Annotated in this window: 92 protein-coding genes and 1 tRNA gene (1 of these 93 only partly in view); 51 read left to right on the forward strand and 42 right to left on the reverse strand. The window is 60.3% G+C overall.

What is annotated here, in order from left to right:
* The 3 genes from ACSBQS_RS18000 to ACSBQS_RS18010 all read right to left on the reverse strand — a co-directional run.
* Positions 1-542 carry the 5' portion of an alpha/beta hydrolase gene (locus ACSBQS_RS18000; protein ID WP_047026458.1) on the reverse strand. Its footprint begins 373 nt before the window's first position, so 542 of the gene's 915 nt are visible here — the first part of the coding sequence; its start codon is at positions 540-542; its stop codon lies off the left edge, out of view.
* 615 nt (positions 543-1157) lie between these two features.
* The gene (locus tag ACSBQS_RS18005) at positions 1158-2042 is read right to left on the reverse strand and encodes an ATP-grasp fold amidoligase family protein (RefSeq protein ID WP_033651313.1); all 885 of its coding nucleotides are present in this window, start codon (positions 2040-2042) and stop codon (positions 1158-1160) included.
* 50 nt (positions 2043-2092) lie between these two features.
* On the reverse strand, positions 2093-3388 hold the full coding sequence (locus ACSBQS_RS18010; RefSeq protein WP_089195187.1) for a lysine N(6)-hydroxylase/L-ornithine N(5)-oxygenase family protein: 1296 nt from the start codon (positions 3386-3388) through the stop codon (positions 2093-2095).
* 499 nt (positions 3389-3887) lie between these two features.
* On the opposite strand from ACSBQS_RS18010, the gene ACSBQS_RS18015 reads away from it, so the two are divergent.
* A complete protein-coding gene (locus tag ACSBQS_RS18015) occupies positions 3888-4226 on the forward strand; it encodes a hypothetical protein (protein ID WP_164106428.1) in 339 nt (112 codons plus the stop codon).
* Between the two features lie 186 nt (positions 4227-4412).
* Here the strand turns inward: ACSBQS_RS18015 and ACSBQS_RS18020 are convergent, their stop codons facing one another.
* From ACSBQS_RS18020 to ACSBQS_RS18040, 5 genes are all read right to left on the reverse strand, one after another.
* On the reverse strand, positions 4413-5615 hold the full coding sequence (locus tag ACSBQS_RS18020; protein WP_052764909.1) for a lactonase family protein: 1203 nt from the start codon (positions 5613-5615) through the stop codon (positions 4413-4415).
* 232 nt (positions 5616-5847) lie between these two features.
* Positions 5848-7266, reverse strand: coding sequence for a cytochrome c (locus tag ACSBQS_RS18025; RefSeq protein WP_342164217.1), 1419 nt, complete (start codon positions 7264-7266; stop codon positions 5848-5850).
* On the reverse strand, positions 7263-8918 hold the full coding sequence (locus ACSBQS_RS18030) for a GMC family oxidoreductase (protein ID WP_033651316.1): 1656 nt from the start codon (positions 8916-8918) through the stop codon (positions 7263-7265). The genes ACSBQS_RS18025 and ACSBQS_RS18030 overlap by 4 nt, the downstream gene beginning before the upstream one ends.
* Before the next feature lie 3 nt (positions 8919-8921).
* Positions 8922-9494, reverse strand: a complete 573-nt coding sequence (locus ACSBQS_RS18035) for a sorbitol dehydrogenase family protein (protein ID WP_197749906.1) — start codon at positions 9492-9494, stop codon at positions 8922-8924.
* 960 nt (positions 9495-10454) lie between these two features.
* A tRNA-Phe gene (locus ACSBQS_RS18040) sits at positions 10455-10530 on the reverse strand.
* A gap of 705 nt (positions 10531-11235) precedes the next feature.
* On the opposite strand from ACSBQS_RS18040, the gene speF reads away from it, so the two are divergent.
* On the forward strand, positions 11236-13401 hold the full coding sequence (speF, locus tag ACSBQS_RS18045) for an ornithine decarboxylase SpeF (RefSeq protein WP_434991266.1): 2166 nt from the start codon (positions 11236-11238) through the stop codon (positions 13399-13401).
* A gap of 48 nt (positions 13402-13449) precedes the next feature.
* On the opposite strand, the gene mltC is transcribed toward speF, so the two are convergent.
* From mltC to mutY, 3 genes are all read right to left on the reverse strand, one after another.
* Positions 13450-14526, reverse strand: coding sequence for a membrane-bound lytic murein transglycosylase MltC (mltC, locus tag ACSBQS_RS18050; RefSeq protein WP_047026455.1), 1077 nt, complete (start codon positions 14524-14526; stop codon positions 13450-13452).
* A 63-nt stretch (positions 14527-14589) separates the two neighbouring features.
* A complete protein-coding gene (locus ACSBQS_RS18055) occupies positions 14590-14862 on the reverse strand; it encodes an oxidative damage protection protein (RefSeq protein ID WP_004937404.1) in 273 nt (90 codons plus the stop codon).
* Positions 14859-15959 (reverse strand): A/G-specific adenine glycosylase, encoded by a 1101-nt coding sequence (gene mutY, locus ACSBQS_RS18060; RefSeq protein WP_042785375.1) that lies wholly within the window; start codon positions 15957-15959, stop codon positions 14859-14861. The genes ACSBQS_RS18055 and mutY overlap by 4 nt, the downstream gene beginning before the upstream one ends.
* Before the next feature lie 175 nt (positions 15960-16134).
* Between mutY and trmB the strand changes: the two genes are divergently transcribed.
* The 5 genes from trmB to ACSBQS_RS18085 all read left to right on the forward strand — a co-directional run bounded on the left by trmB (position 16135) and on the right by ACSBQS_RS18085 (position 19607).
* Positions 16135-16854, forward strand: coding sequence for a tRNA (guanosine(46)-N7)-methyltransferase TrmB (gene trmB, locus ACSBQS_RS18065; protein ID WP_004937410.1), 720 nt, complete (start codon positions 16135-16137; stop codon positions 16852-16854).
* Positions 16854-17180, forward strand: a complete 327-nt coding sequence (locus ACSBQS_RS18070) for a YggL family protein (RefSeq protein ID WP_004937412.1) — start codon at positions 16854-16856, stop codon at positions 17178-17180. Before trmB ends, ACSBQS_RS18070 begins: the two co-directional genes overlap by 1 nt.
* 215 nt (positions 17181-17395) lie before the next feature.
* Complete coding sequence (gene glsB / locus ACSBQS_RS18075; RefSeq protein ID WP_047575480.1) at positions 17396-18319, forward strand: glutaminase B; 924 nt, start codon at positions 17396-17398, stop codon at positions 18317-18319.
* Positions 18320-18349: 30 nt separating this feature from the next.
* On the forward strand, positions 18350-19072 hold the full coding sequence (locus tag ACSBQS_RS18080; RefSeq protein WP_033644667.1) for a DUF2884 domain-containing protein: 723 nt from the start codon (positions 18350-18352) through the stop codon (positions 19070-19072).
* 100 nt (positions 19073-19172) lie between these two features.
* Entirely contained in the window at positions 19173-19607 is a 435-nt protein-coding gene (locus tag ACSBQS_RS18085; protein WP_016930094.1) for a DUF29 domain-containing protein, read from the forward strand.
* A 37-nt stretch (positions 19608-19644) separates the two neighbouring features.
* On the opposite strand, the gene hemW is transcribed toward ACSBQS_RS18085, so the two are convergent.
* The 6 genes from hemW to ACSBQS_RS18115 form a co-directional block, all read right to left on the reverse strand.
* Positions 19645-20787: a radical SAM family heme chaperone HemW gene (hemW, locus tag ACSBQS_RS18090; RefSeq protein WP_197749904.1), complete on the reverse strand. Its 1143-nt coding sequence runs from the start codon at positions 20785-20787 to the stop codon at positions 19645-19647.
* The gene (locus ACSBQS_RS18095; RefSeq protein WP_434991261.1) at positions 20780-21373 is read right to left on the reverse strand and encodes an XTP/dITP diphosphatase; all 594 of its coding nucleotides are present in this window, start codon (positions 21371-21373) and stop codon (positions 20780-20782) included. The genes hemW and ACSBQS_RS18095 overlap by 8 nt, the downstream gene beginning before the upstream one ends.
* A gap of 140 nt (positions 21374-21513) precedes the next feature.
* Positions 21514-21807 (reverse strand): DUF167 family protein YggU, encoded by a 294-nt coding sequence (gene yggU, locus ACSBQS_RS18100; protein ID WP_197666965.1) that lies wholly within the window; start codon positions 21805-21807, stop codon positions 21514-21516.
* Complete coding sequence (locus ACSBQS_RS18105) at positions 21804-22358, reverse strand: YggT family protein (protein ID WP_042785370.1); 555 nt, start codon at positions 22356-22358, stop codon at positions 21804-21806. Before ACSBQS_RS18105 ends, yggU begins: the two co-directional genes overlap by 4 nt.
* Positions 22359-22389: 31 nt before the next feature.
* Positions 22390-23211 carry a pyrroline-5-carboxylate reductase gene (gene proC / locus ACSBQS_RS18110; RefSeq protein ID WP_033651322.1) on the reverse strand — a complete coding sequence of 274 codons (822 nt, stop codon included), beginning with the start codon at positions 23209-23211 and terminating at the stop codon, positions 22390-22392.
* Positions 23212-23230: 19 nt separating this feature from the next.
* Entirely contained in the window at positions 23231-23938 is a 708-nt protein-coding gene (locus ACSBQS_RS18115) for a YggS family pyridoxal phosphate-dependent enzyme (RefSeq protein ID WP_042785369.1), read from the reverse strand.
* A 20-nt stretch (positions 23939-23958) separates the two neighbouring features.
* On the opposite strand from ACSBQS_RS18115, the gene ACSBQS_RS18120 reads away from it, so the two are divergent.
* Positions 23959-24981, forward strand: a complete 1023-nt coding sequence (locus ACSBQS_RS18120) for a type IV pilus twitching motility protein PilT (RefSeq protein WP_197749902.1) — start codon at positions 23959-23961, stop codon at positions 24979-24981.
* On the opposite strand, the gene ruvX is transcribed toward ACSBQS_RS18120, so the two are convergent.
* From ruvX to ACSBQS_RS18150, 6 genes are all read right to left on the reverse strand, one after another.
* Positions 24978-25400, reverse strand: a complete 423-nt coding sequence (ruvX, locus tag ACSBQS_RS18125) for a Holliday junction resolvase RuvX (RefSeq protein WP_015379046.1) — start codon at positions 25398-25400, stop codon at positions 24978-24980. The two genes, ACSBQS_RS18120 and ruvX, sit on opposite strands and share 4 nt — an antisense overlap.
* Complete coding sequence (locus ACSBQS_RS18130; RefSeq protein ID WP_004937452.1) at positions 25400-25963, reverse strand: YqgE/AlgH family protein; 564 nt, start codon at positions 25961-25963, stop codon at positions 25400-25402. Before ACSBQS_RS18130 ends, ruvX begins: the two co-directional genes overlap by 1 nt.
* A gap of 147 nt (positions 25964-26110) precedes the next feature.
* Positions 26111-27061: a glutathione synthase gene (gene gshB / locus ACSBQS_RS18135; protein ID WP_033651325.1), complete on the reverse strand. Its 951-nt coding sequence runs from the start codon at positions 27059-27061 to the stop codon at positions 26111-26113.
* 10 nt (positions 27062-27071) lie between these two features.
* Entirely contained in the window at positions 27072-27803 is a 732-nt protein-coding gene (gene rsmE, locus ACSBQS_RS18140; protein WP_025304244.1) for a 16S rRNA (uracil(1498)-N(3))-methyltransferase, read from the reverse strand.
* Positions 27804-27872: 69 nt separating this feature from the next.
* A complete protein-coding gene (gene endA, locus ACSBQS_RS18145) occupies positions 27873-28568 on the reverse strand; it encodes a deoxyribonuclease I (protein WP_033644681.1) in 696 nt (231 codons plus the stop codon).
* A 101-nt stretch (positions 28569-28669) separates the two neighbouring features.
* On the reverse strand, positions 28670-29182 hold the full coding sequence (locus tag ACSBQS_RS18150) for a SprT family zinc-dependent metalloprotease (protein ID WP_047026451.1): 513 nt from the start codon (positions 29180-29182) through the stop codon (positions 28670-28672).
* A gap of 349 nt (positions 29183-29531) precedes the next feature.
* Here ACSBQS_RS18150 and fumA point away from each other — a divergent pair, with 349 nt between their 5' ends.
* Both fumA and ACSBQS_RS18160 read left to right on the forward strand, forming a co-directional pair.
* Positions 29532-31178, forward strand: a complete 1647-nt coding sequence (gene fumA, locus ACSBQS_RS18155; protein WP_004937467.1) for a class I fumarate hydratase FumA — start codon at positions 29532-29534, stop codon at positions 31176-31178.
* A 152-nt stretch (positions 31179-31330) separates the two neighbouring features.
* The gene (locus ACSBQS_RS18160; protein WP_033644684.1) at positions 31331-32197 is read left to right on the forward strand and encodes a helix-turn-helix domain-containing protein; all 867 of its coding nucleotides are present in this window, start codon (positions 31331-31333) and stop codon (positions 32195-32197) included.
* Here the strand turns inward: ACSBQS_RS18160 and ACSBQS_RS18165 are convergent.
* Together ACSBQS_RS18165 and ACSBQS_RS18170 are read right to left on the reverse strand one after the other, a co-directional pair.
* Positions 32121-33173 (reverse strand): XdhC family protein, encoded by a 1053-nt coding sequence (locus ACSBQS_RS18165; protein WP_434991262.1) that lies wholly within the window; start codon positions 33171-33173, stop codon positions 32121-32123. The genes ACSBQS_RS18160 and ACSBQS_RS18165 overlap by 77 nt on opposite strands.
* Positions 33174-33181: 8 nt before the next feature.
* A complete protein-coding gene (locus ACSBQS_RS18170; protein ID WP_016930078.1) occupies positions 33182-33766 on the reverse strand; it encodes a nucleotidyltransferase family protein in 585 nt (194 codons plus the stop codon).
* Positions 33767-33974: 208 nt separating this feature from the next.
* Here ACSBQS_RS18170 and ACSBQS_RS18175 point away from each other — a divergent pair, with 208 nt between their 5' ends.
* The 3 genes from ACSBQS_RS18175 to ACSBQS_RS18185 are packed head-to-tail and all read left to right on the forward strand — an operon-like array spanning position 33975 to position 38547.
* Positions 33975-36764 carry a xanthine dehydrogenase family protein molybdopterin-binding subunit gene (locus tag ACSBQS_RS18175; protein WP_047573695.1) on the forward strand — a complete coding sequence of 930 codons (2790 nt, stop codon included), beginning with the start codon at positions 33975-33977 and terminating at the stop codon, positions 36762-36764.
* The gene (locus ACSBQS_RS18180) at positions 36761-37315 is read left to right on the forward strand and encodes a (2Fe-2S)-binding protein (protein WP_015379038.1); all 555 of its coding nucleotides are present in this window, start codon (positions 36761-36763) and stop codon (positions 37313-37315) included. Before ACSBQS_RS18175 ends, ACSBQS_RS18180 begins: the two co-directional genes overlap by 4 nt.
* On the forward strand, positions 37312-38547 hold the full coding sequence (locus ACSBQS_RS18185) for a c-type cytochrome (protein WP_434991263.1): 1236 nt from the start codon (positions 37312-37314) through the stop codon (positions 38545-38547). The genes ACSBQS_RS18180 and ACSBQS_RS18185 overlap by 4 nt, the downstream gene beginning before the upstream one ends.
* Positions 38548-38610: 63 nt before the next feature.
* Here ACSBQS_RS18185 and ACSBQS_RS18190 read toward each other — a convergent pair whose 3' ends face one another.
* Positions 38611-39987 carry an amino acid permease gene (locus ACSBQS_RS18190; RefSeq protein WP_042785360.1) on the reverse strand — a complete coding sequence of 459 codons (1377 nt, stop codon included), beginning with the start codon at positions 39985-39987 and terminating at the stop codon, positions 38611-38613.
* Positions 39988-40618: 631 nt separating this feature from the next.
* Here ACSBQS_RS18190 and pdhR point away from each other — a divergent pair.
* The 6 genes from pdhR to yacL all read left to right on the forward strand — a co-directional run bounded on the left by pdhR (position 40619) and on the right by yacL (position 51383).
* Positions 40619-41383 carry a pyruvate dehydrogenase complex transcriptional repressor PdhR gene (gene pdhR / locus ACSBQS_RS18195; RefSeq protein WP_004937490.1) on the forward strand — a complete coding sequence of 255 codons (765 nt, stop codon included), beginning with the start codon at positions 40619-40621 and terminating at the stop codon, positions 41381-41383.
* Positions 41384-41548: 165 nt separating this feature from the next.
* On the forward strand, positions 41549-44212 hold the full coding sequence (gene aceE, locus ACSBQS_RS18200) for a pyruvate dehydrogenase (acetyl-transferring), homodimeric type (protein WP_033632104.1): 2664 nt from the start codon (positions 41549-41551) through the stop codon (positions 44210-44212).
* A 13-nt stretch (positions 44213-44225) separates the two neighbouring features.
* Complete coding sequence (aceF, locus tag ACSBQS_RS18205; RefSeq protein ID WP_033632105.1) at positions 44226-46109, forward strand: pyruvate dehydrogenase complex dihydrolipoyllysine-residue acetyltransferase; 1884 nt, start codon at positions 44226-44228, stop codon at positions 46107-46109.
* Between the two features lie 233 nt (positions 46110-46342).
* Positions 46343-47767, forward strand: coding sequence for a dihydrolipoyl dehydrogenase (lpdA, locus tag ACSBQS_RS18210; RefSeq protein ID WP_033644926.1), 1425 nt, complete (start codon positions 46343-46345; stop codon positions 47765-47767).
* Between the two features lie 516 nt (positions 47768-48283).
* A complete protein-coding gene (acnB, locus tag ACSBQS_RS18215) occupies positions 48284-50881 on the forward strand; it encodes a bifunctional aconitate hydratase 2/2-methylisocitrate dehydratase (RefSeq protein WP_033644692.1) in 2598 nt (865 codons plus the stop codon).
* A 139-nt stretch (positions 50882-51020) separates the two neighbouring features.
* Positions 51021-51383: a protein YacL gene (yacL, locus tag ACSBQS_RS18220; RefSeq protein WP_004937507.1), complete on the forward strand. Its 363-nt coding sequence runs from the start codon at positions 51021-51023 to the stop codon at positions 51381-51383.
* 32 nt (positions 51384-51415) lie between these two features.
* Here yacL and speD read toward each other — a convergent pair whose 3' ends face one another.
* From speD to ACSBQS_RS18235, 3 genes are all read right to left on the reverse strand, one after another.
* Entirely contained in the window at positions 51416-52210 is a 795-nt protein-coding gene (speD, locus tag ACSBQS_RS18225) for an adenosylmethionine decarboxylase (RefSeq protein WP_004937510.1), read from the reverse strand.
* Positions 52211-52237: 27 nt separating this feature from the next.
* Entirely contained in the window at positions 52238-53101 is an 864-nt protein-coding gene (gene speE, locus ACSBQS_RS18230; protein ID WP_089197420.1) for a polyamine aminopropyltransferase, read from the reverse strand.
* Positions 53102-53224: 123 nt separating this feature from the next.
* Positions 53225-53572, reverse strand: a complete 348-nt coding sequence (locus ACSBQS_RS18235) for a YacC family pilotin-like protein (RefSeq protein WP_033644927.1) — start codon at positions 53570-53572, stop codon at positions 53225-53227.
* A 219-nt stretch (positions 53573-53791) separates the two neighbouring features.
* On the opposite strand from ACSBQS_RS18235, the gene cueO reads away from it, so the two are divergent.
* Together cueO and hpt are read left to right on the forward strand one after the other, a co-directional pair.
* Positions 53792-55477 carry a multicopper oxidase CueO gene (cueO, locus tag ACSBQS_RS18240; protein ID WP_197666960.1) on the forward strand — a complete coding sequence of 562 codons (1686 nt, stop codon included), beginning with the start codon at positions 53792-53794 and terminating at the stop codon, positions 55475-55477.
* 98 nt (positions 55478-55575) lie between these two features.
* On the forward strand, positions 55576-56112 hold the full coding sequence (hpt, locus tag ACSBQS_RS18245; RefSeq protein ID WP_048234659.1) for a hypoxanthine phosphoribosyltransferase: 537 nt from the start codon (positions 55576-55578) through the stop codon (positions 56110-56112).
* A gap of 37 nt (positions 56113-56149) precedes the next feature.
* Here the strand turns inward: hpt and can are convergent, their stop codons facing one another.
* Complete coding sequence (can, locus tag ACSBQS_RS18250) at positions 56150-56806, reverse strand: carbonate dehydratase (protein ID WP_015379031.1); 657 nt, start codon at positions 56804-56806, stop codon at positions 56150-56152.
* A 211-nt stretch (positions 56807-57017) separates the two neighbouring features.
* Here can and ACSBQS_RS18255 point away from each other — a divergent pair, with 211 nt between their 5' ends.
* The 3 genes from ACSBQS_RS18255 to ACSBQS_RS18265 all read left to right on the forward strand — a co-directional run bounded on the left by ACSBQS_RS18255 (position 57018) and on the right by ACSBQS_RS18265 (position 60163).
* The gene (locus ACSBQS_RS18255) at positions 57018-57941 is read left to right on the forward strand and encodes an ABC transporter ATP-binding protein (RefSeq protein WP_033644695.1); all 924 of its coding nucleotides are present in this window, start codon (positions 57018-57020) and stop codon (positions 57939-57941) included.
* Positions 57938-58708, forward strand: coding sequence for an ABC transporter permease (locus ACSBQS_RS18260; protein WP_033644696.1), 771 nt, complete (start codon positions 57938-57940; stop codon positions 58706-58708). The genes ACSBQS_RS18255 and ACSBQS_RS18260 overlap by 4 nt, the downstream gene beginning before the upstream one ends.
* A gap of 177 nt (positions 58709-58885) precedes the next feature.
* A complete protein-coding gene (locus ACSBQS_RS18265) occupies positions 58886-60163 on the forward strand; it encodes a polysaccharide deacetylase family protein (RefSeq protein WP_033644697.1) in 1278 nt (425 codons plus the stop codon).
* A gap of 36 nt (positions 60164-60199) precedes the next feature.
* Here the strand turns inward: ACSBQS_RS18265 and panD are convergent, their stop codons facing one another.
* From panD to panB, 3 genes are all read right to left on the reverse strand, one after another.
* Positions 60200-60580: an aspartate 1-decarboxylase gene (panD, locus tag ACSBQS_RS18270; RefSeq protein ID WP_004937544.1), complete on the reverse strand. Its 381-nt coding sequence runs from the start codon at positions 60578-60580 to the stop codon at positions 60200-60202.
* Positions 60581-60725: 145 nt separating this feature from the next.
* Positions 60726-61580, reverse strand: a complete 855-nt coding sequence (gene panC / locus ACSBQS_RS18275; protein ID WP_033651336.1) for a pantoate--beta-alanine ligase — start codon at positions 61578-61580, stop codon at positions 60726-60728.
* 23 nt (positions 61581-61603) lie between these two features.
* Complete coding sequence (panB, locus tag ACSBQS_RS18280; protein ID WP_042785355.1) at positions 61604-62398, reverse strand: 3-methyl-2-oxobutanoate hydroxymethyltransferase; 795 nt, start codon at positions 62396-62398, stop codon at positions 61604-61606.
* A 166-nt stretch (positions 62399-62564) separates the two neighbouring features.
* On the opposite strand from panB, the gene qseB reads away from it, so the two are divergent.
* A complete protein-coding gene (gene qseB, locus ACSBQS_RS18285; protein ID WP_033651337.1) occupies positions 62565-63227 on the forward strand; it encodes a quorum sensing response regulator transcription factor QseB in 663 nt (220 codons plus the stop codon).
* Positions 63224-64582: a quorum sensing histidine kinase QseC gene (gene qseC / locus ACSBQS_RS18290; protein WP_042785354.1), complete on the forward strand. Its 1359-nt coding sequence runs from the start codon at positions 63224-63226 to the stop codon at positions 64580-64582. The genes qseB and qseC overlap by 4 nt, the downstream gene beginning before the upstream one ends.
* Before the next feature lie 5 nt (positions 64583-64587).
* On the opposite strand, the gene folK is transcribed toward qseC, so the two are convergent.
* The 6 genes from folK to thpR form a co-directional block, all read right to left on the reverse strand.
* The gene (gene folK, locus ACSBQS_RS18295; protein ID WP_004937558.1) at positions 64588-65088 is read right to left on the reverse strand and encodes a 2-amino-4-hydroxy-6-hydroxymethyldihydropteridine diphosphokinase; all 501 of its coding nucleotides are present in this window, start codon (positions 65086-65088) and stop codon (positions 64588-64590) included.
* Positions 65088-66635 carry a polynucleotide adenylyltransferase PcnB gene (pcnB, locus tag ACSBQS_RS18300; RefSeq protein WP_071883579.1) on the reverse strand — a complete coding sequence of 516 codons (1548 nt, stop codon included), beginning with the start codon at positions 66633-66635 and terminating at the stop codon, positions 65088-65090. Before pcnB ends, folK begins: the two co-directional genes overlap by 1 nt.
* A gap of 61 nt (positions 66636-66696) precedes the next feature.
* On the reverse strand, positions 66697-67608 hold the full coding sequence (gluQRS, locus tag ACSBQS_RS18305; RefSeq protein WP_033644703.1) for a tRNA glutamyl-Q(34) synthetase GluQRS: 912 nt from the start codon (positions 67606-67608) through the stop codon (positions 66697-66699).
* 195 nt (positions 67609-67803) lie between these two features.
* Complete coding sequence (gene dksA, locus ACSBQS_RS18310) at positions 67804-68259, reverse strand: RNA polymerase-binding protein DksA (protein ID WP_004937569.1); 456 nt, start codon at positions 68257-68259, stop codon at positions 67804-67806.
* A 183-nt stretch (positions 68260-68442) separates the two neighbouring features.
* On the reverse strand, positions 68443-69150 hold the full coding sequence (sfsA, locus tag ACSBQS_RS18315) for a DNA/RNA nuclease SfsA (RefSeq protein ID WP_072627010.1): 708 nt from the start codon (positions 69148-69150) through the stop codon (positions 68443-68445).
* Positions 69147-69689: an RNA 2',3'-cyclic phosphodiesterase gene (gene thpR / locus ACSBQS_RS18320; RefSeq protein WP_042785353.1), complete on the reverse strand. Its 543-nt coding sequence runs from the start codon at positions 69687-69689 to the stop codon at positions 69147-69149. The genes sfsA and thpR overlap by 4 nt, the downstream gene beginning before the upstream one ends.
* Before the next feature lie 190 nt (positions 69690-69879).
* On the opposite strand from thpR, the gene hrpB reads away from it, so the two are divergent.
* The 7 genes from hrpB (at position 69880) to ACSBQS_RS18355 (ending at position 81575) form a co-directional block, all read left to right on the forward strand.
* Positions 69880-72318 carry an ATP-dependent helicase HrpB gene (hrpB, locus tag ACSBQS_RS18325; protein ID WP_197749897.1) on the forward strand — a complete coding sequence of 813 codons (2439 nt, stop codon included), beginning with the start codon at positions 69880-69882 and terminating at the stop codon, positions 72316-72318.
* A gap of 118 nt (positions 72319-72436) precedes the next feature.
* Positions 72437-74929 (forward strand): bifunctional glycosyl transferase/transpeptidase, encoded by a 2493-nt coding sequence (gene mrcB, locus ACSBQS_RS18330; protein ID WP_033644705.1) that lies wholly within the window; start codon positions 72437-72439, stop codon positions 74927-74929.
* 251 nt (positions 74930-75180) lie between these two features.
* On the forward strand, positions 75181-77379 hold the full coding sequence (fhuA, locus tag ACSBQS_RS18335) for a ferrichrome porin FhuA (protein ID WP_342165370.1): 2199 nt from the start codon (positions 75181-75183) through the stop codon (positions 77377-77379).
* A gap of 47 nt (positions 77380-77426) precedes the next feature.
* Positions 77427-78224, forward strand: coding sequence for a Fe3+-hydroxamate ABC transporter ATP-binding protein FhuC (fhuC, locus tag ACSBQS_RS18340; protein WP_033651341.1), 798 nt, complete (start codon positions 77427-77429; stop codon positions 78222-78224).
* A complete protein-coding gene (gene fhuD, locus ACSBQS_RS18345) occupies positions 78224-79132 on the forward strand; it encodes a Fe(3+)-hydroxamate ABC transporter substrate-binding protein FhuD (protein WP_342165373.1) in 909 nt (302 codons plus the stop codon). The genes fhuC and fhuD overlap by 1 nt, the downstream gene beginning before the upstream one ends.
* Positions 79129-81117: a Fe(3+)-hydroxamate ABC transporter permease FhuB gene (gene fhuB / locus ACSBQS_RS18350; protein WP_142002946.1), complete on the forward strand. Its 1989-nt coding sequence runs from the start codon at positions 79129-79131 to the stop codon at positions 81115-81117. Before fhuD ends, fhuB begins: the two co-directional genes overlap by 4 nt.
* Positions 81118-81422: 305 nt before the next feature.
* Positions 81423-81575 carry a Hok/Gef family protein gene (locus ACSBQS_RS18355; RefSeq protein ID WP_004937610.1) on the forward strand — a complete coding sequence of 51 codons (153 nt, stop codon included), beginning with the start codon at positions 81423-81425 and terminating at the stop codon, positions 81573-81575.
* A gap of 124 nt (positions 81576-81699) precedes the next feature.
* Here the strand turns inward: ACSBQS_RS18355 and metK are convergent, their stop codons facing one another.
* Positions 81700-82854 (reverse strand): methionine adenosyltransferase, encoded by a 1155-nt coding sequence (metK, locus tag ACSBQS_RS18360; RefSeq protein ID WP_033644710.1) that lies wholly within the window; start codon positions 82852-82854, stop codon positions 81700-81702.
* Between the two features lie 908 nt (positions 82855-83762).
* On the opposite strand from metK, the gene speA reads away from it, so the two are divergent.
* The 3 genes from speA (at position 83763) to ACSBQS_RS18375 (ending at position 87344) form a co-directional block, all read left to right on the forward strand.
* Complete coding sequence (gene speA / locus ACSBQS_RS18365; protein ID WP_028127388.1) at positions 83763-85739, forward strand: biosynthetic arginine decarboxylase; 1977 nt, start codon at positions 83763-83765, stop codon at positions 85737-85739.
* A gap of 194 nt (positions 85740-85933) precedes the next feature.
* Positions 85934-86854, forward strand: coding sequence for an agmatinase (speB, locus tag ACSBQS_RS18370; protein WP_004937606.1), 921 nt, complete (start codon positions 85934-85936; stop codon positions 86852-86854).
* A 337-nt stretch (positions 86855-87191) separates the two neighbouring features.
* Positions 87192-87344, forward strand: a complete 153-nt coding sequence (locus tag ACSBQS_RS18375; RefSeq protein WP_004937610.1) for a Hok/Gef family protein — start codon at positions 87192-87194, stop codon at positions 87342-87344.
* A gap of 110 nt (positions 87345-87454) precedes the next feature.
* Here the strand turns inward: ACSBQS_RS18375 and ACSBQS_RS18380 are convergent, their stop codons facing one another.
* Entirely contained in the window at positions 87455-88696 is a 1242-nt protein-coding gene (locus ACSBQS_RS18380; RefSeq protein WP_033652734.1) for an MFS transporter, read from the reverse strand.
* Between the two features lie 397 nt (positions 88697-89093).
* Here ACSBQS_RS18380 and ACSBQS_RS18385 point away from each other — a divergent pair, with 397 nt between their 5' ends.
* The 14 genes from ACSBQS_RS18385 (at position 89094) to ACSBQS_RS18450 (ending at position 102064) form a co-directional block, all read left to right on the forward strand.
* On the forward strand, positions 89094-89411 hold the full coding sequence (locus ACSBQS_RS18385) for a non-heme iron oxygenase ferredoxin subunit (RefSeq protein WP_004937614.1): 318 nt from the start codon (positions 89094-89096) through the stop codon (positions 89409-89411).
* A gap of 2 nt (positions 89412-89413) precedes the next feature.
* A complete protein-coding gene (locus ACSBQS_RS18390; RefSeq protein ID WP_019456046.1) occupies positions 89414-89722 on the forward strand; it encodes a recombinase-like helix-turn-helix domain-containing protein in 309 nt (102 codons plus the stop codon).
* Positions 89723-89742: 20 nt separating this feature from the next.
* Positions 89743-90786, forward strand: coding sequence for an aromatic ring-hydroxylating oxygenase subunit alpha (locus ACSBQS_RS18395; RefSeq protein WP_042785347.1), 1044 nt, complete (start codon positions 89743-89745; stop codon positions 90784-90786).
* Positions 90783-91538, forward strand: coding sequence for an SDR family oxidoreductase (locus ACSBQS_RS18400; protein WP_042785346.1), 756 nt, complete (start codon positions 90783-90785; stop codon positions 91536-91538). The genes ACSBQS_RS18395 and ACSBQS_RS18400 overlap by 4 nt, the downstream gene beginning before the upstream one ends.
* Positions 91539-91575: 37 nt before the next feature.
* Positions 91576-92370 (forward strand): IclR family transcriptional regulator, encoded by a 795-nt coding sequence (locus ACSBQS_RS18405; RefSeq protein ID WP_033639418.1) that lies wholly within the window; start codon positions 91576-91578, stop codon positions 92368-92370.
* Positions 92371-92479: 109 nt separating this feature from the next.
* Positions 92480-93421: a VOC family protein gene (locus tag ACSBQS_RS18410; RefSeq protein WP_047573726.1), complete on the forward strand. Its 942-nt coding sequence runs from the start codon at positions 92480-92482 to the stop codon at positions 93419-93421.
* Positions 93418-94629 carry an NAD(P)/FAD-dependent oxidoreductase gene (locus tag ACSBQS_RS18415; RefSeq protein WP_434991264.1) on the forward strand — a complete coding sequence of 404 codons (1212 nt, stop codon included), beginning with the start codon at positions 93418-93420 and terminating at the stop codon, positions 94627-94629. Before ACSBQS_RS18410 ends, ACSBQS_RS18415 begins: the two co-directional genes overlap by 4 nt.
* Before the next feature lie 23 nt (positions 94630-94652).
* Positions 94653-95909, forward strand: coding sequence for an MFS transporter (locus tag ACSBQS_RS18420; protein WP_129993404.1), 1257 nt, complete (start codon positions 94653-94655; stop codon positions 95907-95909).
* 32 nt (positions 95910-95941) lie between these two features.
* The gene (locus tag ACSBQS_RS18425) at positions 95942-96466 is read left to right on the forward strand and encodes a cupin domain-containing protein (protein ID WP_004937634.1); all 525 of its coding nucleotides are present in this window, start codon (positions 95942-95944) and stop codon (positions 96464-96466) included.
* Entirely contained in the window at positions 96466-97284 is an 819-nt protein-coding gene (locus ACSBQS_RS18430; protein WP_434991265.1) for an alpha/beta fold hydrolase, read from the forward strand. Before ACSBQS_RS18425 ends, ACSBQS_RS18430 begins: the two co-directional genes overlap by 1 nt.
* Positions 97281-98075 (forward strand): SDR family oxidoreductase, encoded by a 795-nt coding sequence (locus tag ACSBQS_RS18435; RefSeq protein ID WP_033644722.1) that lies wholly within the window; start codon positions 97281-97283, stop codon positions 98073-98075. Before ACSBQS_RS18430 ends, ACSBQS_RS18435 begins: the two co-directional genes overlap by 4 nt.
* A gap of 15 nt (positions 98076-98090) precedes the next feature.
* Positions 98091-98885, forward strand: coding sequence for an aspartate dehydrogenase (locus tag ACSBQS_RS18440; protein ID WP_182073809.1), 795 nt, complete (start codon positions 98091-98093; stop codon positions 98883-98885).
* A gap of 16 nt (positions 98886-98901) precedes the next feature.
* Complete coding sequence (locus tag ACSBQS_RS18445) at positions 98902-100371, forward strand: aldehyde dehydrogenase (protein WP_197666951.1); 1470 nt, start codon at positions 98902-98904, stop codon at positions 100369-100371.
* A 52-nt stretch (positions 100372-100423) separates the two neighbouring features.
* Positions 100424-102064 carry a thiamine pyrophosphate-binding protein gene (locus ACSBQS_RS18450; protein WP_025304194.1) on the forward strand — a complete coding sequence of 547 codons (1641 nt, stop codon included), beginning with the start codon at positions 100424-100426 and terminating at the stop codon, positions 102062-102064.
* Positions 102065-102105: 41 nt separating this feature from the next.
* Here ACSBQS_RS18450 and ACSBQS_RS18455 read toward each other — a convergent pair whose 3' ends face one another.
* On the reverse strand, positions 102106-102858 hold the full coding sequence (locus tag ACSBQS_RS18455) for a M48 family metallopeptidase (RefSeq protein WP_004937650.1): 753 nt from the start codon (positions 102856-102858) through the stop codon (positions 102106-102108).
* Positions 102859-103096: 238 nt separating this feature from the next.
* On the opposite strand from ACSBQS_RS18455, the gene ACSBQS_RS18460 reads away from it, so the two are divergent.
* Positions 103097-103229: hypothetical protein (locus ACSBQS_RS18460; protein WP_139159286.1), on the forward strand; the 133-nt coding region annotated here is incomplete at its 3' end.

Genomic DNA, 103229 nt, shown 5'->3' on the forward strand with positions numbered 1-103229 from the left:
GAATGGCCCCACAGCGTTTGCCGCTGCGGATCGACCGCCAGTTTGGCGGCGATCGCCGGTTTGATCCGCGTTTCCATCAATTGCAGGAAGGCCTCCGCGCCCCCGCCCCCCTGCGGCGGTTTCTTCATGCCCGTCGGCAGAGGCAGCGTATAGTCGTAGGCGCGGCCGGCGGCATCGATGCGCAGATCGTTGTCATAGCCGATCATCACCAGCACCGGTGGCCGCTTCGCCGTCGCCAATCTGGCCAGTAAGCTGGCGTTCAGCTCCATCAGCACCGCATTGCCGTCGAGGAAATAAATCGTCGGATAGCCGTCAGGCGCAGGCGCCCGACGCGGCTGGGCGATACGGACGCGGTAACGCCGTTGACCATCGGCGGAGGTGAAGCGCAGATCGCTGAAGCGGTAATCCGCAGAGTCGCTATCGGCGACGGTCACGCCGATCCTGCGTTCCAGATCGGGCCTGGCCTGCACGGCAGTCGGCAACCAAAAGCCGATGGCGAGCGCCAGAAGCGTGCAGATAAAATGCCGGTGAGACAATAACATGCGGGGCAGCGTCCTCGAAAAAGGCCGATATTAGCATCGGTACGCGCCCAGTAAAAACCTCTCCTTCGGGCGGGTATTTCAGTAGCGAAGTGCGGCCGGGATCAGGCGGTGGCTGCCTGATGCTTCGCAGGGTTAATAGCAACTCATTGTTATTATTGGCAAGTCAGGAATAAGAAGGGTTACGATTAATTAGAAATGATTATGTTTTTTGGGAGGGGATAATCTGCTGATGGGCGCAAAAACACTCAATCATCAATGGGTGTTAGCGAAAAAAAAGCCCTATAAAATAGGGCAAAGACACACAACAACACCAGGGAAACTTTCCGGTATCTTATATTATAGCTTCCTATACATATAGAACATTTTATTATAAATATGTAAACGATTCTTATTAATGTTCTAATGCCATTGTTTTTCAAGGGGTTATGTCGCCCAAAGGGGAACGTTCCCTTTGGCGGTGCAAGCCACTCCGCTGTGGATAAAGCGCAGGTGGCGGGGCGGTGCCGGCCCGCCGCCCCACAGTGAGATACCGGCGGGCGGCCTGCGAAAACGCCGGCCGGTATCTCCTGTTTGATGGATACGCAGGGGAATTGCGCCGCCTTTTGTTGATGATAATCAGTGCTGTTGCAGCGTCAGCATCTTGCCAAGCAAAACATCGGTCGGTGGCAGAATATCCGTATCCAGCCCGGCCGAGGGGGTAAAGGTCAGCTCACCGAAAATGATTTGGCCCTGAGAGATGTAGAAATCAACGCGCACGAACTCGAAGGGCGCCGACAAACGAGCGGCATACTCAAACAGCTCATCGTATCCCTCCGGTTTCACGAAGGCGTCTATCTCCTCCTGGCTCAACGCCAGGCAGTCCTCGCTATAGCAAAGGAACTTGAAATCTTTGTCGAAGAAGTAATATTTCGGCGTCCCGGTATCCCTGCCGACGCACAGCAAGGTGCAGTAAGGCACACCGCGAAAACAATAAATTTTATAGTCTTCAGGCCCGTGACCATTGGCCGATTCGATATACTTTTCTCCAATGATCTTTTTTTGTATCCCTTTGTAGTTGAGTTCTACATAGGTTTTCCAGTAATCGTCTTTCATCCAGCCATCGATCAGCTGGGAGGCGCTTTTAATGTTCAACGATTGTTTATTCTGGCAAATTAAATTATATCCTGAGCCGTGATTTCCCTTGATGACAAATTTCTCAGGCAGCGTTTCCCATGGGATCTCCTGTACCGAATCACAGGCAAAGTACAGCTCATTAAGGATCTCTTCACATCCTTTTGCCTTGATGTACTCTCTAACCGCATATTTATCTGCGCATTGAGTGACTAAGGCGTTTTTACTGTAGTCATTCAACTTAAGGTGATTGATTTTTTCATTCCAGGTCGATGGCGCCTGCAAGTTCAGCGGTTTGCCAAATGCTCTTTTGTAGATCAACCTGGCCTTGAATTCGGGGGCCAATACGGCCAACTGATTCATAATGAACTTGTTTATTTGTCTTTTCATATACGTAATTCCATCAAAGCATAGTGACAATGATTAAGACGTTCTTGTATTTAAAACGCGGGTGGCGCGCCTTCACTGCGCCATTGAATGGCTGTCGGCGTTGTTCCCAAATCAAATGGCTGGTGGTCTAACGCCCGATTAAGAATGCGGGCCGAACGCCACGCCATCAGGCTCAGCTGAGGATCGGCAATGCCGTGATTATGCATACTGGCGTTCATCGCAAATAAGCAGTTCTCCGCCGGGCCTTCCCACTCAAAGGTAAAGTCCGGGGCTATGCGGTACTCGCCGTCCGCCGTGGTCAACAGTCGGTGGGCCAGAGGCGCAAGGAACTCAGGCGTCGCCGATTGATAACCGGTAGCAAAGATCACCACGTCCGCCTTGAAGGTTTCCTCGCCGTGATCGAGATGATGACGCGTTTCGAGTTGGTAGGCGTTATCCAGCGTGTGTTTTACGGCCGTCAGCGAACGGCTGGGCAGCAGGCGCACCCATAATTTCTCGCGCAGTACGTCGAAGCGGTGGTACATGGCGCGATAGATGGCCAGCAGCGACTCGCTGGTGATGCCGTCTGAGGTCATCTTTTGTTCGGCCAGCATATGCCGCTTGGCCGCGCTGTCCAGTGAGTAGAAACTCTCGACGTAATCTGGCGTGAAATATTCATTGGCAAAGGCCGCCTCATCAAGCGCGTTGTAATTGTTGCGCCGCGATATCCAGTCGAGTTGTTCCGGCTGCCCCCATTCCCCTTTAAAAATATTCAGGAACAGATCGGCGCCGCTCTGGCCGCCGCCGACGATCGCCACGCGTTTGCCTGCCAGATTAGGGTTGCGCAGCATCATTTCGCTGGCGTGGAAACAGCGATCGTTTTGCGCCGTCACGCAATCAGGTAACTTTATTTTCTTGCCAATACCGATACTTACGTGTCTGGCGTGGAAGACCTCCCGTGAGGTGGTCACCACGAACTGGCGTTGCCGATCGTCAAACTCGACTCGCTGAACGTCTTGATTGAACGCCAACGATCCCATCCCGCTTGCGGCCCAGGTGAGGTAATCGGCGAACTCTTCACGCGATGCGGTACGCTGTTCGGTCGTCAGGAAACGGTAGAATTTTCGGTTTTTTACCAGATAGTTGAGAAAGCTGTAGGGATTGGTTGGGGCAACCGCGCTCACCAAATCCTTTAAAAAGTTGGTTTGCATGTTGCAGTCAGCCAAAATCATGCCCGGGTGCCAGGAGAAATGAGGTTTGCGCTCAAGGAATTGCCCCGTAAATCCCTCGATTTCGCTCCCTAAGGCCGCCAGGCTAAGATTCGACGGGCCAAGGCCAATACCGATGATATCGAAACGCTGATTCATTAATAAGCTCCAGTATAATGAGAATAATACCCAGAAATACGGCTGCAAAGGGGTTGGCTTATAGCAACCAGGCTGCCTTTTTCTTATAAGTAAACGACATGAATTAAAAATAATTAAAAGATATGCGGGTTAAAAATGCGTCATTTTTAAATGCCCGTTTAGAATTCGGTAGCACATCAGGTAAAGGCTACGGGTGTATTTCTTTCCATGAAAGTCCCTGCGAAAGCGTGCGTATGTGTTTAATTAATATTCTTAAGCAATAATCTTAGAAACCGCGTTCATCATTCCATGTAAACGACACTCCGCAAAGAGGATAAGCCGCATGGGATTGGCATCGACTATTGACTGTTAACGTGTATACGCCGTTCTGCGTTCGGCTTGTGTTTCTTGAATCAGGTATTCGCTGCTTAGAATAGCGTTAAAAGGGATTCTGGGAAGGTGAAATAACATGATATTAGGCGTTGAGCGCTTTTTGAAAAGATGAAATTAAAGTGAAATTATGAAATTAGGCCGTTTTGATGGTATTTTTATCATTGTATTCAATGTGTTATTATCTTTTGGATGCGAGAGCTATTGCGTCTGGGCGGCATGGGGGTATCCGCTTTCACACCGGCCAATGCGCCCAGTTTTGTTGTTTGCGGGCCTGTATGGCGGGAAATTATCCCTATATGCATTAATTTCAATGAGTGAATGTTCATGTTATATACAGAGGCGCCTGTTGACGTTGGAAAAGCGCCAATTAAAAACCGATTGGCCGACGGTTCGACGTTTAGGTTCGTTTAGGTTCAGCGACGGCGTGACGTGCAAGGATATCCGTGTGCCGCCGGAACTTGCCTGAATGTAGCCGCCATGATATCAACCCGGTTTGAATTGTTTTGGCGCTTCTCTTTTATAATTCCTTTGCCGCTGATGATGATTCTCATTACCTGAACGTTAAACGCCATGGGAATGGGGTAAAGTATGGCGCTCGTGGGCAAGAGAATCGATGTTGGCGCTGCGACAAACGGATTGCCGCAGCAATAATTTACTCGTGGATAAATTTAACGTCAGTTGGCGTACCTATCTGGACGCTTACGCCGTTGCCATATAATTCGCCGGTATCCAGATCGCGTTGTAATACGGTAACGTTATTACTAAACACATTGGCGATTAGCAGAAACTTTCCGCTTTTATCGAAGGCGAAAGCGCGCGGTTCGATTCCGCCGGAAAGCGTGCGGCCAATCAGCGTGAGTTTGCCATTCTCCGGGTTAATTTTATAACCCACGATTTCGTTGGTTTTTTGGCGATTGCTCGCATAGAGGTATTTTCCGTCAGGGGAAAACGCCAGCCCGCCGCCGCCCTTTGCATCCGCGCGGGCGCTTTCCGTCAGCGCTAATGTCTGGATGTTCTCCAACCGATCGTTATTAATCTGGTAGGCAAAAATATTCGCCGACATTTCGCTGATCACGTAGGCGAATCTGCCATTTGCGGAAAAGATCATATGTCGCGGGCCGGTGCCCGGCGGAAACGACAAATCGTAATCCGGCGCGAGCCTGAACGGCGCGGCCTTATTTGCCGCGTCGTAGAAGAAGGCATGAATGATGTCGCCGCCCAAATCGGCGGCGTACATCATGCGCCCGTCGGGGGTGAAGTTGACGGAGTGAATATGGGCGCTGGCTTGCCGTTCGGCAACGGCCTCTGAGCCCTTGGTGAAGGGAAAGCGCTGCAGCACCTCGCCGAGTTCACCGTTCTGGAGAATGGGGGCCACGATGACGCTGGCATGCCCGGGGGCGTTGGAGTAATTGGCGGCCAATAAGTAGCGCCCGTCTGGACTGATGGCGGCATGCGTCGGCTCTTGTCCCTGCGAGTCGATGCCGCTGATGCGTTGCGGGTCGCCGCCTTTGCCGAGCCTGAGCGTGCTGATTTGGCCTTGCTGAGTTTCATTGGTGGTATAGGCAAATTGGCGATTTTTGCTCAGAACTATCCAGGAAGGGCTGTCCATTTTTATGCGATTCAATGGCAGCAGGCTGCCGTCTTCGTTGAGCGCCAACCGATACATCCCCTGGCTGGGATAAACGGGCGGCTGAACCCGATCGCCGTCTCTTTCCCCTGTCCAGGTGCCAATCAAAACGATTTGCGCGGTGCTGCCCGGCTGCGGCTGCGGGGGAGCGGCCTGGGTGATCCAGGCCGGCAATAATAAAGACAGAAAGGAAAACTTGGCGATGCTGGGGAACGTTGCGTTTTTCATGGTCGGGCTCCTGGCGTGATTGACTGTGTTTTGTGACCGAGGCGAACGGTGTACAGGGTTTATCGTCGTAGCGAGGCACCGCCCAGAATGAACAGGCAGACATAACCAAAATAGTGCAAAACGCCGGCGGGGCCTATTTTTAGCACATCATTGGCGTATGGCATCAGAGCCTTGCGCGCCGGCAGACAAGCTCCCTGCGGCCGCCAGCGTAGGGAGCTTTAATTGGCGTGAATCACGCGCCGCGGCGTTTGCGCACCCGCCACGCGATGGCGGCCAGTAGCGCCAGCGCGCCGCCGCCCAACCCCGGTGCCATATAGGGCTGCATCTCGGCCAGCAAGGGCGCCGGGCCCCCTCGTCTGAGGATCGCAACGTCTTCGGCGGTGACGTGCGCCGCGGGGTTGCCGTAATGTTGCAAGACATAGTTGCCGATCGCCGCAATCTGTTGGTCGTTCAAGGGATTGACATAGGATTGCGGGCCGAAATTCGGCATCAGGATATGTTGATCCCCGACGCGGCGCTCGACGCCGAACAAAATGGCCGAGATCAGATTGGAGGGATTGCGCGAGCCCGTCGCCGTGTTGTTGAACAGCGATGGATAGGCCTGGTTTTGACTGCCGCTGCCGTCGGGTTGGTGGCAGCTGGCGCAGTTGCCGCTGAACAAGGCGGCGCCGTCAATCACCGTCTCGTTGGCGGTCGGCGGATGCGCGCCGCGCAGCTCGGGTTCAACGTTGAACGGCTTGCCAAAGCTGTCTGCCGGCCGCGTATCGCGTCGATCTCTGATCGGCGGACTGTTTTTCAGGTAAGCGGCAATCGCGGCCAGATCGTCGTCCGACAAATATTGCAGGCTGTTTTCTATCGCTTCCGCCATGCCCCCCGCCGCCTGGTTTTTTCCCGCCGCGCGCCCGGTTTTCAAATACTGGATTAGCTCAACCTGGCTCCATCCGCCAATGCCGCTGATCGGGTCGGAAGTAATATTGGGCGCATACCAACTGCCGACCATGGCGCCGGAAAGCGGTTGCCCGCTGTATTCAGCCAGTAACACGTTGCGCGGCGTATGGCAGGTATCGCAGTGTCCAGGGCCGTTGACCAGGTAGGCGCCGCGGTTCCATTGCGCATCTTCGCTGCTGTCGGCGCTGAAATGCCCCTCTTCCAGAAACAAACTGTTCCAGGCCGGCATGATAAAGCGCAGGTTAAAGGGGAAGGGCAGTTCGGTTCGCCTGTTGTGCTGAACGACGGGGGCGACGCCGTTCATAAAGTAGGCGTACAGCGCGTGAATGTCCTCGTCGTTCAATTTGACGTATGACGTATAAGGCATTGCCGGGTACAGCGGGGTGCCATCCGCGCGAATGCCTTCACGCACGGCGCGGGCGAATTGCGCTTCGCTGTAGCGGCCAATGCCGGTTTCCTGGTCGGGGGTGATGTTGGTGGTGTAAATCACGCCTACCGGCGTGGCGATGCTGTAACCGCCGGCAAATCGCTCGCCGCCTCCCGTTTGGGTGTGGCAGGCCTGGCAGTCCGCCGCCACCGCGAGCCGCTCGCCTTTTTCAATCAGCTCGGCGCTGAAATACGGTCCTTCGTCGGCGGCGAACGCCGAGCCGCCGCCCGCCGCGAGGAGCAGCGCCAGCCAGGCTATCCTTGCAGGTTTTCTCATGATTTCACCGCCAGTTTGCGGGCAATGTCGTCCGCCGCTTTAAGGCCCAGGGCCGCCATCGTCAGCGTGCTGTTCACCACGCTGGCTGAAGGGATGGCGCCACCGCCGGGCAGCCACAGGTTCGGATGATCGTGCGCACGGCAATCGCCGTTCACCACGGAATTTTTCTCATCGTTGCCCATGATGGTGCCGCCCATAATGTGATTATTGGCATTCAGGCTGGTGGTGATGGTGAATTCATCGGCATCAAACAATTGGCCAATATGCTTGAGCTGCCGGTGCGCCGCTTCAGCCCCTTTTCGCACATAGTCCCCCACGTCATAGTAAATGTCCGGGCAAGGCAAACCGTGGGCGTCTTTGCGCGTTGCGCTCAACGTCAGACGGTTATTGGGATCGGGCAGCGGTTCCAGACTGATGGACAAATCGACGCCGTGCGCCGCGCGGCGGCGGATCTCGTCATCCAGCGCTTTCCCCACCAGGCCCTGCGCCAGGGCCTGACGCGTAGCCGGCAAAACGCGGTTGATGTTATTGAGGATCATCTTGTTGGCTGAGTAATGCTTGCGGAAATCCCCATCGCGCGGGCCGACCAAACAGCTGCTCTGCGCCGGGCCGCGTCCTGGCCACAGCGGCTCTTTCGCCAGGAAGGTGCAGTGAAAGCCGGAGTGATCCATCATATTGCGGCCAACCTGATCGGAGCTGTTGGCGATCCCATTCGGGTTTTGCGCATTGGCGGCCATCAACAGCAGGCGCGGGGTTTCGATGCCATTGCATGCCAGGACGAACGCGCTGGCGCTGGCTTTGTGCGACCGCTTTTGGTTGTCCAGCCAATGCACGGCGGTAACCTGATTTTGTCCATCGGTATCGATTTTGTACGCCACCGCTTCCGCCAGCACGAGCGCTCCTTTCATTTCGGCGCGTTCGATGTGATGGATGCCGTTATACATGGCGCCAATCGGGCAGATAGGTTGGCAGTTATTGTTGCCGCAGCAGGTGGGCCGCCCCTGCCATGGTCGCGTGCTGCGCCCTTGGGGGATCGGTACGGAGCGGTAACCGTGCGGGTTGACCACTTCGGCGAAGCGCGTATCTCCGTGGGCCCAGGGCACCATATCCATGGGATAAGGCTTGCTGCGCGCTGAAGGCGATTGTTTGGCCGGATCGTTTGGGCCGGCGACGCCAATCGCCTCCTCCGCGCGGCAGTAGTAGGGCTCGAGATCGTCATAGGCGATGGGCCAGTCGCGGCCAACCCCGTACAGCGTTTTCATTTTGAAATCGTTTGGCAGATGGCGCCAGCAGGAGGCCGCCCAGTGCCAGGTTGTGCCGCCCACGGTGCGTAAATAGCCCTGCTTAAAGCTGTCCGCGCTTGGGCCACTTAACGCGACATAATCGTTTGGCGGAAAATAGAGCGGCGCGGTGGCGTAGGCTGATTGCGGGTACAAGCCTTGAAAATCGGAGCCCGCACGGTTATCAAACGGCATATTGCGCCAGTTTTCGACGGCCTGCGCGCGATCGATACGCAGGCCCGCCTCCAATACCAGCACGGAATAGCCTTGGCCGGCCAACTGGTCCGCCATCATGCCGCCGACGATCCCCGAGCCGACGATGACAATATCGGCCGAGGCATCGCCATCAGCCGTGAATACCGGTTTTTTCATGATTCAGCTCTCAGAGGGCAGTAAGGCGTTAACCTCAGGTGGGGCGACGGTCCACCAAAGCGGGCCGTTGCCGCAATAGGTGGGCACAATCAAGGCGTCTTTAACCGGGCGATACATCAGGGCATCTTTATAAGCGATGAGACTGGCGTTTGCCCCCTGGCCCACGGTACCGGTATACCAGGCGGTGACGATGGCCGAGACCAATGCCGAGAGCCCCAGTTGGCCGGCGATTTGCTGAAGTTGCCGGGCGCTTTGTCCGGCCTTCACGCGTGCGCTTAATCGCTCAACCTGTGATGAGAATTGCGGGTTTGCGAGGCTCAACGCAGTGAAAATACGAGCCGAAAGGCCAGGGTCAATATCCTGACGTTCTGTCAATTGCCGGGAGAGCGCGAAGAAACGGGCAAAAAGCAGGGGGGTTTGCGCGGCGGTATGCTGTTCCGCCAGCGTGAGGAATGGGGCGCCGGCCAATGCGGTGGCGACAAGCGTTGACGCCAGGCCGAGCAAGACATTTCTGCGGCTGACGCCCTTGCCATGTTGATCCGGCTGTTCGCCATTGTCTGATAAACCATATTCCATATGTTTTTTCTCAACGGGTGTTTAATGCCAGAGCCAAAAAAGGCCAAAATATCAGTGGGTGAGCAGGCTAAATTAAGCGTTCTATTACAGTGATATGACGATCTTCACCGATGTGATGTTTTAAGAACGCCTGTCGATAAATTAGCAGCGGCAACGGACGGTATTTATCAAAAAATCACAAGGTGAGTGCCGACCGCATTTTTGGTTTATTTTTAATAACGGCAGGGAATTATGTGGTGAGATTCTGATTAATTGATTGTTATTTAATGATTTTTTATTGGGTTGTGGCTGTGGGTTTTTATCAGGCGCAGAATGAAAACATTAATGGAGTTGTTGCGTAACCCGTGTTTGCGTATTAATTCAAATGACGGCGAAAATAAGGAAGGTTGGGTTATGGTGCAAATGGAAATAATACAGTGTCGTAAACACAGGGCAGGGGGGCGGGCATCAATTAAGGCTGCGAATATAAAGGCCGAGATTTAGCTTAAAGAGATAGGAACAGGAGCACTTCTGCTCGGTATTCAAGGTCTCAGCGCTGGCCCGCAGGGTGAGGCCCTTGGCCGAATAATCGAACGCAGTTCGATGGAGAGTCCTGTCCCTGAAAAGCAAAAACCCAGCCATAGGCTGGGTTCTCTAAATAGGGCGACCGGACTCGGACAACCGGCGCTGGCGCCGCGTTGAACAGCGCTTTAGCGCTGGCCCGTAGGGTGAGGCCTTTGGCCGAATAATCGAACGCAGTTCGATGGAGAGTCCGTACCCCAGAAAGCGAAAAACCCGCCATAGGCGGGTTCTTCTAAAGATGGTGCCCGGACTCGGACAACCGGCGCTGGCGCCGCGTTGAACAGCGCTTTAGCGCTGGCCCGTAGGGTGAGGCCCTTGGCCGAATAATCGAACGCAGTTCGATGGAGAGTCCTGTCCCTGAAAAGCAAAAACCCAGCCATAGGCTGGGTTCTCTAAATATGGTGCCCGGACTCGGAATCGAACCAAGGACACGGGGATTTTCAATCCCCTGCTCTACCGACTGAGCTATCCGGGCAACGGGGCGCATTAAACCGTATTGGCCGGATGGCGTCAATCGCTTTCTGTCACAAAGCCGATCGGTTGCTCTATTTTCAGGCAGCGAACCCGAAGCGCTAGAGCCTGTGGCGATATCGCCACCCAATAAATATGCATAAAAAACGTGTATTTATACCACCTTATCAAGGCTGTGTTTCATATTTATTTTTAAATAACAAAACGTTACCTTTGCATTAATGCAAGCTCAATCCAGGTGATTCTCGCTTGAACCTCGTAACGAATCATGCAATCATTGCGCAAATTTTAGCACTCTCCGTTCCCTGACGGTGTTCCCGCTTCTTATAAGTCAGAGGGTTATTGGCATGACTGGTTTTGTCGCTCAAGCGCTGTCGCGCACCAGACCTCTGACGCCGCCACCGTTCCGTCTCTGCTTGCTCCGAACGCCATCTGTCCGAATACGCCTGCCGATCATGCGGTAAGGCCGCGTGATGCTCGCTGTTAGGCATGCGTAAAGCCAGCGCTGCGGCCCTGATTTTACTGATGCCTGTCGGACGCTGCCAAGACCAGTTCCCCCGATAGCTGCCTGATGGTCCCCGATCATGAGGCGGTCACGCACGCCGCTTATGCTGCCGTGCCCGGGTATCGCTTTTACCGGGATAACCGCGTTATCTCATTACCGTGCCGGTGGCACACCCTCATCCTTCACCGTTTGAGAGTCAGCATGATGAAAGAATTGAAAATCGCAACCAGCGCCAGCCTGGTCGCCACCATTGAGACGCTGCGCCAGATCGTGCGCGTAGAGCAGACGGACTACACCGACGTGGCGGCGGTGGTGGTGTCGGTCGCCGACGTGGACGCCGGCATTCTGGCGCGCTTGCAGTCGACGGGGTTCGATATTCCGACCTTCGTGGCGGTGGAAGGGGACGAGCATCTTTCCCCGGATTATCTGCCGTTTGTCAGCGGGGTCTTCGCGCTGCTGGCCGGCGCCAGCAAGCCATTCTACATGGCGCAGTTGGAGGCCGCCGCCGACGCCTACGAGCAGGCGCTGCTGCCGCCGTTCTTCAAAACGCTGAAGACCTACGTCGAGATGGGGAATTCGACCTTTGCGTGTCCAGGCCATCAGGGCGGCGAGTTCTTCCGCAAGCACCCGGCCGGCCGGCAGTTTTTCGATTTCTACGGTGAAACTCTTTTCCGTTCCGATATGTGCAACGCCGACGTCAAGCTGGGCGATCTGCTGATCCACGAAGGCTCGGCCAAGGATGCGCAAAAGCATGCGGCGCGGGTGTTCAACGCTGATAAAACCTACTTCGTGCTCAACGGCACCTCGGCGGCCAACAAGGTGGTGACCAACGCGCTGCTGACCCGTGGCGATCTGGTGCTGTTCGATCGCAACAACCACAAATCCAATCACCACGGGGCGCTGATCCAGGCCGGCGCCACGCCGGTGTATCTGGAAACCGCCCGCAACCCGTTCGGCTTTATCGGCGGCATCGATGCGCGCTGCTTCGATGAGCGCTACCTGCGCGAGCAGATCCGCGAGGTGGCGCCGGAGAAGGCCACGGCGGCGCGGCCGTTCCGGCTGGCGATCATTCAGCTCGGCACTTACGACGGCACGATTTACAACGCTCGCCAGGTGATCGACACCATCGGCCACCTGTGCGACTACATCCTGTTCGACTCCGCCTGGGTGGGCTATGAAGGCTTTATTCCGATGCTGAAAGAGTGCTCGCCGCTGCTGCTGGAGCTGGACGAGCACGATCCGGGTATCTTCGTCACCCAGTCGGTGCATAAACAGCAGGCGGGGTTCTCGCAGACCTCGCAGATCCACAAGAAAGACGACCACATCAAAGGGCAAAAGCGCCACTGCAACCACAAGCACCTGAACAACGCATTCATGCTGCATGCGTCGACCAGCCCGTTCTATCCGCTGTTCGCCGCGCTGGACGTCAACGCCAAGATGCACGCCGGCCCCGCCGGGCGCCGCATGTGGATGGACTGCGTCAAGCTGGGCATCGAGACGCGCAAACAGCTGCTCACGCGCTGCTCGCAGCTGAAGCCGTTTATTCCGCTGCAGGTGGCGGGCAAGGACTGGCAGGATTACGATACCGATCTGATCGCCAACGACGCGCGCTTCTTCACCTTCGTGCCGGGGGAGACGTGGCACGGCTTCGAAGGTTACGCCCAGGATCAGTATCTGGTGGATCCGTGCAAGCTGCTGCTGACCACGCCGGGGATTGACGCCGCGACCGGCCAATACACCGAGTTCGGCGTGCCGGCCACCATTCTGGCCAACTTCCTGCGCGAGAACGGCATCGTGCCGGAGAAGTGCGATCTCAACTCGATCCTGTTCCTGCTGACCCCGGCGGAGAACCCGGCCAAGATGGAACAGCTGGTGGAGATGCTGGCGCAGTTCGAACGCTATGTCGAAGAGGATGCGCCGCTGAGCGTGGTGCTGCCGACGGTGTACCGCAAGAACGAGCAGCGTTACCGCGGCTACAGCATTCGCCGGCTGTGCCAGGAGATGCACGATCTGTACGTCAGCTTTGACGTTAAGCAGCTGCAAAAGGAGATGTTCCGTCAGGATCATTTCCCGCAGGTGGTGATGAACCCGCAGGACGCCAACGTGGAGTTTATCCGCGACAACGTCGAGCTGGTGCCGATCGGCCAGGCGGAAGGGCGCATCGCGGCGGAAGGGGCCCTGCCGTATCCGCCGGGCGTGCTGTGCGTGGTGCCGGGCGAAGTGTGGGGCGGCGCGGTGCAGCGCTACTTCCTGGCGCTCGAGGAGGGCATCAACCGCCTGCCGGGCTTCTCGCCGGAGCTGCAGGGGGTCTACATCGAGAAAAAAGATCACGGCTGGAAGCGCATCTTCGGCTATATGATCAAGCCATGAAAAAAGGGCCGGTTCGCACCGGCCCTTCTTCTATCCACGCGGGAAGCGCTACTTTCTGCGGTAGCTCTTCTGCGCGGTATTCACTTTCACCAGATAGCGGCGCGACTCGGCGGCCGGGTGCTTGGTGGTCAGCGTTTGGTACACGTCGCCCGGCTGCATGCCGTTGATTATGCCCACCGCGCGCGTTCTGTCGCTGGAGAACACCCGCAGCACGCTGCCGGCGCCGCCGTTGTAAGCGGTGATCACCGCATAGCGGCGCGAGGTCGGGTTCTGAATGCCGCCCAGGTAGTTGTTCTGCAGGATCGCCAGGTAGGCGGTGCCGGTATCGATGTTGTTCTCCGGATCGAACAGGTAGCTGCGGCTCGGGGTGCCCCATTTGCCGCGCATCTGGAACACATCCTTACCGGCGGTGTGCTGCACCACCTGCATCAGGCCCAGCGCGTCCGAACCGCTCACCGCATACGGGTTGAAGCTCGATTCGGTCTGCATGATAGCCAGGATCAGCGACTCGTCCACGCCATATTTTTCCGACGCCTTGCGCACCATCGGCAGATATTTATGCGCACGTTTGTCCAGGTGGTTCGGCACCAGTTGGATGGTGACCGAGTAGATGACGTGCAGGCCGGAGGTGCGTTTTTGCAGCTTGGTTTGCAGCAGGTAATCGGCGAAGTGCGCCGCGCGCCATTCCCAGCGGATCGGCGCCCCTTTGTTATCCAGCACCTGGCCGTACAGGAACGGCTCTTTGCTGATCTGGATATCGTTGGCGTCGGAATAGAGGTCGATCGAACCCGGATCGTCACCCATCAGCAGCGTGCTAATGATCGCCTGGCGCAGGTGCGTGGCCGGATCGGTGGTGGCGATGGTCTCGACGGTGATGGCGCCGGTGTCGAAGTTGATGTGGCTGCGGGTTTGGTATTGGTCGGTGTACTTGACGTAGTCTTTCGGCCCGGCGATCAGAACTTCGTTCAGACCCCAGATGTTCTCGATGTTGTGGGCGAATTGGCCCATCAGAATGTCGAAGCCGTTGGTGTCTTTGATCCAGGCTTCGTTGATTTCTTCACTTTTTTTGCCGGAACAGGAGATCAGCAAAGGCGCTATTACGAGCAAAGCTAAAATTTTCTTCATCTTAAAGCCGTTTGGAAGAAGTATAAGAGGATTGAAGCGGGCCAGCGCCTGGCCCCAACAGCGTTATTCGCTCGGCGGCGTATAGCCTTCGATGTGCACGTCGTGCCCTTCGAACAGGAATTTGATCATTTCCTCTTCCAGCAGTTTGCGATCATCCACGTTCATCATGTTCAGCTTCTTCTCGTTGATCAGCATGGTCTGCTTCTTCATCCACTCGCCCCAGGCTTCCTTGGAGATCTCGTTGTAGATGCGCTTGCCGACGTCGCCGGGATAAAGCTGGAAGTCCTGGCCTTCGGCGTCGCGTTGAAGGAAAGTACAAAAAATGGTGCGGCTCATGCTAATTCCTCATCGATGGCGCTATCGCCATATAAGTTTTGTTGGATCGGGGGCTGCTTCGCCAGCTGTTGCAACAGGCGGTCCACCGGCGCTGCCAGCCCGACCGACGGCGGCTGCGCTAAGTTATACCAGAGACCCGCGCCCTCATCCATGCCGCTGCCCGCCGCGTCGAGCGACAGCCACATCGGCACGATATCGAGATGGAAATGGCTGAACGTGTGGCGAAACGCGGTCAGCTGTTCCAGGCGCTTGCCTTTCAGACCGCGCTGCTGCAGCCAGAGTTCCAAATCCACGCGCGCGCTGAACTGCGGGAAGCAGAACAGGCCGCCCCACAGGCCCACCGCCGGGCGCTGCTCCAGCCACACGCGGTCGCCGTGCTGCAGCAATAAGAAGTAGGCGGTTTTTTCCGGCAGGGTCTGCTTGGGCTTCTTGCCGGGGTAGTTGGCCCAGCTGTGGTTGGCGTAAGACAGGCAGCCGACGTTGAGCGGGCAGAGCTCACACTTGGGCTTGGAGCGGGTGCAGACCATGGCGCCCAGATCCATCATCGCCTGGTTGAACTGGCCGACGCCCTGGGCCGGGGTGACTTCTTCGCTGATTTTCCACAGCCGGTTTTCGACCTCTTTTTTGCCCGGCCAGCCTTCCACCGCGTAGCAGCGAGCCAGCACGCGCTTCACGTTGCCGTCGAGGATCGGATAGTGTTGGCCCAGCGCCAACGACAGCACCGCGCCGGCGGTGGAACGGCCGATGCCCGGTAAATCGGCGATTTCTGCGAAGGTTGTCGGGAACTCGCCGCCGTGCTGTGCGACAATGGTCTGCGCCGCTTTGTGCAAGTTACGGGCGCGGGCGTAATAGCCAAGGCCGGTCCACAGATGCAGCACTTCGTCCAGCGGGGCCTCCGCCAGCGCGCGCACGTTGGGAAAACGGGCCATAAAGCGCTGAAAATAAGGAATGACGGTGGCAACCTGAGTCTGTTGCAACATCACTTCGGAGAGCCATACTTGATAGGCGGTTTTCTCCAACTGCCATGGCAGGGTTTTGCGGCCGTAGCGCTGGTACCAGTCAAGCACCACCTGTGCGAATTGTTGTGCTTGCATCATGAAGAGTCGTTATCCGGCAGAAAATGAAGCGAGATTGCAGCATAGAGTCATGATGCTGTAAACCGGAACTTTCCGACGCCGCACGGCGGGTACAGAAGATGAACACTTGCTAAACCAATGTATCTTTGCATAATGCGCGTTTCCCTAATTGGCAGCCAAACAGACAGAAAGCACTATGATTAATGACGTCATCTCCCCGGAATTTGATGAGAACGGCCGCGCGATGCGCCGTATCCGCAGTTTTGTCCGCCGCCAGGGGCGGCTGACCAAAGGCCAGCAGCACGCGCTGGAGAACTATTGGCCGGTGATGGGCGTGGAGTATCAGGCTGACGCTGTCGATCTCGCCGCGCTGTTCGGCCGCGAAGCGCCGACGGTGCTGGAGATCGGTTTTGGCATGGGCGCCTCGCTGGTGACCATGGCGGGCAACAACCCGCAGCAGAACTTTTTAGGGATCGAAGTACACTCGCCGGGCGTGGGCGCCTGCCTGGCCGACGCCCACGAGGCGAAGCTGAGCAACCTGCGCGTAATGTGCCACGATGCGGTTGAAGTGCTGGAAAACATGATCCCGGACGGCTCGCTGGACATGGTGCAGCTGTTCTTCCCCGATCCTTGGCACAAGGCGCGCCACAACAAGCGCCGCATCGTGCAAACGCCGTTTGTCGAACTGGTGCTGCGCAAGCTGAAGACCGGCGGCGTCTTCCACATGGCCACCGATTGGCAACCTTATGCGGAACATATGTTAGAGGTTATGAACGGGGTCGCAGGCTACCGTAATCTTTCCAGCGATAATGATTATGTGCCGCGTCCGGATTCGCGCCCACTGACGAAATTTGAATTACGCGGCCAGCGCCTGGGACATGGCGTTTGGGACTTGATGTTTGAGAGGAAAGAATAATGGCTAAGAACCGCAGTCGTCGTTTACGTAAAAAGTTGCACATTGAAGAATTTCAGGAGTTGGGTTTCTCCGTAGCCTGGCGCTTCGCCGAAGGCACGTCGGTGGAAGATATCGACAGCACGCTGGATACCTTCATCGATGAAGTGATCGAGCCGAACGGTCTGGCGTTTGACGGCAGCGGCTACCTGCAGTGGGAAGGTCTGATCTGCCTGCAGAAGATCGGCCACTGCACCGACGAGCATCGCGAACTGGTGAAAAACTGGCTGGAAGCGCGCAAACTGACCGACGTTAAGGTCAGCGATCTGTTCGATATCTGGTGGGATTGATCGCGCTTGCCCGATGAGCGCGGCTTCGCGCCGCTTATTTCCCCCTAAATAATTGGATTCGCATCACGGCGGCAAGAGGGTGAGTCCCCAGGAGCTTACTTCAGTAAGTGACTGGGGTGAGCGCTCGCAGCCAACACAGATGCGGATTCAAGTATGACGGGGATGGATTTAAGGTGCCTTAACGGCGCCTTTGTTTTGCCCGGAGTGTGACCGAGGTGGTAACAACATTGGATAACGCGTTGCTGGAAGAGATCCTGCAACAGGTGCGCCCGCTGATTGGCCAGGGAAAAGTGGCCGACTACATCCCGGCGTTGGCGGAAGTGCCCGCCGATCGGCTGGCGATCGCCGTGTGTACGGTGGATGGCGAACTGTTCCAGGCCGGCGACGCCGCGGAGCGCTTCTCCATCCAGTCGATCTCCAAAGTGCTGAGTCTGACGCTGGCGCTGACGCGCTATCAGGAGCATGAGATCTGGCGGCGCGTCGGCAAAGAGCCTTCCGGCCTGCCGTTCAATTCGTTGCTGCAGCTGGAGATGGAGCAGGGCAAACCGCGCAATCCGTTTATCAACCCCGGCGCGCTGGTGGTGTGCGACATGCTGCAAACCCGGCTCAGCGCCCCCAAACAGCGCATGCTGGAGGTGGTGCGTCAGTTGGCCGGTGAAGACGACCTGGCCTATGACCTGCGGGTGGCGCGCTCCGAGTTCGAACACTCCGATCGCAATGCGGCCATCGCCTATCTGATGAAATCGTTCGGCAACTTCGAAAACGACGTCATCACCGTGCTGCAAACCTATTTCCACTACTGCGCGCTGCGCATGAGCTGCGTGGAACTGGCGCGCAGCTTCGTCTATCTGGCCAATCACGGTCGCGATCTCAGCGGCGAGGCGGTGATCAGCCCGCTGCAGGCGCGGCAGATCAACGCCCTGATGATGACCAGCGGCATGTACGACGGCGCCGGCGAATTCGCCTATCGGGTGGGGATGCCGGGCAAGTCCGGCGTGGGCGGCGGCATCGTGGCCATCGTGCCGGGCGAACTGTCGATCGTCGTTTGGTCGCCGGAACTGGATGCTTCCGGCAACTCGCTGGCGGGAACTGCGGCGCTGGAACTGTTGTCTCAACGTATCGGCCGTTCGATTTTTTAATCCCAGTCTGGATGGGAGTCAGGAGAAGCTATGTTGAAGAAAACCGGGTTAGCCTTACTGCTGCTGGCGGCGACTGCCGCGCAGGCCCACGCCGAGTACCAGTGCAGCGTTAAACCCCAGGACGATGTGATCATCAGCCCGCAGAGCGTGCAGGTGAAAGGCGCCAGCGGCGATCTGCAAATATCGCCGGATGGCGACGTGATCCGCAACGGCCAGGCGCTGAGCTTGAACGACAGCCAGCGGCAGAAAGCCTTCAGTTACCAGAGCGCCTTGCGCAAACAGCTGCCGTGGATCGACGACGGCGCGCAGAAACACCTGGAGAAAGCCCGCGCAGCGCTGGATAAAGTGATCGTTAAAGAGCTGGGCAGCAACAGTAACGTGCGCAACCGGCTGACCACCCTGAATGGCCAACTGAAACAGCAGATGAACCGCATCATCGAGCACCGCAGCGACGGCCTGACCTTCCACCACAAGGCGATCGACCAGGTGGAGCAGGACGGCCGCAACATCGTGCAGCAGAGCATGGGCGGCGTGCTGCAGGACAGCCTGAACGAGATGGGCGTCAAACAGGCCGCCAACAGCGGCGGCAACCCGCTGCAGGCGATCATGGGCAATTTGGGCGGCTTGCAGAAGGCGATCCAGAACGAATGGAACAACCAGGAACAGGACTTCCAGAACTTCGGTCATGACGTGTGCAACCGCGTCACCGCACTGGAAACCCAGCGCAAGGATCTGCTTAACGCGTTGAAGTGATTTAAGAATCTTCTTGGTAGACCGTTTTTTGACCTTCTGAAGCTTATCTGACAGACTGATCAAACTACGTACAGATTTATGGATGTTTACGGAGGACGCTATGAGCCATACACGTTACGAAACCGATGTTGTTGCCTGGGCAAATGAACAGGCCGCTCTTTTGCGCTCCGGAAAATTGTCTGAGATCGATATTGAAAAGATCGCCGAGGAGATTGAGGACGTGGGGAAGAGCGAGCAAAGGGAACTTGCTAGCCGGATGACGGTGCTGATTGCACATTTGCTTAAATGGAAATATCAGCCGGCCAGGCGCGGAACCAGCTGGGAAAGAACGATTAAAGCGCAGCGCAAAGAGGTGCTTTACAGCTTGAAAGAGTCGCCCAGCCTAAAAGGTAAACTGAGCGATGCCGATTGGCTGGATGTCGTCTGGTCGAAGGCCGTTGCGCTCGCCACGGCCGAAACCGGGCTGGATGTGTATCCGGAAAACGGCATCTGGGAAACTCAGCAGATTCTGTCTCAGACGTTTTACCCGGATTAACACCAATAAAAAAGCGCTGATCATTCAGCGCTTTTTTTTACTCGTCGTCCGCCAGGAACAGTTCCAGCAGCGAGTTGAGGAACAGTTTGCCCTTCTCGGTGATCTGCCAGTGCTCCGCGGTTTCTTCCAGATAGCCTTTGGCCAGCGCTTCGTCCAGCTGCGGGCGAATGACGCTTTCCGTCAGCCCGGTGTAGTTGGCGAAGTCGGCGCGCGGCGCGGCTTCCAGCAAGCGGAAGCGGTTCATGAAGAATTCGAACGGCCGATCCGCCGCCGCCACCTCATGCTGCTTGTCCATGTAGTCGCCGCGCATAAAGCCGCGCGGGTGCTTGGTCTTGGCGGTGCGTAGGATGCGTCCGTCGCTGAAGGTCACCTTGCCGTGCGCGCCACAGCCGATCCCCAGATAGTCGCCGAAGCGCCAGTAGTTGAGATTGTGCTGGCATTGGTAGCCCGGCTTGGCGTAGGCCGAGGTTTCATACTGCTGATAGCCGGCGGCGCTCAGCAACTGGTGGCCGCGCTCGAAGATGTCCCACAGCGCATCGTCGTTCGGCAAAACCGGCGGGCGCGAGCTGAACAGGGTGTTCGGCTCGATGGTCAGCTGATACCACGACAGGTGCGGCGGATTGAGGGCGATAGCCTGGCGCAGATCGTCCAGCGCCTCTTCCAGCGACTGGTCCGGCAGGCCGTGCATCAGATCGAGGTTGAAGCTGCGCAGGCCGAGGCCGGTCGCCAGCGTCGCCGCGCGTTTGGCTTCTTCCGGGCCGTGGATGCGCCCCAGACGGTTCAGCTTCTCGGCGCTGAAGCTTTGCACCCCGATGGAGATGCGGTTGACGCCGGCGCGCTGGTAGCCGCTGAAGCGATCGGCCTCCACGGTGCCGGGATTGGCTTCCATGGTGATTTCGGCGTCGTCGGCGACGCGAATGCGCGCCCGCACGCCGTCCAGCAAGGCTTGCATCGCCTCGGCGCTCAGCAGGCTGGGGGTGCCGCCGCCGATAAAGATAGTGCTGATTTCCCGGCCGCCGGCCAGCGGCAGGTCGGCATCCAGATCCGCCAACAGATGATCGACATACTCTTGATGCGGCACGTCCCCCTTCAGCGCATGGGAGTTGAAGTCGCAGTACGGGCATTTCTGCACGCACCACGGGATATGGATGTAGAGACTCAGCGGGGGCAGCTTAAGCATTGCGCATGGCTTCCAACATCAGCTTCAGCGCCTTGCCGCGGTGCGAAATCGACCGCTTCTCGTCGCGGCTCAGCTCGGCGGCGGTGCGGCCCAGCTCCGGCACGTAGAAGACAGGGTCGTAACCGAAGCCGCCTTCACCGGCGGCCTGCTCAGTGATTTCGCCGGCCCAACTGCCGTGGAACACCAGCGGCGTCGGGTCTGCCGCATGGCGCAGATAGACCAGCACGCAATGGAATTGCGCGCCGCGCCGGCCCGGCGCCACGTCTTTCAACGCCGCCAGCAGCTTGTCGAGGTTTTGCCGATCGTCGGCATCTTCGCCGGCATAGCGTGCGGAGTAGATGCCCGGCGCGCCGCCCAGCGCGTCCACTGCCAGACCGGAGTCGTCGGCGATCGCCGGCAGGCCGGTGACCTGTGCCGCATGGCGCGCTTTCAGGATGGCGTTTTCGATAAACGTCAGGCCAGTTTCTTCGGCGGATTCCACGCCCAGATCGGTTTGCGCGACCACGTCCAGGCCGAAATCGGCCAACAGGTCGGCAAGTTCGCGCACTTTGCCCGGGTTACCGGTGGCAAGAACGACTTTTTGCATAAGTGACTACCTTGAAAATTATTCGATGATACTCTGCGTATCTGAAGCCGCAGCCGCGTTGGCTGCACGCTCTCACCCCAGTCACTGGAGTGACCCAGCTCCTGGGGACTCAAGCCCTTGCCGCCTTGCTGCGGCTCCAGCTACTTTGTGTATAGCGCCGCGACCACGGCGGGGATCTGTTGCGGATTCACGATGCGTAACTGTTTATGCCGCCCCAGTTCGCCTTTCTCGATGGTGACGTTGCTTTTCGCCACTTTGAACTGCTTGGCGATAAACTTGATCAAATGGGCGTTGGCTTGACCGTCGACCGGCGGGGCGGTGATGGCGACTTTCAGTTCGTCGCCATGCAAGCCGATAATTTGGTCGCGGCTGGCTTTCGGCTGAATATATAGCCTGAGCGCCAGCCCGTCCAGCACGGGAGTGACTGCACTCACAGCAGGAACCAGATCTCGCCGAACACATCCATGCCCAGGTAGTTGATCAGATAGAGGATCAGGATCACTACCATGGCGGAAAAATCGATGCCGCCCATCGCCGGGATGATGCGACGGATCGGCGCCATCAACGGTTCGGTCAGTTGGTACATCACGTAGTCGATCGGGCTGCGGCCCTGGCTTACCCAGCTCATCAGCGCACGAATGATCATCACCCAGAAGATCAGGTAGCCGGCGGACTTAACCAGCGAGATCAGGCCGAACAGCAGGTTATACGGACTAAGCGACAGCGCGTGGCTTTGTATCAGCAGCAGCAGCGGGTACTTGATGGTCATCAGCAGAAACGCCAGCAGCAGCGAAGCGCTGTCGATAGGCCCAAGCGATGGGATGATGCGGCGCAGCGGGCCGACCACCGGTTGGGTGATCTTCACCACAAACTGCGAGAACGGGTTGTAAAAATCGGTGCGCGTCCATTGCATCCAAATGCGCAGCAACAGCACCATCACGTACAGATCAATAACGGTCTTGACCAGGAAAGTCAGCGTTAGCATGAAGTGGTCCTTCTCCTTAACTCGGGGTTATTTAAAATAATTTTTCCATTTCTTGCGCACGGGAAACGGCGGCCTGCATCGCTTGCGCCACGGTTTCCGGCAGTTGGCGTTCGTTGAACACCCGCAGCGCTTCGGCGGTGGTGCCGCCTTTGGAGGTCACCTGCTCGCGCAGCGTGCCCAGCGGCGTATCCGGGTTGGCTTCAACCAGCGCGGCGGCGCCGGTAGCGGCCTGCTGCACCAGATCGCGCGCGGTTTGGCTGTCGAAGCCCATGCGTTCGGCTTCTTTTTGCATCGCTTCCATAAACAGGAAGAAATAAGCCGGGGCGCTGCCCGCAGCGGCGATCACGCCGTTGATGCCATTTTCGTCATCTACCCAGCAAACTTTACCGACCGAGGCCATTAAATCGCCGGTGTAGTCGCGATCCTGTTGGCTGACCTGCGCCGGCGCGTACAGCCCGCTCATGCCCTTGCCGACCAGCGACGGGGTGTTGGGCATGATGCGCACGATGTCCAGTTGGTCGCCGAGCAACTGATAGAAACGGCTGACCTGAATGCCGGCGGCGATCGACAGCACCAGTTTGCCGCCGAAATCGACCTGTTCGCGCAGCGGCTGACACACGTCGGCCATCATTTGCGGTTTGACCGCCAGTACCACGACGTCGGCTTCACGCGCGCAGGCGACGTTGTCGCCGCTGCTGACGATGCCGTAGTCCGCCGCCAGCGCGTCACGGTTTTTCGGCGAAGGGGCGCAGACGCTGATGGATTTGGCCGGATAGCCGCCCGCGACCAGGCCGGCGATGATTGCACGCGCCATGTTGCCGGCGCCGATAAAGGTAATCTTGCGATGTTGCATCAAATCCCTCGTCTGTTTGTCAGGCCTGCGAGTAGTCGCGGGCGCCAAAAATTGCGGTGCCGATGCGCACCAGGGTGCTGCCTGCGGCGATCGCCGCCGCCATATCGTCCGTCATGCCCATCGACAGCGTATCGGCCTGCGGATAACGCTGACGCAGGGCGAGAAATGCGTCGTTCATCCGGCTGAATACCGCCAACTGCCGCTGATAATCCGTTTCCGGCGCCGGGATGGCCATCAGGCCACGCAGCGCCAGATTCGGCAGCGCCGCGATCGCGTCGGCCAACGCCGGCAGTTCGTTCAACGCGATGCCGGATTTGCTCTGCTCATCGCTGATGTTGATTTGAATCAGCACGTTGAGCGGCGGCATGTCGGCCGGGCGCTGATCGCTCAGACGCTGGGCGATGCGCAGCCGATCCACGGTATGACACCAGGCGAAATGTTCCGCCACCAGCCGACTCTTATTGGATTGCAGCGGGCCGATAAAGTGCCACACCAACTCACCGCCCTGCGGCGACTCGGCGAAATGCCGGATCTTGTCTACCCCTTCCTGCACGTAGTTCTCGCCGAAGGCGCGCTGGCCGGCGGCGATGGCTTCTTCGATCGCCGCCACAGGTTTGGTTTTGCTGACTGCAAGCAGAGCAACGTCTTCCGGCGCCCGTGCGCAGTTTTGCGCGGCGGCCGCGATGCGGTTTCTGACATCCTGCAGGTTCTGTTGGATAGTGCTCATTATTGACCCGGGAGAGTGATATGGATATCGATGAATTCGTGGCCCTTAGTGTAAAGCATAATGCTTCCGATCTGCACCTTTGTGCCGGTCATCCGCCGATGTTGCGCATCGACGGTGAACTGCAGCCGCTGGCGGCGGCGCCAACGCTGACGGCGCAAGGCGCGCAGGCCCTCTGCGATGGATTGCTGAATGCGCAGCAGCGCGAGAGCCTGCGGCGGCTGGGGCAGGTCGATCTGGCGTTGCACAGGCCGAGCGGGGAGCGGTTGCGCGCCAACGTTTTTCAACAAAGCGCGGGGATTTCTCTCGCGTTGCGGCGTATCGCCGGGCAATCGCCTTCGCTTGCCGAGCTGGCTGCGCCGGCCATCGTCCCGGCGCTGCTGCGGCGCGCCGACGGATTGATCCTGGTCACCGGCGCCACCGGCAGCGGCAAGTCCACCACGCTGGCGGCGATGATCGACGAGATCAACCGGCACCAGCAGCGGCATATTTTGACGCTGGAAGAGCCGATCGAGTTCCTGCATCGCAGCCGACGATCGCTGATCCAGCAGCGGGAGATCGGCCGCGACAGCCACAGCTTCGATGCGGCGTTGCGCGCCGCGCTGCGCGAAGATCCGGATGTGATCCTGCTGGGCGAGCTGCGCGATACCGCCACCATCCGGCTGGCGCTCACTGCGGCGGAGACCGGCCACCTGGTGCTGGCGACGCTGCATACCCGCAGCGCGCCGCAGGCGGTAGAGCGGCTGGTGGACGTGTTTCCGGCGGAAGAGAAACCCTATGTGCGCGCCCAGCTGGCGGGCAGCCTGCAAGCGGTGATCGCGCAAAAGCTGATGAGGCGCCCCGGCGGCGGACGAGTGGCGATCTTTGAAGTGCTGACGGCGACGGCGGCGGTCAGCAACCTGATCCGTGAAGGGAAAACGCATCAGTTGGCGAGCGTGTTGCAAACCGGCGCGCAGTCCGGCATGCAAACCTTTGAGCAAGGTTTGCAGCAGCGGATCGACGCCGGTGTGTTGGGGGACTGCGCGGGGGAGGGAACGGGCGTTTAGCCCAGCTGCCGTTCGAACCAGCTTTCGAGGATAACCACCGCGGAGGCGGAATCCACGCTGCCTTTATCAAGCGCGCGGAAGCCGCCGCGATCGAACAGGTTGGCGCGCGCCTCCACGGTGCTCAGACGCTCGTCATGCAGATCGATCTGGATGCCGAAGCGGCCGTGCAGGCGGTTGGCGAACTTGCGCGCCTGGGCGGTAACGGGCTGTTCGGTGCCGTCCATGTTCAGCGGCAGGCCGACCACCACCAAATCCGGCTGCCACTCCTTCAGCAGTTTTTCGATTTTCAGCCAGTCCGGCGAACCGTCCTGCGCTTTGAAAGCCGGCAGGGCGCGGGCGCTGCCGGTCAACTCCTGGCCGACGGCCGCGCCGATGCTTTTGGTGCCAAAGTCGAAGGCGATAATGGTGCGGTTACTCATCAGGCGTGTCCTGCGTGGTTGGCGATGCTGCGAATGTCGATACCCAAAAGGTTCCCCGCCTCGCGCCAGCGGCTGGCGATCGGCGTGCGGAACAAAATGTCGGTGTTGGCTTCGATGGTCAGCCAGGCGTTTTCCAATACTTCCTGCTCCAACTGGCCCTTCTCCCAACCCGCATAACCCAGCGCCACCAGCACGTCGTCCGGTTGCTCCGGCGTGCCGAGCGTTTCCAGCACGTCTTTCGAGGTGGTGATCATGGTGTTGGGGGAAATTTGAATGCTGGCGCCAAAGCCGTGGCGCGGCGTATGCAGGATAAATCCGCGATCGTCCGCCAGGGGGCCGCCGGCGAACACCGGCTTGTCCAGGCTGATGGCCGGATCGCGCGCAGGCGGCATGATCTTCAGCTTGCTCAGCACCGTGGCTACCGTGAACTGCTCCACCGGTTTATTGATCACCAAACCCATGGCGCCTTCTTCATTGTGCTCGCAAATGTAAATCACCGAGCGCTTGAAGCGAGGATCCTGCAGCGTTGGCATGGCGATCAGAAAATGGTGCTGTAAATTCATGGCGTTAGTATAAGGTAATCAATGGGTGAGAAAATAAACAGCCGCCAGTATGCGGCTATACCCGCCGCCTTTCAAGCCGCTGCCGGAAAGGCGGGCTTTGGCGGGCGCGATACAGGATAGCGGGCGGCATGCCGCCCGCATGACGCATTACTTCGCCGCCAGGCGCTTTTCAATGGCGTCCATCAGCATGCCGGTAATCGAAATCGGGAATGCCGCCTCGATCTCGCGCGCGCAGGTTGGGCTGGTGACGTTGATTTCGGTCAGGCGATCGCCGATCACGTCCAGGCCGACGAAGATCAGCCCTTTCTCTTTCAGCGTCGGGGCGACGGCGCGGGCGATTTTCCAGTCGCTTTCGCTCAGCGGGCGCGCTTCGCCGCGGCCGCCGGCCGCCAGGTTGCCGCGGGTCTCACCCTGCGCCGGAATGCGCGCCAGGCAGTAAGGCACCGGCTCGCCGTCCACCACCAGGATGCGCTTGTCGCCGTCCTTGATCGCCGGCAGGAAGTTCTGCGCCATGCAGAAACGGCTGCCGTGTTCGGTCAGGGTTTCGATGATCACCGACAGGTTAGGATCGTCCTGCTTCACGCGGAAGATAGACGCGCCGCCCATGCCGTCCAGCGGTTTCAGGATGATGTCGCCGTGCTGCTGGTGGAATTTGCGGATGTGCGCGGCGCTGCGGCTGACCAGCGTATCCGGCGTCAGTTCCGAGAACCAGGCGGTGAACAGCTTCTCGTTGCAGTCGCGCAGGCTTTGCGGCTTGTTGACCACCAGCGTGCCTTTGACTTCGGCGCGTTCCAGAATGTAGGTCGCGTAGATGTATTCGGTATCGAACGGCGGATCCTTGCGCATCAGGATCACGTCCAGATCGTGCAGCGCCAGATCCTGCTCGGCGCCGAAGCTGAACCAGCTCTCCTTGTCTTCCTTCACGCTCAGCAGGCGGGTGCGGGCGCGCCCGTCACCGGCGTGCAGATAGAGATCGTTCATCTCCATGTAGTGCAATTCGTAACCGCGGCGCTGCGCTTCGAGCAGCATGGCGAAGCTGGTGTCTTTCTTGATGTTGATGGAATCGATAGGATCCATCACGATGCCGAGCTTAATCATCTTTTCTCCTTTAACCCAGGTCGCCGAAGCGGACCTGCAGAGCGGTAATGGCGGTGAGCGCTGTGGTTTCGGTACGCAGAACGCGTGGTCCCAGCAGAATATCAGTAAATCCGTGGTCGGTGGTCATGGCGATTTCGTCGGCGGACAAACCGCCTTCCGGGCCGATCAGCAGGCGAACGCGGTCTACCGGCTGCGGCAGCGTGTTGATGCTGTGGCTGGCGCGCGGGTGCAGGTTGAGTTTCAGGCTGCCGTCCTGCTCGGCGCACCAGGCCTCCAGCGACATCGCCTCGCGGATTTCGGGAATGCGGTTGCGGCCGCACTGTTCGCAGGCGGCGATGGCGATCTTCTGCCATTGTTGGATTTTCTTCGCCAGACGCTCGCCGTCCAACTTGACGCCGCAGCGCTCGGAAAACAGCGGGGTGATGACGTTGACGCCCAGCTCGATGGATTTCTGGATGGTGAACTCCATCTTCTCGCCGCGCGAGATCACCTGGCCCAGATGCAGGTTGAGCGGCGATTCGATGTCCTCCACGCGGCCGTCGCCGAGGCGCACCAGCACGCTCTTTTTGTCCACCCGGACTATCTCGGCGTCGAACACCTGGTTGCTGCCGTCGAACAGCTGCAGCGCCTGGCCGGCGCTCATGCGCAGCACGCGCCCGACGTGGTTGGCGGCGTCCTCGCTGAGGGCGATCTCCGCCCGGTCGGTCAACGGCTGCGGATGGTAAATGCGGGGTATGCGCATGGGTAGTCTGATCCTGACGAAACGGCGCCGCGGGTTGGCGGCGCCATGAAAGATAAAGGCTATAGTAGGTTAGCTTTTCCGCTGCTGACAAGCCTGTTGAATATAGGGGTTGTGGTTGCCCTGCACCTTGGCGATACGTGCTTCACGCTGACATTCCCATTGGCTCACCGGATATTGCCGGTTCCACACCTCGAACAGTTGGGTTTGCTGGCGTGACAGCCGCAGCTGGTAGCGATCGCGCATGTAGAAGTAGGTGCGGGCAATGGCGCCGCGGGCGCGGGCGGGCGGCTCCGCCTGTTTATTCTTGAAGTCCACCTTCATTGGGCACTGCCCGTATTGGCCTGCGCCGCCGTTCCATTGGCTGTACATGAAGTTGTTGCGGTCGCCGTTCACTTCGCCGATCGCCGGCTGCAGGTTGTGCAGATCGGTTTCTATCTGGCGATAGGTGGCGTCCTTATTGCAGTTTTTGCGTCCGCCGTCTTGCCAGCACTGCAGTTGGTGGCCGAACTGCCAGGCCGGCACCACGTGTTCCCACTCGATGCGCTGCGCGCGCTGGGCGTTTTTACGCACCTGATAGCCGCAGCCGGCGAGATCCGGGATGCCCTTCTTGCCTTGCCAGTCGATGCGGCAGCCGCAGTAAAAGCTGCCCGGCGCATCCCGGTTAATCTTGGCCGCCGCCGCTTTGGCCTGAGAGAAGTTATTGATGCCGTGCGCCTGTACGGCGCCTGCGGCGAAAACCGCCATAAACAAAATTCTGCGAAGCATATTCCAAAACAGCTCAAAATTGGAAAAGCAGGCAGGGTAACGGAACTTGCCGGCAGTGGCAAATGGCGATATTTGCTTGTTTTAACGTATAAATCGTTTAACTAAAGGTTCTCGCTAGCAAGAAATTTCAGTTTTTCGCCGCACCGGCGGCAGCGGTATTCGCTTTCGCCGCGCAGCACGCGGTTATGGCGGCGAATGGTGAGCGGGTGCTGCCCACAGGCGCAGCGGTAGGGGAAGGTCTTGCTTTGCACCGAGGCGGTTTCGAAACGGTGAGTGCGGCTGGCGGGCGTCAGCAGCACGCTTTCCATCATCCAGCGCCATTCGCGGCCGTGCGGCGCCACCCGGCCGAATTGGCGAAACACCAGCAGGTGCGCCAGTTCGTGCGGCACCACTTCATCGATAAACTGCTGTTGGTTTTCCAGCAGCAGCACCGGGTTCAGGCGGATTTCCCAGCTTTGCAGCCAGGCGGTGCCCGCGCTGGTGCCGCGTTGCTGATAGACGATGCTGGGTTCGGGGAACTCGACGGCAAAATGCCGGCGGGCCAACTGCAGCTTTTCTCGCAGGCAGCGCATCACCGCTTGTTGCAGCGCGATGGGGATTCTCGGTTTGTTCATTGCGGCTAGCTTAAGCAATGGCGCGGCGGCTGACAATACGCACCGGCGCAAATCGCATCCGGCGCTTTTTCGCCACATTGATAAAGCGATCGCCACCGATGGATTGTAATCAATGTGTTAACTGCGGGATAATAAAGCGTGCATGATGAGCCTGTACCCGCAGTTCTCACCGAGCAAGGTTGAAACGCCGCCTGTGGCAATCCCTTACGCAAAGAGCGGTTATTTTGCGATTTGGCGCAATAACTGACTGATTAAAAATACGTAAGGTGAAGGCAGTTTTTTGACAAGGCGCCGCCTCGCGCGCCGCAAGTGTGAATTTAACGCAGCTGATGTTGCAAGTGAGAGATCAATGTCGAATAAACCGTTCCACTATCAAGATCCGTTCCCGCTGAAGAAAGACGATACCGAATATTACCTGCTGAGCCGCGACCACGTTTCCGTGAGCGAGTTTGAAGGCCAGGAAATACTGAAAGTTGCCCCTGAAGCGTTAACCCTGCTTGCCCAGCATGCGTTCCACGACGCGTCGTTCATGCTGCGCCCGGCGCACCAACAGCAGGTGGCCGATATCCTCAAAGATCCGGACGCCAGCGAAAACGACAAGTACGTTGCGCTGCAATTTCTGCGTAACTCAGAAATCGCCGCCAAGGGTATTTTACCGACCTGCCAGGACACCGGCACGGCGATCATCGTCGGCAAAAAGGGCCAGCGCGTCTGGACCGGCGGCGGCGATGAAGAAGCGTTGTCGCGTGGGGTGTACAACACCTACATCGAAGAGAACCTGCGCTATTCGCAGAACGCCGCGCTGGATATGTACAAAGAGGTCAATACCGGCAGCAACCTGCCGGCGCAGATCGATCTCTACAGCGTTGACGGCGAAGAATACAAGTTCTTGTGCATCGCCAAGGGCGGCGGTTCCGCCAACAAAACCTATCTGTATCAGGAAACCAAGGCGCTGCTGTCGCCGGGCAAGCTGAAAAACTACCTGGTCGACAAGATGCGCACGCTGGGCACTGCGGCCTGCCCGCCGTACCACGTGGCGTTCGTCATCGGCGGCACCTCGGCGGAAGCGACGCTGAAAACCGTCAAACTGGCCTCGACCAAGTATTACGATGGCCTGCCGACCGAAGGCAACGAGCATGGTCAGGCGTTCCGCGATCTGGAACTCGAAGCGGAACTGCTGCAAGAAGCGCAGAACCTGGGGCTGGGCGCGCAGTTCGGCGGCAAATACTTCGCGCACGATATCCGCGTCGTGCGTCTGCCGCGCCACGGCGCCTCCTGCCCGGTCGGCATGGGCGTTTCCTGTTCGGCGGACCGCAACATCAAAGGCAAGATTAACCGCGACGGCATCTGGCTGGAAAAACTGGAGCACAATCCGGGTAAATTCATTCCTCAGGAGCTGCGCCAGGCCGGGGAAGGCGAGGCGATCAAGGTCGATCTCAACCGTCCGATGGCCGAGATCCTCAAACAGCTGTCGCAGTACCCGGTTTCCACCCGCCTGTCGCTGAGCGGCACCATCATCGTCGGCCGCGATATCGCGCACGCCAAGCTGAAAGAGCGTCTGGATCGCGGTGAAGGCCTGCCGCAGTACGTCAAGGACCACCCGATTTACTACGCCGGCCCGGCTAAAACGCCGGAAGGCTATGCGTCCGGTTCCTTGGGGCCGACCACCGCCGGGCGTATGGATTCCTACGTCGACCTGCTGCAATCTCACGGCGGCAGCATGATCATGCTGGCGAAAGGCAACCGCAGCCAGCAGGTGACGGATGCCTGCCACAAGCACGGCGGCTTCTACCTCGGCAGCATCGGCGGCCCGGCGGCGGTGCTGGCGCAGCAGAGCATCAAGAGCCTGGAGTGCGTGGAGTACCCTGAACTGGGCATGGAAGCGATCTGGAAAATCGAAGTGGAAGATTTCCCGGCGTTTATCCTGGTGGATGACAAAGGCAATGACTTCTTCCAGAAGATCCAGGCCGGTCAGTGCTCCAGCTGCCTGAAATAATCGCTGCTCCCCCTCCACCGCTCGCGGGCGGTGGAGGGGATTGTGTAAAGTCCTGTAGCTTGCTGGACGTCGAGTTTTAACCTGTATACCCTACGCGAATAGCACTAAAATTCGACTAATGGAATATCGGCAACATAAGGTTCGGCAAGCACATGGGCACGCAGGAAAGTCACATCAGGGAGTTACTGGTCTGGATTGAAGATAACCTGACCAATCCGCTGTCGTTGGATATCGTTTCCGCCAAGTCAGGCTATACGAAATGGTACCTGCAGCGCATGTTCAAGAAGCAGACCGGATTATCGTTAGCCTCCTACATCCGCGCTCGTCGCCTCTACCTCGCCGCCTTCGCCTTGCGCTTCACGCAGAAGAGCATTCTGGACATTTCGGTTGAATATCAATTCGATAATCAGCAGACGTTCTCGCGCTGTTTCAAGAAACACTTCGCCGAGTCGCCCAGCGTTTATCGTCATGCCCGCAAACAGGACTTCAGCAATCTGGTGCGTTCACTCGCGGCCAGCCAGCCCGGCGATATTGAGGTCGAACGCGTCAGCATCGCCAGAGGGCAATACGCTTTTCACGGCAAGCAGTACGCTTACCACCTGGACATAGAGAGGTTGGATAAGTCGCATCTGCCGCAGCGCAGCGCGCTGCGGGCACAGTTTTACACCTTGTTGGGCGAGCGCCCGACGCAAACCTATTCGTTTACCCAACTGGTGCCGGACGGCGAGCGGGTCAGGGTCGACTATACCCTAGGCGTGACGACGGACTATCCGCTGCGTGAAGGCGTGGCGCTGGAGCCGCTGCCGGAGATCCACGGCGAGTTTTGCCGTTTTCGCTATTCCGGCAAGCCGGTGGCGCTCAATGATCACATCATTAAAATTTACACGCAGGTGCTGCCCGAAATGGGGCTGGCCCGCGGTGACGGGCCGGACATGACGGTGTTCAGCTATTCGCTGAGCGGGAAAGAGGAGCTGCATTTGGAGCTGCAGCATCTGGTGCCGGTGGTGCCGCTGCACTGATCCCGTCGGCGGCCGGCCGTCGGTTTTTCTGCTGCACGATCGCCGCCATCACCGCCAGGGCGATCTCCGCCGGCGTTTTGCTGCCCAGCGGCAGGCCGATCGGCGCATGGATGCGTTCCAACTCCTGCGGCGTGAATTCGGCAATCTGCTGTAACCGCTGGCGCCGCCGCGCGCTGTTTCTCAGCGATCCCATGGCGCCGATGTAAAACGCCGGAGTGTGGATCGCTTCCATCAACGTCAGATCGTCCATACGCGGATCGTGGGTCAGCGCCACGACGGCGGTATTGGCGTGGCAACCGCCGTCCTCAATGAACTTGGCCGGAAACTGGCGCAGCAGCGTCACGCCCGGTTTTAACTCGGCGGCGAAGTTATCCAGCGCCTCCGGGCGATTCTCGCACACCAGCACCTCAAACCCCAGCGCCACGGCGAAATCGGCGCAGTACAGCGCCACGCTGGACAGCCCGGCGATCAGCAGGCGCGGCGCGGCCGCGATATGCAGGGTAATCTGTTCGAGCCGGCGTTCCACCTGGGTGGCGCTGGTGAAATGACTCTGCTCGAGGCTGTGGCAGGCGTGGGGCAGCGTCAGGCGTTTGATCAACGCGTGATGCCCTTCCAGCGCGCCGGCGATGCGCCGCAGGTAAGCGACGCTGGCTTCTCCCGCCGGCAGATACTCGATCAGCACGTCCAGCACGCCGCCGCACGGCAGCGCCACATTGGGCGTCATGCCGCCTTCGCCGTAGCGGATCACCTGGCTGGCCGCCTGATACTCCCCGGCGGCCACGCGCCGCAGAAAGTCCTCCTCCACGCACCCGCCCGACAATGAGCCGCTGTAGCGGCCGTCGCGGGTCGCGGCCATCAACGCGCCCGGCGACCGCGGCGAAGAGCCATAGGTGCTGAGCACGGTGCATAACCAGACCGGCTGTTGTTGCAGCCAGCTTATCGCCTGGCTGACCACGGTGACATCAAGATGTTGCATAGGTGAATTTACTCGCTGGCCGGGAGTTGCGATGGAAGATCAATATCCCGCACGACGCCGGGGTGTTCAAGCGGCAGCAGGTGCACCGCTGCGCCTTGCAGCAGTTCACGCGCGCCATTATCGCCGCGCAGTTGGCAAAGTGGTTTGCGCAATCGGGCGGAAAAGCCGACCGGGTGACCGGGCTGTTGCGCATAGCTGGGGCGCACGATCGGGTGCTGCCGCAAGGCATCCGCCACCTGTCGGAAAACGTCGGCGCCGACGAACGGCATATCGGCCAGGTGGATCAGCCAGCCTTGCCAGTGCGGCGTGGCCGCAACGCCCGCGGCGATTGAGTCGCCGAGGCCCGCGCTGGCGAGCAGGGTGACCGGCACCTGGTTGGCGGCGCAGGCTGCCAGCACCGGCAGATTATCCGGCCGGGCCACCACATGTACCGGCAGGCCGGAGGCCAATGCCCGGCGCAGGGTGTGTTCAAACAGCGATCTCTGCTCGCCCGCCGCATCGGCAAATCCGGCGTTCAATTTGTTGCCCTGGCCGCCGGCCTGAATAAAGCGCTCTCCGCGCCCGGCGGCGGTAATGACAATGCCCGTGGTCATGGTTGAAGTCCGCGTTTGCGCAAATTATTTATTAGCCTACAAACTACCTGTGTTTTGTAAATGTTTTTTTGTTGAAAACAACCTGTTAATCATCACATAATTTTAGTTATAAGCATATGCTTATGACGTCTACGGCAAGGTCGTCAGCGTTTGCGCAACAACACCGCGAACAAAAACCAATTACAAGAAAGACGTGAAGGACTTATTTATGAGCAATTTCAACCCGTCGCGGCGTCGCTTTATCAAAAGCGCCGTGATTGCGGGGGTATCCGTGTACCTCGCGCCCCTGTACAGCCGCGCCTACGCCGCGCTGTTCGAGCAAAAAATCCTCCAGTCGCCCAATTGGGATCCGCAGGCCAAGCGCGTGCGTTTCCGTATCGACGGCCGCGCCAAGGTCATGGGGCAGAAGGTGTTCGCGCGCGATATCCGCGCGGTGGACATGCCGCACTGGCCGCAGAAACAGGCGCACGCCTTCATTCTGCGCGTGACCAAAGCCGACCGGTTGTTCGAAGGGGTCGATCTGTCGCTGTTGGGGGACGATCTGCAACCGGATCGCCTGGTGACGGCGGAAGATCTGGCGCGCGACGGCCTGGCCTTTCCGGCGTTCTACGGTGACGACATGCTGCTGCCGAGCGGCAAAACCCCGGCCTACCTCGGCCAGGCGGTGGCGATCCTGATCTATCACGACTTCGCCCGTTTCCGCTTCGCCAAGGACAAGCTGAAATTCCGCGAAGAAACCATCAAATACGGCGCGGTGACCGGCCCGCTCGAGCGCGATCCCTGGGGCAGCTTCCGCTATGTGCGGGTGGGGGGAGAACAACCGTTCGACGACGATCGTTTCTCCAGCCTGAAGGACACGCCGATCTTCCCGGTGTCGATGAAAAAACACCTGCCGGTGTGGCCGGAAGGGCGCGAGGGCGGCAAGCTGGATCAGGAAGGCATGCGCTATGCAGGGATGATCGCCGACGAGTTGGCGAATCCGCCGGCCGACTGGCTGGTAATGTCGCGCCGCTACACCACGCAGTCGATAGACACCTCGGCGCTGGAGCCGGACAACGCCAACGGCTGGTTCGACGCGCAGACGCAAACCTTGCATCTGGTGGTGCCGACTCAGTCGCCGCAGGAAGTGGCCGACGAGATGCCGCGCATGCTGGCCAAGCGCAATCCGCCGGTGAAACAGCTGATCCTGCACCCGTGCTATACCGTGGGCTACGGCTCGAAAGACCACTACAACTTCCCGTATTACGGCGCGGTGGCGGCGATGTATGGCGACGGCCACCCGGTGCGCCTGGCCAACGATCGCTTCGAACAGTTCCAGACGGCGTTGAAGCGCCACGCGTTCGACATGAACTACCGCATCGCGGTGAATAAGCAGACCGGCGTCATGCAGTCGTTCCTCGGTGACATGACCGCGGACGGCGGCGGCCGCAGCAACTTTACCCCTTCGGTGGTGATGGTCGGCGCAACCGCCGCCCAGTCGATTTACTACTTCCCGAAAAGCGATCTGTCGTCGGTCGGGCTGGCTTCACGCGCCATCGACGCCGGTTCGGCGCGCGGTTACGGCACGCTGCAGAGCATGGCCGCCACCGAGATGATGGTGGATGAGTTGGCCGCCGAGCTGAAGATTGACCCGATCGAGTTCCGCCTGCGCAACGTGCTGAAATCCGGCATGAAAAACACCCAGGGGGCGATCCCGGCCGGTGCGATCCGCGCCGATGAAGTGCTGGAAAAGGCGGCGAAGCATGAGATATGGCTCAAGCGCGCCGAACGCAAGGCCGAGTTTGAGAGCCGCCATCCCGGCAAGCGCTATGGCGTCGGCTTCGGCTGCGTGCAGAAAGACTTCGGCACCGGGGCGGAAACCTCGTTCGCCCGGGTGGAGCTGAGCGAAGACGGCCGCATCACCCTGCATCACAGCGGCGCGGAGATGGGCACCGGCATGTCGACCTCGCAGTCGGTATTGTGCGCGCAGTGGCTGGGCAAACCGGCCGACGAAGCGCACTTCTCGGTCACCGACTGGTCGGTATTGCCGATGGTCACCAGCGGCGATCCTTACCTGATGTCGCAGGAAGAGCAGGATAAGCTGCAAACCAACCCCAACTGGACGCCGAGCTACTGTTCGCCGTCGAGCGCCAGCAACTCGGCCTATTACTTCTCGCACAGCACCCGCGAAGCGGCGCGCCTGATCTTCGATCACGGCCTGTGGCCGGCGGCGATGGCGCTGTGGCAGGCCGGTATCGGCGGCGGCCAGGCGGCGCCGCTGGTGGTGCGGCGCGAAGATGCGCGTTGGGTCGAAGGCGGCCTGACGGCGGCGGGCATGTCGGTGCTGAGCCTCGAGCTGCTGGCCAAGACGGCTTATCAGATGGGCGGCGTCACCGGCGCGGCGGTGCATGTGTTCAACCGCTGGCAGTGGGCGGAGGCCGATTTTACGTTGAACGGCAAAAGCGAACGCCTGCCGGTCGACGGCATGGCGCTGCGCAACGCCGGCGGCGAATTCAAACCGCTGGCGCGCGGGCAGGTCTATTATCCGCCGACCCAGCGCAACAATGCGGCGGTGACCTACTACAGCGCCGTCGGCACGTTGGCGGAAGTGGCGGTGGATATCGCCACCGGCCAGGTGGAGTTGTTGAATCACCACTCGATCATGGAGTGTGGCAACCTGATCGTGCCGGAACTGGTTTCCGGCCAACTGCAGGGCGGGCTGGCGATGGGCATCGGCCATGCGCTGCACGAATATTTACCGCTGTACGAAGACGGCCCGGGCAACGGCACCTGGAACTTCAACCGTTACCACCTGCCGCGCGCCAGCGACGTGGCGGTATGGAAACAGAGCGGCGACATCCTGCCGGCGCTGTCGGAAACCGATCCGCCGAAAGGCATGGCGGAGGTGGTGATGATCCCGATCGTGGCCGCGCTGGTCAACGCCATCGCCGACGCCACCGGCCACCGTTTCCGTGATTTGCCCGTTCGTGCAGAAAATATTCGTGAGGTATTACAATGAGCATTAAAACCCAGCCGATTTCCCTGACCATCAACGAAAAGCAGTACGGCCCGATCGAGGTGCCGGAAGGCTTGATGATGATCGATTTCCTGCACGAGTATCTCGATTTGACCGGTTCGCGCCTCGGCTGCGGGCAGGGCATTTGCCACGCCTGCGTGGCAATCGTCGATCACCCGAGCGGCACCAGCGAAGAGGTGCGCACCTGCATCACCGGCGCGCATTTCTTCAACGGCAAGAAAGTGCGCACTGTCGAAGGCCACGCCAGGGTGGACGAACAGGGCGAGGTGGTCGAGCTGTCGCCGATCCAGCAGGCGTTTCTGGAACACTACAGCTTCCAGTGCGGCTACTGCACGCCGGGCTTCGTCAACGCCGCCACCATTTTCGTGGAAAAGCTCAAGCGTGAGCCGATCGCCCGCGATCAGCTGGAGAATGCCATCGAGCAGGCGCTGGATAGCCACATTTGCCGCTGCACCGGCTACGTGCGCTACTACGAAGCGGTGCGCGACGTGGTGCTGAAAACGCCGGGCCTGCTGAAGGAGACGGCGCAATGAAAAAACGTCTCGCAGTGTTGATTGTGCTGGTGGCGATCGTGGTGATTGCGCTGCTGTGGTGGCGGGAAAACCGCCGTTACGACGGCCCGGTGCAGCAGGTAACCGCCAGCGCCGAACAGATCGCCCGCGGCCGTTATCTGGCGCAGGCCGCCGACTGCGCCGCCTGCCATACCGCCAGCGGTGGGGCGCCGTTGGCCGGCGGCTATCCGCTGGACACGCCGTTCGGCACGATTTACGGCAGTAACTTGACGCCGTCGGCCGACCACGGCATCGGGCGCTGGAGCAAGGACGACTTCTTCCTGGCGTTGACGCAGGGCGTGGCGCCGGGCGGGCGGCACCTGTACCCGGCGATGCCTTACATTTCGTATAAGGGCATGTCGCGTCAGGACGCCGACGACATCTACGCTTACCTGATGACGCGCCCGGCGGTGGACGTGGCCATTCCGGCCAACGACATGCCATTTCCGTTTAACCAGCGCATGGCGCTGATCGGCTGGAATCTGTTGTTCCGCAGTCAGGATCCGTTGCCGGCCAGCTCGCAGGGCAGCTCGCCGCAATGGCAGCGCGGTCGCTATCTGGCCGACGTGCTGGGCCACTGTGGCGAATGCCACACGCCGCGCGGCGCGCTGGGGCAGATGGATCTCGGCAAACCGATGCAGGGCGGCGATCTCGGCCGCTTCATGGCGCCGGACATTACGCCGCACGGTCTGGCGCAGCGCGGCTGGACGCCGCAGGACGTCAGCCGCTTCCTCAGCACCGGCCTCGCACCGCAGGGTTCCGCCTTCAGCGAGATGCACATGGTGGTGGATCTCAGCACCCGTCATTTGACGCCGGAAGATCATCAGGCGCTGGCGCTGTATCTGATGGGCGAGCAGCCGCCGGCGGCAGTGCCGGTGAAAATGGGGCAGGGCAGCGATGCCGGGCGCATGACCTATCTGGATCAGTGCGCCGGCTGCCATGCGCGCGAAGGCGAAGGCAAACCGCACGTCGCACCGGCGATGCGCGATAACGCCACGCTGCGCCAGGCGGACGGCAAGAACCTGATCGTGTCGGTGCTGGACGGCCTGCCGGCCCAGCAGTTCCCGAACGGTGAAAGCATGCAGAGCATGCCGGGCTTCGGCGAGCGTCTGAGCGATGCCGACGTGGCGGAACTGGTAAACTACCTGCGGGTGACCTGGGGCGGTTTGCCGGCGGACGTCACCGCCGAGCAGGTGAAAGCGCTGCGCAAGTAAGCGGCGTTCAGACGAAAAAAATGGCCCGCATCTGCGGGCCATTTTATTGCGCGGTCACGCGATTCAACGGCTGGTGACGCCGGCGACACGTTGGCTGCGCTGTTTGATGGCGTAACCGACGGCCAGGATCGCCACCCATACCGGGATCAGCAGCACCGAGATTTGAATGCCCGGCGTCAGGTACATGATCACCAGGATGCCGGCCATGAACAGCAGGCACAGGTAGTTGCTGAACGGGTACCAGAACGCTTTGAACTTCGGCACCACGCCTTCGCGGTTTTTGGCGGCGCGGAATTTCAGGTGCGCCAGGCTGATCATCGCCCAGTTGATCACCAGCGCCGATACCACTAACGCCATCAGCAGTTCGAAGGCGCGGCCCGGGATCAGGTAGTTAATCAGTACGCACAGCGCGGTGGCGAGGGCGGAAATGCCGATGGCCACCACCGGCACGCCGCGGCCGTCGACCTTCAGCAGGCTTTTCGGGCCGTTGCCCTGCTGCGCCAGGCCGTACAGCATGCGGCTGTTGCAGTAGACGCAGCTGTTGTAGACCGACAGCGCGGCGGTGAGCACCACGATGTTCAGCACGGTCGCCACCAGGTTGCTGTTCAGCGCGTGGAAGATCAGCACGAACGGGCTGCCGCCTTCGACCACTTTGCCCCACGGGTACAGCGACAGCAGAATGGCCAGTGAACCGATATAGAAGATCAGGATGCGGTAGATCACCTGATTGGTGGCTTTCGGAATGCTTTTTTGCGGGTTGTCGGCTTCGGCGGCGGTGATGCCGACCAGCTCGAGGCCGCCGAAGGAGAACATGATCACCGCCATCGCCATCACCAGGCCCATGACGCCGTTCGGGAAGAACCCGCCCTGCGCCCACAGGTTGGTGACGGTGGCTTCCGGGCCGCCCATGCCGCTGAACAGCAGGTAGGCGCCGAACACGATCATGCCGATAATCGCCACCACTTTGATGATGGCGAACCAGAACTCCATCTCGCCGTAAACTTTCACGTTGGCCAGGTTGATGGCGTTGATCGCCAGGAAGAATACCGCGGCGGAAACCCAGGTGGGGATCTCCGGCCACCAGTACTGCACGTAGATGCCGACCGCGGTCAGCTCCGCCATCGCCACCAGGACATACAGCACCCAGTAGTTCCAGCCGGAGGCGAAGCCGGCGAAGTTGCCCCAGTATTTGTAGGCGAAGTGGCTGAAGGAGCCGGCGACCGGCTCTTCCACCACCATTTCCCCCAGCTGGCGCATGATCAGAAACGCGATGAAGCCGCCGATGGCGTAGCCGAGGAGCACTGACGGGCCGGCCATTTTTATTGTTTGAGCGATACCGAGAAATAACCCGGTGCCGATTGCGCCACCTAAGGCGATGAGCTGAATATGGCGGTTTTTCAGGCCGCGCTTCAGCTGGTCACCATGCTGTTGACCATCCATCAATCTAACCCTCTGTCGTTGTGAATGCCCACCTGCCTGTAAAGCAGTGGTTACGATGTGTGTTTTGTTTTATTTACGGCGTTATAGCTATTAATTCCACGGCGCCGCTACCGTTTGGCAGAGAATAATGTTATGCGCGTCGGTTTGCACCTGCTTTGTCGTGTGAGTGATTAAGATTGCAGCAGTTTAGGAAACAAAATGCGGGTTGTGTGACGGCAGGGGGGATTCAGTGCATGAAATAAGCAACAAATCACATAATGCGCAAAAATAACGTAGATCTGAACGGTGGGCCGCGTTCAAATAATGAACGAACCGCCGTTGCGCTGTTCGCCAAATAGCCATTCATTAAAGCGTAATAACCATGCAATAAAACTCGGGCAAAAAGTTTGCACTCTGCCTTGCGTAAGGTTTGGTAAAAGTTAAATCCCCAACCCGCCGCGTAAATGGTAATACCATCACGGCGTTACCGGTTTGCAGCGGGGTTTTCAGCGGGGTGTTAAAATGTGCGGGTAACCTGATTTCGATCAAGGCCCGTATGGACAGGAGGTGAATACTTTGTTACTTTACCGTCACGTTTTTGAAATTGGTATTACCAATTGACTCCGCGCCATTCGCAGAGAAGAATTCACTCATGGCCTACAGCAAAATCCGCCAACCCAAGTTGTCAGATGTTATCGAGCAACAGCTCGAATACCTGATCCTCGAGGGGACACTGCGCCCAGGCGAAAAACTGCCTCCGGAGCGCGAGCTGGCGAAACAATTTGATGTCTCCCGTCCTTCTCTGAGAGAGGCCATTCAGCGCCTTGAAGCGAAAGGGCTGCTCCTGCGCCGTCAGGGCGGCGGCACCTTCGTGCAAACTAATCTGTGGCAGAGCTTCAGCGATCCGCTGGCCGAGCTGCTGGCCGACCATCCCGAATCACAGTTCGATCTGCTGGAAACCCGTCACGCGCTGGAAGGCATTGCCGCCTATTACGCGGCGCTGCGCGGCACCGATGAAGATCTGGCGCGCATCCGCGACTGCCACATCGTGATTCAACAGGCTCAAGACAGCGGCGATCTCGACGCCGAAGCCGATGCGGTCATGCAGTATCAAATCGCCGTGACTGAAGCCGCTCACAACGTTGTGTTACTTCACCTGCTACGCTGCATGGGGCCGATGCTGGAACAGAACGTGCGTCAGAACTTTGAATTGCTCTACTCGCGCCGTGAGATGTTGGCAAAAGTGAGCAGCCACCGCGCCGGAATTTTTGAGGCGATTGTGGCACGCGAGCCGGAAAAGGCCCGTGAAGCCTCGCATCGCCACTTGGCGTTTATCGAGGAAATCTTGCTGGATCTCAGCCGGGAGCATACTCGGCGCGAGAGATCGCTGCGGCGTCTCCAGCAACGCAAGGATTAAGAGCTGTCCTCTTCAGGGTACACCAGCCTGCGGGGGTTAAGTTCGAGGTACTTAGTTAAGTACTTAAGCGGCAACTAAACTGATGGGCCTGTCTTCGTGTGTTTTTTCACAGAGCACAGGAAGACAGGCTCCAAACAAACCATTAGACAGATAAGGAATACCACCATGTCAGAACGTTTAAACAATGACGTGGATCCGATCGAAACCCGCGACTGGCTGCAGGCGATCGAATCGGTCATCCGTGAAGAGGGTGTTGAGCGAGCTCAGTTTCTGATTGATCAGGTATTGGGAGAAGCCCGCAAAGGCGGCGTTAACGTTGCGGCCGGCGCTGCAGCGCACAACTACGTCAACACCATCGCGGTAGAAGACGAACCGGCTTACCCAGGCAACCTGGATCTGGAACGCCGCATTCGCTCTGCGATCCGTTGGAACGCGATCATGACCGTTCTGCGCGCATCCAAGAAAGACCTGGAGCTGGGCGGCCACATGGCTTCCTTCCAGTCTTCCGCGACCTTCTATGAAGTCTGCTTTAACCACTTCTTCCGCGCACGCAACGAGAAAGACGGCGGCGACCTGGTCTACTTCCAGGGCCACATCTCTCCGGGCGTTTACGCGCGCGCCTTCCTTGAAGGCCGCCTGACCGAAGAACAGATGAACAACTTCCGTCAGGAAGTGCACGGCAACGGCCTGTCCTCTTACCCGCATCCTAAGTTGATGCCGGAATTCTGGCAGTTCCCGACCGTATCCATGGGCCTGGGCCCAATCAGCGCCATCTATCAGGCGAAGTTCCTGAAATACCTGGAACACCGCGGCCTGAAAGACACCTCTGAGCAGACCGTTTACGCCTTCCTGGGCGACGGTGAGATGGATGAGCCGGAATCCAAAGGCGCCATCACCATCGCCACCCGCGAGAAGCTGGACAACCTGGTGTTCGTCATCAACTGCAACCTGCAGCGCCTGGACGGCCCGGTCACCGGTAACGGCAAGATCATCAACGAACTGGAAGGCATCTTCTCCGGCGCAGGCTGGCAGGTGCTGAAAGTGATCTGGGGCGGCCGTTGGGATGAGCTGCTGCGCAAAGACACCAGCGGTAAACTGGTTCAGCTGATGAACGAGACCCTGGACGGCGACTACCAGACCTTCAAATCCAAAGACGGCGCTTACGTGCGCGAGCACTTCTTCGGCCGTTACCCGGAAACCGCGGCGCTGGTCAAAGACATGACCGACGACGAAATCTGGGCGCTGAACCGTGGTGGTCACGATCCGAAGAAAATCTTCGCTGCACTGAAAAAAGCGCAGGACACCAAAGGCAAACCGACCGTTATCCTGGCCCACACCATCAAAGGTTACGGCATGGGTGAAACCGCGGAAGGTAAAAACATCGCTCACCAGGTGAAAAAAATGAACATGGAAGGGGTTCACCACTTCCGCGATCGTTTCAACGTGCCGGTTGCCGATGCTGACATCGAAAAACTGCCGTACATCACCTTCGAGAAAGATTCCGAAGAGTACAAATACCTGCACGAACGTCGCCAGGCGCTGAAAGGCTACGTGCCTACCCGTCTGCCGGAGTTCACCCAGAAGCTGGAAATGCCGGCGCTGGAAGATTTCAGCTCGCTGCTGGAAGAGCAGAACAAAGAGATTTCCACCACTATCGCTTTCGTGCGTGCCCTGAACGTGATGCTGAAGAACAAGTCGATCAAAGATCGCCTGGTGCCAATCATCGCCGACGAAGCGCGTACCTTCGGTATGGAAGGTCTGTTCCGTCAGATCGGTATCTACAGCCCGAACGGCCAGCAGTACACCCCGCAGGACCGTGAGCAGGTTGCTTACTACAAAGAAGACGAGAAAGGCCAAATCCTGCAGGAAGGCATCAACGAACTGGGCGCAGCCTCTTCCTGGCTGGCCGCAGCGACCTCCTACAGCACCAACGATCTGCCGATGATTCCGTTCTACATCTACTACTCGATGTTCGGTTTCCAACGTATCGGCGACCTGTGCTGGGCAGCGGGCGACCAACAGGCGCGCGGCTTCCTGATCGGCGGGACCTCGGGCCGTACTACCCTGAACGGCGAAGGTCTGCAGCACGAAGATGGCCACAGCCACATTCAGTCTCTGACCATCCCTAACTGCATCTCTTACGATCCGGCTTACGCGTACGAAGTGGCGGTCATCATGCACGACGGTCTGGTGCGCATGTATGGCGACAACCCGGAAAACGTGTACTACTACCTGACCACGCTGAACGAAAACTACCACATGCCTGCGATGCCGCAGGGTGCGGAAGAAGGTATCCGCAAGGGTATCTACAAGCTGGAAACGCTGGAAGGCAGCAAAGGCAAGGTGCAGCTGCTGGGCTCCGGCGCCATCCTGCGCCACGTGCGCGAAGCTGCGCAGATCCTGGCGAAGGACTACGGCGTGGGTTCCGACACCTACAGCGTGACCTCGTTCACCGAACTGGCGCGCGACGGCCAGGATTGCGAGCGTTGGAACATGCTGCACCCAACCGAAGCGCCACGCGTGCCTTACATCGCTCAGGTGATGAACGACGCGCCGGCGGTAGCCTCTACCGACTACATGAAACTGTTCGCCGAACAGGTTCGTACTTATGTGCCGGCCAGCGATTATCGCGTACTGGGCACCGACGGCTTCGGTCGTTCGGACAGCCGCGAAAACCTGCGTCACCACTTCGAAGTCGATGCGTCCTACGTGGTGGTTGCTGCTCTGGGTGAACTGGCTAAACGCGGTGAGATCGAAGCTTCCGTGGTTGCTGATGCAATCAAGAAATTCGACATCAACCCGGAAAAAGTTAACCCGCGTCTGGCCTAAGAGGTACTGAATAATGTCTATCGAAATCAACGTACCGGACATCGGTGCAGATGAAGTCGAAATCACCGAGATTCTGGTGAAGGTCGGCGATAAAGTTGAAGCGGAACAATCGCTGATCACCGTGGAAGGCGACAAGGCTTCCATGGAAGTGCCCTCCCCGCAGGCGGGCGTGGTGAAAGAGATCAAAGTGGCGGTCGGCGATAAAACCGAAACCGGCAAACTGATCATGATCTTCGAAGCGGCAGGCGCAGCGGAAGCTGCACCGGCGGCGAAAGCGGAAGAAAAACCGGCGGCAGCAGCAGCTGCCCCGGCTGCCGCTGCGGCCAAAGACGTTGCCGTGCCGGATATCGGCGCCGACGAAGTCGAAGTGACCGAGATCCTGGTGAAAGTGGGCGATAAGGTGGAAGCCGAGCAGTCCCTGATCACTGTGGAAGGCGACAAGGCTTCCATGGAAGTCCCTGCGCCGTTCGCGGGCACCGTGAAAGAGATCAAGATCGCGACCGGCGACAAAGTGAAAACCGGTTCCCTGATCATGGTGTTTGAAGTGGCCGGCGCCGCTTCCGCTGCGGCCCCGGCTGCGGCGCAAGCACCGGCTGCCGCCGCAGCGCCTGCGGCCTCGGCGGCTAAAGACGTCGCCGTGCCGGATATCGGCGGTGACGAAGTCGAAGTGACCGAGGTGATGGTCAAGGTGGGCGACAAGGTTGCCGCCGAGCAGTCTCTGATCACCGTGGAAGGCGACAAGGCCTCCATGGAAGTGCCAGCGCCGTTCGCGGGCACCGTGAAAGAGATCAAGATCGCGACCGGCGACAAAGTGAAAACCGGCTCCCTGATCATGGTGTTCGAAGTGGAAGGCGCTGCGCCTGCCGCTGCCGCCGCTCCAGCCGCTAAAGCGGACGCTGCGCCGGCGCCGGCCGCCGCTAAAGCCGCCGCTCCGGCTGCGAAAGCTGAAGACAAAGGCGAGTTCGCCGAGAACGCGGCCTACGTGCACGCGACTCCGGTCATTCGTCGTCTGGCGCGTGAATTCGGCGTTAACCTGGCGAAAGTGAAAGGCACCGGTCGTAAAGGCCGCATCCTGCGCGAAGACGTTCAGGCTTACGTGAAAGACGCGGTGAAACGCGCTGAAGCGGCCCCGGCTGCTGCCGGCGGCGGTCTGCCAGGCATGCTGCCATGGCCGAAAGTGGACTTCAGCAAGTTCGGCGAGATCGAAGAAGTCGAAATGGGCCGCATCCAGAAGATCTCTGGCGCGAACCTGAGCCGCAACTGGGTGATGATCCCGCACGTGACTCACTTCGACAAAACCGACATCACCGATCTGGAAGCGTTCCGCAAGCAGCAGAACGAAGAAGCGGCCAAGCGCAAGCTGGACGTGAAGTTCACGCCTGTCGTGTTCATCATGAAAGCTGTCGCTGCCGCTCTGGAGCAGATGCCGCGCTTCAACAGCTCGCTGTCCGAAGACGGTCAGAAGCTGACGCTGAAGAAATACATCAACATCGGCGTGGCGGTAGATACCCCGAACGGCCTGGTGGTTCCGGTGTTCAAGGACGTGAACAAGAAGAGCATCACCGAGCTGTCTCGCGAGCTGATGACCATCTCCAAGAAAGCGCGCGACGGCAAGCTGACCGCGGGCGAGATGCAGGGCGGCTGCTTCACCATCTCCAGCCTGGGCGGCATCGGGACAACTCACTTCGCGCCGATCGTCAACGCGCCGGAAGTGGCTATCCTGGGTGTCTCCAAGTCTGCGATGGAGCCGGTCTGGAACGGTAAAGAGTTCATGCCGCGCCTGATGATGCCGATGTCGCTGTCCTTCGACCACCGCGTTATCGACGGTGCCGATGGTGCGCGCTTCATCACCATCATCAACAACATGTTGTCCGACATTCGCCGTCTGGTGATGTAATGCAAAAGGGGCGCAGCATGCTGCGCCCCTGACGATTCTGTAGCAGTTTTGTCGGATTTTGCATAACTCGACAAAATTGTTGAGACACGGGTCACTCGAACACGCTTTGCAGATTATTAACAATTCTGTAAACTGCTCGCGGTGTAAGCGTCCCGGTGGATGAAGGGCGTTATGAGATCGATTAGCAATAAAAATGACGTCTGACCCGCCGGACAATCAATTAAGAGGTCATGATGAGTACTGAAATTAAAACTCAGGTCGTGGTACTTGGGGCGGGCCCGGCAGGTTACTCTGCAGCCTTTCGTTGCGCTGACTTAGGTCTTGAAACCGTTCTGGTTGAACGTTATTCCACTCTGGGCGGGGTTTGCCTGAACGTGGGATGTATCCCTTCCAAAGCACTGCTGCACGTTGCCAAAGTGATCGAAGAAGCCAAAGCGCTGGCCGAACACGGCATCGTTTTCGGCGAGCCGAAAACCGACATCGACAAAGTGCGCGTCTGGAAAGAAAAAGTCATCACTCAGCTGACCGGCGGTCTGGCTGGCATGGCGAAAGGCCGTAAAGTGAAAGTGGTCAACGGCCTGGGCAAGTTCACCGGCGCTAACACCCTGGTTGTTGAAGGCGAAAACGGCCCAACCACCATCAACTTCGACAACGCCATCATCGCTGCAGGTTCTCGTCCGATCCAACTGCCATTCATTCCTCATGAAGATCCACGCGTGTGGGATTCTACCGATGCGCTGGCGCTGAAAACCGTCCCAGAGCGTCTGCTGGTTATGGGCGGCGGCATCATCGGCCTGGAAATGGGCACCGTATACCATGCGCTGGGTTCACAGATCGACGTCGTTGAAATGTTCGATCAGGTTATCCCGGCGGCAGATAAAGACGTGGTGAAAGTCTTCACCAAACGTATCAGCAAGCAGTTCAACCTGATGCTGGAAACCAAAGTGACCGCGGTAGAAGCCAAAGAAGACGGCATCTACGTCACGATGGAAGGTAAAAAAGCGCCGGCAGAGCCACAGCGTTACGACGCGGTGCTGGTGGCGATCGGCCGCGTGCCGAACGGCAAACTGCTGGATGCCGGCAAAGCCGGTGTTGAAGTTGACGAGCGTGGCTTCATCAACGTCGACAAACAGCTGCGCACCAACGTGCCGCACATCTTCGCCATCGGCGACATCGTCGGCCAGCCGATGCTGGCGCACAAAGGCGTGCACGAAGGCCACGTCGCCGCAGAAGTTATCGCCGGCATGAAGCACTACTTCGATCCGAAAGTGATCCCATCCATCGCTTACACCGAGCCGGAAGTGGCGTGGGTGGGTCTGACCGAGAAAGAAGCGAAAGAGAAAGGCATCAGCTACGAAACCTCCACCTTCCCGTGGGCGGCTTCCGGCCGTGCGATCGCTTCCGACTGTGCAGACGGCATGACCAAACTGATCTTCGACAAAGAAACTCACCGCATCATCGGTGGCGCGATTGTCGGCACCAACGGCGGCGAGCTGCTGGGTGAAATCGGTCTGGCTATCGAGATGGGCTGCGACGCGGAAGACATCGCGCTGACCATCCACGCTCACCCGACCCTGCACGAATCCGTGGGCCTGGCGGCGGAAATCTACGAAGGCAGCATCACCGATCTGCCTAACCCGAAAGCCAAGAAGAAGTAATTCTGCTGGTTTGACCGGTTAACAAGCGGCTCCTGAGAAGGGGCCGTTTTTTTTTTTGCTCAGATGCAGAACGCGGTTTTTTGTGGCCGCTGCGCCAAATTCCGATCCTCATGCTTATATCCATTTTAATTATGTGGATATAATGCCCTGTTTGTCCGGCAGCCGATTACGCTGCGCTCAACGATTCAGCAAAGATTTAATGTTGCTTTTATGTGAACGAATTAACAACCGTTTCAAATCCTGATATGCTGGCTGAGCGGAACCGGGCACTGTACCTTACAGTCCAGGACATCGACAGCAGTGCCCCGTCAGGATAGATGGCATCAATATCGCCGTGCGCTCTACCCATCAGTCTTTCATGCTGTAACGCTGTTTGACCGTGCTTGTTTGCCCCAATCACCGTTTCGGGGCCTTTACGGGCCGATCGCCTAGCCACAGAGTGAAACCCAAAGGGTATAAACCCGGTTTGCATATACGCCAGGCACAATAAATGACAATGAGAGCGAGGAGAACGTCGTGCTAGAAGAATACCGTAAGCACGTAGCCGAGCGTGCTGCTGAGGGCATCGCCCCTAAGCCGCTAGACGCCACCCAAATGGCCGCGCTGGTCGAACTACTGAAGAATCCGCCAAAAGGCGAAGAAGAATTCCTGTTAGACCTGCTGATTAACCGTGTTCCACCGGGCGTCGACGAAGCCGCCTACGTCAAAGCAGGTTTCCTGGCGGCCATCGCCAAAGGTGAAGCGACATCCCCCCTGGTTACCCCCGAGAAAGCCATTGAACTGTTAGGCACCATGCAGGGCGGCTATAACATTCATCCGCTGATCGAAGCCCTGGACAACGAAAAGCTGGCGCCGATCGCCGCCAAAGCGCTGTCCCACACGCTGCTGATGTTCGACAACTTCTACGATGTGGAAGAGAAGGCGAAAGCCGGCAACGCGCACGCCAAGCAGATCATGCAGTCTTGGGCCGATGCCGAATGGTACCTGTCGCGCCCGGAGCTGGCGGAAAAGATCACCGTCACCGTGTTCAAAGTGACCGGCGAAACCAACACCGATGACCTGTCTCCGGCGCCGGACGCCTGGTCGCGCCCGGATATCCCGCTGCACGCGCTGGCGATGCTGAAAAACGAACGTGAAGGCATCGTGCCGGATCAGCCGGGCAGCGTCGGCCCGATCAAACAGATCGAGCTGCTGAACAAGAAAGGCTTCCCGCTGGCCTACGTCGGCGACGTGGTCGGCACCGGTTCCTCCCGTAAATCCGCCACCAACTCGGTGCTGTGGTTCATGGGCGACGACATCCCGCACGTGCCGAACAAGCGCGGCGGTGGCGTGGTGCTGGGCGGCAAGATTGCGCCTATCTTCTTCAACACCATGGAAGATGCCGGCGCCTTGCCGATCGAAGTGGACGTGTCCGAGCTGAACATGGGCGACGTGATCGACGTTTACCCGTACAAAGGTGAAGTGCGCAACCACGAAACCGGCGCGCTGATCGCCAACTTCGAGCTGAAAACCGACGTGCTGCTGGATGAAGTGCGCGCCGGCGGCCGTATCCCGCTGATCATCGGCCGCGGCCTGACCACCAAGGCGCGCGAAGCGCTGGGTCTGCCGCACAGCGACGTGTTCCGCATCGCCAAACCGGTAGCCGCCAGCAACAAAGGCTTCTCGCTGGCGCAGAAAATGGTCGGCCGCGCCTGCGGCGTCGCCGGCATTCGCCCTGGCGAATACTGCGAGCCGAAGATGACCTCCGTCGGCTCTCAGGACACCACCGGCCCGATGACCCGCGATGAGCTGAAAGACCTGGCCTGCCTCGGCTTCTCCGCCGATCTGGTCATGCAGTCGTTCTGCCACACCGCCGCGTACCCGAAACCGGTCGACGTGACCACGCACCACACGCTGCCTGACTTCATCATGAACCGCGGCGGCGTCTCGCTGCGCCCGGGCGACGGCGTGATCCACTCCTGGCTGAACCGCATGCTGCTGCCTGACACCGTCGGCACCGGCGGCGATTCCCACACCCGCTTCCCGATCGGCATCTCCTTCCCGGCCGGTTCCGGCCTGGTGGCGTTTGCCGCCGCGACCGGCGTGATGCCGCTGGATATGCCTGAGTCGGTGCTGGTGCGCTTCAAAGGCAAAATGCAGCCGGGCATCACCCTGCGCGATCTGGTGCACGCCATCCCTTACTACGCGATCCAGCAGGGTCTGCTGACCGTCGAGAAGAAGGGCAAGAAAAACATCTTCTCCGGCCGCATTCTGGAGATCGAAGGCCTGCCGGATCTGAAGGTCGAGCAGGCGTTTGAGCTGACCGATGCGTCCGCCGAACGTTCCGCCGCCGGTTGTACCATCAAGCTGGACAAGGCGCCGATTGAAGAGTACCTGAACTCCAACATCGTGCTGCTGAAGTGGATGATCTCCGAAGGCTACGGCGATCGCCGTACGCTGGAGCGCCGTATTCAGGGCATGGAAAAATGGCTGGCGGATCCGCAACTGCTGGAAGGGGATGCGGATGCGGAATACGCAGCGGTGATCGACATCGATCTGAACGAGATCAAAGAGCCGATCCTGTGTGCGCCGAACGATCCTGACGATGCGCGCCTGCTGTCTGACGTGGCCAACAGCAAAATCGATGAAGTGTTCATCGGTTCTTGCATGACCAACATCGGCCACTTCCGCGCGGCGGGCAAGCTGCTGGATCAGCACAAGGGCCAGTTGCCGACCCGTCTGTGGGTGGCGCCGCCAACCAAGATGGATGCGGCTCAGCTGACTGAAGAAGGCTACTACAGCGTCTTCGGCAAGAGCGGCGCGCGTATCGAGATCCCGGGCTGCTCGCTGTGCATGGGTAACCAGGCGCGCGTGGCGGACGGCGCGACGGTGGTCTCCACCTCAACCCGTAACTTCCCAAACCGTCTGGGCACCGGCGCCAACGTCTATCTGGCGTCTGCCGAACTGGCCGCGGTAGCGTCCCTGCTGGGCCGCCTGCCGACGCCGGACGAGTACCAGACCTATATGGCGCAGGTCGATAAGACGGCGGCGGATACCTACCGCTACCTGAACTTTGACCAGCTGGGCCAGTACACCGAAAAAGCCGACGGCGTGATCTTCCAAACCGCCGTGTAAGCCGCTATATTGCGCAACTGTTTAACGGGAGGCCTTGGCCTCCCGTTTTATTTTGCTCAGTTGCCAACTTTGCGAGCGCTCACTGAGTTAGTCCGCCATTTATGTTTACACTAAGAAAAAGGGCTCAGGAGGGCATGCTATGGATTACGAATTTCTGCGTGACGTCACCGGTCAGGTGATCGTCAGATTTTCGATGGGGCATGAAGCGATTGGCCATTGGATCAATGAAGAAGTCAAAGGCGATTTCAACCTGCTGGACCGCATTGAAGCCGGCGCGGCCGAGGTCAAAGGCAGCGAGCGCCAATGGCAGCTGGAAGGCCATGAATATACGCTGCTGATGGATGGTGAAGAAGTGATGATCCGCGCCAATCAGCTGGAGTTCGAGGGCGACGAAATGGAAGAGGGGATGAACTACTACGACGAAGAAAGCCTCTCATTCTGCGGCGTTGAGGATTTCCTGCTGGTGTTGAAGGCCTATCGTTCTTTCATGCTGAAGTACTAAGCATCAGGGCGCGGCGCGCCGCGCCCTTTCCATCACAGATGCGGAATATTGCGGCCGTAATAGATTTCCTGCATCTCTTTCCATAACAGATCGGTGATCTGCTTGCGTTCGGCTGCGCTCAACGCCTCCGGCTCCGCGTTAAACAGGTAGTGCTTCAGATCGAAATCCTTCAGCAACATCTTGGTATGGAAGATATTTTCCTGGTAAACGTTCACGTCCATCATGTGGTACAGCGCCTTGATGTCTTCCGACATAAAGTTCTGGATCGAATTGATCTCATGATCGATGTAATGTTTCACGCCGTTCACGTCGCGGGTAAAACCGCGCACGCGATAGTCCATGGTGACGATGTCGGATTCCAGCTGGTGAATTAAGTAGTTCAGCGCCTTGAGGGGCGAAATGACGCCGCAGGTCGAGACCTCGATATCGGCGCGGAAGGTGCACAGCCCGCCTTCCGGATGGCTTTCCGGGTAGGTGTGCACGCAGATATGGCTCTTGTCCAGGTGCGCGACGACCGTATTCGGTAGCGGACCGGGGTGTTCCGACGTATCGACGTCTTTCGGATCGATCGGCTCTTCGCTGACCAGGATGGTGACGCTGGCGCCCTGCGGCTCGTAGTCCTGACGCGCGATGTTCAGAATATTGGCGCCGATGATCGAGCAGGTTTCGCTCAGGATCTCGGTCAGCCGGTTGGCGTTATATTGTTCGTCTATGTAGGCGATATAGCCATCGCGATCGTCCGCGGTTTTGGCGTAACAAATATCGTAAATACAAAAACTCAGGCTCTTGGTCAGGTTGTTGAAGCCGTGCAGTTTTAGCTTATGCAATTTGGGCCACCTCCTTTATCTTCTCGCTTAACGTGTTACGTTCAGGGCATTGAGCAAATATTGCGGCAGGGCAAAGCTGCCGACGTGAATTGCCGGGTTGTAATAACGGCAGTGTAGGCCGCTTTGGTTAAAGCGCTGTTGCAGGGTAGGCAGATCGCGCTGGCGCAGCGCCGGGTTCTGGCTCGCCCAGGCGAAGGTCATGATGCCGCCGTAATAGGTCGGGATCGCCGCCTGATAGAAGCTGACGTCGGTAAAGTAGCGGCTCAGTTTAGCGTGGCTGTTGACCGCCTCGTCCTGTTGCAGGAAGCAGACGCCGTTTTGCGCGACGAAAATGCCGCCCTCATTCAGGCAGCGGGCGCAGCCTTCATAAAACGCCGAGGTGAACAGGCTTTCGCCGGGGCCGATCGGATCGGTGCAGTCGGAGATGATCACATCGAACGTTTCGCCGGTTTGATTCACGAAGTTGACGCCGTCGTCGATCACCAGCTTGAAGCGCGGATCGTCATAGGCGCCGGCGCTGTGGTTGGGCAGGTATTGGCGGCAGAACTCGATGACGCCGGCGTCGATTTCGACCATGGTGATTTGCTCAACGCCAGGATGCCGGCTGACTTCGCGCAGCATACCGCCGTCGCCGCCGCCGATGATCAGCACTTTCTTCGCCTGGCCGTGCGCCAACAGCGGCACGTGGGTCAGCATTTCGTGATAGATGAACTCGTCACGCTCGGTGGTTTGCACCACGCCGTCGAGCGCCATCACGCGCCCCAGCACCGGGTTCTCGAAGATCACCAGATCCTGATGATCGGTCTTCTCGCGGTACAGCACCTTCTCTACCGAAAAGTACTGGCCGAAGCCCGTATGCAGCGTTTCGTACCAAATTTCTTTCTGGGTCATGTGCGGGAAACTCCGTAATAACAGCCATGAAAAATCGGCGCAACATCATAGCTAACTCTGCCTGGCGATGCACGGTTGAATTTCAGACAGAGAGAGCGGAGGGCGGACGGGCGAGGGGGAAGATTAATTGGCGTAGGCCAGCAGGCTCAGGGAGTCGCGCGCCAGCGATTTGCACTTCTTGGGCGTTGGAATGGCGATGCCGCTCAGATCGCGATAGCTGTCTTCGCCCAGCGCCTTCATGTTAAAGCTGTTGTAGTTGCTCAAATCCCAGCGGTTTTGTTGCGCGAAATAGACGATGGCGCGCTTGATTTGCGCATTTGGCAAATCGTTGTAGCCGCAATCATTTTTCAAATAAATAAATACCGCCGTCAGATCGGCCAGATCTTCCGCCTCGGATTCATTCAGCGCCAGACTGGCGTTGGAGAAGCCCAGCATCGCCAGCAACAGCATCGTTAACGTTGTTTTTTTCATCATGAAATAGGCCTGTTTGTCGTCTGCAGACGTTACCACACTTGCCTGTAAAGGCACCAAATTTTATTGCTGACGGGCGCTGCCATAGCGCTCACCCACGGCGCGCTCTTGATTGTGAGGCATAGCTTAAAATACCGCCAGGAAAGGCTTGACCTTCCGCCTGGGGGAAGGTTTAGGCTGGCTGCGTTGAGTTATGTCACTGAGAAAAGGGAGTCAGCGATGTTACGCCGTGATTTTATTAAATTGACCGCTGCATTGGGCGCCGCGAGCGCATTGCCGTTATGGAGCCGGGCCGCCTTAGCGGCCGAGCGGCCGGCCCTGCCGGTGCCCCCGTTGTTAACGCCCGACGCGCAGGGAAAGATTGCGCTGGCGCTGCAGGCGGGGGAAACCCGCTGGTTGCCCGGCGCCGCCACCAAAACCTGGGGATTCAACGGCGCGCTGCTCGGGCCGGCGGTGAAGCTGCAGCGGGGTCAGCCGGTGACGGTCGATATCAAAAACCGCCTGGCGGAAGCCAGTACCGTCCACTGGCACGGCCTGGAAATCCCCGGCGACGTCGATGGCGGCCCGCAGGCGTTGATCCATCCCGGCGCAACGCGCACGGTGAATTTCACCGTCGATCAACCGGCGGCCACCTGCTGGTTCCACCCGCATACCCACGGTAAAACCGGCAGCCAGGTGATGATGGGGCTGGCGGGGCTGGTGCTGCTGGAAGACGATGAAAGCGCCAAACTGCCGCTGCCGAAAACCTGGGGGCAGGATGACATTCCGGTGATCCTGCAGGATAAGCGCTTGGGCAAAGATGCCCAGATCGAATATCGCCTGGACGTGATGAGCGCGGCGGTGGGTTGGTTTGGCGATCGCATGTTTACCAACGGCGCGCAGTACCCGCAACATCTGGCGCCGCGCGGTTGGCTGCGTCTGCGTTTTCTCAACGGTTGCAACGCCCGCTCGCTGAATCTGGCGGCCAGTGACAACCGCCCGCTGTACGTCATCGCCAGCGACGGTGGTTTTCTGGCGGAGCCGGTGAAGCTGACCGAGCTGCCGATGCTGATGGGCGAGCGCTTTGAAGTGCTGGTCGATGCCTCCGACGGGAAAGCGTTCGACATCGTGACGTTGCCGGTGAAACAGATGGGCATGACGCTGGCGCCGTTCGATCGGCCGCTGCCGGTGTTGCGCATTCAGCCGTCGTTGGCGCAGGGCATCAAAACCATGCCGGACAGCCTGGTGAAGCTGCCGACATTGCCTGCCACCACCGGCATCCAGGAGCGTTGGCTGCAGCTGATGATGGATCCGCAGCTGGATATGCTCGGCATGCAGGCGCTGATGGATCGTTATGGTCATCAGGCGATGGCCGGCATGAGCATGAATCATGGCGCGACGGGCGCTGGAGACATGAAAGGCATGGATCACGGTAACATGAAGGGCATGGAGAAGGGCGGCATGCAGGGCATGGACCACGGCGACATGAGCAGCATGAAAGGCATGAAAGGCATGGATCATGGCAAGATGGCCGGGATGGATCATGGCGGCGCGCAGGGCAACGCCAAACCGTTCGACTTCAGCCACGGCAACATGATCAACGGCAAGGCCTTCGATATGACCAAACCGATGTTTGCCGCCAAACGGGGCCAGTATGAAAAGTGGACCATTTCCGGCGAGGGCGACATGATGCTGCACCCGTTCCACATTCACGGCACCCAGTTCCGTATTCTGTCGGAAAACGGCAAACCACCGGCGGCGCATCGCAGCGGCTGGAAGGACACGGTGCGCGTCGAAGGGTGGCGCAGCGAAGTGCTGGTGCGCTTCGACCATCCGGCAAGCAGCGAACATGCGTATATGGCCCACTGCCACCTGCTGGAGCATGAAGATACCGGCATGATGATGGGCTTTACCGTCGGCGAATGATCGCGGCCCGTCGCTCAGGTGGCGGTGCGCTCGCGTCGCCACCGGCGAAAGGCTATGCTAAACTCTGCGCCTTTCTTCCGGCAACTGACCTGAATACTATGAAACACACTGTAGACGTAATGATTTCCGAGCAGGAAGTTAAGACCCGTATCGCCGAACTTGGCCGCCAGATCACCGAACATTACCGCGACAGCGGCAGCGACATGGTGCTGGTTGGGCTGCTGCGCGGCTCCTTCATGTTCATGGCCGATCTGTGCCGCGCGATTGACGTGCCGCACGAAGTCGACTTCATGACGGCTTCCAGCTACGGCAGCGGCATGTCCACCACCCGCGACGTGAAGATCCTCAAGGATCTGGACGAAGACATTCGCGGCAAAGACGTGCTGATCGTGGAAGACATCATCGATTCCGGCAACACGCTGAACAAAGTGCGCGAGATTTTGGCGCTGCGTGGGCCGAAATCGCTGGCGATTTGCACCTTGCTGGACAAGCCTGAGCGCCGTGAAGTACAGGTGCCGGTCGAATATGTCGGCTTCTCGATCCCGGATGAGTTCGTGGTGGGGTATGGCATCGACTACGCCCAGCGCTACCGTCACCTGCCGTACGTCGGCAAAGTGGTGCTGCTGGACGAGTAATTGATGTGGGGCGCGGCCTGCCGCGCCCGCGGCGGGATTATACGCCTTTATCCTGCTTCAGTTTGGCTATCGCTTTGCGGTAGCCCATCTCCAGGCTCTCGCGGCTGGTCGCCAGCACTTCCATATCGCGCAGACGGCCGTCCTGAATGCCGTACACCCAGCCGTGGATCATCACCTTCTGGCCGCGTTTCCAGGCCGATTGCATGATGGTGGAGTGGCCCAGGTTGTATACCTGCTCAATGACGTTGATCTCGCACAGCATGTCGAAACGCTGTTCCGGCGGCAGCTCGCCCAGCAGCGAACTGTGCTTGTACCACAGATCGCGAATGTGCAGCAGCCAGTTGTCGATCAGCCCCAGCTCCGGGTTTTCCACCGCGGCCTGCACGCCGCCGCAGCCCAGGTGGCCGCAGATGATGATGTGTTCGACCTCCAGCACATCTACCGCATACTGCACCACCGACAGGCAGTTAAGATCGGTGTGGATAACGAGGTTCGCCACGTTGCGATGGACGAACAGTTCACCCGGCTCGAGGCCGGTCAGGCGTTCTGCGGGAACGCGGCTGTCAGAGCAACCAATCCATAAGAAGCGGGGCTTTTGCGCCTGGGCTAAACGTTCAAAAAAATCCGGGTCTTCCTGACTGATATTGGCCGACCAGGCCTGGTTGTTGGCGATAAGCTCTTCGATTTCTTTCATGGAGGTGATTGACCCGTAACGAACAGATTGCGTTGGGGTAATATAGGGTAAGCGTCACAATTTGGAAATCGGAACAGTGGTGCAACCTCATTTACCGCACGGATTCGACTCAGTGAAAACGCCGTCGATGCTAGGATTATTGTTATTGTTTCAAGCCTCGCAAACAGGGGGCGCGGCGGCATACTCATCGTTATAAGGTACTATTTTACATATGAATTATGCACTGGAATTAGCGCAGCTGACCAAGACTTACGCCGGTGGCGTCAAGGCGCTGCGCGGCATCGACCTGAGCGTCGAGGCGGGGGATTTTTATGCCCTGCTGGGGCCAAACGGCGCCGGAAAGTCCACCACCATCGGCATCATCAGCTCGCTGGTGAATAAAACCGCCGGCAGCGTGCGGGTGTTCGGTTACGACATCGATAAAGACATCGTCAACGCCAAGCGCCAGCTTGGCCTGGTGCCGCAGGAGTTCAACTTCAACCCGTTTGAGACCGTATTGCAGATCGTGGTGAACCAGGCGGGTTACTATGGCGTCACGCGGCGTGAAGCGATGGCGCGCGCCGAAAAGTACCTCAATCAGCTGGACCTGTGGGGCAAGCGCAACGAGCGTGCTCGCATGCTGTCCGGCGGCATGAAGCGCCGTCTGATGATCGCCCGCGCGTTGATGCACCAGCCGAAGCTGCTGATCCTCGATGAACCGACCGCCGGGGTGGATATCGAGCTGCGCCGCTCGATGTGGGGCTTCCTGAAAGAGCTGAACGCCCAGGGCACCACCATCATCCTCACCACCCACTATTTGGAAGAGGCGGAGATGCTGTGCCGCAACATCGGCATCATCCAGAACGGGGAGCTGGTGGAAAACACCTCGATGAAGGGGCTGCTGGCCAAGCTCAAGTCGGAAACCTTTATCCTCGATCTGGCGGCGAAAAGCCCGCTGCCGAAGCTGGACGGTTACCGCAGCCGCCTGACGGATACCTCGACGCTGGAAGTGGAGGTGATGCGTGAACAGGGGCTGAACGGCCTGTTCGCCCAGCTGAGCGCGCAGGGCGTGCAGGTGCTGAGCATGCGCAACAAGGCGAACCGCCTGGAAGAGCTGTTTGTCACCCTGGTTAACGGCAATGGAGAGAAAGCATGACGCGTTTGTATTGGGTGGCCTTACAGAGCATCTGGGCCAAAGAGGTGAACCGCTTCGCGCGCATCTGGATCCAGACCCTGGTGCCGCCGGTGATCACCATGACGCTGTACTTCATCATCTTCGGCAACCTGATCGGGTCACGCATCGGCGATATGCACGGCTTCAGCTACATGCAGTTCATCGTGCCCGGCCTTATCATGATGGCGGTGATCACCAACTCCTACGCCAACGTCGCGTCGTCGTTCTTCAGCGCCAAATTCCAGCGCAACATTGAGGAACTGCTGGTGGCGCCGGTGCCGACCCACGTGGTGATCGCCGGTTATGTCGGCGGCGGCGTGGCGCGCGGTATCTGCGTCGGCGTGCTGGTGACCATCATCTCGCTGTTCTTCGTGCCGCTGCAGGTGCACGCCTGGTGGGTGATTGCGCTGACGCTGTTGCTGACGGCGATCCTGTTCTCGCTGGCGGGGCTGATCAACGCGGTGTTCGCCACCACTTTCGACGACATCAGCCTGATCCCGACCTTCGTGTTGACGCCGCTCACCTACCTGGGCGGGGTGTTCTACTCGCTGTCGCTGCTGCCGCCGTTCTGGCAGGCGGTGTCAAAGCTGAACCCGATCGTCTATATGATCAGCGGTTTCCGCTACGGTTTCCTCGGCATCAACGACGTGCCGCTGGCGTTCACCATGGCGGTGCTGGTGGCGTTTATCACGGTGTTCTACCTGCTGTCCTGGTACCTGATCGAACGCGGCCGCGGCCTGCGCAGCTGATCCTGATGCGCCCTCGTTTTCCCGGCGGGGGCGCTTTTCCCGATTTGGCGCAGGCGGCGCGTAAATCAATAGAATCGCTCAAATAACCGCTAGTTCCCCGCTGTTCAAATCGTGCTATGCTGGCGCTCCACATTTCCTTCATTTTTGTCATTACGCACTCGTAAGCAGAACATCATCATGCGGCCTCAATACAAGTTGGCGACTGGGTTACTCGGCATTCTGATGTCGTTGGTTTCCCCTGTGAGCCTGGCGAATCTGCTGTCGGAAGACGGCGCGGTTAAATCTGAATACATGGAAGCGCAGCGCGACAGCGAAGTCTATTCGCTGGTGGGCGAGCATGTGATCCCGGTAGGGGAAGTGAAGCGCGGGCAACTGATCCAGGTGTTCCCGGCGGATGCGGAATACTACGAATTCAAATTCGGGCACGGCACCGGCTTTATCGATAAAGACGACGTGCGCGAGCTGAAGAAGTCGCGCAAGGTGCAAGACGATCTGGGCGAGCTGAACAAGCCGCTGACCAACCAGAATCTGATCACCCAAAAGGCGATCGACGTATACACCGCGGCGGACAAGGACAGCGAGGTCTTCGGCACGCTGGAAGGCAATCTGCGTTATCCGATCATCGGCAAGCTGAAGGATCGGCTGAACAATACCTGGTACGAGGTCAACATCGGCGATCGGCTGGGGTTCGTCAATGAGCTGGACTGCGAGATCGATAACGGCATACCGGTGCTGACTTACCATCACCTGCTGAAAAACGAAGAGAACAAGCGCTTCCGCCATACTTCGACCACCACCTCAGACGTGGCGTTCAGCAACCAGATGACCTACCTCAAGCAGGCGGGCTACGACACCATTTCGCTGTATCAGCTGGAAGCCTACCTGAAGAATCAGATCAACCTGCCGGGCAAGGCGATCGTGCTGACCTTCGACGACGGGCTGAAATCGGTTTATCGCTACGCTTACCCGGTATTGAAGGATTACGGTTTCCGCGCAACGGCGTTCATCATCTCTTCGCGCATCAAGCGTCATCCGCAGAAATGGAACCCGGACTCGCTGCAGTTTATGAGCGTCTCGGAGCTTAAGCAGATTCAGGACGTGTTCGACGTGCAGTCGCACACCCACTTCCTGCATCGCACCGACGGCAATCGCCAGCCGATTTTGCTGAGCCGTTCGCTGCATAATATCGAGTTCGATTTTGAGCGCTCGCGCCGCGCGCTGTCGCAGTTCAACCCGCACGTGCTGTATCTGTCCTACCCGTTCGGCGGCTATAACCAGCGGGCTATCCAGGCGGCACAGGACGCCGGTTTCCATCTGGCGGTGACCACGGTGCAGGGCAAGGTGAAGCCGGGGGATAATCCCTATACGTTGAAGCGGCTGTATATTCTGCGCACCGACTCGATCCAGACCATGGCGGATCGGATAGCCAACAAGCCGGGCACGGTGGTGCAGTAAGGAAAAGAACGGGCGCGCGAGGCGCCCGTTTTACCGTCAGGCGACCTGAACCGGCACGGCTTTCGCCTTGCGCTGCAGGTTGTTGTCACCCTCGAAATAGGCGACCTTCGGGTGATGTTGGCGGGCGTCGGCGTCGGTCATTTGCACATAGGAGCAGATGATCAGTTTGTCGCCCACGCAGGCGCAGCGCGCGGCGGCGCCGTTGACCGAAATGATGCGCGAACCGCGCTCGGCGGCGATGGCGTAGGTGGAGAAGCGCTGGCCGTTATCCACGTTGTAGATATCGATCGCTTCATATTCCAGAATGCCGGCCGCTTCCAGGAAGTCCTGATCGATGGCGCAGGATCCTTCATAGTGCAAGTCAGCCTGAGTGACTTTGACGCGATGCAGCTTGCCTTGCAGCATAGTACGTATCATAGCTTTACCTAACTGAATATCGGCCTTCACAGGCGTTGGGGTTGAACATCTCTCCTGCATCCCTGCAATCTCTATCGTCACCGATCGTTCCGCCATTGTCTACCTATGGTCAGGGCGGCAGGATGACGACAGTATAAAAAATGACTTACAGCGTCAGGTCAACCTGCTGGTTGTCGATAAGCCGCGCTTTGCCCAGCCAGGCGGCCATCAGCACCACCGCCCGTTGGCTGTCCACCGTCAGCGGCTGCAGGCTGTCGGCATCGCGAATAAACAGCTCATCCGGCGTAAAGCCGGCGGCGCGCAGTTGCTCGGCGGTCTGTTCCAACAGCGTTTCGACATGGCGCTCGCCATTGGCCAGCTGCTGCGCCAGCGCGTTCATGATTTTGCTCAGCTGCGGCGCAACCTTGCGCTCTTCGGCGGTCAGGTAACCGTTGCGTGAACTGAGGGCCAGGCCGTCTTTGGCGCGCACGGTCGGCACGCCGACGATGTCGATGTCGTAACCCATGTCCGCCACCATTTTGCGGATCAGCGCCAATTGCTGGTAGTCCTTCTCGCCGAAACAGGCCAAATCAGGCTGCACCAGGTTGAACAGCTTGCTGACGATGGTGGAAACGCCGCGGAAGTGGCCCGGCCGGCTTGCGCCTTCCAGAATGGTGGAGATGCCCGGCACGTCGACATAGGTTTGCTGCTCCAGCCCGTGCGGATAGACCGCGGCCGGGGCCGGCGCGAACACCAGATCGACGCCGCGGCGGGTCAGCTTCTCGCTGTCTTCCTGCAGCGTGCGCGGGTAGCGCGCCAGATCGTCCGGGCGATCGAACTGCATCGGGTTGACGAAGACGCTCACCACCACCACGTCGGCGCGGGCGCGCGCTTCATCGACCAGCGTCATATGGCCGTCGTGCAGGTTGCCCATGGTCGGCACCAGTGCGATGCGCTTGCCTTCCTGGCGCCAGCGGCGGATCTGCTGACGCAGCAGCGGCAGGGTTTCGATAATAATCATTGGGTGACTCCTGGAACCATCGCTTAGTTAAAAGAGTGTTCAGCCGCCGGATAGAGGCCTTGCTCCACTTCCTGAATGTAGTGTTGCACCGCCGTGCGGATATCGCCGCTTTGCGCCAGGAAGTTCTTGGCGAATTTTGGCGTGTGGCCGCCGGTGATGCCGAAGGCGTCGTGCATCACCAGGATTTGGCCGTCGGTGCCGTTGCCGGCGCCGATGCCGATGACCGGAATGGAGAGCGCTTCGGTGATCTGGCGTGCCAGCTCGGTCGGCACGCACTCCAGCACCAGCAGCTGAATGCCGGCCAGCTCCAGATTCCGCGCGTCCTGCAGCAGCTGTTTGGCGGCCAGTTCGTCGCGCCCTTGCACCTTATAACCGCCGAACACGTTGACCGACTGCGGCGTCAGCCCCAGGTGGCCGCATACCGGCACCGCGCGTTCGGCGAGCATTTTCACCGTGTCGCACAGCCAGCTGCCGCCTTCCAGTTTCACCATGTTGGCGCCGGCGCGCATCAGCTCGGCGGCGTTGGCGAAGGTCTGTTCCGGGGTGGCGTAACTCATGAACGGCAAATCGGCCAGCAACAGGCAGGCCGGCGCGCCGCGGCGCACGGCGCGCGTGTGATAGGCGACGTCGGCGACGGTGACCGGCAGCGTGGAGTCGTGGCCCTGCAGCGTCATGCCCAGCGAATCGCCCACCAACAGGACTTTAATGCCTTGCTCTTCAAACAGCTTGGCAAAGCTGGCATCGTAGGCGGTAAGGGTAGCAAACTTGCGTTGCTCCTGTTTCCACTGGCGCAAATGGGTCACGGTGGTGGGTTTCATCACAACGTCTCCTGAAACGGGCCGTGCGGCTTACGCAGGCCCAGGCTGCAAAAAAGTGCAGCCATTCTACTGTAACCCTATCGGGGTGGGTAGCGCGGATCGCCATGCTTAAGCGGTTCTTAAGAACCTTGTGGTGCAATGGCGTCATGACTCAAAAGGGATACTCATGCGAATTCTGCTGATCGAAGATGACAAACTGATCGGGGACGGCATCAAGGCCGGGCTGACCAAACTCGGCTTCAATCTGGACTGGTTCACCGACGGCGCGGTTGGTAAAAACGCCCTGGGCAGCGCGCCGTATGACGCGGTGATCCTCGATCTCAGCCTGCCGGGCCTCGATGGACTGGATCTCCTGCGCCAGTGGCGCCAGGCCGGGCAGGATGTGCCGGTGCTGATCCTTACCGCCCGCGATGCGTTGGAGCAACGGGTCAGCGGGTTGCAAAGCGGCGCCGACGACTATCTGTGCAAACCGTTCGCGCTGGCCGAAGTGGCGGCGCGCCTGCAGGCGCTGATCCGCCGTCGTCACGGCCAACTGATGCCACAGCTGACGCACGGCAACGTGGTGTTCGACAGCGCCACCCGCAGCGTGAGCTGCAACGGCGAACCGGTGACGCTGACGCCGCGCGAATTGGCGGTGCTGGAGCTGTTTCTGCACAACAAAGGGCGCGTGTTGGCGCGGCCGTTGATCCAGGAGAAGCTGTACAACTGGGACGACGAGGTGAGCAGCAACGCGGTGGAGGTGCATATTCACCACCTGCGGCGCAAGCTGGGCAACGGCTTCATCCGCACCATCCACGGCGTGGGCTATACGCTGGGGGATGCTCCGTGAAGCGCCTCAGCCTACGGCTGCGTCTGATCCTGATTTTCAGCCTGCTGGCGCTGCTGACCTGGTGCACTGCCAGCGTGGTGGCCTGGGTGATGTCGCGCAATACCATCAACGAAGTGTTCGACACCCAGCAGATGCTGTTCGCCAAGCGGCTGGCGACCGCCAACCTCGGCGATCTGCTGGCCGATGAAAGCGCGCGCAGCCTGCCGAAAACCAAGAAGCTGGTGCATCATGGCAAACGGGGCGAGCAAGATGATGACGCGCTGGCGTTCGCCATCTTCGATCGCCAAGGCAAGATGCTGCTCAACGACGGCGAGAACGGTGCCGACTTCCTGTTTGACGGGGAGCGTGAAGGTTTTACCGACGGCGAACGCAAAGGCGATGACGACAGTTGGCGCCTGGTATGGTTGACCAGCCCCGACGGGCGCTACCGCATCGTGGTCGGCCAGGAGTGGGATTACCGGCGCGATATGGCGCTGGGCATGGTGACCGGCCAATTGGTGCCCTGGCTGGCGACGCTGCCGGTGCTGATGTTGCTGATTGCGCTGATGGTCGGGCGCGAGCTGCGGCCGCTGCGTGCGGTGGCCGCCGGTTTGCGTCGGCGCGCGCCCGATGACGCCACGCCGCTGGATGCGCGCCAGGTGCCAACCGAGGTGCGCCCGCTGGTGGATGCGCTCAACGCGCTGTTCGCCCGCATCAATGCGCTGCTGGTGCGGGAGCGGCGTTTCACCTCCGATGCCGCGCACGAATTGCGTAGCCCGCTGGCGGCATTGCGGGTGCAGACCGAAGTGGTGCAGTTGGCGGGGGACGATGCGCCGATGCGCGAGCACGCGCTGGACAATCTGACGGTCGGCATCGATCGCGCCACCCGGCTGGTGGATCAGCTGTTGACGCTGTCGCGGCTGGATTCGCTGTCGGATCTGGCCGAGCTGGCGCCCATTGACTGGAACGAACTGGTGATGATGACCCTGGCGGAACAGGATCGGCTGGCTCATGCGGCGGGCGTGACGCTGCGTTATGAACAGCAGGGAACGCCGCCGGTGCGTCAGGGGCAGACCTTGCTGCTGTCACTGTTATTGCGCAACTTGCTGGACAACGCGGTGCGTTACACCCCGCAGGGCGGCGCGGTCACCGTGACGTTGAGCGAGCGCTCGCTGACGGTAGAGGATGAGGGGCCGGGGGTGACGACAGAGCATCTGGCGCGGTTGGGGGAACGCTTCTATCGCCCGCCGGGACAGGAGCAAACCGGCAGCGGGCTGGGGTTATCGATCGTGCAGCGTATCGCCGGCTTGCATGGTTTACAGGTCAGTTTCGCCAATCGCCCGACAGGCGGGTTCGTCGCGCGGCTGGCGCTGTAGGCGGGTCAGGATTTCGGTTTTGGCGAGTGCCACAGCGCCATGCCGTTTTCCGGCACGCGCTTGAGGCAGCTGGCGAGCGGTTCGCCATCGGGGAAAATCAGATCGGGGGCGATTTCCGCCAGCGGGTAGAGCATGAATTCGCGCTCTTTCAGGCCATAATGCGGTACGGTCAGGCGATCGGTATGGATCACCTTGTCGCCGTACAGCATGATGTCTAAATCGAGCGTGCGCGGCCCCCAGCGTTCATCCTTGCGCACGCGCCCCTGATTGCGTTCTATCGCCTGGGTATGGTCGAGCAGCTGTTCGGGCGGCAACAGGGTATCCAGCGCCACCACCGCGTTGAGAAAGTCCGGCTGGTTTTGCGGCCCCAGCGGCTTGGTGCGGTAAAACGAAGAACAGGTGACCAGCCGGGTGCGCGGGAGATGCTCCAGCGCCTCCAGCGCGGCGTTAACCTGTTGCAGCGGCTGCGCCAGGTTGCTGCCCAGCGCGATATAAACGCGGATCATTATGCCCCTTCTTTACGCGGTGCCCGGCGACGAGGACGGCGTTGACGCGCGCGACGCGGCGCCGGATCGTCACCCAGGGTGCTCAACATGGCTTTCTGCCGCGCCGGCGTGGCGTCCTGGAACTCACCCCACCACTCGGCCAGACGCAGCATCTCCTGATTGTCTTCCACTTCCGCACGCAGCGCCAGCAAATCATAGGCGGCGCGGAATTTCGGATGTTCCATCAGTTTGTGCGCGCGTTTGCCCTGACGACGAGACAGGCGCAGCTGCAGCTGCCAGATATCGCGCACCAGCGTGGTAATGCGTTTCGGGATCGCCAGCGAGCGGCACTGCTCGTCGAGCACATCGTTCATCGCCAGCGCGAAGGCGTCGTAGTACGCCAGGCCGCTTTCCTGCGCCAGTTTCTGCGCGTGCTCCAGCAGCGGGTACCACAGCATGGCGGCAAACAGGAAGGCCGGGTTGACGCGCATGTCGTTCTGCAGGCGATGATCGGTGTTCTTAAGCACCTGCACCAGAATGCGCTCCATCGGCGTATCGTGGTTCGGCGTGAAGTTGCGGGCGATCAGCGGGAACAGCGGTTGGAACAGCTGATATTCGCACAGCTTCAGGTAGGTCTGGAAACCGTAACCCGCCTGCAGCAGCTTGAGGGATTCTTCGAACAGGCGCGCCGGTGGGATCTCATGCAGCAGAGAAGCCAGACGCGGGATCGGCTCGGCGGTCTCTTCACTGATGCGCATATCCAGCTTGGCGGCGAAGCGCACCGCGCGCAGCATGCGCACCGGATCTTCGCGGTAACGGGTTTCCGGATCGCCGATCAGGCGGATCACGCCTTGTTTCAGATCGTTCAGGCCGCCGACGTAATCGCGCAGGGTGAAATCCGCCACGCCGTAGTACAGGCTGTTGATGGTGAAATCACGGCGCTGGGCGTCTTCCTCGATCGAACCGAAGATGTTGTCGCGCAGCAGCATGCCGTTTTGCGCCTGCTGGGAGGAATTCTTGTCGGATTCCTGATTCTGTTCGTGGTGACCGCGGAAGGTGGCCACTTCGATGATCTCCGGCCCGAACATCACGTGCGCCAGACGGAAGCGGCGGCCGACCAGGCGGCAGTTGCGGAACAGCTTGCGCACTTGCTCCGGCGTGGCGTTGGTGGTGATGTCGAAGTCTTTCGGCTTTTTGCCGAGCAACAGATCGCGCACCCCGCCGCCGACCAGATAAGCCTCGTAGCCTGACTTGTTCAGGCGATAAAGCACTTTCAGCGCATTCTCGCTGATGTCTTTGCGCGAAATCGAGTGTTGTTCGCGCGGGATCACGGTCATCGAGTCGTTGCTCTCGGCGAGGGGGAAAGGCGGACGCTTGCGCGGCGTTGAGCGGCGGGCAGGGGCGTTGCTGCCGTTATCGGCGGCGCGCGGCTGCGGCGCAGGGCGGCTTGGCGCCGCGGCACGCTCTTCGCGGACTACGTTTTTATCGCCGGCCGCCGCGTCGTCGCGGGGCAGCTTGTCATCGCGGGTCAGTACCTTACGACAGAAGTTGGCTACTCGGGTAAAAATGGTACACCTCGATAGTGACTGATAAAAATGGAGCTAACAAAAAATAGCGGCTAATCATAGCTCACCATGGCTCCTTTGAGAATGCCGGCGTGTTTTCATCCAGAGGGATAGCCTCCTGACGCGGCACGTTTTCCAACCGCCAGTGTTCGATCGCCCAGCTCAATAATAATGGCAGGTCAAGATCTTGCCAGCTTTCCGGCAGCGGTTGGCGCAGAAATTTCAGCGCGGCGATCAGCACCGGGCGCGGATCGCCAGCGGGCAACGCCGGCGCATGGTTTTGCTTCGACAGTTTGATGCCGTTGGCGCCCAGCGCCAGCGGCAGATGCACATAGGCGGGCACCGGCGCCTGCAACTGGCGGTAAAGGGCAATTTGGCGCACCGTCGGTTCGATCAGATCGGCGCCGCGGACAATCTCGGTCACGCCCTGAAAATGGTCGTCGATCACCACCGCCAGGTTGTAAGCGAACAGCCCGTCGCGGCGGCGAATGATAAAGTCTTCTCCCGCCAGCGCCGGATCGGCGTGCAATTCTCCCTGCAGGCGATCGTGGAACCGGTAAACGGGGGCGGTCTGACGCAAGCGGATGGCGGCGCCCTGCGGGCCGAGCTGCAAATCGCGGCAGTGGCCGTCGTACAATCCGCCGATTTGCTGGATGCGGCTGCGGGTGCAGGTGCAGTAATAGCTGAGCCCCTGGCGCTGCAACAGATCCAGCGCGGCGCGATAGGCGTCGTGACGTTGGGATTGATAGATGACCTGGCCGTCCCAGTGGAGACCATAATGTTCCAGCGCGGACAGGATGCGAGCGGCGGCGCCGGGGACTTCGCGCGGCGGGTCGATATCTTCGATGCGAACCAGCCACTGCCCGCGTTGGGCGCGAGCCTGAAGGTAGCTTCCCAGAGCGGCAATCAGCGAGCCGAAATGCAGATCCCCGGAAGGCGATGGGGCAAAGCGCCCCACATAATGACTTTCTTGCATATCAGAGGGGAGGGGTTCCCTTTTCTCTGTGCGGCGCACGCGGATGCGCACGCCGCAGCGGTAACATACTCGTTATGCTTGAAACTGCATCTGTGTTAGCTGCGCCTGCTTACCCGAATCACTTACTTGAGTAAGCTCATCGGCATGCGCATTCTTGCCGCCTTGATGCAGCTCCAATCATGTAGAGTAGCGGTATTAGCCGGCCATCTGCTTTTCGCGGATCTCAGCCAGCGTCTTGCAGTCGATGCACAGATCGGCGGTCGGACGCGCTTCGAGGCGACGAATACCGATCTCCACGCCACAAGATTCGCAGTAGCCGAAATCATCGTCTTCCACTTTCTTCAGCGTTTTCTCGATCTTTTTGATCAGTTTGCGTTCACGGTCACGGTTACGCAGTTCAAGGCTGAACTCTTCTTCCTGAGTAGCGCGGTCGGCCGGATCAGGGAAGTTGGCTGCCTCTTCTTGCATATGCGATACAGTACGGTCCACTTCGTCCCTGAGCTGGTTGCGCCACGCTTCAAGAATGCGCTTGAAATGCGACAACTGGGCGTCGTTCATGTACTCTTCGCCCGGCTTCTCTTGGTACGGCTCCACCCCAGCGATGGCGAGAATGCTCAAGGACGAGGTTTTACGGTTTTGCCCTTCTTGCATGTTGCTTCTCCTACATACACACGCACTATCGAATCCCCAATGCGGGGGAAAAACAGGCCGCTATAAATAACAGAAGGAAGGTAGGTTGGCAATTATTCCTGTCGCCCGCTTGACAATCGTGTGAAGGAAGGCGTATTTGGCGATCGTGCTGGCCGGTTGTCTATTTATAGGGACCCGGCTGCGCTAATCGATAAAAAACGGCAGCTTATCGCAGAGATAAATACCGTCAGGTGATAATTTTGCCCTATAGCAAACCACTTCCACTCCCAACTGCCGGACCTGTGCCAACAGCGCCGCATAGCGCTCATCTATATGATGTGCCGGTGCGACCTGCTCAATACCGCTGTGTAACACGGCAAAGAACAATACCGCCCGTTGCCCGCTTTCAACCACGCTGAGCAACTCACGCAGGTGCTTTTGCCCTCTGAGCGTTACCGCATCAGGAAAGTAACCACGTTGTTGTTGCAGTAATGTGACTGACTTAACTTCAATATAGCAGTTAACCCGATTTTCTGCCTGTAATAACAAATCGATACGGCTGTTTTCACCGCCGTATTTCACTTCGCCGCTAATTTTACTGTAACCGGATAATTCATTGATTAAATTGTGTTCGATCGCCTCGCGCACCAGCGCGTTGGCGCGCAGGGTGTTGACGCAGATCCAGTGCCCCTGTTGGGTATGGGTCAGCTCCCAGCTGTGGGCGTATTTGCGTTTGGGGTTGTCCGAGGTGGAGTACCACACGGTGTCGCCGGGCGTGGCGCAGCCGGTCATGGCGCCGGTATTGGCGCAGTGCAGCGTAAAGGTTTCCCCTTCTGGGGTGATCACGTCAGCCAGAAAGCGTTTGTAACGTTTGATCAGCGTGGCGGAGCGCAGCGGTGGAGAAAAAATCATGGGGATGCCTGCTTGGCCAGCGGCCACTGTTCAAGGTGTTGGTAACGGGTGCGGCCGTTTTCGAACACCGATTCATACAAGGAAAAGGCGTCGGCGCTGAACGCCCAGCCCGGCGTCGCCGGCGGGATCGCCACCGGCTGGGTGGCGGCGCGCAGCAGCGTGATGTGCGGATGGAACGGCAGCGCGCTTTGATGGCAGCCGCTGCGTGCGGCCTGCGAACGCAGCAGCTCGGCCAGCTGCAGCAACCCGCGCGGCGCGCGGCGGGTGCCGAGCCAGACCACGCCGGGGCGCGGCCAATGGCCGAGATCGTCGAGCCGCATGCTGAAGCCGGGTTGAGCGATACGGCCGGCCAACTTACGCAGCGCCAGTTCTTTCTGTGCGCTGACTTCACCGAGAAACGCCAGCGTCAGGTGCAAATTGGCCGCCGCCACTGGCCGACCGGCCTCCGGTGCAAACGCCTCGGCGCGCCAGCGGACCACCTGCTGTTGCAGGGCGTCAGGCAAGGACAGGGCGAAAAACAGGCGGCGCGAATTGGACATAAGGGCTCGGCAAATGCATGACAATACGGTCGGGAACAGCGGTAAACGTTACTGGCAGCGGCCCCGCGAGGGGCGCGGCGCACGAATGAGCTCCGTACTATAGCTAACGCCGCAACAGTTTGAAAGGTTACGGGTATAAAGCTAATGCTACACTGTACGCCGTTTAACGCTAACCACTACGGAGAATTCAGTGTCTTCATTGCCCGTCAGCGCAGTGCTCGATGAGTTGCTGGCTGCGCTGCAGTCTGCCCCGCAGGTGCTGTTGCACGCCCCGACCGGTGCCGGTAAATCCACCTGGCTGCCGCTGCAGCTCCTGGCGAAGGCCGGGTTGCCGGGGCGCATTATCATGCTGGAGCCGCGGCGGCTGGCGGCGAAAAACGTCGCTTACCGCCTGGCACAGCAACTGGGGGAGGAGCCCGGCCAGACCGTGGGCTATCGCATGCGCGCCGAAAGTAAAAGCGGGCCGCAGACCCGGCTGGAAGTGGTGACGGAAGGCATTCTCACCCGCATGCTGCAGCAGGATGCCGAGCTGCAGGGCGTGTCGCTGGTGATCCTCGATGAATTTCACGAACGCAGTCTGCAGGCCGATTTGGCGCTGGCGCTGCTGCTCGACGTGCAGCAAGGGCTGCGCGACGATCTGAAACTGCTGATCATGTCGGCCACGCTGGATAACGCCCGTATGACGCAGCTGCTGCCGCAGGCGCCGGTGGTGGTGTCCGAGGGGCGCAGTTTCCCGGTTGAACGCCTGTATCAGCCGTTGGCCAGCCATCAGCGGCTGGAGGATGGCGTAGCGGCGGCGGTGAAGCGCATGCTGGCCGAACAGCCGGGGTCTTTGCTGCTGTTCCTGCCGGGCGTAGCGGAGATCAACCGGGTGTTGGAGCGTTTGACCGGCGAAGTGGCGAGTGATACCGATCTTTGCCCGCTGTATGGCGCTTTGCCTCTGGCGCAACAGCAAAAAGCGATTCAGCCGGCGGCGCCGGGCCGCCGCAAAGTGGTGTTGGCGACCAACATCGCCGAGACCAGCCTGACGATCGAGGGCATTCGGCTGGTGGTGGACAGCGGTCTGGAGCGCGTGGCGCGTTACGACGTGCGCAACGGTTTGACGCGGCTGGCGACGCAGCGCATCAGTCAGGCCTCGATGGTGCAGCGCGCCGGGCGTGCCGGGCGTCTGGAACCGGGCATTTGCTGGCATCTGTTCGCCAAAGAGCAGGCGGAGCGCGCTGTGGAACATGCTGAGCCGGAAATTTTACAGAGCGATCTCACCGGCTTCTGGCTCGAGCTGCTGCAGTGGGGGTGCCATGATCCGGCGCAGCTGATCTGGCTTGACGCGCCTCCGGCAGCGGCATTGGCGGCGGCCAGGGCGTTGCTGCACCGGCTGGGGGCCACGGATGACGGCGACAAACTCACCGCGCCGGGGCGCCAAATGGCCGCTCTGGGATGTGAACCGCGGCTGGCGGCGATGCTGGTCGCCGGCGCGGCGCTGAGCGCCGACGGCCTGGCGACGGCCGCGTTGCTGGCGGCATTGCTGGAAGAACCGCCGCGCGGCGGGCAGATGGATATCGGTTATTGGCTGAGCCGCCCGCAGCCGAACTGGCGGCAGCGCGCCGCGCAGTTGGCCAAACGTCTGCCGCAACGTGCGGGGCAAGTTGACGCCGATTTGGCGCCGCGGCTGTTGGCGCTGGCATTTACCGATCGCATCGCCCAGCGTCGCGGTCAGGATGGCCGCTACCTGCTGGCCAACGGCCTGGGCGCGGCGATGAACCAGGACGAGGCGCTGTCGCGCGCGCCCTGGTTGATTGTCCCCAACCTGTTGCAGGGCCACAACAGCCCGGATGCGCGTATTTTGTTGGCGTTGCCGGTCGATATCGAGGCGTTGGCGGCGCAGCTGCCGGCGATGGTCATGCAACGCACGGCGGTGGAGTGGGATGAAGAGAAGGGGACGCTGCGCGCCTGGAAACGCCAGCAGATCGGCCGTCTGACGCTGCGCGCGCAGCCGCTGGCCAAGCCGGCGGACGAAGAGCTGCAGCAGGCGCTGCTCGACTGGGTGCGCGCGCAGGGGCTGGCGGTGCTCAACTGGGAGGGCGCAGCTGAACAACTGCGGGTGCGCCTGCAGTGCGCGCAAGCCTGGCTGCCGGAGGCGGAGTGGCCGGCGATGGACGAAGAACCGCTGCTGGCGGCGCTGGAGCAGTGGCTGCTGCCGTCGCTGAACGGCGTGCGCGATCTGCGCGGATTGAAGCAGGTCAACCTCGCCGAGGCGTTGTCCCGGCTGTTGGACTGGCAGCAAAAACAGCGGCTGGATAATGCATTACCCACTCATTACACTGTGCCGACCGGCAGCCGCCTGCCGATCCGTTATGAGGCCGGCAAACCGCCGGCGCTGGCGGTGCGTTTGCAGGAAATGTTCGGCGAGCAGCGCAGCCCGATGTTGGCTGAGGGTCGCATCCCGGTAGTGCTTGAGTTACTCTCACCGGCGCACCGGCCGTTGCAAATCACCGGCGATCTGGCGGCCTTCTGGCAAGGCGCCTACCGCGAGGTGCAAAAAGAGATGAAGGGTCGCTACCCGAAACACGTATGGCCGGACGATCCGGCCACGGCGGCCCCGACGCGCCGAACGAAGAAATATCAGTAGGCCGCGAGCGTTTAAGGTTTGGAATTCAGATGTTTCTTCTGTTCAGCGCCACGGCGTCGGCACAGATTAAGCGACTCATTATGGCCGGCAGTGTCGGCAAGCTCGGAGAACAACAGCCATGGCTGGGGATGACCGCGAGCCCATCGGGCGCAAAGGAAAACAACCAAAAAGCACCGCGTCGCGCAAGCCGCCGCGCCGTCGCCGAGACGACGATTATGACGATTACGAAGAAGACGAGTATGACGATGACGAGTATGAAGAGGAGGAGGAACGCATGCCGCGTAAGGTGAAAGCGACTCCGCCGCGTAAAAAACGCCGCTGGCTCGGCCTGTTTATCAAACTGATCCTGGTGCTCGCCGTCCTGTTGGCGATCTATGGCGTCTACCTGGACTCGCAGATCCGCAGCCGCATCGACGGCAAAGTCTGGCAGCTGCCGGCGGCGGTGTACGGCCGCATGGTCAACCTGGAACCGGGCATGCCGTACAGCAAGAAGGAGATGGTTAACCTGCTGGAAGGCATGCAGTACCGCCAGGTCAGCCGCATGACGCGTCCGGGCGAGTTTACCGTGCAGGCCAACAGCATCGAGATGCTGCGCCGCCCGTTCGACTTCCCGGATGGTAAAGAAGGGCAGATCCGCGCCCGCCTCGATTTCCAGAACAACCGCCTGGCGAAGATCGAAAACCTGGACAGCGGCCGCAGCTTCGGCTTCTTCCGCCTCGATCCGCGTCTTATCACCATGCTGCAGTCGCCGAACGGCGAACAGCGGCTGTTCGTGCCGCGCTCCGGTTTCCCGGATCTGTTGGTGGATACGTTGATCGCCACGGAAGACCGCCACTTCTATGAGCATGACGGCATCAGCCCGTACTCCATCGGCCGCGCGGTGCTGGCCAACCTGACCGCCGGCCGCGCGGTGCAGGGCGGCAGCACCCTGACGCAGCAGTTGGTGAAGAACCTGTTCCTGACCAACGAACGTTCGCTGTGGCGTAAGGCCAACGAAGCCTATATGGCGCTGTTGGTGGATTACCGTTACAGCAAAGACCGCATCCTGGAGCTGTATCTGAACGAGGTATACCTCGGCCAGAGCGGCAGCGACCAGATCCGCGGCTTCCCGCTGGCCAGCCTGTATTACTTCGGCCGCCCGGTGGATGAGCTGAGCCTCGATCAGCAGGCGTTGCTGGTCGGCATGGTCAAGGGCGCGTCGCTGTATAACCCGTGGCGTAACCCGAAACTGGCGCTGGAACGCCGCAATTTGGTGCTCAAACTGCTGCAGAACCAGGGCGTGATCGACGGCGAGCTGTATGACATGCTGAGCGCGCGTCCGCTGGGCGTGCAGCCGAAAGGCGGCGTCATTACGCCGCAGCCGGCGTTTATGCAGATGGTGCGTCAGGAACTGCAGACCAAGCTGGGCGATAAGGTGAATGACCTGTCCGGCGTGAAGATCTTCACCACGCTGGATCCGGTGTCGCAAGACGCGGCGGAAAAAGCGGTCGAAGACGGCATCCCGGCGCTGCGCGCTGCGCGTCACCTGCAGGATCTGGAAGCGGCGATGGTGATCGTCGATCGCTTCAGCGGTGAAGTACGCGCCATGGTCGGCGGCGCCAACCCGCAGTTCGCCGGTTTCAACCGCGCCATGCAGGCGCGACGCCTGGTCGGCTCGCTGGCCAAACCGCCAACGTACCTGACCGCGCTGTCCGAGCCGGACAAATACCGCCTCAACACCTGGCTGGCGGATGCGCCGCTGTCGCTGAAACAGCCGAACGGCGCCGTCTGGCAGCCGAACAACTACGATCGCAAATTCCGCGGTCAGGTGATGCTGGTGGATGCGTTGGCCAACTCGCTGAACGTGCCGACGGTGAACCTCGGCCTGTCGGTCGGGCTGGATCAGATCAGCGCCACGCTGCAACGCCTGGGGATCCCGAAAGCGGAGATCAATCCGGTGCCTTCGATGCTGCTGGGGGCGATCGGCCTGACGCCGATGGAAGTGGCGCAGGAATACCAGACCATCGCCAGCGGCGGTAACCGTGCGCCGCTGTCGGCGGTGCGTTCGGTGATCGCCGAAGACGGCACGGTGCTGTACCAGAGCTTCCCGCAGGCGGAGCGCATGGTGCCGGCGCAGGCCGCTTACCTGACGCTGTACGCGATGCAGCAGGGCGTGGCGCGCGGGACCTCCCGCTCGCTGTCGGTGAAGTTCCCGAACTACAACCTGGCGGCGAAAACCGGTACCACCAACGATCTGCGCGACAGCTGGTTCGCCGGCATCGACGGCAAGGAAGTGGCGATCGCCTGGGTCGGGCGCGATAACAACGGCCCGGCCAAGCTGACCGGCGCCAACGGCGCGTTGACCCTGTATCGCCGCTATCTGGAAAACCAGACGCCGCTGCCGCTGATGCTGCAGCCGCCGGAAGGCATTAACCAGATGAGCATTGACTCTGCCGGCAACTTTATCTGCGGCGGCGGCAGCTGGCGCACCATCCCGGTCTGGACCGACAATCCGCAGGGACTGTGTCAGGCCAGCCAGGCGGCGGTGCAGCAACAGCAGCAACCGGCGGCGGGTGAGCAAAAAGATGGCGATGGCGTCGCCGGCTGGATCAAGGATATGTTCGGTCAGTAATCGCTGTCGGGGCGTCGGCCCCGGCGAAAATTTTTGCTTTGTTATTAAGCCCGTAACCTTGGTTGCGGGCTTTTTTATTTTTCCGCTCGTTTTATTTCCCTGTTAACCGCAAGGCTAAGCGCCTAATCCTTAACCTATTTGCCCTATGAATTCGGCTTGCAGTTTAATTTGGCTTCTGCATAAAATGCGACGCTTATAATAATTATTATCGTTTACATTCGTCATTTAATAATTCATCAGAGAAATAAATCATGCTGACCAAGCGTCTTTCATCATCCGCGGCCAAGCAGGGCCGTCTCCCCGTCAGCGCGTTAGCGATCACCGTCGCTGCGGCGTTGGGTACGCTGGCGATGCCGGCTTTTTCCGCCGACGCCAAGCCGGCCGCCAAGGAAGACACGATTACTGTTGTGGGCAGCAGCAACACCGCCCAGCAGGAAAGCGCCTGGGGGCCGGTCGGCACCTATGTCGCCAAGCGCAGCGCCACCGGCACCAAAACCGATACGCCGATCGAGAAGAACCCGCAGTCCGTTTCCGTGGTAACGCGTGAAGAGATGGACATGCGCCAGCCGGATACGGTGAAAGGCGCGCTGGCCTATGCGCCGGGCGTATTCGCCAGCCGCGGCAGCTCCACGACCTATGACGCAGTGGCGATCCGCGGCTTCCCGGCCACCAACACCACCCAGTATCTGGATGGCCTGCGGCTGCTGGGCGACAACTACAGCGAAGCGTCCATCGATCCTTATTTCCTCGAGCGCGCCGAGCTGCTGCGCGGCCCGGTCTCGGTGCTGTACGGCAAAAGCAACCCCGGCGGCTTGGTCGCCCTGGTCAGCAAGCGGCCAACCACCGAGCCGCTGCGCGAAATCCAGTTCAAGATGGGCACCGATAACCTGTTCCAAACCGGTTTCGATTTCAGCGACGCGCTGGACGATCAGGGCATCTATTCCTATCGCCTGACCGGCCTGGCGAAAGACAGCGATGCGCAGCAGAACATGAGCAAAGAGAAGCGCTATGCGATCGCGCCGTCCTTTAGCTGGCGCCCGGATGACAAAACCAACTTCACGCTGCTGGCCAACATTCAAAACGATCCCTATACCGGTTATTACGGCTGGTTGCCGAAGCAGGGCACGCTGATCCCGTTGCCGAACGGCGGTAAGCTGCCGACCGATTTCAACGAAGGCGAAGCCAGCAACTATACCTCCCGCAAACAGCGGATGATCGGGTACAGCTTCGAACACGCCTTCAACGATACCTGGGCGGTGCGCCAGAACCTGCGCTATCTGCAGTTGGACACCGACATGAAGAGTATTTATGGCAGTGGCGTTTCTGCTGCGACGCCGACGACGATTAACCGCGCCTATGTTCAGTCGAAAGAGCACCTGAACAATTTCTCGGTGGATACTCAGGCGCAGGCGAAGGTGAAAACCGGCGATATCGACCACACGCTGTTGTTCGGCGTGGACTACATGCGCATGCGTAACGATATCAATGCCGCATTTGGTACAGCGGACGGGTTGAGCATGACCCATCCGCAATACGGGAATGACGCGGTCAATATCAACTTCCCCTACCATTATCTGAACCGTCAGGAGCAAACCGGCCTGTATGTGCAGGAGCAAGGGGAGTGGAATCAGTGGCTGTTGACGCTGGGTGGGCGCTATGACTGGGCGAAGACCTCCGCTTACAACCGTGATGCGAGTTCGACGAGCCAGCAGACCGACCGGCAGTTCACCTGGCGCGGCGGCCTGAACTATCTGTTCGACAACGGCGTGACGCCGTATTTCAGCTACAGCGAGTCGTTTGAGCCGAATTTGGGCACGACGCAAGGGGGCAGTACGTTCAAACCTTCGATCGGCAAGCAGTATGAAACCGGCGTGAAATACGTGCCGAAGGATCGCCCAATCGTGCTGACCGGCGCGCTGTATCAGCTGACCAAGAACAACAACCTGACACCGGATCCGGATAACGCGCAGTTCAGCGTGCAGAGTGGCGAGATCCGTTCGCGCGGCGTGGAGCTGGAAGCCAAGGCGGCGTTGAATGCCAACGTCAACCTGATCGCCTCCTATACCTACACCGATGCGAAGTACACCAAGGACAACACCTATCAGGGCAAACCGACCGTCGAAGTGCCGAAACACATGGCGTCGCTGTGGGCGGATTATACCTTCCACGAAACGGCGGTGAGCGGTTTGACGCTGGGTTCCGGCGTGCGTTACGTTGGCTCCAGCTCGAGCTTCAACAGCGATAACACCACCTTCAAGGTGCCGGACTACACGCTGGTGGACGCCACCATTAAATACGATCTGGCGCGCTTTGGCCTGCCGGGCTCGTCCGTGGGCGTCAACATCAACAACCTGTTCGACAAGACTTACGTATCGAGCTGCTACCGCGACTACGCCTGCTACTGGGGCGCAGAACGCCAGGTGGTCGCCACCGCAACCTTCCGTTTCTAACCGGATAGCCGGGGCGGCGGCGCGTCGCCTCGGAAAAAGCAGGATCTATGCAGGACAAACTTCTTAATCCCGGCGCGACGTTCGCGCTGGATAACGCCAGCTTCGCCGTTCCCGGCCGGGTGCTGTTGCAACCGCTGTCGCTCCGTTTTCCTCAGGGCAAAGTCTGCGGCCTGATCGGCCATAACGGTTCCGGTAAATCCACTCTGTTGAAACTGCTCGGGCGGCACCATGCGCCCAGCGGCGGTCAGGTCTTGCTCAATCGGCAGCCGTTGGCGCAGTGGGACAGCAAATCCTTCGCCCGCCAGGTGGCCTACCTGCCGCAGCAGTTGCCGGCGGCGGAAGGCATGACGGTGCGCGAGCTGGTGGCCGTCGGCCGCTATCCGTGGCATGGCGCGCTGGGGCGTTTTGGCGCCAACGATCGCCAACAGGTGGAAGAGGCCATCGCGCTGGTGGGGCTGAAGCCGTTCGCCCACCGCCTGGTGGACAGCCTGTCCGGCGGCGAGCGCCAACGCGCCTGGCTGGCGATGATGGTGGCGCAGGACAGCCGCTGCCTGTTGCTCGACGAGCCGACGTCGGCGCTGGACATCGCGCACCAGGTCGAGGTGCTGGCGCTGATCCAGCGCCTGAGCCGCGAACGCGATCTCACGGTGATCGCAGTACTGCACGACATCAATATGGCGGCGCGCTACTGCGACCATTTGGTGGCGCTGCGCGGTGGTGACATGATCGCCCAGGGCGGCCCGCTGGAACTGATGCAGGGGCCGGTGCTGGAGCAAATTTACGGTATTCCTATGGGCACGTTGCCGCACCCGAGCGGCGGCGCGCCGGTGAGTTTTGTCTACTGATGTCCTCTGCATTCACTTCTTCTCACGATCCGCTGCGCCGCCGCCTGTTGATGGCGCTGGCGCTGTCGCCCCTGTTGGGATCGTTGCCCGGGCGAGCGGCGGATGCGCCGCCGGATATCGCGCGCATTGCGGCGCTGGAATGGCTGCCGATCGAGCTGCTGTTGGCATTGGGCGTGACACCGCTGGCGGTGGCCGATGTCCATAACTACAACCTGTGGGTGGCGGAGCCGAAGCTGCCGACGACGGTCGTCGACGTCGGGCAGCGCACCGAACCGAATCTCGAACTGCTGCAGCAGCTCCAGCCTTCGCTGGTGTTGCTGTCGCAAGGCTATGGCCCGACGCCGCGAAAAATCCAACCCATCGCGCCAACCATGAGCTTCGGCTTCAACGACGGCAGCGGCAAACCGCTGACCGTCGCCCGCCAGTCGCTGCTGGCGCTGGGGCAACGATTAGGCATAGAAAGCCGGGCGATAAACCACCTGGCGCAGTTCGACAGCTTTATGCAGGATGCGCGCCAGCGCCTGCAAAGCTACACCCGGCAACCGTTGCTGCTGTTTTCCCTGATAGACACCCGCCATGCGTTGATCATCGGCCAAAAAAGCCTGTTCCAGGAAGCGATGGATCAACTCGGCATCCGCAATGCCTGGCAGCAGCAAACCGACTTTTGGGGCACGGCGGTGGTGGGGATTGAACGGTTGGCCACGGTGCGTAACGCCCGGGTCATTTATCTCGATCACGGTAATCAGGCGATGATGGACAAGGTCAGCGCGACGCCGCTGTGGCAGTCATTGCCTTTTGTGCGGCAAAACCAGCTGCGGCAGGTGCCGGCGGTGTGGTTCTACGGTGCCACGCTGTCGACGATGCGGTTTTGCCGCCTGTTGGCGCAGGCTCAGGAGAGTGCGGCATGAATGCGGGCATTCGGAAATTGCCGCTGACGCTGATCCTGCTGTTGCTGGCGGCGGCAGGCGGTTTGACGATATACAACCTGACGCAGCAACTGCCGCCGGCGCAATGGGCGCGGGCGCTGAGCGCGCCGGACATCGACGACGTGCGGCAAATGCTGTTCCATTACAGCCTGCTGCCGCGGTTGACGGTGTCGCTGTTGGCCGGGGCCGGTCTGGGATTGGTCGGCGTATTGTTCCAGCAGGTGTTGCGCAATCCGTTGGCGGAACCGTCGACGCTCGGCGTGGCCGCCGGCGCGCAGCTCGGCCTGACCATCGCCACGCTGTGGGTGCTGCCGGGGGGCGAGTTCACTCGTCAGCTGGCCGCTATGGTGGGGGCGATCGCGGTGGGCGGGCTGGTGTTCGGCGTCGCCTGGGGCAAGCGGATGTCGCCGGTAACGCTGATTCTGGCCGGGTTGGTGCTGGGGCTTTACTGCGGCGCAGTCAACAGCCTGTTGGCGCTGTTTAATTACGATCAGCTGCAGGGCATGTTCCTGTGGGGCACCGGCGCGTTGAACCAACAGGACTGGAGCGCGGTGCAGTTTATCCTGCCGCGTTTGCTGGTGGCCGGTGCGCTGGCGGCGCTATTGCTGCGCCCGCTGACGCTGCTGGGGCTGGACGACGGCGTGGCGCGCAACCTGGGGTTGGGGCTGTCGATGGCGCGCTTCTGCGCCCTGGGGCTGGCCATCATCTTCAGCGCCATGTTGGTGAGCGCGGTGGGCGTTATCGGCTTTATCGGCCTGTTTGCGCCGCTGATGGCGAAGATGCTGGGCGCTCGCCGCCTGGCGCATCGCATGATGTTGGCGCCGTTGCTGGGGGCGTTGCTGCTGTGGCTGACCGATCAGGTGATGATTGGGGTGGCGCAGGTGTGGCGTGAGATCCCGACCGGGGCGGCCACTGCGCTGTTCGGCGCGCCGCTGCTGCTGTGGCTGCTGCCGCGTTTGCGCAGCGCCGCCACGCCGCCACCGATGAACCTTGGCGACAAGGTGCCTGCCGAGCGCGGGAATCTGCCTGGCTGGGCAGCGCTGGCCGGTGCCGTGCTGTTGATCGGCCTGACGTTGGCGCTGATGCTGGGCAAAAACGCCGGCGGCTGGCACTGGAGCCTGGGCGCGGAGCTGGACGCCTTGCTGCCGTGGCGCTGGCCGCGGGTGCTGTCGGCGTTGGCGGCGGGCATGATGTTGGCGGTCGCCGGCACGCTGATCCAGAAGCTGACCGGCAACCCGATGGCCAGCCCGGAAGTGCTGGGCATCAGCTCCGGCGCCGCTTTTGGCGTCGTGATGATGCTGTTTATGGTGCCGGGCGACGCCTTCGTTTGGCTGTTGCCCGCCGGCAGTCTGGGGGCGGCCGTTACGCTGCTGATCATCATGATTGCCGCTGGCCGCGGCGGTTTCTCGACCGAACGCATGTTGCTCGCCGGCATCGCGCTCAGCACCGCCTTTACCACCGTCATCTTCCTGCTGCTGGCCAGCGGCGATCCGCGTATGGGGGGCTTGCTGACCTGGCTTTCCGGTTCAACCTATTCGGTGGAACCGGCGCAGGCGCTGCGCACCGCGCTGATCGCCGCCGGATTGATGATATTGGCGCCGCTGTGCCGCCGCTGGCTGACCATTCTGCCGCTCGGCGGGGCCACCGCCCGTTCGGTGGGGATTGCGTTGACGCCTGCGCGATTGACCATCCTGTTGTTGGCCGCCACGCTGACCGCCATGGCGACCCTGACCGTGGGGCCGCTGAGCTTTGTCGGGCTGATGGCGCCGCACATGGCGCGCATGTTGGGCTTCCGCCGCGCGCTGCCGCAGATGGTGATCGCCGCGCTGTTGGGCGGTTTGCTGATGGTATTTGCCGACTGGTGCGGGCGGATGCTGCTGTTTCCGTATCAGATCCCCGCGGGGTTACTGGCGACCTTTATCGGCGCGCCGTACTTCGTTTATCTGTTGCGTAAGCAGACGTCGTAAGCTTCACCCCTACTTTGCCTTCTCCTCCATCAAGGGCCCAGCGTTGCTGGGCCTTTTTTCAACGCCTTGCAAGGCGTTGCGTGTCGCTGCGCAAGAAAGACATTTAACGTGAAAAGGAACGCGGGAAGAGAGGGGGAGGTGAATATACTGCGTGCGGGTGCTCTGGATCTTTGTCTCTGGAGCCTGCGTGAAAGATACAAAGAGAAAAGCCCCGAGTCGATATCCATCAACCCGAGGCCTACTCTAACGCATCACAACGTTAAGTTAGCCTCTTACCCGCCGCGAGGCAAGGAGAAGAAGGCATGATGCCGAACAAACGGAGCCTGTTAAAATTGGTGGTTATTTGTGCCACGGTAATATCACTGGCATGGATAACCCGCAGCACGCTGTGTGAGCTGCGTATCCGATCGGGCACTACGGAGGTTGCGGCCATTTTGGCTTACGAATCCGAACGGTAAGGCAACCCGGCGGCGGGGGCCTTGCCTCCGCCGGCCGGCAGTCGATGCGTTGATCCATGAGCACCCATCCGTTCAAAAAAAACGGCGAGCCTTGGCTCGCCGTTTTTCATGTTGATGTCGGGGCTTATTTCAGGCCGGCGGCATCGCGCAGCTGCGCAGCTTTGTCGGTCGCTTCCCATGGGAAGTGTTCGCGGCCGAAGTGGCCGTAGGCGGCGGTTTCGCGGTAGATCGGCTGCAGCAGATCCATCATCTGGATCAGGCCGTATGGGCGCAGATCGAAGAATTCGCGCACCAGCAGCGTCAGTTGTTCGGTTGGCACTTTCTCGGTACCGAAGGTTTCCACCATGATGGAGGTCGGTTCCGCTACGCCGATAGCGTAAGACACCTGGATCTCGCAGCGATCGGCCAGGCCGGCGGCGACGATGTTTTTCGCTACGTAGCGCGCCGCGTATGCCGCGGAACGGTCAACCTTGGATGGATCCTTACCGGAGAAGGCGCCGCCGCCGTGGCGAGCCATGCCGCCGTAGGTGTCGACGATGATCTTACGGCCGGTGAGGCCGCAGTCGCCCATCGGGCCGCCGATAACGAAACGGCCGGTCGGGTTGATGTGGTATTTGGTGCCCGCCGTCAGCCATTCCGCCGGCAGTACCGGCTTGATGATCTCTTCCATCACCGCTTCTTGCAGATCTTTCAGCGAAATGTCTTCTGAGTGCTGGGTGGACAGAACGACGGCGTCGATGCCGACGATTTTGCCGTCGTCGTATTGGAAGGTCACCTGGCTCTTCGCGTCCGGGCGCAGCCACGGCAGGGTGCCGTTCTTACGCACTTCGGATTGGCGCTGCACCAGACGGTGCGCGTAGGTGACAGGCGCAGGCATCAGCACGTCGGTTTCATTGGTGGCGTAGCCAAACATCAAGCCCTGATCGCCGGCGCCCTGCTCGAGAGGATCGGTACGGTCAACGCCCTGATTGATATCCGGGGATTGCTTGCCGATGGCGCTCAACACTGCGCAGGAGTTGGCGTCAAAGCCCATGTCCGAATGAACGTAGCCGATCTCGCGCACGGTCTTGCGGGTGATCTCTTCGATATCGACCCAGGCGCTGGTGGTGATTTCACCGCCGACCAGCACCATACCGGTTTTCACGTAAGTTTCGCAGGCGACGCGCGCTTTCGGATCTTGTTCCAGGATGGCGTCGAGGACGGCATCGGAGATCTGGTCGGCGATTTTATCTGGATGTCCTTCGGAGACGGATTCGGACGTGAAGAGGTGTTTAGCCATTGTGTTCTTTACCTTGCATAAGACGGGTTAGAAATTACTGCACAGCGCTGGAGATCCGGCATCGAAGCGAAGGGTCTTCCGCTGATGGCGCGAGATGCATCCTGCAACGCCCCTCAGGCAAAGCCGTTAAGCAGTTTATCAGTTAACCAGTATAGATGGATTAACATCTGGACGTCTATTTTAGGTCAGGGTTTAGCCAGATTGCCAGTAATTTTTTGCGCTTTCGCTCTTTTGCGCAAACGGGTTGGCGCCATTTTCATCGCTTGAAACAGTTTTCGGCGAATTTTCATTTTGCTTTTTCACCTGCTTACCGGTATAAACTGCGCGCGCGGTTCATTTGCTGCACAGTACGGCGGTCTGGCGTGGGGGAAGGTACGATAAACTTCCGCTTTGCATTCGCCGGCATTGCGCTATTATCCGTCGCGGGCGTTCGCCGTGGCGCCGCCGCTTCATCGAACGGTCACGTTCTTACACTATTTTAGAGGCTGGGTCGTTCACTCCGAACGGCGCGCGTGGAGGTGGTTGGATTAATGATCCGTTGTCTACCGGTTGTTGGTTCTCAACAGCAGTGCCGTTCTGGCGCACATTCTTCTGCTATTTCCCGTCTTGTCTCTCTGTCACTTACCAGGTGCGATAAACACTTGGCCGCTACTCAGGATTCTCGGGCCGGCTAACGGTCGTCTGAAGAACTGAACAAGGGTAGCCTGCAGCCTTCCTGTGGGATGTTTCTTGGCCCGATTCACGAGGTTTGAACAGGGTGTCTTACAATTATATGAGTGATAAACCGATCGCTGACCGCGAACGGCAGTTCTCTTCGCTGCCGCCGGCGCGGCTTGCTGGGTTGTTCTCGCGGGTTGTAGCTGCGATAGTGGCTGACGGTTTCGTCAGTACGGAATGTGAGGCGAACCATGTCTGATGATCTGTTGATTCACCGTCCGCCGGTTGCGGGCGAGTCTTTATCTTTGCGCTCCATGCAGGAGGTTGCCATGAATGATCGTAATGCCAGCAAGATGCTGCGTACTTATAACGTCGCCTACTGGGGCAACAATTACTATGACGTCAACGAGCTGGGCCATATCAGCGTGTGCCCGGATCCGGATGTCCCGCAGGCGCGCGTCGATCTGGCAGAATTGGTGAAAACGCGCCAGAAAGACGGCCAACGTCTGCCGGCGCTGTTCTGCTTCCCGCAGATCCTTCAGCATCGCCTGCGCTCTATCAACGCCGCGTTCAAACGCGCGCGTGAGTCCTTCGGTTACCAGGGCGGCTATTTCCTGGTGTATCCGATCAAGGTGAACCAACATCGCCGCGTGATTGAATCGCTGGTGAACTCCGGCGAACCGCTGGGGCTGGAAGCCGGCTCCAAGGCCGAACTGATGGCGGTGCTGGCGCATGCCGGCATGACCCGCTCGGTGATCGTCTGTAATGGTTATAAAGATCGTGAATATATTCGTCTGGCGCTGATCGGGGAAAAGCTGGGGCACAAGGTGTACCTGGTGATCGAGAAGATGTCCGAGATCAATCTGGTGCTGGAAGAAGCCGAACGGCTGAACGTCATACCGCGCCTGGGCGTGCGTGCGCGTCTGGCATCGCAAGGCTCCGGCAAATGGCAGTCGAGCGGCGGCGAAAAATCCAAGTTCGGTCTGGCGGCGGTGCAGGTGCTGAAGCTGGTGGAAACCCTGCGTGAAGCGGGCCGCCTCGACAGCCTGCAGCTGCTGCACTTCCATTTGGGCTCGCAGCTGGCCAATATTCGCGACATCGCCACCGGCGTGCGCGAATCGGCGCGATTCTACGTTGAGCTGCACAAGCTGGGCGTCAACATTCAGTGCTTCGACGTGGGCGGCGGCTTGGGCGTCGACTACGAAGGCACCCGTTCGCAGTCCGATTGCTCGGTCAACTACGGCCTGAACGAATACGCCAACAACGTGATTTGGGGCATCGGCGACGCCTGTAACGAACACGGCCTGCCGCACCCGACGGTGATCACCGAGTCCGGTCGCGCCGTGACCGCGCACCACACGGTGCTGGTCTCCAACGTGATCGGCGTAGAGCGCAACGAGTTCAGCGAACCGCAGCCGCCGGAAGCCGACGCGCCGCGCGCGCTGGAAAGCATGTGGGAAACCTGGCTGGAAATGAACGAGCCGGAAAACCGCCGCTCGCTGCGCGAATGGCTGCACGACAGCCAGATGGATCTGCACGACGTGCATACCCAATACGCGCACGGCATGCTGGACCTGACCAAGCGCGCCTGGGCCGAGCAGCTGTATCTGAACATCTGCAACAAGATCCAGCAGCAGCTCGATCCGAGCAACCGCGCGCACCGTCCTATCATCGACGAACTGCAAGAGCGCATGGCGGACAAGTTCTACGTCAACTTCTCGCTGTTCCAGTCGATGCCGGATGCCTGGGGAATCGATCAGCTGTTCCCGGTGCTGCCGCTGGAAGGGTTGGATAAGCCGCCGGAAGGCCGTGCGGTGCTGCTCGACATCACCTGCGATTCCGACGGCACCATCGACCATTACGTCGACGGCGACGGCGTGGCGACCACCATGCCGATGCCGCCATACGATCCGGAGAACCCGCCGGCGTTGGGCTTCTTCATGGTCGGTGCGTACCAGGAGATCCTCGGCAACATGCACAACCTGTTCGGCGACACCGCCTCGGTTGATGTGTACGTGTTCCCGGACGGCAGCGTCGAGACCGAGCTGTCCGACGAGGGCGATACCGTGGCGGATATGCTGGAGTACGTGCAGCTCGATCCGAGCGCGCTGCTGTCCAAGTTCCGCGATCAGGTCAAAGAAACCGATCTGGACAGCGAGCTGCAGGCGCAGTTCCTGGAAGAGTTTGAAGCTGGCCTGTACGGCTACACGTATCTGGAAGACGAGTAACCGCCTTCTTCAGGGGGGCGATATCGGCCCCCTTGAAGCATGAACAAAATGCGGCCATAATCTGCCGTATCGGTAGCACCGAAACAAACATCGAACAAATCCCTTTCTCGTCGGGCTAACGACGCGGGAGGGATTTTTTTTTGTCACGGCCCGGCGTCTGTGCCCGGCAACTTGTTGAACTACGAGGGTTTACTATGAGCACCTTAGGCCATCAGTCCGATAATTCATTAGTGTCCAACGCCTTTGGTTTCCTGCGCTTTCCGCTGAACTTCATGCCTTACGACAGCGATGCAGAGTGGGTCATCACCGGCATTCCGTTTGACATGGCGACCTCCGGTCGCGCCGGCGGCCGTCATGGCCCGGCGGCCATCCGCCAGGTGTCCACCAACCTGGCCTGGGAAGGCAACCGTTGGCCGTGGAGCTTCGATCTGCGCGATCGCCTGAACGTGGTTGACTGCGGCGACATCGTGTTCAACTTCGGCGATGCGCAGGACATGAGCGACAAGCTGCAGGCGCACGCGGAGAAACTGCTGAAGGCCGGTAAGCGCATGCTCTCGTTCGGTGGCGACCACTTTGTCACCCTGCCGCTGCTGCGTGCGCACGCCAAGCATTTCGGCAAGCTGGCGCTGGTGCACTTTGACGCCCATACCGATACCTACGCCAACGGCAGCAAGTTCGACCACGGCACCATGTTCTATCATGCGCCGAACGAAGGCCTGATCGACCCGCATCACTCGGTGCAGATCGGCATTCGCACCGAGTTCGATCACGACAATGGCTTTACCGTACTGGACGCCGCGCAGGTGAACGATCGCAGCGTGGACGACCTGCTGACCCAGATCAAAGGCATCGTCGGCGATATGCCGGTGTACCTGACCTTCGACATCGACTGCCTGGATCCGGCGTTCGCACCGGGCACCGGCACGCCGGTGATCGGCGGTCTGACTTCCGATCGCGCGCTGAAACTGGTGCGCGGCATGCAGTCGCTGAACATCGTCGGCATGGACGTAGTGGAAGTGGCGCCGGCCTATGACCAGTCCGAGATCACCGCGCTGGCCGCGGCGACGTTGGGTCTGGAGATGCTGTACCTGCAGGCGGCCAAGAAACACGCCTGACGCCAGGCCACGCCTCGCTGAAAAAGCGGCTCCCATCGTATGGGGGCCGCTTTTTTTTATTTCATTTGTCGCCATCCGTGCGGCGATTTTCAGTCTGTTGCAACGCCTTTGCGCAATTTTGCGCAGAAATGAAACGGAGTCAGTAAAAAGGAACCGGGATAACGGGGAGGATGAATATACTGCGCGCGGGTGCTCAGGATCTTTGTATCTAGAGCCTGCGTGAAAGATACAAAGAGAAAAGCCCCGAGTCGATATTCATCAACCCGAGGCCAACTCTAACGCCAGACAACGTTAAGTTAGCCTCTTACCCGCCGCGAGGCAAGGAGAAGAAGGCATGATGCCGAACAAACGGAGCCTGTTAAAACTGGTGGTTATTTGTGCCACGGTAATATCACTGGCATGGATAACCCGCAGCACGCTGTGTGAGCTGCGTATCCGATCGGGCACTACGGAGGTTGCGGCCATTTTGGCTTACGAATCCGAACGGTAAGGCAACCCGGCGACGGGGGATGTCCCCCGTCTGCTGGTTGTTGGCGTCCAGATCCATGAGCACCCTCTCAAGGCCATTGGCTTTCTCTGCCGCAACGGTGCGGGAACAGGCTATGCCCGCTTCACCTGGCGCGCCAGCAACATGCGGCCAAACAGCGCGCCGCCCGCCAGCAGCGTCAGCAGCTGTGAGGCAATCAGCACCGCAAAGCCCGAGGACACCTTGCCCTGGCTGGCCATTACCATGCCCATCGCCATCGGCACAAACGCCGAGAACAGATTGCCGATGCCGTTGATCAGCCCATAGGCGCTGCCGACCGCCTCCGGCCGCGCATAATGCTGCAGCAGCGTGGGGATCGCCGCGCCCTGCGCGCCCCAACAGGCGTTGGCCGCCAGCAGGAAGAACGCGATCCAGCCAAGCTGATGGCTGTTCATTACGCCATAGATGCACAGCGCGGTCGCCGCGCCGCCAAAGACGAAGATCAGCGGCGCCTGATAGGGGCGGATACGATCGAGCAGCACGCCGCCGAGGTATTTTGAGGCGATGCTGACGATGAAAGGCAGTGCGGCCATCCACCCCATCTGCTTGATGGAGAATCCTTTTTCATCGGTCAGGTAGGCCGGCAGCCAGGCGCTGGACCCCCACAGATAGCTGAGCGTGGCGATCTCGATCAGCAGGATCCAACCGAGCATCGGCGTGCGCCAGGCCAGCGTGAAGGTGTGCCAGACGCGGCTCAACACCGGCTGAGGATCGGCGGGGCGTGAAGATGAGGGTAAGGCGAGCGGATGAACGAACAGCCGCACCAGCGCCAGGCCCAACAGCAGGTTGAGCAGCGCCAGCAGGTGAAACGACATCGCCCACCCGAAGTGCGCCATCAGAAAACTCACCAGCGGAAAGCCGATCACCAGCCCCAACGAGACGCCCAGCGCGCTGACCGCGTTGGGTTTGCCGCGTTCGTCGGCGGCGAAATGATCGCTGATGTACATGGTCTTGAGCGAGAACAGCGGTCCTTCGCTGACGCCAAGCAGCGCGCGCACCGCGCACAGCAACAGCAGCGATCCCGCCAGCGGCGACGCGGCGGTGAGCAGCGCCCACAGCACGACGCTCAGCGTCAGCGCGCGGCGGTAACCCATCAGCGTTTCCAGAAACGGCGTCAGCAACATGGCGGACAGGCCGTAACCGAGTAAAAACACCGTCATCAGCGTGCCCTGATGGGCGCGGTCACCGCCGAGTTGAAAGTGTTGCAGGAAGTCGGGATTGACCAACATCACGGCGATATTAACCCGATCCGCATAGGCGATAACGATCAGAAACAGCAGGGCGATCACCCCAAACCAGCGTTGACGTTGTTGCACGGCGCGTTCCTCAGTGCGAGCGGTTGACGAATTCAGGCAGCAGTAAACTCACCTGCGGATGCCATTACGTGCAAACGCTGGGATGAGGCCGATTTATGTAAATTTATTGTTATAAAACTGGATTTAAAAGACAGCGAGAGAACTCTTTTACGCGCAATGCGCCGCCAGGATCAACGCAATTTTTGCCATAAATTAACTGAAGAGCGCACAACTGACATAGGTTTTTCATATCGGTGCATTATTTCGTGATCCTTCCCGCATTTGTCATTTTTAAACAACCTTTCATTAACATTTGCCGCGCCGCTCGCTTGACGAAAGTTTCGCCAGACTTATAGTGACTGTATTAAATAAGAAACTGAGTTTCATATATGAAACAATCAGATAGAGGATAAAAGCAATGAGCTGGAAGAATGTGTGCGAAGTGTCTCAGGTGAAAGAAGATTTTCCTTTCTCCGGCAAAGTGGAAGGCAAAGAGATCGGGGTTTACCTGCTCGACGGTAACTACTATGCGCTGGAAGACGTCTGTCCGCATGCTTACGCCTTGCTCAGCCAGGGGTTTGTTGACGACGGCAAGGTTGAGTGCCCACTGCACGAAGCGCTGTTTGACGTGCGTACCGGCCAGTGCCTGCGCGAGCCGGGCGGCCGCGATCTGCAAACCTATCCCACCCGGGTGGTCGACAACCAAATCCAGATCACCTTTATCGCGGAGGAGTAATCATGCAGCACATCACCGATTTCAATCCCTGGCTGCCGGACACCCAACAGGTGACGCCGGCCCGCGAAGGCGGCAACGGTCAAATCCATCAGCCGGGCCAGTTCCGCAACGTTGTGTGGCAAAACCGCGCCCGGGTGCCGGACGGTTTCGAAACCGCGTTGGTGGCGGCGCTGGAAACGATTTTCGATCAGGGCGCGGAAGAGCTGGAACAGATCGTCAGCGCGTTGAATCAGCGCCGCCTGTTCGATCGCAGCGGCCAGCCGTGGAATGAGGCGACGTTCCGCGAATTCCTTCACGTTAACGGTTTCTGATCGACACCCGGGAGAAGACAATGACAGCAAACACAACATCCTCCGAACAGAGCTTGCAGGACTATCTTGACCAGGGGCTGCGCGGCATGTGGTATCCGGTGCTGGCCAGTTGGGAAGTGGGTAACAATCCGGTCGGCATCACCCGCCTTGAGCAACAAATCGTGGTGTGGCGCGACGGTGAAGGCCAGATCCACGCGTTGGAAGATCGCTGCCCGCACCGCGGCGCGCGGCTTTCCATGGGGTGGAACCTCGGCGATCGCATCGCCTGCTGGTATCACGGGGTGGAAGTCGGCGGCGACGGGACGGTGAAAGACGTGCCGGCGGTGGATCGCTGCCCGCTGGTGGGGCAAAAATGCCTGCGCGCTTACCCGGCCAAAGAAGCCTACGGCGCGGTGTTCCTCTATTTTGGCGTGACGGCGGATGAAGCGCCGGCGGAGCTGACTTTCCCGCAAGAGCTGGCGGACGAAGCGTCGTACAGCCACTTCTTGTGTACCGCCAGTTGGAACTGCAACTACCAATACGCCCTGGAAAACGTGATGGATCCGATGCACGGCACCTACCTGCACTCTTCCTCGCACTCGATGGCGGAAGGGGATCGCAAGGCGGACATGGGGCTGGAGCCGACCGACAGCGGGTTTATCTTCAAGAAAAACGGCCAGATCGGCGTCAATTTCGACTGGGTGGAGTTCGGCAACAGCGGCGCGTATTGGATGCGTCTGTCGATCCCGTACAAGAAACGTTTCGGGCCGGGCGGCCACTTCTGGATCATCGGCATGGTGGTGCCGGAAGACAAGGATCACTGCCGGGTATTCTTCTGGCGCATCCGTAAGGTCCAAGACTGGCAGCGCGACATGTGGCGCTTCATGTATCGCAATCGCCTGGAATCATTGCATTGGGACGTCCTCGAGCAGGATCGCATCGTGCTTGAAAACATGGCGCCTAACGCCCGTGGCCGCGAATACCTGTACCAGCACGACGTCGGTCTGTCGCGCCTGCGCCGCCTGATGCAGAAAGAGGCGCAGAAACAGCTGGCGACGCTGCGCGAGCGGGAGGCGGCGCAGTGAACGGCCTGCTGAACGGCAAGCGCATCGTGGTCACCGGCGCGGCGCGCGGTCTGGGCTACAGCTTCGCCGCCGCCATTGCCGCTGCCGGCGCGCAGGTGGTGATGTGCGACATTTTGGCGGATGAGCTGACGGTGAGCGGCGCCGCGCTGCGTGAGCAGGGCGCTCAGGTGGAAACGCAAATCATCGATCTGGCCTCACCGGATTCGATCCGTTCGGCGTTCGAGAAGATCGCCACAGGCGGCGGGATCGACGGGCTGGTGAACAACGCGGCGCTGGCGACCGGCGTCGGCGGTAAAACCATGATGGAATACGACATCGATCTGTGGGATCGGGTAATGCAGGTCAACGTGCGCGGCACCTGGTTGGTGAGCCAGGCGGCAGTGCCGCTGCTGGCGCGCAACCCGCACGCCAAGATCGTCAACGTGGCGTCGGACACCGCGCTGTGGGGCGCGCCGCGCCTGATGGCCTATGTCGCCAGCAAAGGCGCGGTGATCGCGATGACGAGATCGATGGCGCGCGAGCTGGGCCCGCAGGGCATCTGCGTCAACGCTATTGCGCCGGGCCTGACGCGGGTGGAAGCCACCGAGTATGTGCCCGCCGAGCGCCATCAGCTGTATGAACAGGGGCGCGCGCTGGCCGGGGCGCAGCATCCGGACGATGTGAACGGCACGGTGCTTTATCTGCTGTCGCCGTTGGCGGATTTCGTCACCGGCCAACTGCTGCCGGTCAACGGCGGCTTCGTATTCAACTGACGGCCCGCAGGGCAGGCGCACAGCGCAGGAGCGAGAGATGGCGGACGAGCAAGCATGTAAGTATCTGATCCCGGGACTGGATCGCGGATTGCAGTTGCTGCTGGCGTTTGGCGAGCAGCATAAGGAAATGACCTTTGCCGAGTTGCATCGCCTGGTCGATATGCCGAAGGCCACCGCCTACCGCGTGGTGCAGACGCTCGAGCACCTGGGCTTTCTGGAGCGCAATCCGCGCACCAATACCTTCGCGCTGGGCATCAAGGTGCTGCGTCTCGGCTTTGAATACATCGCGTCGCTGGACGTCGCGCAGGCCGGCCAGCCGGTGATCGAACAGCTGCGCGATCGCAGCCAGTGCAGCAGCCATCTGGCGATCCGCGACGGGCGCGACGTGATCTATATCGCCCGCGTCAGCGCCGCCGGTTCTCAGATCAATCAGGTCAGCGTCGGCACCCGTTTGCCGGTGCACCAAACCTCGCTCGGCCGCATGTTGTTGACCAGCGCCACCCGCAGCGAGTTCGAACAACTCTATCCGGACGAGCAGCTGCCGGGCAACGCGCCGGGCACCCCGGCGGATCGCGAAACGCTGTGGCAGATGGTGCAGCAAGACAAGGCGCGCGGCTATGTGATCGGCGAATCATTCTTCCGCCACGGCATCTCCTCGATCGTCTACCCGATCTTCAACCGTGAGCAGCGGGTCGAGGCGGTGGTCAGCATCATGGTGCCGTCCGATGAGATCCCGAAAGCGGATCGCGAGCGGCTGCGCATGGAAGTGCGAGATGCGGCGGAGAAAATTTCCGGCTTCCTCGGCGCGCCGCCGCAGGCCAACGTCGGCTAACCGACAGGACCGACTCTTTCACTCAGGCAGGGATAAGGCCCACAGCAAACAGGGGCCGGGGTTCAGTCATGCCTGAAAACCGTATACAGCGAGAACGTGAGGCTGAGCAATGAGCGTAATCGGAATCGAAAAACTGGAGTTTGGCGTCGAAGATCTGCCAACCTGCGAAAAATTCATGCATGACTTTGGCCTGCAGCCCGCCACGCAACATTGGGGCGAACCGCAGCGCGAATTCACTACCCTGAGCGGGGCGCGGGTCGTTCTGCACCCGTTGCAAAGCGCGGCGCTGCCTGCGGCGTTTGAAGGCGGTTCCACCCTGCGCCGCATGACCTGGGGCGTGGCATCGCCCGCGGATCTGGCGCGTCTGCAGCCGCGTTTGGCGTTGATGCCCGGCTTTCGTCAGGTGGGGGAAGAGCTGGAATGCCGCGATCCCAACGGCATGACGCTGCGCTTCGTCGTCAGCCGCCAGCAGGCGGTCGAAGTGCCGGTCACGCCGATCAACCAATGGGGCGACGTGCGCCGCATCGATCAACCCAGCCCGGTCTACTCGCAGGCGCAGCCGATCAACATCGGCCACGTGGTGTTCTTCGTTGACGATCTGGCGGCGACCGAGCGTTTCTACCGCGAGCTGTTGGATTTCCAGGTTTCCGATCGCTATATCGATCGCGCCGTCTTCCTGCGCACCCAGGCGCGCGGCGGTCACCATAATCTGTTCCTGCTGAAGCTGCCCAACCGCCCACGCGGCCTGAACCATGTGGCGTTCACCGTGCGCGATATCCATGAAGTGATCGGCGGCGGCATCGCCATGAACAAAGAGCAGTGGAGCACCTTCATCGGCCCTGGCCGCCACCCGATTTCCTCGGCGTATTTCTGGTACGTCAACAGCCCGACCGGCGGCGCGTTCGAGTACTACACCAACGACGATTATCTGACGGAAAACTGGCAGCCGCGCGAGCTGGAACATTCGCTGGTCTCCTTCACCGAATGGGCGGTAGAAGGCGGCATCGATCACGATACGCGCCGCCAGCATAAAAAGGCGCAAGCGTTATGAACCGGCCGGAACAGGCGGGCATTGTCATCGTCGGCGGCGGCCAGGCCGGCGGTTGGGCGGCCAAGACGCTGCGTGACCGGGGTTACAGCGGCCGGCTGACGGTGATAAGCGACGAACCCTACGATTTTTACGAGCGGCCGCCGCTGTCGAAAGCGGCGCTGCTGGATGCCGCGGCTCCCCTGAGCCGGCTGTTCAGCGAACAGGCGGTGGCGGAGCTGAACATCGACTGGCGTCGCCCGCTGCGCGCCGAGTCTATCGACGCCGAACAGCAAATCGTCACGCTCAGCGACGGGCGACGGCTGCAGTTCGAGCAGTTGCTGATCGCCACCGGCGGGCGGCCGCGTTTGCCGGGCGCCGCCTGGGTGCAGCACCCGCGCGTGATGACGCTGCGTTCCTGGGATGATGCGGCCCGGTTGCGGCAGGGCCTGCAGAGTTGTCGTCGCCTGGCGATCGTCGGCGGCGGTTGGATCGGGCTGGAGATCGCCGCTTCTGCGCGCCGTCTCGGCGTTGAGGTGACGGTGTTTGAGCGCCAGCCTGCGCTGTGCATGCGCAGCGTCGGCGCCGATGTCTCACAGGCGTTGCTCGAACTGCATCGCCGGCAGGGCGTGACGGTGTTGTGCGGCTGCGGCGAGATCTCGCTGGAAGATCGCGACGGCGCCGCCTGGATCGGCAGCGAAGTCAGCGATCCGCAGGCCTTCGATCTGGTGGTGGTGGGGATCGGCGTCGAGCTGAATCTCGAACTGGCGCGCAGCGCCGGGCTGGCTATCGAGTCCGGCATCGTGGTCGACGGCCAGGGGCGCACCAGCCATCCGGCGATCTTCGCCGCGGGCGATGTGGCGCGCCACCCGACGCTCGGCCTGTGCCTGCAGTCCTGGGCCTACGCGCAAAATCAGGCCATCAGCACCGCCTGCGCAATGCTCGACGCCTTCGCCGCTCCGTATGACGACGTGGCCTGGCTGTGGTCGGATCAATACGACGTCAATATCCAGATCCTCGGCGTGCCGAGCGGCGGCGTGCACCATGTGGTGCGCCGCACGCCGCAGTCGCAGGTGTTCTTCACGCTGAACGCCGATCGGCAACTGGTGCAGATGGTGGCGTTCAACGACGCGCGCACCATCAAGCTCGGCAAGCGTTGGCTGGCGAGCGGCCGGGTGCTGGATCCGCAGCAGCTGGCGGATGCGGAGTTTTCTTTGATGGCGTTGAAATAACGCCCGAACCTCGGGAGCGTTTTATGACTACGCAAGACATTGACGCCCGCGCTGGACGGGCGGGGGAAACCGTTGCCGAAAATCCGCAGCAGCGGGTGCGCTGGTCGGTGCCGATCGCGCTGTTCGCCTGCGTGCTGCTGGCGTTTTTCGACAAAATCAGCATCGCGGCGCTGTTTTCCGACGCCGAGTTTCAGCAGGCGCTGGGCATCGGTTTTGACCCGGCGCGGCTGGGGTTGCTGATGAGCGCGTTTCTGTTCTCCTACGGCATCTCCTCGATGCTGCTCAGCGGCATCGGCGATCGGCTTAATCCGGTCAAAGTATTGATTGGCATGATGGTGGTATGGGGCGTGCTGATGGTGTTGATGGGGCTGGTGCGCTCCTATCACGCCATGATGACGCTGCGCATTCTGCTCGGCATCGCCGAAGGGCCGCTGCTGCCGATGGCCTACGCCATTATTCGTCAGGCCTTCCCGCCGCAGCTGCAGGCGCGCGCCACCATGCTGTGGTTGCTCGGCACGCCGCTGGGGGCCGCGCTCGGCTTCCCGGTCACCCTGTACATCCTCAATACCTTCGACTGGCAGGCCACCTTCTTCTTTATGGCGTTTCTGACGCTGCCGGTGATGTTGCTGGTGCTGTTCGGCATGCGCCACCTGAACGTCGCGCGTCCGGCGGCGGCGGCCAAACCGGCGGTGTCCGAACGCCAACAGCATCGCCGCGAGCTGCTGCGCAGCCCGCATTTCTGGATGATTTGCCTGTTCAACATCGCCTTCCTGACCTACCTGTGGGGCATGAACGGCTGGCTGCCGAGCTATCTGATCAAGGGCAAAGGCATTCATCTGGAACATGCCGGTTACCTCTCTTCGCTGCCGTTCATCGCCATGCTGCTCGGCGAAGTGCTGGGCGCCTGGCTGTCGGACAAGCTGGATCGCCGCGCGCTGGCCTGCTTCCTGTCGCTGTGCGGCGCCGGCCTCGGTCTGGCGGTGGTGTTGCACCTGCAGGGCACCTACAGCGTGATCGCCGCCATGGCCTTCAGCACCTTTATGTGGGGCGCCGGCGCGCCGAATATTTTCGCGCTGTTGGCGAAGGCCACCAGCAGCAAGGTGAGCGCCACCGCCGGCGGCATCTTCAACGGGTTGGGCAATTTTGCCGGCGCGCTGGCGCCGGTGCTGATGGGGGCGTTGATCGCCGCCACCGGCAATATGGATAACGGCCTGCTGTTCCTGGTGGTGATGGCGTTCGTCGGCTGCCTCATTCTGCTGCCGTTGCTGAGAAAGTACTGATTAATCAATCGTTTCAACAGAGGAGTGACAACATGTCTCAGGTTGAGAACAAAGCCGGCGTCAAGCCGCAGGATCTGTCGATGGAAAACTGGGTGGAGTCGCGCATCGCCCGTTTCGAAGGCCGCAAATACGACTGGAACGCGCTGAAATTCCAGGCCGATTTCGACCCGAAATACCGCCGCGCGCAGATGCGCTACATCGGCACCGGCGCCACCGGCGTGGCCAGCGACGCCAACACCATTCCGGCGGGCAATTTCACCTTCTCCACCATGGTGTTGCCGTCGAAGTGCGAGGGCCCGCTGCACCTGCACGACGACGTGGAGGAAGTGTTCTTCATGCTGAAAGGCAGCATCACGCTGATGATTCAGGATGGGGAAGAGTATTACGAAACCAGGCTGAAAGAGCGCGATTTGATCTCGGTGCCGGCGGGCGTGTATCGCGGCCTTTTCAATCACGGCGAGGAAGAGGCGCTGATGTGCGTGATGCTCGGCACCGCCAAGCCGGAGATCCCGACTTATCCGGCGGACCACCCGCTGTCCAAAGTGAAGCGTAACTGATGAACGGCCTGGCGCAACGCCAACGGGCGCGCTGCGGGGCGTATACCCTGAGCTGGCGCGAGGCCGGGCAGGGGCGGCCGGTGGTGTTGCTGCATGGCATCAGTTCCGGATCCGCCTCGTGGATCAAGCAGTTTAACGACAGCGGCCTGACGGACGGTCATCGTCTGTTGGCGTGGGACGCGCCAGGTTACGGCGGCAGCCTGCCGTTGGCGGATCCGCAGGCTGACGCCGCCGGTTATGCAGCGGCGTTGGCGGCGCTGATTGAGGCGCTGCAGCTGGCGCAGCCGCTGATCGTCGGCCATTCGTTGGGAGCGCTGATCGGCAGCGCCTACGCCGCCGGCTATCCGGACGGGCTATGTGGGCTGGTGTTGGCGGATCCGGCGCAGGGCTATGCCACGGCGCCGGAGGAAAAACGCCGACAGGTGTACGGCCAGCGCCAACAGATGATGGAGACGCTGGGGCCGGTGGGCTACGGCGAGCAGCGGGCGGCGGCCTTGCTGCGCGAAGGGGCGGATCCGCAGGACATCGCCTGGGTGCGCAACGGCATGCAACAGCTCGATCCCGACGGTTTTCTGAGTGCCGCCTGGATGCTGGCTAACGACGACATAGGCCGCTATCTGGCGCGCTATCGCGGCCCGCTGGAAGTGTGGTGCGGTGAACTGGATCGCATTACGCCGCCGGAGAAGGCGGCCGAGCTGGCGCGTGAGCAAGACGCGACGCTGCGTCTGATCGCCGCCGCCGGTCACGCCAGCTACCTCGATGCGCCGGCGTGTTTCAACCGCTATCTGCGGGACTTTACGGGAGCAATCCAACGATGAATTTTCAGCTTGAGGATCGGGTGGCGGTGGTGACCGGCGGCTCATCGGGCATCGGTTTCGAAACCCTGAAACTGCTGCTGGCCGAAGGGGCGAAGGTGGCGTTCTGCGGCCGCGATCCGGACAAACTGGCCGGCGCGGAGGCCAGCCTGCGCGCGGACTTCCCGCAGGCGGAGATCCTGGCGCTGCGCTGCGACGTGCTGGATGCGCAGCAGGTGGCGCAGTTCGCCGCTCAGGTGACGGCGCGTTTCGGCGGCGTGGATCTGCTGATCAACAACGCCGGTCAGGGCTTCGTCGCCCACTTTGACCAGACGCCGCGCGAAGCCTGGCTGCATGAGGCAGAGCTGAAGCTGTTCGGCGTGATCAACCCGGTGCAGGCGTTTTTACCGGCGCTGGAACGATCGGATATCGCGTCTATCACCTGCGTGAACTCGCTGCTGGCGCTGCAGCCGGAAGAACACATGATCGCCACCTCGGCGGCGCGCGCCGCGCTGCTCAATATGACGTTGACGCTGTCGAAAGAGCTGGTGGGCAAAGGCATTCGGGTTAACTCGATCTTGCTGGGGATGGTGGAGTCGGGCCAATGGCGCCGCCGTTTCGACGATCGCAGCGATAAAGATCAAAGCTGGGAGCAGTGGACGGCGGCGATCGCCGAACGCCGCGGCATCCCGATGAAGCGCCTCGGCAAGCCGCAGGAACCGGCGCAGGCGCTGCTGTTCCTCGCTTCGCCGCTGGCTTCCTTTACCACCGGCGCGGCGCTGGACGTTTCCGGCGGCTTTAACCGCCATGTGTAACAGGGGCCGAAAAAGATGAAGAAGATCATGATGATTGGCTACGGCGCGATGGCGAAGGAAGTGATCGCCCGTTTGCCGGAAGGCGTGGAGATCGGCTGGATCCTGGCGCGCGCAGCTCATCATGCGGCGATCGCCGAGGCCTTTGGCGGGCGGGTGCAGGCGCTGACTCATCCCGAGCAGTGTTCGCAGCGGCCGGATCTGGTGCTGGAGTGCGCCAGCCAGCAGGCGGTGGTGGAGTTTGGCGAAGCGGTGCTGCAGCGCGGCTGGCCGCTGGCGCTGATCTCGACCGGCGCGCTGGCGGACGCCGCATTGCAACAGCGGTTGCAGCAGGCCTGCCGCAGCCATCACGGGCAACTGATCGTGCTGTCCGGCGCGGTGGCGGGCATGGACGGGCTGGCGTCGGCGCGCGAAGGCGGGCTGGAAAGCGTGACCTATCAGGCCAGCAAGAGCCCGGCCAGCTGGCGCGGCAGCCCGGCGGAGCAGCTGATCGATCTCGATGCGGTGAGCGAAGCGCAGGTATTTTTTGAAGGGTCGGCGCGCGAAGCGGCGCGTTTATTCCCGGCCAACGCCAACGTGGCGGCCACCATTGCGCTCAACGGCCTGGGGATGGATGCCACTCGGGTGCGCCTGCAGGTCGATCCCGCCACCCGGCGCAATACCCATCGGCTGCAGGTATGCGGCGACTTTGGCGAGTTTCACATCGAGCTGAGCGGCACCCCGCTGGCGAGCAATCCCAAAACATCAACCCTGGCGGCGCTGAGCGCGGTACAAGCCTGCCGCCGTCTGGTGGACGGCGGTTTTATTGCCTGAACGGCAGGAGCGGAGCATGGAACGATTGAATATTTTTGTCGCCGGGCGCTGGCGTGAAGGGCGCGGCGAAGAGATGGCTTCGGTATTCCCGGCCGACGGCAGCGTCAACGCGCGGCTGCGCGCCGCTAACGTCGAGGATGTCAACGAGGCGGTTGAGGCGGCGGAAAAGGCCTGGCGCGCGCCGGAATGGCGTGGGCTGGTGCCGCACCAACGCGCCTCAATTCTCTACCGCGTGAGCAACCTGATTCTGGCGCAACAGGAACAGCTGGCCGAGCTGCAGACCCGCGACAACGGCAAGCCGCTGGCGGAGACCCGCGGGCTGGTGGCCAGCGCGGCGGCGACCGCGCGTTACTTCGCCGCCGCTTGCGAAGTGCTGGAGGGCGAGCTGCCGACCCCGCGCAGCGCCGAAGTGATGACGCTCAGCCAGTATCAACCGATGGGGGTGATCGCCGCCATCACGCCGTGGAACTCACCGATCGCCAGCGAAATGCAGAAGGTGGCGCCGGCGCTGGCGGCGGGTAACGCCGTGGTGCTCAAACCGGCCGAAGCCACGCCGCTGATGGCGCTGAAGCTGGCCGAGCTGTTCGAACAGGCGGGGCTTCCTGCTGGGCTGCTCAGCGTGCTGCCGGGCAAAGGTTCGGTGATCGGCGAGGCGTTGGCGCGCCATCCGTTGGTGAAAAAGATCGCCTTTACCGGCGGGACCAGCACCGGGCGCCATTTGGCGCACATCGCCGCCGACAAGCTGATCCCCACCTCGCTGGAGCTGGGCGGTAAATCGCCGACCATCGTGCTGGAGGACGCCGATCTGGAGCCGGCGGCGCGCGGCATCTGCTACGGCATTTTCAGCTCCGCCGGCCAGGCGTGCATCGCCGGTTCGCGGCTGTTCGTGCATCGTTCGCTGTATCAGCCGCTGCTGGCGCGCTTGACCGAACTGACGGCGGGGCTGCGCATCGGCAACCCGCTGGTGCCGGGCGTGCATCTCGGCCCGCTGATCAGCGCCAAACATCGGCAAAGCGTGGCGGACTACGTGGCGCTGGCGCGGCAGGAGGGCGGCCGGGTGGTCATCGGCGGTGAAGCGCCGGCCGATCCGCAACTGGCGAGCGGTAGCTATTACCTGCCGACCATTATTGAAGGTTTGAACAACGACGCCCGCGTCTGCCAAGAGGAGATCTTCGGGCCGGTGCTGGTGGCGATGCCGTTCGACGACGAGCGACAGCTGATCGAACAGGCCAACGACTCGGTGTACGGCCTGGCGGCCGGCATCTGGAGCCGCGATTTCCCGCGGGCGATGGCGCTGGCGGAGCGGTTGGAAACCGGCACCGTCTGGGTCAACACCTACAAAACGTTCTCGATTTCCACGCCGTTCGGCGGTTTCAAGGAAAGCGGTCTGGGCCGCGAAAAGGGCCTGAACGGCATCAAGGCCTACATGCAGCAGAAAAGCGTGTATCTGGCGCTGAGCCATCAGGTGAACCGCTGGAGCGACTAGGCCGACACCTCTACGCATAACCCTAATAACGACTACCCTAAGAAGGCAGATGATGAGCGATAAAATCACGGTTGGCGAGGCGATAGCCCGGACTCTGGAACAGTACGCGGTGTCGGCGATGTACGGCATCATTTCGATTCATAATCTGCCGATCGCCGATGCGGTGGGGCAGCGCGATAAAATTCGCTTCGTGCCGGCGCGCGGCGAAGCGGGCGCGGTCACCATGGCCGATGCGCATGGGCGCTTCTCCGGCCTGGGCGTGGCGTTGACCAGCACCGGCGCCGGCGCGGGCAACGCGGTGGGGGCGATGATTGAAGCGCTTAACGCCAACACGCCGCTGTTGCATATCACCGGCCAGGTAGAAAAAGCCTATCTGGACGCCGACGCCGGGTTTATTCATGAAACCCGCGATCAGCTCGGTTTTCTGCGCGCCTGCTCCAAGCGCGCCTACCGGGTCAATTCGCCGGAACAGGCGGTGGCGGTGATCCAGCGAGCGATCCTGGATGCGCAAACCGTGCCCTGCGGCCCGGTGGCGGTCGAGATCCCGATCGATATCCAAAGCAGCCTGGTTTCCCGCTCGGTGCTGACCGAAGCATTGGCGCCGGCGCCGCTGCCGAAGGCGGACGATGCGGCGGTGGAGCGGCTGCATCAGCGGCTGAAACAGGCCAAGCGCCCGTTGCTGTGGCTGGGCGGCGGCGCGTTGGCCTGCGGCGATGCGGTGCGCAAGCTGGCGGACGCCGGCGTGGCGGTGATCTCCAGCACCCACGGGCGCGGCATTCTGCCGGACAGCCATCCGCGCAGCCTGCGGGCGTTCCACAACTCGCCGAGCATCGAGGCTATCCTGACGCAGTGCGACCTGACGCTGGTGGCCGGTTCACGGCTGCGCAGTAATGAAACCCGCACCTGGACGCTGCCGCTGCCGCGCCCGCTGGTGCAAATTGACATCGATCCGGCGGCGGCCAACCGCAACTACCTGGCCGATGAGCAGATCAATGGCGACTGTGCGGCGCTGCTGGCCGCGCTGGCGGCGCGGCTGAGCCCCGGCGAGAAGGTCAACGCCGAGTGGGATGCCGAGATCGCGGGGGCGGTGCAGCAGGCGGAGAGTGCGTTGCGTCAGCAGTCCGGTGAATACGCCAAACTCAACGACGCCATCGACGCCGCGCTGCCGCAGGACGGATTGCTGGTGCGCGATATCACCGTATCCGGCAGCGTCTGGGGCAGCCGTTTGTTCCGCGCGATCTCGCCGCTGTGCAACATTCACTCGCTGGCCGGTGCTATCGGCATGGGGCTGCCGATGGCGATCGGCACCGCGATCGCCAACCCGCAGCGCAAGGTGGTGGGGCTGGTGGGCGATGGCGGTTTGGCGCTGGGCCTGGGGGAACTGGCGACCATGGCGCAGGAACAGGTGAACATCACCCTGCTGATCATGAACGACGGCGGCTATGGCGTGATGCGCGGCATTCAGGACAAGTATTTCGCCGGGCGCCAGTATTACAACGAGCTGCATACGCCGGCCTTTACTCAAATAGCCGAAGCGATGGGGCTGAAAGCCTGGAAGGTCGAGGCGGCGGCGCAGTTCAACGGCGTGCTGGCCGAAGCGATCAATTACCCGGGGCCGTCGGTGGTCGAGGTGGACATGAAGCAGGTCGGGCCGCTGACCTTCGCCGGGCCGCCGCAGAAAACCCTGTATTGAGACGATAAAAAACGCCCGGCGGTTGCCGGGCGTTCTCGTTGTTACTTCTCTGCCGCGATGCGATCGCGAATGTGCTGCGCGCGCGCTTGGGAAGACGGGTGATCGTCGAACATGCTGCTCTGACGGCCGGCTTCCATTTGGGCCAGTTTTTCGAAGCTGGTGGCCAGGCCGTTCGGATCGATGCCGCGCTTTTTCAGCAGATCGAACGAGTAATCATCCGCTTCGCTTTCCTGCTTCTGCGAGAACTGGGCGCTGACCAGCTTCTCGCCGATGTCCGCCAGCTGCGACTGCGACAGCGAGCCGATAACGCCGCCGGCGGAGGACGCCGCGGTGCGCAGCGCCACGGTGCCGTAAGCCACCTGCATCGCTTTACGGGTGTGGCCCAGCGCCACGTGGCCCATTTCGTGGCCCAGCACGCCTTCCACTTCGTTGTCGTTCATGATGTCCATCAGGCCGCTGTAAACGCGGATACAGCCGTTGGCCATCGCCCAGGCGTTGACGTCTTTGGTCACGTAGACCTTGTAGTTGGCCGGGGTGCCGTTGATGTTGTCGCCCAGCGCCGCAGCGATTTTGTTGAGACGCTTGGCATAGGTGCTGTCGGCCGGCGCGATTTGTGCCTTGCTGTCCATCTCGGCGCAGGATTTATCACTCAGGGCCTTAACGTCGTTGTTGCTCAGGGTCGCCGCCTGGAACGCCTGCGCGCCGGACTGCATCAGGGTTTCGGTATTCAGGTTTTGACAGCCGGTTGCCAAGGTGGCAATGCCCAACGCAATCAAAGAGGTACGGATCTTCATAACGCCATCTTCCTGTGAAGGTAACAAGGTAAAAGAGTCATTTTGCTTTGAGGCTATCTTGCCGCAAGAGCCTAGTGTACGCCAGACGGGGCGAGAATAGTGTTATTCCGAAAAAGCGTCCAATCGTGCTAATAAGTGGTGAACTCGCTCTCATTTGGCATTAGGGATTGCCGTTGTGATGTGGAGTCTGAGAAAATAGGGAACTTGACTGCTTTTTTTATCCGACCTGGAGTAAAACATGTCCTCTCGTAAAGAGCTTGCCAACGCCATCCGCGCACTCAGCATGGACGCCGTACAAAAAGCAAATTCCGGCCACCCGGGGGCCCCTATGGGCATGGCGGACATCGCCGAAGTCCTGTGGCGCGACTACC

The sequence above is a fragment of the Serratia sp. H402Y genome, from assembly GCF_051172415.1.
Lineage (GTDB): Bacteria > Pseudomonadota > Gammaproteobacteria > Enterobacterales > Enterobacteriaceae > Serratia > Serratia ureilytica.

Bases quoted from the DNA above. Each gene is read 5' to 3' on its own strand.
- ACSBQS_RS18005 (WP_033651313.1), bottom strand. From the start codon at position 2,042: ATGAAAAGACAAATAAACAAGTTCATTATGAATCAGTTGGCCGTATTG.
- ACSBQS_RS18010 (WP_089195187.1), bottom strand. From the start codon at position 3,388: ATGAATCAGCGTTTCGATATCATCGGTATTGGCCTTGGCCCGTCGAAT.
- ACSBQS_RS18015 (WP_164106428.1), top strand. From the start codon at position 3,888: ATGAAATTAGGCCGTTTTGATGGTATTTTTATCATTGTATTCAATGTG.
- ACSBQS_RS18020 (WP_052764909.1), bottom strand. From the start codon at position 5,615: ATGAAAAACGCAACGTTCCCCAGCATCGCCAAGTTTTCCTTTCTGTCT.
- ACSBQS_RS18025 (WP_342164217.1), bottom strand. From the start codon at position 7,266: ATGAGAAAACCTGCAAGGATAGCCTGGCTGGCGCTGCTCCTCGCGGCG.
- ACSBQS_RS18030 (WP_033651316.1), bottom strand. From the start codon at position 8,918: ATGAAAAAACCGGTATTCACGGCTGATGGCGATGCCTCGGCCGATATT.
- ACSBQS_RS18035 (WP_197749906.1), bottom strand. From the start codon at position 9,494: ATGGAATATGGTTTATCAGACAATGGCGAACAGCCGGATCAACATGGC.
- speF (WP_434991266.1), top strand. From the start codon at position 11,236: ATGAAAGAATTGAAAATCGCAACCAGCGCCAGCCTGGTCGCCACCATT.
- mltC (WP_047026455.1), bottom strand. From the start codon at position 14,526: ATGAAGAAAATTTTAGCTTTGCTCGTAATAGCGCCTTTGCTGATCTCC.
- ACSBQS_RS18055 (WP_004937404.1), bottom strand. From the start codon at position 14,862: ATGAGCCGCACCATTTTTTGTACTTTCCTTCAACGCGACGCCGAAGGC.
- mutY (WP_042785375.1), bottom strand. From the start codon at position 15,959: ATGATGCAAGCACAACAATTCGCACAGGTGGTGCTTGACTGGTACCAG.
- trmB (WP_004937410.1), top strand. From the start codon at position 16,135: ATGATTAATGACGTCATCTCCCCGGAATTTGATGAGAACGGCCGCGCG.
- ACSBQS_RS18070 (WP_004937412.1), top strand. From the start codon at position 16,854: ATGGCTAAGAACCGCAGTCGTCGTTTACGTAAAAAGTTGCACATTGAA.
- ACSBQS_RS18080 (WP_033644667.1), top strand. From the start codon at position 18,350: ATGTTGAAGAAAACCGGGTTAGCCTTACTGCTGCTGGCGGCGACTGCC.
- ACSBQS_RS18085 (WP_016930094.1), top strand. From the start codon at position 19,173: ATGAGCCATACACGTTACGAAACCGATGTTGTTGCCTGGGCAAATGAA.
- hemW (WP_197749904.1), bottom strand. From the start codon at position 20,787: ATGCTTAAGCTGCCCCCGCTGAGTCTCTACATCCATATCCCGTGGTGC.
- ACSBQS_RS18095 (WP_434991261.1), bottom strand. From the start codon at position 21,373: ATGCAAAAAGTCGTTCTTGCCACCGGTAACCCGGGCAAAGTGCGCGAA.
- ACSBQS_RS18105 (WP_042785370.1), bottom strand. From the start codon at position 22,358: ATGCTAACGCTGACTTTCCTGGTCAAGACCGTTATTGATCTGTACGTG.
- proC (WP_033651322.1), bottom strand. From the start codon at position 23,211: ATGCAACATCGCAAGATTACCTTTATCGGCGCCGGCAACATGGCGCGT.
- ACSBQS_RS18115 (WP_042785369.1), bottom strand. From the start codon at position 23,938: ATGAGCACTATCCAACAGAACCTGCAGGATGTCAGAAACCGCATCGCG.
- ACSBQS_RS18120 (WP_197749902.1), top strand. From the start codon at position 23,959: ATGGATATCGATGAATTCGTGGCCCTTAGTGTAAAGCATAATGCTTCC.
- ruvX (WP_015379046.1), bottom strand. From the start codon at position 25,400: ATGAGTAACCGCACCATTATCGCCTTCGACTTTGGCACCAAAAGCATC.
- ACSBQS_RS18130 (WP_004937452.1), bottom strand. From the start codon at position 25,963: ATGAATTTACAGCACCATTTTCTGATCGCCATGCCAACGCTGCAGGAT.
- gshB (WP_033651325.1), bottom strand. From the start codon at position 27,061: ATGATTAAGCTCGGCATCGTGATGGATCCTATCGATTCCATCAACATC.
- rsmE (WP_025304244.1), bottom strand. From the start codon at position 27,803: ATGCGCATACCCCGCATTTACCATCCGCAGCCGTTGACCGACCGGGCG.
- endA (WP_033644681.1), bottom strand. From the start codon at position 28,568: ATGCTTCGCAGAATTTTGTTTATGGCGGTTTTCGCCGCAGGCGCCGTA.
- ACSBQS_RS18150 (WP_047026451.1), bottom strand. From the start codon at position 29,182: ATGAACAAACCGAGAATCCCCATCGCGCTGCAACAAGCGGTGATGCGC.
- fumA (WP_004937467.1), top strand. From the start codon at position 29,532: ATGTCGAATAAACCGTTCCACTATCAAGATCCGTTCCCGCTGAAGAAA.
- ACSBQS_RS18160 (WP_033644684.1), top strand. From the start codon at position 31,331: ATGGGCACGCAGGAAAGTCACATCAGGGAGTTACTGGTCTGGATTGAA.
- ACSBQS_RS18165 (WP_434991262.1), bottom strand. From the start codon at position 33,173: ATGCAACATCTTGATGTCACCGTGGTCAGCCAGGCGATAAGCTGGCTG.
- ACSBQS_RS18170 (WP_016930078.1), bottom strand. From the start codon at position 33,766: ATGACCACGGGCATTGTCATTACCGCCGCCGGGCGCGGAGAGCGCTTT.
- ACSBQS_RS18175 (WP_047573695.1), top strand. From the start codon at position 33,975: ATGAGCAATTTCAACCCGTCGCGGCGTCGCTTTATCAAAAGCGCCGTG.
- ACSBQS_RS18180 (WP_015379038.1), top strand. From the start codon at position 36,761: ATGAGCATTAAAACCCAGCCGATTTCCCTGACCATCAACGAAAAGCAG.
- ACSBQS_RS18185 (WP_434991263.1), top strand. From the start codon at position 37,312: ATGAAAAAACGTCTCGCAGTGTTGATTGTGCTGGTGGCGATCGTGGTG.
- ACSBQS_RS18190 (WP_042785360.1), bottom strand. From the start codon at position 39,987: ATGGATGGTCAACAGCATGGTGACCAGCTGAAGCGCGGCCTGAAAAAC.
- pdhR (WP_004937490.1), top strand. From the start codon at position 40,619: ATGGCCTACAGCAAAATCCGCCAACCCAAGTTGTCAGATGTTATCGAG.
- aceE (WP_033632104.1), top strand. From the start codon at position 41,549: ATGTCAGAACGTTTAAACAATGACGTGGATCCGATCGAAACCCGCGAC.
- aceF (WP_033632105.1), top strand. From the start codon at position 44,226: ATGTCTATCGAAATCAACGTACCGGACATCGGTGCAGATGAAGTCGAA.
- lpdA (WP_033644926.1), top strand. From the start codon at position 46,343: ATGAGTACTGAAATTAAAACTCAGGTCGTGGTACTTGGGGCGGGCCCG.
- yacL (WP_004937507.1), top strand. From the start codon at position 51,021: ATGGATTACGAATTTCTGCGTGACGTCACCGGTCAGGTGATCGTCAGA.
- speE (WP_089197420.1), bottom strand. From the start codon at position 53,101: ATGACCCAGAAAGAAATTTGGTACGAAACGCTGCATACGGGCTTCGGC.
- ACSBQS_RS18235 (WP_033644927.1), bottom strand. From the start codon at position 53,572: ATGAAAAAAACAACGTTAACGATGCTGTTGCTGGCGATGCTGGGCTTC.
- cueO (WP_197666960.1), top strand. From the start codon at position 53,792: ATGTTACGCCGTGATTTTATTAAATTGACCGCTGCATTGGGCGCCGCG.
- hpt (WP_048234659.1), top strand. From the start codon at position 55,576: ATGAAACACACTGTAGACGTAATGATTTCCGAGCAGGAAGTTAAGACC.
- can (WP_015379031.1), bottom strand. From the start codon at position 56,806: ATGAAAGAAATCGAAGAGCTTATCGCCAACAACCAGGCCTGGTCGGCC.
- ACSBQS_RS18255 (WP_033644695.1), top strand. From the start codon at position 57,018: ATGAATTATGCACTGGAATTAGCGCAGCTGACCAAGACTTACGCCGGT.
- ACSBQS_RS18260 (WP_033644696.1), top strand. From the start codon at position 57,938: ATGACGCGTTTGTATTGGGTGGCCTTACAGAGCATCTGGGCCAAAGAG.
- ACSBQS_RS18265 (WP_033644697.1), top strand. From the start codon at position 58,886: ATGCGGCCTCAATACAAGTTGGCGACTGGGTTACTCGGCATTCTGATG.
- panD (WP_004937544.1), bottom strand. From the start codon at position 60,580: ATGATACGTACTATGCTGCAAGGCAAGCTGCATCGCGTCAAAGTCACT.
- panC (WP_033651336.1), bottom strand. From the start codon at position 61,580: ATGATTATTATCGAAACCCTGCCGCTGCTGCGTCAGCAGATCCGCCGC.
- panB (WP_042785355.1), bottom strand. From the start codon at position 62,398: ATGAAACCCACCACCGTGACCCATTTGCGCCAGTGGAAACAGGAGCAA.
- qseB (WP_033651337.1), top strand. From the start codon at position 62,565: ATGCGAATTCTGCTGATCGAAGATGACAAACTGATCGGGGACGGCATC.
- folK (WP_004937558.1), bottom strand. From the start codon at position 65,088: ATGATCCGCGTTTATATCGCGCTGGGCAGCAACCTGGCGCAGCCGCTG.
- gluQRS (WP_033644703.1), bottom strand. From the start codon at position 67,608: ATGCAAGAAAGTCATTATGTGGGGCGCTTTGCCCCATCGCCTTCCGGG.
- dksA (WP_004937569.1), bottom strand. From the start codon at position 68,259: ATGCAAGAAGGGCAAAACCGTAAAACCTCGTCCTTGAGCATTCTCGCC.
- sfsA (WP_072627010.1), bottom strand. From the start codon at position 69,150: ATGATTTTTTCTCCACCGCTGCGCTCCGCCACGCTGATCAAACGTTAC.
- thpR (WP_042785353.1), bottom strand. From the start codon at position 69,689: ATGTCCAATTCGCGCCGCCTGTTTTTCGCCCTGTCCTTGCCTGACGCC.
- mrcB (WP_033644705.1), top strand. From the start codon at position 72,437: ATGGCTGGGGATGACCGCGAGCCCATCGGGCGCAAAGGAAAACAACCA.
- fhuA (WP_342165370.1), top strand. From the start codon at position 75,181: ATGCTGACCAAGCGTCTTTCATCATCCGCGGCCAAGCAGGGCCGTCTC.
- fhuC (WP_033651341.1), top strand. From the start codon at position 77,427: ATGCAGGACAAACTTCTTAATCCCGGCGCGACGTTCGCGCTGGATAAC.
- fhuD (WP_342165373.1), top strand. From the start codon at position 78,224: ATGTCCTCTGCATTCACTTCTTCTCACGATCCGCTGCGCCGCCGCCTG.
- fhuB (WP_142002946.1), top strand. From the start codon at position 79,129: ATGAATGCGGGCATTCGGAAATTGCCGCTGACGCTGATCCTGCTGTTG.
- ACSBQS_RS18355 (WP_004937610.1), top strand. From the start codon at position 81,423: ATGCCGAACAAACGGAGCCTGTTAAAATTGGTGGTTATTTGTGCCACG.
- metK (WP_033644710.1), bottom strand. From the start codon at position 82,854: ATGGCTAAACACCTCTTCACGTCCGAATCCGTCTCCGAAGGACATCCA.
- speA (WP_028127388.1), top strand. From the start codon at position 83,763: ATGTCTGATGATCTGTTGATTCACCGTCCGCCGGTTGCGGGCGAGTCT.
- speB (WP_004937606.1), top strand. From the start codon at position 85,934: ATGAGCACCTTAGGCCATCAGTCCGATAATTCATTAGTGTCCAACGCC.
- ACSBQS_RS18375 (WP_004937610.1), top strand. From the start codon at position 87,192: ATGCCGAACAAACGGAGCCTGTTAAAACTGGTGGTTATTTGTGCCACG.
- ACSBQS_RS18385 (WP_004937614.1), top strand. From the start codon at position 89,094: ATGAGCTGGAAGAATGTGTGCGAAGTGTCTCAGGTGAAAGAAGATTTT.
- ACSBQS_RS18390 (WP_019456046.1), top strand. From the start codon at position 89,414: ATGCAGCACATCACCGATTTCAATCCCTGGCTGCCGGACACCCAACAG.
- ACSBQS_RS18395 (WP_042785347.1), top strand. From the start codon at position 89,743: ATGACAGCAAACACAACATCCTCCGAACAGAGCTTGCAGGACTATCTT.
- ACSBQS_RS18405 (WP_033639418.1), top strand. From the start codon at position 91,576: ATGGCGGACGAGCAAGCATGTAAGTATCTGATCCCGGGACTGGATCGC.
- ACSBQS_RS18410 (WP_047573726.1), top strand. From the start codon at position 92,480: ATGAGCGTAATCGGAATCGAAAAACTGGAGTTTGGCGTCGAAGATCTG.
- ACSBQS_RS18415 (WP_434991264.1), top strand. From the start codon at position 93,418: ATGAACCGGCCGGAACAGGCGGGCATTGTCATCGTCGGCGGCGGCCAG.
- ACSBQS_RS18420 (WP_129993404.1), top strand. From the start codon at position 94,653: ATGACTACGCAAGACATTGACGCCCGCGCTGGACGGGCGGGGGAAACC.
- ACSBQS_RS18425 (WP_004937634.1), top strand. From the start codon at position 95,942: ATGTCTCAGGTTGAGAACAAAGCCGGCGTCAAGCCGCAGGATCTGTCG.
- ACSBQS_RS18430 (WP_434991265.1), top strand. From the start codon at position 96,466: ATGAACGGCCTGGCGCAACGCCAACGGGCGCGCTGCGGGGCGTATACC.
- ACSBQS_RS18435 (WP_033644722.1), top strand. From the start codon at position 97,281: ATGAATTTTCAGCTTGAGGATCGGGTGGCGGTGGTGACCGGCGGCTCA.
- ACSBQS_RS18440 (WP_182073809.1), top strand. From the start codon at position 98,091: ATGAAGAAGATCATGATGATTGGCTACGGCGCGATGGCGAAGGAAGTG.
- ACSBQS_RS18445 (WP_197666951.1), top strand. From the start codon at position 98,902: ATGGAACGATTGAATATTTTTGTCGCCGGGCGCTGGCGTGAAGGGCGC.
- ACSBQS_RS18450 (WP_025304194.1), top strand. From the start codon at position 100,424: ATGAGCGATAAAATCACGGTTGGCGAGGCGATAGCCCGGACTCTGGAA.
- ACSBQS_RS18455 (WP_004937650.1), bottom strand. From the start codon at position 102,858: ATGAAGATCCGTACCTCTTTGATTGCGTTGGGCATTGCCACCTTGGCA.